Source organism: Mesorhizobium sp. P2_H9 (assembly GCF_056403215.1).
In genome coordinates this window covers 165,759-276,081 of sequence record NZ_JBFUFX010000009.1, presented here as the reverse complement: position 1 = coordinate 276,081, position 110,323 = coordinate 165,759, and the positions used below count along the sequence as shown (strand labels likewise).

The following is a 110,323-nucleotide window of genomic DNA, read 5'->3' as shown; positions in this document are numbered from 1 at the left end:
CCGGAGCGCGATGACTATTCCGCGTTCATCCCGTGACGGGCTTGTTATCGCACTGGTGCCATCAGTGCGAAATGGGCGCCCTGCGGATCCGTGCATTGCACGACCCAGCTGCCGCCGGGAACCTCGATCGGGCCCATCAGGATCTTGCCGCCATTGTCGGTGACGCGCTTGGCTGCCGCGTCGATGGCGGGAACATTGAAGTAGAACTGCCAGACCGGCACCGGAATCTGCTCGGGCTTGTTCATCATGCCACCGCCGGATTCGGGGCCGGCTGCAAAGGTCTGGTAGGTGCCCATCGGGCCCATGTCGAAATCGCCGGCATCGGTCCAGCCGAACTGGCTGGAGTAGAAATCGAACGCAGCCTTCCAGTCGCTCGTGTAGAGCTCGTGCCAGCCTATATGGCCGGGCGTGCTGGCCGGCACGATGGGCTGGTCTGGACCGTTCGGCTGCAGGAACATGAAGGTCGCGCCCTGTGGGTCGGCGACGACTGCAAAGCGGCCGACACCCGGAATGTCGTCGGGTTGGCGATGAACCTTGCCGCCGGCTTTCTCCAGCGACTTCGTCGAGGCATCGGCATCCTTGGTGTGGATGTAGCCGAGCCAGGCTGGCGGCATGCCCATCTTGGCGGCATCTTCCGGCAGCGTCATCAGGCCGCCGACGCCACGTTCCCCGACATTCATGACGATGTAGCGGGGCATGCCGGGCGCCTTGTCGAAGGGCTGCGCCTTCCAGCCGACCACGGCGGTGTAGAACGCCTCGGCGGCATCGAGATCGGTGGTCATCAACTCGTACCAGAAGAAGGGCATCGGGGACTTTGGCATTGTCGGGGCTCCTTGTGGTTTCCAGGCTTCGATCATGCGTGATCCATCCTAGGACGATCCTCGCGACGCCAATCCGACATCGGCCACACAATAACGACGGTGCGTTCACAAGCGTTCCACGGCTTGCGCGCCTTGTGGTTTTCCCCTTTTCTGGCGCCAACGGGGGTTGTCGTTCCATGCGTCGCCAAATGTCGCTCACCTCAGAGCTTGTCGCACTGTGCCATCGGGAAGAGGCCGATCCTGGTCCCGATGGCAGCTGGACGCAGTTGAACGATGAGGATTACCGGACCATAGCCTCGCGGCTTTCGGGCGAGGCAGACAAGGGACCACTGTGGGTGTTCGCCTATGGCTCGCTGATCTGGAAGCCAGCCTTCGAGTCCGTCGAACGGCAGCGCGCCAGCGCCTTCGGCTGGCATCGGTCGTTCTGTCTCGATATCAGGCGCTGGCGCGGCAGCACCCAGCAACCGGGATTGATGATGGCGCTCGAAAAGGGCGGACGATGCGACGGCGTGATCTACCGTCTGCCGGACGGCGACAAGCCGGCCCAGATCGAAAGGCTGTTGCGCCGCGAGGTCGACGATCACGAGAGTGTCAGTTCGGTCCGATGGCTTCCGGTGCGCACCGCGCAAGGGCCGTTGCGGGCGCTGGGCTTCTGGGTCGGCGTGACCGGCAGGGGCACGTCGCTCAACCAGCCGCTGGAGACGGTGGCAAAGGTGCTGGCCAGGGCGTGCGGGCATGTCGGGTCCGGCGCCGAATATCTCTACAACACGGTCAGCCATCTCGAAGAATTCGGCATCCATGACCGCAATCTGTGGCGGTTGCAGAAGCTGGTCGCCGACGAGATTAGCTCGATCCATGGTCGCACTCTTGCGGTCGCCCTTTCGTCTGCGCTGTAGGCGCAATAGACACGCATAACATGAGTAAAAAAATCATGTTATTATCGAGGGTTTTCAGAGGCTTGCGTCGAAAATTGACCAATTGATAAAAAAATAAAACGTGCTAGCCTTCCCCAAAACGAAAACAAGGGGACAAGGGGAACTGACGATGCCAGAGGGCCAGTTCAAAGAGGGCATTGCCGGCGGCCGGCTTTCGCCAGAGCAGTATGCCGACAATTTCTCCGACCTGCATCCGCCGCTCGACCATCACGAGGCGCTGGTCGAATCCGATCGCTGCTATTTCTGCTACGATGCGCCGTGCATGAATGCATGCCCGACCTCGATCGACATTCCGCTGTTCATCCGACAGATCTCGACCGGCAACCCGATCGGTTCGGCCAAGACGATCTTTGACCAGAACATCCTCGGCGGCATGTGCGCCCGTGTCTGCCCGACCGAGACTTTGTGCGAAGAGGTCTGCGTGCGCGAGGTGGCCGAGGGCAAGCCGGTGCAGATCGGCCGCCTGCAGCGCTACGCCACCGATGTCGCCATGGCCGAGAACAAGCAGTTTTATCCGCGCGCCGCCTCGACCGGCAAGACGGTCGCCGTGGTCGGCGCCGGGCCGGCTGGTCTTGCCGCCGCGCACAGGCTCGCCCGTCATGGGCACGACGTGACCATCCTGGAAGCCCGCCCGAAGGCCGGCGGCCTCAATGAATATGGCATTGCCGCCTATAAGAGCATCGACAATTTCGCCCAGGCCGAGGTCGACTATATCACCGCGGTCGGCGGCATCGATATCCAGAACGGCAAGGTGCTTGGCCGCGACTACCAGCTGTCGGACCTGACCCGGAATTATGACGCGGTGTTTCTCGGCATGGGGCTTGGCGGCGTCAACGCGTTGCGCGCCGATGGCGAGGACGCAGATGGCGTCACCAATGCGGTGGAATTCATTTCGGAACTTCGCCAGGCGAGTGACCTCTCAGGCCTGCCGGTCGGGCGGCGCGTCGTCGTCATCGGCGGCGGCATGACGGCGATCGACGCCGCGGTGCAGTCGAAGCTGCTCGGCGCCGAGGAAGTGACGATCTGTTACCGGCGCGGTCAGGAACACATGAACGCTTCCGGGTTCGAACAGGATCTGGCCGCCGCCAACGGCGTCACCATCCGCCACTGGCTGCAGCCGAAGCGGGTCATCGCCGAGGGCGGCAAGGTGTCGGGCATCGAACTCGAATACACCGCGATGAACGGCGACAAGCTTGCCGGCACCGGCGAGCGGCTGACGCTGGTTGCCGACCAGGTGTTCAAGGCCATCGGCCAGAGCTTTGTGCCGGCCGCGCTCAACGGCAGCGGCGCTGAGATCGCGCTCGAAGCCGGCCGCATCAAGGTCGACGCCGAAGGCCGCACGTCGCTCGCCAATGTCTGGGCCGGCGGCGACTGCATTTTTGGCGGCGACGATCTGACGGTCTCGGCCGTGGCGCAAGGCCGCGACGCGGCTGAATCGATCAACCGGGCACTGACCTCGAACGGGAGGGCATGAGCATGGCAGACATCCGCAATAATTTCGTCGGCATCAAGTCGCCCAATCCATTCTGGCTGGCCTCGGCGCCGCCGACCGACAAGGCCTACAACGTCATCCGCGCCTTCAAGGCGGGGTGGGGCGGCGTCGTCTGGAAGACGCTGGGCGAGGAAGGCCCGCCGGTGGTCAACGTCAACGGGCCGCGCTATGGCGCGATCTGGGGCGCCGACCGCCGCCTGCTCGGCCTCAACAACATCGAGCTGATCACCGACCGCGACCTGCAGGTCAATCTGCGCGAGATCAAGCAGGTCAAGAAGGACTGGCCCGACCGCGCCATCGTCGTCTCGCTGATGGTGCCCTGCGTCGAGGAAAGCTGGAAGGCGATCCTGCCGGTGGTCGAGGAGACCGAGGCCGACGGCATCGAGCTCAATTTCGGCTGCCCGCATGGCATGTCGGAACGCGGTATGGGTGCCGCCGTCGGCCAGGTGCCCGAATATATCGAAATGGTGGTGCGGTGGTGCAAGGCCAACACCCGCATGCCTGTTATCACCAAGCTGACGCCCAACATCACCGATGTCCGCAAGCCGGCGCGCGCCGCACTCTCCGGCGGCACCGACGCGGTATCGCTGATCAACACCATCAATTCGATCACCGGCGTCAATCTCGACAGCTTCGCGCCAGAGCCGACCATCGACGGCAAGGGCTCGCACGGTGGCTATTGCGGCCCGGCGGTGAAGCCGATCGCCATGAACATGGTGGCCGAGATCGCCCGCGATCCGGAAACACACGGCCTGCCGATCTCCGGCATCGGCGGCATCACCACCTGGCGCGATGCGGCCGAATTCATGGCGCTCGGCGCCGGCAATGTGCAGGTGTGCACGGCGGCGATGACCTACGGCTTCAAGATCGTGCAGGAGATGATCGCCGGCCTGGAAAACTGGATGGACGAGAAGGGCCATGCCTCGCTGGACGACATCATCGGCCGCGCCACGCCCAACGTCACCGACTGGCAGTATCTCAACCTCAACTACATCGCCAAGGCACATATCGACCAGGACGCCTGCATCAAATGCGGCCGCTGCCACATCGCCTGCGAGGACACCTCGCATCAGGCGATCACCAACATGGTCGACGGTGTCAGGCACTTCGAGGTGATCGAGGCCGAATGCGTCGGCTGCAATCTGTGCGTCAATGTCTGCCCGGTCGAGAACTGCATCACCATGGAGCCGCTGGCGGTCGGCGCCATGGACCAGCGCACCGGCAAGCCGGTGTCGCCGATCTATGCCAACTGGACGACGCACCCGAACAACCCGATGGCCAAGGTGGCTGCGGAATAGGGTACGGCATTCTACGAAAAAGCGGCGCCTTCGGGCGCCGTTTTTCATTTTCCTATTGCAGATAAAAATTATCCACGATAAGAACTATCCATGAATTGGAGATCAACACCATGAAGCTGGGCGAAGGCGTCGAAGCGGCCATCCATTGTGCGGCTACGCTGGCCAGCGTGGAGGGCAACGGCACCATGCCGGGCGCAGCCTTGGCGGAGTGCTTCGGCCTGTCGCCGAGTTATCTGCTCAAGCATCTCAACCAGCTCACGGCGGCGCGCATCCTGGAATCGGTGCCGGGGCCGTCCGGCGGCTACCGGCTGGCGCGGCCGGCAGAGCGCATCACGCTGCTCGATATCGTGCTGGCGGTAGAAGGGCGTGAGCCGGCCTTTCGCTGCGGCGAGATTCGCCGCAACGGGCCGGTCAAGCTCGATGCTTCGGCCTATGTGAAGCTGTGCGGCATCAACGCCGCGATGCTCAAAGCAGAGCGTGCCTATCGCGCCGCTCTCGCTGAAACCCGGTTGTCCGACATCGTGGCAACTTACCAGGCGGAAGGCGATCCGCGATCGATTGCCGCAAGCTGTGCCTTTGTCGCCCGCCATCAGCGGCCGCAGAAATCCGCTTCGACCAAGCAAGTTTAGACCCCCGCCAGACAGACGTGAAAGGAAAGACGATGAAACAGAGACTGCAATTCTTTGCCAAGGCGCCGGAAATCATGAAGGCGGTATCGGCGCTCAACAAGGCGGTGGACGAATGCGGGCTCGAGGCGGGCCTGCTGCACCTGATCAAGCTCAGGGCGTCGCAGATCAATGGCTGCTCCTATTGCGTCGAGATGCACAGCCGCGAGGCGCGTCGCGACGGCGAGACCGAGCAGCGGCTCTATCTCGTCTCGGCCTGGAAGGAATCGCCGCTGTTTTCCGAGCGCGAGCGCGCCGCCTTCGCCTGGACCGAGGCGGTAACGTTGATCGCCGGCAACGGTGTGCCGGACGCGCTCTATGCCAGCACGCTCGAGCATTTCTCCGAGGAGGAACTGGTCAAGCTGTCGGTCGCGCTCGGCATGATCAACATTTGGAACCGGCTGTGCATCCCGTTCCACGCCATCCATCCGATGCCGGCTGCCAAGGCCGCCTGATTGTTCAACATTGGCGGCGGCCTCCGGGCAGCCGCCAATGTCCATCACGCCGCAAATCGCAGGCCGCCGTCGCAGGTCAGCACCTGGCCGGTGACGAAACCATTTGAGACCAGGAAGGCGATGGCATCGGCGACGTCCTCGGCGCGGCCGACGCGGCCGACCGGGGTCTTGCCGGCATAGTCGCGGAACACCGACTGCCGCTGCTCTTCGGGAAGGAAATCCCACCATGGCGTGTCGATGACGCCGGGCGCGACGACATTGACGCGCAGCGGTTTGAGCTCCACCGCAAGGATCGGCACCACGGTCAACAGCATGCCGTTGACGGCGGCAATGCCGGCGACTCCGGGCGCCGACAGTTGTGCCGATACCGCCGAAATGAAGGTCACCGAGCCGCCCTTTTTCAAGGTCGGCAAAGCGGCCTGCAGGCAGGACAGCTGCGGCCGGACTTTCTCGTCGACGCCGCCGCCGATGTCGGCGAGGTCGAGGCTTGCGAATGGACCAAGCCCCTTGCCGCCGCTCGCCGCCAGAACGAGATTATCGAAGGGGCCGAGGCCATCGAAGAATCGACGCACCTCGTCCGGCTTCGCGGCGTCGAAGGCAGTCTTCTCGGCAGCGCCGCCAAGGCTCTTCCAGGCGCTGGTGAGCTTGTCCTGGTTGCGGCCGGTGATGGTCACCTTCATCTCAGGGCCAAGCAGTTTTCGCGCGGTCGCCAGGCCGATGCCGGATGAGCCGCCGACGATGACGGTGTGCTGGATTGTCTTGGTCATGAATGCTGTTCCTTCGATGCAGGGGAGGCAAGGCCGACCAGGTCCAGGCTCAAATCGCGCAATTGCTGTCTGGCCTTGGCGTCGTAGGCTTGCGCATCGGCGCGGGATTCCTTCAGGCCGTCGAAATAGAGGCCGCTGCGCCCTTCGAGCGCTGATGAGGTGGCAAGGTTGAGGATGGCGTCGGCGCCGGTCTCGACCGAACTCCATGGCGTGACGCCGGCCTGGCGGACCATGGTGGTGTTCATGTAGCTGGCCGGGTGCAAAGCGTTGACGGTAACGCCGGTGCCTTTCAGCTGCTCGGCCAGGTCGATGGTGAACAGGATCTGCGCCAGCTTGCTCTGGCAGTAGGCTCGCACGCCATCATAGGAACGGGTCGGCATGACATCGCCGAAGTCGATCGCCTGCTGGCCGGCAGAAGCGACGTTGACGACGCGCGAAGGCGCGCTCGCCTTGAGCAGCGGCAGGAGCTCACTGGTGAGCAGGAAGCCGGCGAGATAGTTGACGGCAAAACGCAATTCGAAGCCGTCGGCGCTGACTTGCCGTTTGGCGCCGGCGGTGCCGATACCGGCATTGTTGATGAGGATGTCGAGCCGGCTGGTTTTTCCGCGCACGGCCTCAGTGAGGCGGCGCACCTCGGCCAGCGAGGAAAGATCGGCGGCGAGAAACTCGGCCTTGCCGCCGGCGGCTTCGATTTCGGCGACGGTTGCCTTGCCGCGTGTCGCATCGCGGCCATGCACCAGCACACGAGCGCCGCCGGCGCCGAGCCTTTGCGCAACGACGCGGCCGACGCCGTCGGTCGAGCCGGTGATGAGGATTGTCTTGTCTTTCAGGTCCATGCTCAGAGCCTCCATATTGCTCTGAACGGAAGATGGCGCGCCCGACGCATCGCAAACAGTTCAAACTTTATCCTGGTATCAATACTGCTATAATAGATTCATGGAATCCCCATCGCATTCCGCTGAAGACAGCCGACGGCGCGAGCTTGGCGCCTTCCTGCGCTCGCGCCGCGAAAGGCTGACGCCGTCGGCCACCGGCATTGCGACCGGCATGCGGCGGCGCACGCCAGGGCTGCGGCGCGAAGAAGTGGCGATGATCGCCGGCGTCGGCACCACTTGGTACACTTGGCTGGAGCAAGGGCGTGAGGTCCGGCCGTCGGTGGAGGTGCTGGCGGCGCTCAGCGAGGCGCTGCGCCTGGACGCGGCCGAGAAGCGGCATCTGTTCATTCTCGCCGGCCGTCAGCTGCCGGAGCGTCGCACTGTCGCGCCGGAAAAGGTCGACGGTCCGTTACTGCATATGCTGCAAAGCCTGGTGCTGCAGCCGGCCTATGTCGTGGGACGGCGCTGGGATGTGCTGGCCTGGAATCCGGCGGCTGTAGCGGTGTTCGGCGACTATGGCCTGCTGGAGGGCGACGCCCGCAACATCGTCCACATGGTGTTCACCAATCCGCACCACCGGCGCCTGCTGGCCGACTGGGAGCAGCTGGCGCGCACCGTGCTGGCCTCGTTCCGGGCGGAAAGCGCCCGCTATGTCGGCGATGCGGATTTCGAACGGCTGATCGCGTTGATGACGCGCTCGAGCCCGGAGTTCCGCGACTGGTGGCCGCAACGCGACGTGGCGCGCCGATTGTCGGGGGTGAAGCATGTCCGGCATCCGAGCGCCGGCGCCATGACATTCGAGCATATGAGCCTGTCGATCGACGACGGCTCGGACATGAAGCTGATCGTCTACACCCCGCTCGCCGAGCAGAACTCGATCGCCAAGCTGCAGGCATTGGTGGACGCGCTGCCCGTCGAGCGGCGCAGCGCGTGATGTTGGGTGGCGGCGCCCGTCGACTTCGTCATCCACGGGCGGAGCGGGAGCGAAGCGGACGCGGAGACCCGAGGATCCATGCCGCGACTTCAAAGCGCTGCTACGGTGCAGAACTAGCTCTGGCTGGGCGCGACGATCATTCTGGACCGCCGTGCTCTTTGGCGACCGTCACGGCATGGATTCTAGGGTCTGCGCCGCGTCGCTGCGCTCCTTGCTTCGCCCTAGAATGACGAAATCAATATGCGCTTCGCTAATCTCCATCGTCTGCGGCAGCCCCAGGCGCGATCTCGCCTGTTACCCCTTCGGCTTCAGCCCGTCGATGAACAACTGTTCCAGGAAGCGGGCGGCATCCTCGAAGCGGCCGTCGCCGCCGCGGTCGGCGCCGAGCACGGCGCGAACCTGGACGTCGAAATCGGCATAATGCTGGGTCGTTGCCCAGATCGAGAAGATCAGGTGCCAGGGATCGGTCTTGGCAATCTTGCCGGCGCGCATCCAGCCCTTGATGACTCCAGCCTTCTCATCGACCAGCGACTTTAGCTCGCCCTCCAGCAGCGGCATGATGCGCGGTGCGCCCTGCAGGATCTCGTTGGCGAACAGCCGGCTCTCCCTGGGAAAATCGCGCGCCATCTCGAGCTTGCGCCTGATGTAGCTGCGCAATTCGGTCAGCGGATCACCGATGTCGTCGAGTTCCCTGAGCGGCGCCAACCAGGTCGCGAGCAACCGCTCCATCAGCGTCTCGTGGATGTCTTCCTTGCGGCGGAAATAATAAAGCAGGTTCGGCTTCGACATGCCGGCGGCCTCGGCGATCTGGTCGATGGTGGAGCCGCGAAAGCCATTGGTGGAGAAGACCTCGAGCGCCGCCTCCAGGATGAGCTCGCGCTTTTCCTGCTGGATGCGGGTGCGGCGCGGGGCGGGGACTTCCATATCGGCGCTCACCCCGGCAGCCCTTGGCTTCGAGGGTCATCTGGACCAATTCTCTGGACCAGTTTTTCTCTGACCTGTGGAGCGCACTTCAGATGCCGCATTTCCGCTAGTAATCCCTTGACCGCCGACAGGGCGGTGCTAACGTTTGTCCAATCGGTCAAAAATTTGCGTAGCACGAAATCGCAACAAAGACCAAGCGTTGGCCGCAGCGAAACAGGTTACAAGGGGAAGTCTTGGTCATGTCCAACCGGCTGAAAGTCACGCCGAACGATCTCAGCGCATTCTGGATGCCGTTCACGGCGAACCGGCAGTTCAAGCAGGCGCCACGCATGATGGTGTCCGCCAAGGACATGCATTACACCACCAGCGACGGCCGCAAGGTGCTGGACGGCACCGCCGGACTGTGGTGCGTCAATGCCGGCCATTGCCGGCCGAAGATCACCGAGGCGATCCAGAGCCAAGCCGCTGAACTCGACTATGCGCCGGCCTTCCAGATGGGCCATCCGATCGTGTTCGAACTGGCCAATCGGCTGGTCGACATCGCGCCGAAGGGCATGGACCATGTGTTCTTCACCAATTCCGGATCGGAATCGGTCGACACCGCGCTGAAGATGGCAATCGCCTATCATCGCGCCAAGGGCGAGGGCGCGCGCACGCGCCTGATCGGTCGCGAACGCGGCTATCACGGCGTCAATTTCGGCGGCATCTCGGTCGGCGGCATCGTCAGCAACCGCAAGATGTTCGGCACGCTGCTCGGTGGCGTCGACCATATGCCGCACACCCATCTGCCGGAGAAGAACGCATTCACCAAGGGTGTGCCCGAGCATGGCGCGGAGCTGGCCAACGAGCTGGAGCGCATCGTCGTCCTGCATGACGCTTCGACAATCGCCGCCGTCATCGTCGAGCCGGTCGCCGGCTCCACCGGCGTCATCCTGCCGCCCAAGGGCTATCTGCAGAAGCTGCGCGAAATCTGCACCAAGCATGGAATCCTGCTGATCTTCGACGAGGTCATCACCGGTTTCGGCCGCCTCGGCGCGCCGTTCGCCGCCGACTACTTTGGCGTCACGCCCGACATCATGACCACCGCCAAGGGCGTTTCCAACGGCGTCATCCCGATGGGCGCGGTGTTCGTGAAGAAGGAAATCCACGACGCCTTCATGACCGGCCCCGAGCACATGATCGAGTTCTTCCACGGCTACACCTATTCGGGCAATCCGATCGCCTGCGCGGCGGCGCTCGGCACGCTCGATACCTACAAGGAAGAAGGCTTGCTGACCCGCGGCGAGGAACTGGCGCCCTATTGGGAGGACGCGCTGCATTCGCTGAAGGGCGAGCCGAACGTCATCGACATCAGGAACATCGGCCTGATCGGGGCGATCGAGCTGGCGCCGATTGCCGGGCAACCGACGAAGCGAGCCTTCTCGGCCTTCGTCAAGGCGTTCGAGCGCGGTGCACTGATCCGCACCACCGGCGACATCATCGCGCTGTCGCCGCCGCTGATCATCACCAAGGGCCAGATCAACGAACTGATCGACCATGTGCGTGAAGTGCTGCGAGCGGTCGACTAAAACTTGACCGGGCAAAGGGCGGCGTCGGGAACCGCCGCCTTTTGCGTGAATGAAATGAGAGGATCTTGAATGGCCGCACCCGGCGAGAATCTGCGAATCAATTCAGACCGTTTGTGGGATTCCATCATGGAGATGGCGAAGATCGGCCCCGGCGTTGCCGGCGGCAACAATCGCCAGACCGTGACCGACGAGGACGGCGAGGGACGGCATCTGTTCAAGCGCTGGTGCGAGGCGGCGGGGCTAGAAATGGGCCTTGACGAGATGGGCACGATGTTTGCCCGCCGCGAAGGCACCGACCCCAGCCTGCCGCCGGTCTATGTCGGCAGCCATCTCGACACCCAGCCGACCGGTGGCAAGTATGACGGCGTGCTCGGCGTGCTCGGCGGGCTGGAAGTGGTGCGCTCGCTCAACGATCTAGGCATCAAGACCAAACATCCGATCGTCGTCACCAACTGGACGAATGAGGAAGGCTCGCGCTTTGCCCCGGCGATGATGGCGTCCGGCGTTTTCGCCGGCGTGCTCGACCAGGCCGACGTCTACCAACATGTCGACAAGCAGGGCAAGAAATTTGGCGAGGAGCTGGACCGCATCGGCTGGAAAGGCACCGAGAAGGTCGGCGATCGCAAGATCCACGCCTTCTTCGAACTGCATATCGAGCAGGGGCCGATCCTCGAGGACGAGGGCATTGATATCGGCGTCGTCACCCACGGCCAGGGGCTGAAATGGCTGCAGGTGACGCTGACCGGCAAGGAGGCGCATACCGGCTCGACGCCGATGCCCAAGCGCCGCAACGCCGGACTTGGCATGGCCAGGGTGATCGAGCTGGTGCACGAGATCGCCATGGACTACCAGCCCGACGCCGTCGGTGCGGTCGGCCACATGGAAGTGTTTCCGAACTCGCGCAACATCATCGCCGGCCGCACCGTCTTCACCGTCGACATCCGCTCGCCGGAAAAGGAAGTGCTGGACGCGATGGACGGCCGCATCCGCGAAGGCATCGACACGATCTGCGAGGCGCTCGACATCCAGTACAAGATCGAGCAGGTCGGCCATTTCGACCCGGTCACCTTCGACGCCGGTTGCGTCAAGGCGATCCGCGATGCCGCCGACCGGCTTGGCTATTCCCACCGCAACATCGTCTCCGGCGCCGGCCATGACGCCTGCTGGATCAACCGCGTCGCGCCCACCGCCATGGTGATGTGCCCTTGCGTCGATGGTCTCAGCCACAACGAGGCAGAGGACATCTCCAAGGAATGGGCGTCGGCCGGTGCCGACGTGCTGTTCCATGCGGTGGTGGAGACGGCCATCATCGTGGAGTGAGCTGAGAAAATCTGGATTCCACGCCGCTCGCAAAGAAGCGCGAAGAGAACAGGGGAACAAGAAAATGTCGAAAGTCATCAAGAACGGCACTGTCGTTACCGCCGACCGCACCTGGAAGGCGGACGTGCTGTTCAAGCACGGCAAGATCATCGCTATCGGGCCGGACCTGCATGGCGACCATGAGTTCGACGCCACCGGCTGCTACGTCATGCCGGGCGGCATCGATCCGCATACCCATCTCGAAATGCCGTTCATGGGCACCTATTCTGCCGACGATTTCGAATCCGGCACCCGCGCCGCCCTTGCCGGCGGCACGACGATGGTGGTCGATTTCTGCCTGCCGTCGCCGCAGCAATCGCTGCTCGAAGCCTTGCAGATGTGGGACAACAAGACCTCGAAGGCTGCCTGCGATTATTCCTTCCACATGGCGATCACCTGGTGGGGCAAGCAGGTGTTCGACGAGATGGCGACCGTCGTCGACAAGGGCATCACCTCGTTCAAGCATTTCATGGCCTACAAGGGCGCGCTGATGGTCGACGACGACGAGATGTATGCGTCGTTCCAGCGCTGCGCCGACCTCGGCGCGCTGCCGCTGGTGCATGCCGAGAATGGCGACGTGGTCGCCGCTCTGTCGCAAAAGCTCCTGGCCGCGGGCAACAATGGGCCGGAGGGACACGCCTATTCGCGGCCGCCGGAAGTGGAAGGCGAGGCGGCCAACCGCGCCATCATGATCGCCGACATGGCCGGCGTGCCGCTCTATATCGTGCATGTCTCCTGCGAGCAGGCGCACGAGGCGATCCGCCGGGCGCGGCAGAAAGGCATGCGGGTGTTCGGCGAGCCGCTGATCCAGCATTTGACGCTGGATGAAAGCGAGTATTTCGACAAGGACTGGGACCATGCGGCGCGGCGCGTCATGAGCCCGCCCTTCCGCAACAAGTTGCACCAGGATTCGCTGTGGGCCGGTCTGCAGGCGGGATCACTGCAAGTGGTGGCGACCGACCACTGCGCTTTCACCACCAAGCAGAAGCGCAACGGCGTCGGCGATTTCACCAAGATCCCGAACGGCACCGGCGGGCTCGAGGACCGCATGCCGGTGCTGTGGACGACGGGTGTCAACACCGGCCGGCTGACGATGAACGAGTTCGTCGCGGTAACCTCGACCAACATCGCCAAGATCCTCAACATGTATCCGAAGAAGGGCGCCATCGTCGAAGGCGCGGACGCCGACCTCGTCGTCTGGGACCCCAAGCGCAAGAAGACAATTTCGGCCAAGAAGCAGCAGTCGGTGATCGACTACAACGTCTTCGAGGGTTTCGAGGTGACCGGCCTGCCGCGCTTCGTGTTCTCGCGCGGCGAACTGTCGATCCAGGAGGCCGAGGTCAAGGCCAAGCCCGGCCATGGCGAGTTCGTTGCCCGTGAGCCGAATGCGGCGGTCAACCGGGCGCTGTCGACCTGGAAGGAAATTTCTGCGCCGCGCAAGGTCGAGCGTACAGGCATTCCGGCGACCGGGGTTTGAGCTTGGCCAGCAAGGCGGCGCTCATTTCACTGGTGGTAGCAACCATGGCCGCCGGTCCGGCAACGGCGGCTGGCATGCTGGCTGGCTCCTGGGGCAATGATGTCGGCTGTGCCGGCGTCAAGGCCGGCTATCAGGACAGCGACGCCTATATCGTTCTGACCGCCGAAGGCATCGAAACCTATGGCAGCGGTTGCCGGTTCGAGCAGCAATTGACCTCGGTGCCGGGTGCGCAATCGCTTGATGCAACCTGTTCGGCGGAGGGCGAGGCGGGGACGACGACCGAAACAATTGTGGTCACCAATAGGGGTGAGGACGGTTTCTTCGTCACCATTCCCGGCCTTGAAGAAATGGGGCCATTGCAATCATGTTTGTGAATTTGGGCACCAGGGGGATGAGCTTGCGCGGTTTTGGTCTGTCCATTTCGATGATTGTCGTGCTGGCGGCGGGCTCGGCTTCGGCGGCGGCGATCGACCTGTCCAAGCCCTATGGCAACAAGTCCGGCTGCATCAACAAGAACGGCCAGGAAGTCTACGCCGAGGATATGCTGCTGCTCACCGACACCGATTTGATCAACGCGGCCAGCGCCTGCACCTTTAGCGACAAGCAGGCGAAACCTGATGGCTCGCTTACCATCAAGGCGCAGTGCGAAGCGGAAGGCGAAGACGGCCAGTCGCCAACCGAGTTTACCGTCAAACGCAGCCCGAAGAACGCCAAGAAACTGGTGATCACCGATGCGGACGGCAATGTCATGGGGGAAGTGTCCCGATGCCGGTGACGGCTTCTGCCCCGGCGCCGGCCTCACGCGACCAGCGCATCCAGCTCCGGCAGCAGGACGACGCTTTCCTGTTCGTTGGGATCGGTGCGGGCAATGACGGCCGAGGACGGGGCGTTGCTCAGATTGGCCGGCAGATGCGGTACGCCGGCGGGAATGTAGAAGAGGTCGCCGGCCTTGACGATGATGTGGTTCTCGAGCCGATCGCCATACCAGGTATGGACTTCGCCGGAGAGCACGTAGATCGCGGTTTCATGGTTCTCATGCAGATGCGCCTTGGCGCGGGCGCCGGGCGGCATGGTGAGCACATGCATGCAGATGCCGGAGGAGCCGACCGACTCCGTGGCGATGCCGGCGAAATAGGTCAATCCCTGCTTACCTTGGTAAGTGCTTTCAGGGCGGATAAGATGACAGGTGGGTTTGGGCGACATCGGGGTAACTCCGGGCGTCTATCTGATGGGGCAAGGCGAGTGGAAAGCAACACCGGGGCAAAATCAATCGGATTTCAGTCTGCGCCGCAGCGGCGGGAAACGGCAGGCTGCAGCCGATGACAGGGACTTCGCCAGCCGTCGTTTCGGCAAGCAAACTCGGCCTGACCTTCCAGACCAATGACGGTCCGGTGCAGGCGCTGTCCAATGTTGACCTGACCATCGGCAAGGGTGAATTCGTCTCCTTCATCGGTCCGTCCGGCTGCGGCAAGACCACCTTGCTGCGCGTCATCGCCGACCTGGAGAAACCGACCTCGGGAACGATCTCGGTCAACGGCATGACGCCAGAGCAGGCGCGCGAAAAGCGTGCCTATGGCTACGTCTTCCAGGCGGCGGCGCTGTTTCCGTGGCGCACCATCGAGCGCAATGTGGGGCTGCCGCTGGAGATCATTGGCCTGTCCAAAACGGAGCAAGCCGAGCGGATCAAGCGCACGCTCGACCTCGTCAACCTCTCAGGCTTCGAGAAGAAATATCCCTGGCAGCTTTCCGGCGGCATGCAGCAGCGCGCCTCGATCGCCCGCGCACTCGCCTTCGACGCCGACCTTTTGCTGATGGACGAGCCGTTCGGCGCGCTGGACGAGATCGTCCGCGATCATCTCAACGAACAGCTGCTAGAACTTTGGGAGCGGACCAACAAGACCATCTGCTTCGTCACCCATTCCATTCCCGAGGCGGTGTATCTGTCGACACGCATCGTCGTCATGTCGCCGCGGCCGGGCCGGGTCAGCGACATCATCGAATCGACGCTGCCGAAGAAGCGGCCGCTCGACATCCGCGAGACGCCGGAGTTTCTGGCGATCGCGGCGCGCGTGCGCGACGGGCTGCGGGCAGGGCATAGCTACGATGATTGAGGGGATGCAGACCGGGCTTCTGCCTCCGCCTCACGAGGGAGCGGCCAACCACGCCTTCGTCATCCTAGGGCGAAGCAGCCGCGAAGCGGCGTGCGCAGACCGGGCGGCCACCCATGCCTTCGTCATCCTAGGGCGAAGCAAGGAGCGAAGCGACGCGGCGCAGACCCTAGGATCCATGCTGTTACCTTCGCGCCCCGCAACGGTGCAGAATACACCACCTTCCGCCACGTCGTGCTTGCTGGGTATTCTCAACCGTTTTGACCCTTCGGCCAACGTCACGGCATGGATCCTAGGGTCTACGCAGGCCGCTTCGCGCCTGCTTCGCCCTAGGATGACGAAGGCGTGGTGGGCCGCCCGCGTTACGCGGGGCGGGCGCCTCGCTTGCGAGGCCCGCTAGATGGACACGTTTCGCGACAAGCTCATCCCCGTAACCTCGATCCTCGCTGGCGTGGTGGTCCTCTGGTACATCATGGCCGTTGTCCTCAACGCGCCGTTCCAGCGCGATCTCGACCGCCGCTCCAATGAGGCGCCGGCGGTTGTCGAATTCATCGGCAAGACGCTGTCACAGCCGAAGCCGACATTGCCGGCGCCGCACCAGGTTGCGGTGAACTTTTTTGAAAACACTTTCCTGCGGCCCATCACCTCGAACCGCAGCCTCGTCTACAATGCCTGGGTGACGCTGTCGTCGACGCTGCTCGGTTTCGCTTTCGGCACCGCGCTCGGCATCATCATTGCGGTCGGCATCGTGCATGTGGCGACGCTCGACCGCAGCCTGATGCCGTGGATCATAGCCTCGCAGACCATTCCGATCCTGGCGGTGGCGCCGATGATCATCGTCGTGCTGGGGGCGATCGGCATCAGCGGGCTGATCCCGAAGGCGCTGATCTCGACCTACCTGTCGTTCTTCCCGGTGGCCGTCGGCATGGTGAAGGGGTTGCGCTCGCCCGAGATCATGCATCTCGATCTGATGCACACCTACAATGCCAGCGGTTCGCAGACCTTCTGGAAATTGCGGGCGCCGGCTTCGGTGCCGTTCCTGTTCACCTCGATGAAGGTGGCTGTGGCTGCGAGCCTGGTCGGCGCCATTGTCGGCGAACTGCCGACCGGTGCAGTTGCCGGCATCGGCGCCAAGCTGCTGGCAGGCGCCTATTACAGCCAGTCCATCGATATCTGGTCGACGCTGGTTGCCGGTTCGGTGGTGGCGGCGTTGCTGGTCATGGTGGTCGGTATCGCCGGGCGCATCGTCGACCGCGCCATGGGCGGGAGGCCGGCATGACCTGGCTGAAGCCCTCCTGGCAAGCGGTATTGGCGATTGCGTTGTGTCTGATTGCCATCGCGCTCGGCGCGATGTCGAAGCTGGAAGCGGCGGCGTTGGCGCAACCCGAGGCGTCTTTCGATTATCCCTACCTGGTGACGAAGGGGCTGATGTACGGCCTGCTTGTGATCGCAGCGTTTGTCTCAATGACCAAGCTGCCGGCCATAGTTGAAGCTCTGGTGCTGTTCGTTGGCGCGCATCTCACCGCCTGGCTGTTGATCACGGGCATAGACGGGTTCGAAGGCACGGCACTGTCGCCGTATTTCCTGGTGCTCGCCGCAGCGTGGCTTCTGGGGTGGCGCTGCGTGGCGGTGCTGTCTTCCCTGCGCCCTGTGGCGAATTGGGCGAAGACGGCACTACGCCTGATCATCCCTGCCATCTTCGGCGCCTGGATCCTGATCCTCTGGGAAGCGATCACACGTGGCGCCGGCATCCCCTTCATCCTGCTGCCGCCGCCAAGCGCCATCGGCGCGCGCATCGCCGGTTCGCTGCCGGTGCTGGCCGCCGATGTCCGGCAGACGATCTTCAAGGCGGTGATTTTCGGCTATGTCGTCGGCAGCGGCGCAGGCTTCCTCGTGGCCATCGCGGCCGACCGCGTGCCGTTCCTGCGCCGCGGCCTGCTGCCGATCGGCAACATGGTCTCGGCGTTGCCGATCATCGGCGTCGCGCCGATCATGGTCATGTGGTTCGGCTTCGACTGGCAGTCCAAGGCGGCGGTGGTCATCATCATGACCTTCTTCCCGATGCTGGTAAACACGGTCGCCGGACTTACCGCCTCCGGTCACATGGAGCGCGACCTGATGCGCACTTATGCGTCCGGCTACTGGCAGACGCTGTTCAAGCTCAGGCTGCCGGCCGCCGCTCCTTTCATCTTCAACGCTCTGAAGATCAACTCGACGCTGGCGCTGATCGGCGCCATCGTCGCCGAGTTCTTCGGTACGCCGGTGGTCGGCATGGGATTCCGTATTTCGACCGAGGTCGGGCGGATGAACATCGACATGGTCTGGGCCGAAATCGCAGTTGCAGCACTTGCGGGTTCGGTCTTTTATGGCGTGGTCGCTCTTTTCGAGAGAGCCGTCACGTTTTGGCATCCCTCTGTCCGTGGTGGATAGGGGCGGTGGGTTTAGGGTGTTAACTTCAGAGGGTAAAAACATGAAAAAACTGATTATTCCGATGCTGGCCGGCGCGATGTCGCTTGCCGCGTTCCAGGCAATGGCCGCCGACAAGGTGACGTTGCAGCTGAAATGGGTCACGCAGGCTCAGTTCGCCGGCTACTATGTCGCCAAGGCCAAGGGTTTTTATGAAGCCGAAGGCCTCGACGTCGAGATCAAGCCGGGCGGTCCCGACATTGCGCCCGAGCAGGTGATTGCCGGTGGTGGCGCCGACGTGATCGTCGACTGGATGGGCGGCGCACTGGCCGCACGCGAAAAGGGCGTGCCGCTGGTCAACATCGCGCAGCCGTTCAAGAAAGCCGGCATGGAGCTGGTCTGCCCGAAGGACGGCCCGATCAAGACCGAAGCCGACTTCAAGGGCCACACGCTCGGCGTCTGGTTCTTCGGCAACGAATATCCGTTCTATGCCTGGATGAACAAGCTTGGCCTGAAGACCGAAGGCGGCGCCGATGGCGTCACCGTGCTGAAGCAGAGCTTTGACGTGCAGCCGCTGATCCAGAAGCAGGCGGATTGCATCTCGGTCATGACCTACAACGAGTACTGGCAGCTGATCGATGCCGGCTACAAGCCGGATCAGCTGACGGTGTTCAACTACTCGGCCATGGGCAACGATTTGCTTGAAGACGGGCTCTATGCCTCGGAAGACAAGCTCAAGGATCCGGCCTTCGAAGACAAGATGGTGCGTTTCGTGCGCGCGTCGATGAAGGGCTGGAAATACGCCGTCGACAACAATGACGAGGCGGCAGGCATCGTCATGGACAATGGCGGCCAGGACGAGAACCACCAGAAGCGCATGATGGGCGAAGTCGCCAAGCTGGTCGACAATGCCGACGGCAAGCTCGATCCGGCGACCTACGAACGCACCGCCAAGGCGCTGCTCGACCAGAAGATCATCACCAAGGAGCCGACCGGCGCCTATACGACCGCCATCACCGACAAGGCGATCAAATAAGCCTGGCAGTATTCCGATCTCGAAAACGGCGCCTCTGAGAGAGCGGTTCGAAAGAACCGCTCTCTTTGTTTGATGCATGTCGTTGCCCCCAAAACGGCTGCCCACTTTTGGGCGACATGCATTGTCAGAGGCGCCGTTCCTTTATGGTGTTCATGACGAAGCTGGTCTCGATCGAGGCGACGCATTTCAGCCGCGCGATCTTTTCCTTGATGAAGCGCTCATACTGTTCGAGGCTGCCCGTCACCACTTTCAGCACATAGTCGCGCGATCCAGTGACGAGGTGGCATTCCAGCACCTCTTCCCAGCCGCGGATCGCGTCCTCGAACATGACGATCTCGTCTTCGTTCTGGCGGCTGAGCCGGACGGTGGCGATGGCGACCATGCTCCAGCCGAAGGCGGCGGGATCGATCAACGTGGTGTAGCCTCTGATGACACCGGTTTCCTCCAGCCGCCGCACGCGCCTCAAGCAAGGCGACGGCGACAGGCCGATGCGCTCGGCAAGCTCGTTGTTGGTGATGCGCGCGTCGGCCCGCAATTCATGCAGGATCTTGCGGTCGAAATCATCGGCTATCTTCTGCTGCATTTTTGCGCTCTTTCAGCAATTCGTTGCGCAAATGCAGCCATGGCAGCCCGGAAATAGCAAGGACTGCGTGCCGGAGATCGCATAAATTGCCGCGCGATATCACTCGAGAAGCAGGAAACAGCCATGCCCGCGCCACGCCCTTCGAAAACCCATATCGGCAACCACAAGCTCCACCCGGAGACGCTGATGCTGAGCTATGGCTTCGATCCGCAGCTTTCGGAGGGCGCCGTCAAGCCACCCGTGTTCCTGACCTCGACCTTCGTGTTCAAGTCGGCGGAAGAGGGACGCGACTTCTTCGACTACACGTCCGGCCGCAAGGAACCGCCGAGCGGCACGGCGTCCGGTCTGGTCTATTCGCGCTTCAACCATCCCAACTCAGAGATCGTCGAGGACCGGCTGGCGATCTATGAGGGGACGGACGCCTGCATCCTGTTTTCATCAGGCATGTCGGCGATCGCCACGACACTGCTGGCCTATGCCCGCCCGGGCGACGTCATCCTGCATTCGCAGCCGCTTTACGGCGGCACCGAAACGCTGTTGACACGCACGCTTTCCGGCTTCGGCATCGGTGCTGTCGGCTTCGCCGATGGTGTCGACGAGACGGCGGTCCGCGCGGCTGCCGAAGCTGCCGTCGCGAAAGGCCGCGTTTCGGTCATCCTGATCGAGACGCCGTCAAACCCGACCAACAGCCTGGTCGATATCGCGCTGATGCGGAGGATCGCCGACGAGATCGGCGCCGGGCAAGGGTCGACGCCGATCATCGTCTGCGACAACACGCTGCTCGGCCCGGTGTTCCAGCGGCCCATCGAACACGGCGCCGATGTTTCGGTCTATTCGCTGACCAAATATGTCGGCGGCCATTCCGATCTGATCGCCGGCGCGGCCATGGGCAGCAAAGCGGTCACCAAGCCGATCAAGGCGCTGCGCGGTGCCATCGGCACGCAGCTCGACCCGCATTCCTGCTGGATGCTTGGCCGCTCGCTGGAGACGCTGTCGATCCGCATGGAGCGGGCGAACGACAATGCGCGCATGGTCGCCGAATTCCTGCGCGATCATGCCAAGGTCGAGAAAGTGCATTATCTGCCGTTCCTGGGCGAGGATACGCAAGCGGGCCGCGCCTATCGGGCACAGTGCACCGGCGCCGGCTCGACTTTCTCGTTCGATATACGCGGTGGCCAGAAAGCGGCTTTCGCCTTTCTCAACGGGCTGCAGATATTCAAGCTGGCGGTAAGCCTCGGCGGAACGGAATCGCTGGCCAGTCACCCGGCGGCCATGACCCATTCGGGTATTCCCTTCGACGTGCGCCAGCGCATCGGCGTGCTCGAGAGCACGGTCAGACTGTCCATCGGTGTCGAGCACCCGGACGATCTGATCGCCGATCTGACGCAGGCGCTGGCGGCCGTCTGATTGTTGGCTTCGACGTATCCAAGAAGGGGCGGGTGACCGCCCCTTTTTCGTCGCTGCGGTAACATCTACGTGTGCCGGGATACATCGCGTCGTTCAGCCGTTGCAGTGAAGTATCCGCGCGCCGGGGAGCCGCGGTGGATGCGTCAACCAACGGAGGTCCTTCATGCACATTCAATCCTTGCCGGTGCTTTCGGCGTTCGCTGTTTCGACAGCCCTGCTGTTCGCATCGCCGGCCATGGCCGATATAGTGAAGTACAAGGCGACGCTCGATGGCAGCCAACAGAGCCCGCCTGTCACCACCAAGGGCAAGGGAACCGCCACATTCACCTTCGACACCGCCAAGAAGAAGCTCAGCTGGAACGTCAAATATTCCGGCCTCAGCGGGCCGGCGACGGCTGCGCATATTCACGGTCCGGCGGCGGTGGGTGCGAGCGCACCTCCCGTCATCCCGTTCAAAGGCAAGCTCAAGAGCCCGATCAAGGGTTCGGCCGAGCTGACCGACGCGCAGGCCGCCGACCTGGCGGCCGGCAACTATTACGTCAATGTCCACACCGCCGCCAACAAGGACGGCGAGATCCGCGGGCAGATCGAGGCGGCGAAGTAGCGCAAGACGAGTTGACAAAAGGGGCGGGCGACCGCCCCTTTTTGTTTCGTCAGGCCTTGTCACGAATCTGGGTCATGGTCCGTGTCGGCGTGATCGCCTCCGGGTCGAGCCGGATTTCGACGATTGCCGGCTTGCCGCTGGCGCGCGCGCGCTCGAAGGCCGGTGCGAAGTCGGCGGTCTTCTCGACCGTCTCGCCATGGCCGCCATAGGCGCGGGCCAAAGCCGCGAAGTCGGGATTCTTGAGATCCGTGGCGACGACGCGGCCGGGATATTCGCGCTCCTGGTGCATGCGGATGGTGCCGTAAATGCCGTTGTTGACGACGATGACGATGATCGGCAGGTCGTATTGCACGGCGGTGGCGAATTCCTGCCCGTTCATCAGGAAACAGCCGTCGCCGGCAAAGGCGATGACGTCGCGGTCCGGGAACAGCTCTTTGGCGGCAACCGCCGCCGGTGTGCCGTAACCCATCGAGCCTGAGGTCGGCGCGCCTTGGGTGGCGAAGCGTCGGAAGCGGTGGAAGCGATGCACCCAGGTGGCGTAGTTGCCGGCGCCATTGGTGAGGATGGCGTCGTCGGGCAGCATCTTTTCCAGGTAATTCATGATCGGCCCCATCTGGACGGAGCCGGGACCGCTTTCCGGCGGGGTCGACCAGTCGAGATAGGCGGCGTGCAGCTTTGCCGCCTCGTCCGCCCATGAAGGGGTCGCAGCAGGCTTGCGCCTGGCAAAGGCTTCGACAAAGGCGGATGGCGAGGCGTTGATCGCCAGCGTCGGCCGGTAGACGCGGCCAAGTTCGCCGGCATCGGCATGGATATGGACCAGCGTCTGATCGGGGTAGGGGCTCTTCAGCAGCGTATAGTCGGAGGAGGGCATTTCGCCCATGCGGCCGCCGATGAGCAGGACAAGGTCGGCCTGCTTGATCGCCGTCGCCAGTTTCGGGTTGATGCCGATGCCGACATCACCGGCATAGTTCGGGTGCAGATGATCGAACAGCATCTGGCGGCGGAAGGAACAGCCGACCGGCAGCGACCAGGCTTCGGCGATCGTGCGTATTTGCGCGACGGCTTCGGCGTCCCAGCGTGTGCCGCCAAGAATGACGAAGGGCCGCTTGGCCTTGCCGAGCAGCTTTTCCAGCGTGTCGAGCTCGGCCTCGCCGGGCCGGGTTTCGACGGGCGTATGCGGCAAGGCAGCGGGTGCTTCGACCAGGCTTGTCAGCATGTCTTCCGGCAGCGAGATGACCACCGGGCCGGGACGGCCTGATGTCGCCACCGCGAAGGCGCGGGTGACGAATTCGGGAATACGCGAGGCGTCGTCGATCTCGACCACCCATTTGGCGATATCGCCGAAGAAGCGCTTATAGTCGACTTCCTGAAAGGCCTCGCGTTCCTTGGCGTGGCTGGCGACCTGGCCGATGAACAGGATGACGGGAACCGAATCCTGCATGGCGATGTGAATGCCGGCCGAGGCGTTGGTGGCGCCGGGGCCGCGGGTGACGAAGCAGATGCCGGGCTTGCCGGTCAGGCGGCCATGGCAGTCAGCCATCATCGCGGCACCGCCTTCTTGGCGGCAGACGATGGTGCGGATCGCTGAATCGTGCAGCGCGTCGAGCACGGCGAGATAGGATTCGCCAGGCACGCAATAGATGCGGTCGGTGCCGTTGGCTTCGAGCGCGTCGACGATCAGTTGTCCGCCGGTCTTCATTTTTCTGATCTCTCCAGCTCAGCAAGAATCTCTTCGGTGTGTTCGCCCAGGCGCGGTGAAGGGCGCTCATAGACCAGCGGTGTTCCAGACATGACCATCGGCGCGCGCACCGAGGGCAAGAGATTGCCATGGCCGTCGTCGAGATCGAGCCGCATGCCGCGCGCGATGGTCTGCGGATCGGCAAACATCTGGCCGATATTGTTGATCGGACTGGCCGGCACGCTCGCTGCCTCCAGCTTTGCCAGCAGCGGGTCGCGATCAAAGATCTTCAGCGCCTCGATCATGCGCTCGCGCAGTTTCGCCCGGTTGGCGACCCGGGCCGGATTGGTGGCGAAATCGGGGTTATCAGGCAGATCATCCAGTCCGACGGCGGCGCAGAATTTGGTGAACTGGCCGTCATTGCCGACCGCCAGGATGATGTGGCCGTCCCTGACCGGCACCACCTCGTAGGGCGCGATGTTCATATGCGCATTGCCCATCTGCACCGGCGATTTGCCGGAGACGAGATAGTTGAGGTTCTGGTTGCCGAGCGCCGAGATCTGGGTGTCGAACAACGCCATGTCGATGTGCTGGCCTTCGCCGGTTTTCTCGGCATGGCGAAGCGCTGCCTGGATGGCGATGACCGAATAAAGGCCAGTGAAGATGTCCGAAATGGCGACGCCGGCCTTTTGCGGCTCGCGGCCGGCCTCGCCGGTGATCGACATCATGCCGGCCATGGCCTGGATGATGAAATCATAGCCGGCGCGGGGCGCGTACGGCCCGTCCTGGCCGAAACCGGTGATCGAGCAATAGACGAGGCGCGGGTTGATCTTGCGCAGGCTGTCATGGTCGAGCCCGTATTTCTTCAGGCCGCCGAGCTTGAAGTTCTCGATCAGCACGTCTGCGGTCGCCACCAGCCGGCGTACGGTCTCGGCTCCCTCCGGCGTCGAGAAATCGACAGCGATGGAGCGCTTGCCGCGATTGCAGGAATGATAGTAGGCGGCCGACAGGTTCTCGCCGTCATGGCTCATGACGAAGGGTGGACCCCATTTGCGGGTGTCGTCGCCGCCATCCGGGCTCTCGACCTTGATGACGTCGGCGCCGAGATCGGCAAGCAACTGTCCCGCCCATGGCCCGGCAAGGATGCGGGCCAGTTCAATGACGCGGATGCCTTTCAGCGGAGACTCAGTCATGGATCACCGTGATTGGTCGAAAGCGCAGCCTCTATCAATCCCTATCGCTGCTGTCACGGCCCTTGCAATGGGCCAACCGGTCAGGGTTTCAGCACGCCGTCGGCCCATAGGGCGAAATCGTCCATGATGATATCTCGATTCACCTCGTTGAGGCTTTCGTGGCGGGTCTCGGCGTAAACCTTTGAAACGAGATTCGAAAAGCCCATCATGTGCATGCGCCCGGTGAGATGGCTGACCGCCTTGCCGCCATCCGAGGCCGGGTCCTTCTCACCGCCTACCAGATTGACGAACAGGTCGCGCCGCACGGTCGCGAAATTTCGGTTGCCGCCGCCATTGAGCGCCATCTGGACGATGTCCTGCCACATCGACACCGATGCATCCCAGCCGCACAGCGGATCGGCGATGTATTTGGCCACCTCTGCCTCGTCGCGCGACAGCCAGTCGAACATCGTGCGGTGATTGGGCACGGCCTTGCCCCAGGCCTGAAAGGTCAGTCTGGGCAGCACGCGCGACGGCACGTCGGAACCCAGCCTGAATTTCTCCCAGGCAAGAATGCCCAGCGCCAGCTGGCCGAGCAGACCGGCGGAGAAATTGCCGTTCCAGATGGCGGCGGCATGGATGCGTGCGGAATGGCGCAGGACGAAATTCAGCGCCACAGACGCGCCCATGGAATGGCCAAAGACAATGACCGGCAGGCCCGGCTGCTCCCTGGCGATGAGATCATGGACGGCGACGACATCGGCGATGACCTTGGCGCCACCCTGCGTGTCGGCGAACCTGCCTAGCGGGGCGTCGGGCGCCCTGGTGGCGCCGTGGCCGCGATGATCATGCGCGTAGACATGGTAGCCGCGCTCGCCAAGGAAATCGGCGAAGCGGGCATAGCGCGCGGCATGCTCGGCCAACCCGTGATTGACTTGGACGACGGCGCGCGCGGCGCCTGTCGCGTGCTTCACATAGAGGTTGAGCGCGGCCCCGGTTGGTGAGGCCAGCGTCGTCTGCTTGTCAAATGGCATGTCTCGCTCCGTCGGCGACTGTTGGGCGACGGCGCGATCAACGTCAAGGGATGTCACCTTCCTACTTGGGAGAGATTGACAGCATGCTGTCAATCTGATTAGATGACAGTATGCTGTCAAACTGACTGCGTCCGGATTGGAGCATGATCATGAAAACCACCTCGACCATTTCGCGCCGCGCAATCTTGCTGGTCGGCATCGCATCCACCACGGCAATCCTGTTGCCAGCCATTGCCGCGTTCAGTCAGGAAACCAAGGAGATGACCATGACGACGTCCACCATTCCCGGCCCGCAGGGCCTGCTTGCCACCTATAGTCTCAATGCAGGCAATGGCTTGCCGATCCTGTTCCTGCATGGCGATTGCAGCCGGGCTTCGCAGTGGGATCGGGTGATGCAGCGGACAGCGGTAGGCCGCGAGGCGGTTGCCTTCGACTTTCGTGGCCACGGCGCATCCGCACCGGCGCAGGACCGTGACTATGGCTATGACGGCCGGGCGGCTGATGTCGGGGCGGTGGCAGATGCATTCGGCCTGAAGCGGTTTGTCCTTGTCGCCCATAGCGGTGGTGGCGGGGTGGCGCTGGCCTATGCCGCCAGCCATGCCGACCGGGTCGCCGGCATTTTGTTCGTCGATCCGGCGACCGATCCGCGTGCGCTGCTAAAGGAGATCCGCGAGGGCTTTGTGCGCGATCTGGCCGGTCCGCACAGCCTCGATGCCTTGAACGCCTACTACACCTCGATTGCCGGCTCCAACACGGCTGTCCGCCAGCGTGTTCTGGCTGATGCGGCCGTGGTCGATCTGGCAGCGAGGGCAGGAGTGGGCAAGGCACTGGCCGGATGGAATCCGGAACCGACGCTCAACGCCTATCGCGGGCCGATGCTGGTGCTGGCCACCGAGGCCAATGACAATCCGGCAGCGCTCTACCGGCTTCGCACCGACATTCCGCACCAAGTGGTCACGGACAGCGGCCATTGGGTGATGCTTGACAAGCCTGAAGTGGTGGCCGAAGCCGTCAACACATTCATCGCGACCATCGAGGCCGGCTACGAATGACGACCAGGACCGAAGCCGGGGATACGCTCACAGAACTGGTGCTTGCTGTCTTCAGACTGAACGGCAGTTTTCTGGAAGCGGCCGACCGGCTGGCCGCTCCAACCGGGCTGACGGCGGCGCGCTGGCAGGTTCTGGGTGCGGTGCTGAAGGAGCCGAAATCCGTGGCCGACATCGCCCGCGACATGGGTCTCGCCCGCCAGAGCGTGCAGCGGCTGGCCGACATACTGGCCGCTGAGGGGCTTGCCGCTTACGCCGACAATCCGGCGCATCGCCGCGCCAAGCTGCTGTCGATGACCGATGCCGGCTGGGCCGCGATCAAGGATATCGGCAGCCGCCAGCACGTTTGGGCGAACCTGATTTCCGGGGGCTTGGACGCCGAGGTGCTGAAAGCCTCGCTTGATCTGCTGCGTACACTGACGAAGCGGGTGGAGGCGGGCTGACCCTGATCAACCACTCGTGAGGTATGACGGACAGGCGCAATGGCGATTGTTTTTGCGACAGGCGAAAGAAATCGTAATTCTGACATGTCGCAAGTTCTAGGTTGCCTGGTGAATCGTTAGGAGTGCTGGAATGCGGATATCGGCGATATGGGGTGCGGTGTTTCTTGCCCTGGCTGGCACAGGCGTGGCGCAAGCCGATGTGAAGATGAGCGGCTCCTTCGTGGCCGATGCCGCCTGTCCGGCGACGCAAGCCATCAAGAGCGGCAAGAACCCTGGCAATGTTTCGACCGCGGCCGGGCAGAGCTATGATCTGCTGGCGGGCAACAAGGATGCGCCGACCCACTATCTCATCCGCGTGCCGGGCGCCGATCCGGAGCGCCGCTGGGTGAAGATCAGCTGCGGCCATGTCTCCGGCGGCAGCGCGGCCACCGCGCCGGCCGACCAGGGCAAGCCGGCAGCCTCGGGAAAACCCGAATATGTCTTCGCGCTGAGCTGGCAGCCGGCGTTCTGCGAAACCAAATCGAGCAAGCCCGAATGCCAGGCGCAGAGCGCCGCCGGTTTCGACGCCACTCATTTCACCTTGCACGGGCTGTGGCCGCAGCCGAATGGCAATTTCTATTGCCAGGTGCCGGCAAGCGACAAGGCCAACGACAATCCCGCTCACTGGAAGGAACTGCCGGCGGTCGAGCTCGATGCGACTACGCGAGCCGAGCTTGACCAGGTGATGCCGGGCACGGCTTCCAAGCTCGAGCGGCATGAGTGGATCAAGCACGGCACCTGCTACGGCAAGAGCCAGCAGGAGTATTTTGCCGACGCCTTGAACCTGATGCGCGCGATCAACGCTTCGCCAGTGCGCGACCTGTTCACCAAAAACGTCGGCAAGCAGCTGACCTCGGATGCGATCCGCAGCGCTTTCGACAGCGCATTCGGTGCCGGGGCGGGTGAGCGGGTCCGTGTCTCCTGCCTTGTCGATCCTTCAAGCGGCAGACGGCTGATCGGCGAGCTGACGCTCGGCCTGACCGGTCCGATCGGTCCGAACAGTTCATTGGGCGACCTGATGCTCGCCTCCGCGCCGACGACCAAGGCCGGTTGCCCCAAGGGCGGCGTCGACCCGGTCGGGTTCCAGTAGGCACCGGCTGTCGGTTTGGCTGCGCCCGATGCTATCGTGCGTCGTGCGCATTATTGGGTGGTGGTGGCAATGAATGACGTCACGAATAGTGAGCTGGCGCGGTTGGCGTTCTGGGCCAGGGGCATGACAGCAATCCGGGACGGTCGCATGGAATGGCCGGGTTTTTCGTACACCGATCCGGAGTGGGCGCGCATGCGAACGCTTGCCGCGCCGATCGGCGCCGGCACCTACCAGCTGTTCACTTGGGTCAATGCCGCGATCTTCATCGCCATTGCCGCGCTTGGCATTTTCTGCGTCTTCCTGCCGCTGGCAACGCTGCTTTTCCCGGTGCCGGCCGAGACCAGCGCGCTCAAGTTCTCGCTGCTGCTGGCGGCCTGCGCGTTTCTGATCATCGGGCTCGGCCTGCCGATTTCCATGCGCCTCTCAAGCGCGCTGGTCGCCTCGCAAGCCATACGCGCAGCATTGGTCGCCGCACCTGGTGACGAGGCCCTTGCGGCAAAAGTGTCCTGGCAGATCAATCGCATCATGCTCGTCATGTGCGGCCTGCTGGTGCCGGGCATTCTTCTGTTCATCGCCTACGACATCAACGCCGGCCCGATCATCACCGCGCTGAAATGGCTGGCGATCGCGCTGATGGCGGTTTCAGTTGGGGTCGGCGCCTTGCAACGAAAGAAGCAGGGCTGACCGTCGGCTGCCCGAGGGCGAACGGGTCAGTGAAGACGTTATCCGCCGGCGCCCTGTTCTGAGCGGTTCCATGCGTCAAGCCTGTCGGCATTGGGTTCGCCGATGACACGGTCGCGTCCGGTCAGCTTGGCCTTGTAGAGGCGCTGGTCGGCAAGGGCAAAAAGATCGGCAAGGCGTTGCGTGCTGTCGCTGACGGTGGAGACGCCGGCGCTGACGGTCAGGTCGAACTTTCTGGTGTTAGCGGATGCCTTGACCGCGTGCCTGACGCTTTCGCCCAGCAATCTGGCGACCGGATGCGGCCGGGCGCAGAGAATGGCGAATTCCTCGCCGCCGATCCGGAACACCTGACCCTCGGCGCCCACGGCTTCGGTCAGCACAGCGGCAATGGTTTTCAGGACCTTGTCGCCCTCGGCATGGCCGAAGCGGTCGTTGATCGATTTAAAGTGGTCGACATCGATAATCAGCAGGCTGAGCGGCTTGGCCATGCGCAAGCTGGCTGCGACTGCGGTTTCACCGTCGGTTTCGAAGCTGCCGCGATGCAACAGGCCGGTGAGTCCGTCGCGGCCGACATGCTTGACCAGCGCCTCATAGCGCTCGCGATAGGTCAGCGTGTCGAAGATGTCGGAAAGTCCGCGTGGCGCCGCGATCTGCCGCGTTTCGAACCAGCGGAGATAGGCGACAAGCATGGCGCTGTAGGTCAGCGCTGCGGCCATCTTGGCGAACCAGCCGCCGAAGAAAACCTGGAGCGGCGCGCCGGCGACGAAATGCAGCGCGGTGAAAAATCCCGCCTGGTCGAAGGTCAGCACGCAAGCGACGGAGATCAGGATGCGGGTGAAAGGCGCCTGGCGAAGATTACGCCCAAGCTTTTCATAAAGCAGGATGATCAGAATGGCGTCGATGAACAGCAGCGACGTGCCCCAGACCATCAGCCAGCCCATCTCGTCGATGAAGCCGATGTCCGGAAGCTTGCCGTCGGGAAGCGGCGAAATCGCATGCAGGCGCAGGATCAGCACCAGTCCGATCATCAGCGCGTTGCCGAGCAACAGGCCGTAGATCGGCTGGCGGACGGTGGCCGCGTCCTCCTTGAGATAAAGCAACAGCAGCATCACCAGCTTGCCGGAAAACAGCACGGCGGAGCCCGGTGACACCATGCCGAAGGGCAAAGCGACGTAGAAGACGCTGGCGAGGTAGGTCTCCAGGAAATGCATGACGCCGAGCGCGCAGACGAAGACGCCAAGGCCGATGCGGTGCCTGAAACGGAAGAGCGAGACCATGACGCCGAAGTAGAGAACCGCTTCGGCAAGGAGCAGGAAACTGTTCAGCAATGCCGTCGATCCCGATCTCTGCGGGAATCGCCACGTGCCGGCGATTCCCATCCGATACCGTTTTGACGGCGAATCCTTAACCGCTGCTTTCGCCGGGTTGGCAGCGATCCGAAAACTTCGATGACAAGATGGGCGCTTCAGCCTGGGGAAAGCGTCAAAGCGCCAAAAGCGATTGCCGTTCGGCACGGCATCGCCTACATAGCGCGCAACTTCCATCCATTCTGATCAAGGAAAAGCGCGCGTGGCACGCCAGTTCATCTATCACATGGCCGGCCTCAACAAGGCCTATGGCACCAAGAAGGTGCTCGAAAACATCCATCTCTCCTTCTATCCCGACGCCAAGATCGGCATCCTCGGCCCCAACGGCTCGGGCAAGTCGACGATCCTCAAGATCATGGCCGGGCTCGACAAGGAGTGGAACGGCGAAGCGTGGCTGGCCGAAGGCGCCACCGTCGGCTATTTGGCGCAGGAGCCGGCGCTCGATCCGAAGAAGACCGTGTTCGAAAACATCATGGAAGGCGTTGCCGCCAAGACCGCCATCATCGAGCGCTACAACGAATTGATGATGAACTATTCCGATGAGACGGCCGACGAGTCGGCCAAGCTCCAGGACGAGATGGACCGGCTGAACCTGTGGGATCTCGAACAGCAGGTCGAGATGGCGATGGAAGCTCTCGGCTGCCCGCCCAAGGATTCGGAAGTCACCAAACTGTCAGGCGGCGAGCGTCGCCGCGTCGCGCTTTGCCAGCTTCTGCTGCGCCAACCCGACCTTCTGTTGCTCGACGAACCGACCAACCATCTCGACGCCGAAACCACGGCGTGGCTGGAAAAGCATCTGCGCGCCTATCCGGGCGCCGTGATGATCATCACCCACGATCGCTACTTCCTCGACAATGTCACCGGCTGGATCCTCGAACTCGATCGCGGCCGCGGCATTCCCTATGAGGGCAACTACACCAAATACCTCGAAGCCAAGGCCAAGCGCCTAAAGCAGGAAGGCCGCGAGGACGATGCCCGCCAGCGCGCCATCGGCCGCGAGCGCGAGTGGATCCAGTCGAGCCCCAAGGCCCGGCAGACCAAGTCCAAGGCGCGTATCCAGGCGTTCCAGGATCTGCTTGATGCCGCCGACAGGCGGCGTCCGAGCGATACGCAGATCGTCATTCCGCATGGCGAGCGGCTCGGCAATGTGGTGATCGAGGCGGAAGGCCTGTCGAAGGGCTTTGGCGATACGCTCTTGATCGACGGTCTGGAATTCAAGCTGCCGCCGGGCGGCATCGTTGGCGTCATCGGCCCGAACGGCGCCGGCAAGACGACGCTGTTTCGCATGATCACCGGCCAGGAAAAGCCGGATGGCGGCTCGGTCCGCATCGGCGAAACCGTCAAGCTCGGCTATGTCGACCAGAGCCGCGACGCACTCGATCCGTCAAAGACGGTGTGGGAAGAGATTTCCGGCGGCGCCGAAGTGGTCAAGCTCGGCAAGTTCGAGGCCAACACCCGCGCCTATTGCGCGTCGTTCAACTTCCGTGGCGGCGACCAGCAGCAGAAGGTCGGCAATCTCTCCGGCGGCCAGCGCAATCGCGTGCATCTTGCCAAAATGCTGAAGACCGGCGGCAATGTGCTGCTGCTCGACGAACCGACCAACGATCTCGATACGGAAACGCTGGCCGCACTCGAAGACGCACTGGAAAATTTCGGTGGCTGCGCCGTCATCATCTCCCACGATCGCATGTTCCTCGATCGCCTGGCGACGCACATCCTCGCCTTCGAAGGCGACAGCCATGTCGAATGGTTCGAGGGCAATTTCGAGGATTACGAGCAGGACAAGATCCGCCGGCTCGGACCGGATGCCGTCAATCCGCACCGCATGACCTATAAGAGGCTGACGCGGTAAGGTATTGATTTGGGGGCGGGTTCTCGGATGATTGAGGAGCTGAAATGGCTGATTGGTCCGCCGCCCAATATCTGAAGTTCGAGGACGAGCGCACGCGGCCGGCGCGCGACCTGGTGGCGCAGGTGCCGGTGGATTTTCCGCGCCGGGTCGTCGATATCGGCTGCGGGCCGGGCAATTCGACCGAACTTCTGGTCGAGCGCTGGCCGGATGCGCAGGTGAGCGGCTTCGACACCTCTCCCGACATGATCGAAAAGGCGAGGGCGCGCCTGCCGAGCGTCACCTTCGACCTGGCGGATGCGTCCAAGTGGCAGCCTGCCGAGCCTGTCAACGTGATCTTCGCCAATGCGGTATTCCAGTGGCTGCCGGAGCATCCCGTGGTCTTCCAGCGGCTGATGGGTTTTTTGGCGCCGGGCGGCGCGCTGGCCATCCAGATGCCGGACAATCTCGGTGAGCCCTCGCACCAGTTGATGCGCGAGACGGCAGCCGAAATGCCGTTCGCCGGAAAGATGGCCGGAGCGGCACGCGGGCCGCTGCCGCCGGTGTCGTTCTACTATGATTTGTTGTCGCCATTCTCCGAACGGCTCGATATCTGGCACACCGCCTACAACCATCCGCTGGCCGATGCCGAGGCCGTCGTCGAATGGGTGAAGGCGACGGGGCTGAAGCCGTTTCTCGATCCGCTTGAAACGGACGAGCGCAAGATGTTCCTCGATCACTACACGGCGAAGATCGCCAAGGCCTATCCGAAAACGGCGAACGGCAAGGTGCTGTTGCGCTTTCCCCGGCTCTTCATTGTCGCCAAGCAGGCCGCATAGAAACGATTAGCCACGCCGGGCCGGGACGCTTGACCCGATTTCGCCACCATGCGCATTTCCTCGTTGTGAGATCGCGATCAATTGCCCGCGGCAGGAGGTGGCGTGCTGGAACAATCCGCAGACCAACACCAGGCTCTGCGCCTGGTGAGGTTCAGCCGACATTTGGTTTGAATTGGCGTAAACCGCCGGTATGAGAAAAGTTGTTGCGCCGAGCATTCTCGACGCCCACATGAAGCCGCAACGCCTGCGCATGGGACGAACTGGAAATGCATCGCGTCATCATCAGCGGCATCGGCGTCGAAATCCCCGAACCCAAGATCACCAACGAAGAACTGGTCACCAGCTTCAATGCCTGGGTCGACAGGGAGAATGCGCGTCGCGAGGGCACCGACGAGCCGCCGCTATCGAAATCGGACAGCGCTTTCATCGTCCATGCCTCGGGCGTCCAGACCCGGCACGTGATCGAGCGGGAAGGCATTCTCGACCCGACCCGGATGACGCCGCGCATTCCGGCGCGGCCCGACGATGCGCTATCGCTGGAGGCTGAGTTCGGCATCGCCTCAGCCCGGAAAGCGCTCGACCATGCCGGGCTGGAGCCCGGGGATATCGACCTGGTGATCTGCTCGGCTTCGCATCACCAGCGGCCCTATCCGGCGATCGCCATCGAGATGCAGGAGGCGCTGGGCACCAAGGGCGCCGGCTTCGACATGGGGCTCGGCTGCTCATCGGCCGCCGCAGCCCTGCACATCGCGGTCAATCTGGTGCGGGCAGGGGCGCACAAACGGGTGCTTATTACGACGCCCGAGATCATCACCGGCCATCTCAATTTCCGCGACCGGCAGACGCATTTCATCTTCGGCGACGCTTCGGTGTCGATGGTGGTCGAAGGGCTCGCCAAGGGTGAGAGGCGACCGGGCCGCTTCGAGGTTCTGGACACGCGCACCTGGACGCAGATGTCCAACAACATCCGCACCAATCTCGGCTACCACACCCGCACTGCCCAGGACGATCCCTACATGATCAAGCTGGAAGGCAATCTGATCAAGCAGGTCGGCAACAAGGTGTTCAAGGAAGTCACCGTTGCCGGGCACAAATTCATCGTCGAATTCCTCGGCGAGCACGGGCTGACGCCGCAAGCGATCCGGCGTTTCTGGCTGCACCAGGCCAATGCCCGCATGAACGCCATGATCCTGAAACTGGCCTTCGGCCACGAGGTCGACCACGACCGCGCGCCGATGGTGCTGGAGCGGCTCGGCAACACTGCAGGCGCAGGCGCCATCATTGCGCTGTCGGAGAACCACGCCGACATGAAGCCTGGCGATTTCGGGTTGATCTGCGCGTTTGGCGCGGGGTATTCTATAGGTGGCGCGCTGCTGAGAATGCTTTAGGCATCTTGATACTCAGCCGACCTGCAGATGGCGGCGAAGTACCCGTTCCGGGTCCTCTGATCTCACAGTCTGGCTGCTCCGCGCCTGTCTTCCACTCCCCCCTCAGCCTGACCTGAAACTCCACACTCCCTGCGTGTTCGGGAGTGTCTCAGTTCGAATCTCAACTTGGTCTCGCTTCATGAAACGGAGGTTTTCCCAATGCTTGATGCCCAATGCAATTGTGGCGCTCTCACACTGTCGCTTCCAGGATCTTCAAAAATGGTTGTCGCCTGTCATTGTCTCGATTGCCAACGCAGAACCGGCGCGCCATTTGGCGTCGGCGCCTTCTATCCGGTCGACGCCGTCGCCGTTTCCGGAACCGCGAAAGAGTTCACGCGGAATGCAGCCAGTGGCGGGAAAGTTCAGAGCTACTTTTGTCCAGACTGCGGCTCGACGGTTTATTGGAGAGCCGACAGGCTACCGTCGCTGATCGGCGTTGCCGTTGGTGCGCTGGCAGACCCCAAATACCCGCCGCCAGTCAGATCGGTTTTCGAGCAGTCGAAACATGATTGGCTTCAAATCGACGGGGCCGTCGAACACTTCCAGCAAAGCAGTGTGGCAGGAAAGTCAAACTGAGTTGGCGCCCCAACGCAGCGTCAGGCCGGCGCAAACGGCACCAGCATCGGGACCCGTCTGGCATAGTCGTCATAGGCGCTGCCCAGTTCGCCGCGCAGGAAGCGTTCCTCGAGCCTCGCCTTCATGACGATACCAATGGTGAGAAGGACGGCGCCGGCAACGCCCCAGATCGTGCCTTTTGCCGCCATGGTGGCGAGGATGGCCAAAAGCAGCCCGGTGTAGATCGGGTGGCGGACGAGGCGGTAGGGACCGGTATCGACGACACGGTGCCCGGCCTTGGCGGTAACCGTGCCCGACCACAGCCGGCCGAGATGCACACGCGCCCACCAGCAGAAGGCAAACCCGACTGCAATAAGCGCGACGCAGATCCATGCCTCGGCAAGGTTGGGAAACCACAGACGAAGTCGCCCGACATAGTTATGTGCCGGAATGAAGAGCAGGATGGTGCCGAGCACCAGCACGGCCCGGTAGGGGAATTCGGCCTGCAAGCCGGCGCGCTTTTGCGCCGGGTCGGCCCAGAAGGCGGCGGTCGCCCAGGATACGACCCAGATCAGCCAAAGTGCCGCGATTGCCGATCCTGGACGCATGACGAACCCCCTTGGTCTGAGGCCATCATGTAATCGGCGTGACGCGGCGGCAATGCGGCGCGGCACCGAAACAATCCCAGTTCGGGGTAAGAAGATCGTGATCCGCGCTCAGCCGCCGGAGAACATCCACTGCACGCCAAAGGCGTCGACCAGCATGCCGAAGCTGGTTCCCCAATATTGTCGCGCCAGGGGCACGGTGATCCGGCCGCCTGCGGCCATGCGGCCGAAAAGCTCCCGCATTGTGGCCAGGTCGTCGAACTCCAGCATCATGGCGGAGCCTTTCATCGGTTCGGCATCGTCATTGTCGGAGGCATGGAACAGCACGCCTGGGCCTTCGAACCGCGCGTGCAGGACTTTTCCGCGCATGGGTTCGGTGCGCACCGGCATATTGTTGTCGCCCCAGCGCAGCAGGATCGTTGCCCGGCCGAGGCCGCACTGTTCGTAGAAGGCCAGCGCCGGCTCGCAGTCGGTGGTGAAGAACAGCGAAGGGGAGAGCCGCATCAGATCGCTGCGGCGGTCGCAGCGGCGATCAGCGCGTCGCCTGAATATTGCCTGTTGCCGATGCCCCAGCCGCCGTCGGGTGCGTTGACGATGTTGATCCAGGTGTTTTCAGGCTCGTGATCCGGCACGCAGAGTTCGGCGACAATCCCTGCGGCAGCGGCGATGAAAGCGCTTCGCGCTTCGATTGAGCTGAGGCCAATGTTCGGGAGCTTCAGCTCGACCATGATAACGGGCCGATTGGCGCCACCGGCGTATATGTGATGTGGCGGCAGAATGTGGACGGTACCGCCGACGATCGATGTGAAGAATGAATTGCCGGTGGCGCCGGAGGCTTCGATGAGGGCAGCACTGAGACGCGGCAGGATTTCGCGTTCTCCCGCCGGCGTCAGTACGCCTTCCGGCGCGGTCACGGTGATTGGCATTTGGGTCTCTCCTCCATTCATTTGCATGGCGTTGGTCAAGTTGTCTTGCCATGTTTCATATCAATCGATACGTTATGGGTGGAAGGCCGTCAACATGTTTCGTATCGATCGCTATGAATAAATCTGAAAAACCGCGCGGCGGCAGGCCACGCGCCTTCGACCCCGACCGGGCGCTGGATGCGGCAATGCACCTGTTCTGGCAGCACGGCTATGAGGCGACGTCGCTGGCCATGCTGCGCGAGGCGATGGGGCTGACGCCGCCGCAGATCTACAGTGCCTTCACCGACAAGGAGACATTGTTCCGCAAGGCGCTGACCCGATACCACGAGACAGAGATAGGTTTTGCGCTGGAGGCGCTGAGCGTACCGGTGTCGACGCAGGAAGCGATCCGGCGATTGCTGCTCGGCGCGGCGGAGGCCTATTCCAGGCCGGGCAAGCCCGGCGGCTGTCTGTTCGTCAGCGGTGCGCTTGCCGCCTCGCCGCAGGCGCAGGACATCGCCGATGAACTGAGAAAATTCCGCAAGGCGAGTGAAGCGGCGATTGCGGAGCGGCTGGCGATGGGGCGGGCAAAGGGCGATCTGCCGGAAAACCTCTCGGTCGAGGGATTCGCCAAATATCTGGCCGGGGTCATGAATGGCATGTCGATCCAGGCGCGAGACGGCGCTTCGACCGAAGAGTTACGCAGTTTGGCCCAAACCGCTCTTGCAGCGTGGCCGACGGAGGGGCAAAACCAAGGCACATCATCCAAGGAATGAAGCCATGCTGGATCTCTTCCCGGAAGCTGAAAAGCCGGTCGAAATCATCCCGGGGCGAAAGCTCGCCGCAATAGTCTCCGGCCTCTACGTCGCGCCTTCGGATCACTTCGCGACGCGCCCGGTGGAGGAGTTGCAGCTTGGCTTCGACGGCATATCAGGCGATTTCCACGCCGGCGCGACGCGGCGCTCGGGCGGGCGCGAGCCCTGGTATCCACGCGGCACCGAAATGCGCAATGAGCGGCAGCTGTCGATCGCGGCGGCCGACGAGTTGGCGATCGTCGCCGACCGCATGGGTCTGGCCGAGATCAAGCCGGAATGGATCGGCGCCAATCTCGTGATCGAAGGTGTGCCGAACCTCTCCATGCTGCCTTCAGGCACGCTGCTGTTCTTTAAGGGCGGCGTCACCATCAAGGTCGATGCGCAGAATGGACCGTGCCGCATCGCCGGCCGATCGATCGCCGAAAATGCCGGGATGGCAGACGTCGAAGCTGGTGCGCTGCTTTTTCCCAAATCCGCCAAGCGGCTCCGCGGTCTCGTCGCCTGGGTCGAGAAGCCTGGCACGATCAAGGCCGGTGAGGAGATTTCGGTGCGCGTGCCGGAGCAGTGGATCTATCAGAGCTAGCAGGGCAGGGCTACGCCGCCTGGGCGGCGTAGCGATAGTGCCTCAGGCGGCCTTGCGGTTCTTCTTCGCGCCTTGCGCGATGTCGGAGACATGATCCCACTTTTCCCAGGTGGCGATGCGATTGGCATATTCCTGCTTGATCATCGGCAGGCCGCCATCGCCGAAGAACACTCTCAGCGGCGGCTCGGCGGCATCGACGATGGCCAGCATCGCCGGACCGGTTGCCTCGGGATCGCCGGCGACCGAATTGGCGCGGCGCTCTGCCATCTTGGCGCGGGCGGGCGCATAGGCCTCGATCGGCTTGGACACCTTCGCCGAGGCGCCGGACCAGTCGGTGGAGAAGCCGCCGGGCTCGACCAGCGTGACGTGGATGCCGAATTCCGCGACTTCGATGTTCAGCGACTGGCTGAAGGCTTCCAGCGCCCATTTCGAGGCATGGTAGAGGCCAAGCGAGGCAAAGGCGTTGACGCCGCCGATCGACGAGATCTGGATGATGTGGCCGGAACGCTGCGCCCGCATGATCGGCAGCGCAGCCTGGGTGACCCACAGGGCGCCGAACACGTTGGTTTCGATCTGGTCGCGGGCTTCCTGCTCGCTGACTTCCTCAATGGCGCCGAAATGGCCATAGCCGGCATTGTTGATGACGACGTCGAGCCGGCCAAAGCGCTTGTGCGCCTCGGCAATCGCGGCATCGACAGCCGCCTTGTCGGTGACGTCGAGCTTTATCGCGGCGATCCTGTCGCCATATTTTTCGACGAGATCGGAAAGCGTGCCGACGTCACGCGCGGTCGCGGCAACACGGTCGCCGCGCGCCAATGCGGCCTCGGCCCAGACGCGGCCAAAGCCTTTGGACGATCCGGTGATGAACCAAACCTTTGATGTCATGATGTGGAATCCTTGCCCCTGCGGGCGCAATTTGGGATGAAAGCGGAGGCTTCTCCGCTTCCGTCATATAGAAAGCGAGTTCAGAGCATCCAAGGTCGACGCACATTTTGTTGATGTGGACCACGCAAGGCGTCTGACAGGAGATTGGTCAGGGGTAGTGTACCTCGCTCGACCAGGCGGGGTGGTCGTGCTTCTGCCAATAGAGCGCCATAAGTCGGCTGGTGATGACGCCGACCTTGCCGTCAGCCACCCGGGCGTCGTCGATGACCGTGACCGGCATGATGCCGCCGGCGGTCGAGGTGATGAAGACCTCATCGGCGGCACGCAGCGCGGCGACGCTGACGTCGGCCGCGGTGGCGGCAAGTCCGGCCTCGGCGCAGAGGTCGAAGACAGTGCGCCTGGTGATGCCGGGCAGCACACCGACGGCTGGCGTAGACAGTCTGCCGTCCTTGACGCAAAAGACGTTGAAGCCTGGGCCTTCGGCGACATTGCCGTTGAAATCGAGGAGCAGCGCCGTCTCGGCGCCGTGGTCGTAGGCGTCGTAGAGACCGCGCACCAGATCGAGCCAGTGATAGTTCTTGATCGCCGGATCGATCGAGGCTGGAGGAATGCGCACCTTGTCGCTGATGGCAACATGCAGGCCGCGCTGCAACTGCTCGGCATTGGCGACCGAGCCGAAGGGGACGGCAAAGGCCATGAAGCGGTTGATCGCCTGGCGCGGGTCGCGGCTGAAGGTCGGCGAGGCGCCGCGCGTGCACAGCATCTCGACATAGGCGGCGCGATGGCCGGACAGCGCCACGCAATTGTGCAGGATTTCGCTTACGCCATCGCGGTCGAACGGGATCGTCATCCACAGCTTTTCCAAGCCGCCGAAGAAGCGCTCGAGATGCAGGTCGAGACGGAAGAAACGGCCGTCCCAGGCATGCACCGTGTCGTAGGTGGCGTCGGAATGCAGGAAGCCCCAGTCCAGCACCGAGATTTTCGCTTGCGACATCGGCAGGTACTGACCGTCTAGGAAAGCAACGCCATCGGGATAGGCATGCGGATCGATGTGGCGGTCGGAAAGGGGCGGCAGCTGGCCTGCTACAGGCACTGCAATGTTTTGGCTCATCACGATCTCCTTGCCGTCGCTCGATGCGCCCCGATCACGCTATTCGCATCTGGCGAAAGGCATAGAGCCACCCACATTGCGCTGGTTGTCCTTCAATGGCGATCTGGCAATGGCGATCTGGCTGATGCATCAGGGTTGACTTACAATTCTCGGGCGAATGTAGCCGGTTGGGGGACAAGGGCATGCAAACTGGATTTCGAGCCATCATCCTGGCAATGGGGGTCTTCCTTGCCACTGGCGAAGCCTTTGCACAGTGCAAACGCGAGGGCGAGGAACTGTGCCAGAGCGGCCAGACATACCGTTGCGAGAAAACGGGCAGCGAGCTGACGCCGATCTTCCAGAACGTGCCTTGCGCGGTCAATGTGCCGTCGCTGACCGGCACCTGGGTCGGCAGTGGCCATCAGAGCCCTGCCGGCGCCGCCGGCGCCGACTGGTCGATTGCCATGACGATCAACGACAGCGGTGCGTCGATCGACTATCCGTCGCTCGGCTGCGGCGGATCGCTGGCGCAGATTTCCAGGGACGACACGTCTGCCGAGTATCGTGAGAGCATTACCTATGGCCAGGACAAGTGCATCGATGGCGGCGCGATCACCGTCAGGTTTTTCAAGGGCAATCTGTCCTGGACCTGGGTCGGCCAGGCGGACGGCCAGCCCTATAACGCGGTCGCCGTGCTGACGCGGAAATAGCGGCGCGTCGCGCTATTCTTCCTCGTCATCGGGGTCGAGCAGACGCGTGGCGCGCCAGCGGGTGAGCACGATGTTGGTCTGTTCGATGACGAAGAAGCGCGCGGAGTCGCGGTCATAACCCTCGGCGAGCAGCTTTTCGTAGTCGGTGTGCACATGGCGGATATGGGCGATGGTTGCCAGCCACACGGCAATCGTCGGCGGCAGGGTCTTCATATGCACCGAACCGGCATCGGTGCGGATCTTTTCCATGTCGGCATAGGGCGCCAGTGGGAGAAGTGCGGTCAGCGCTTTGGCGATGGCGCGGCGGCGTCCGGTTGGCGCGGTCATCCGTCGTTGCGTCCGGCAATGGTCGTTTCGGCGAAGGCGTCGGTCGAGGCGAAGTAGGGCTTGATGTCGATCACCGGCGTGCCGTCGAGCACATCGATGGCGTCGATATCGATGCGGCCGCTGTCGATGTCGACGGCGATCAGCCTGGCGATATGCAGCCCGACAGGGTTCGGCCGGGCAGGGGAGCGCGGCGAGAAAACCCCTTTCGGTTCAGCCGCATGGCGGGGGTTTTGCACAATCAGAGTCCGCGGCGCGTGGTGCAGCCACGACAGGATGATGATGTGGCTGGCGCGTTCCAGGGCAAGCAGGCCGGGACGATAGGGCGCCTCGATTGTGAGGACTGCGGCCTGTCCCGTCTCTCGCGCCGCGTTCATGTTCTTCGGGCAGGTCTCGCGCGAGGTCCATGGCGAGGTGATGCGGCCGATGAAGATGACATGACCGTCCGGCGCCATATCGGCCGGATCAGTCTCCAGAAGCTTTTCGCCATCGCGGGTCTCGAACATGGTTTTCGCCTCTACCACATGTTCCCCACCGATCGTGACCGAAAAGCGTCGGGATCACCCCAGCGGCATTTTCTTGTCCAACAGCGACATAGGCCTTGCAAGGTTGTGAAAATCGACATAAACATATGTTTATATCTTTTTCAAAGAGAATACGCTGATGCATGTCGCGCTCGATACGATGGTGGATACGTTGAAGGCCGCGGCCGAATCCAGCCGGCTGCGCATATTGGCGCTTTTGTCGCGCGGCGACCTCACCGTTTCCGATCTCACCGAAATCCTCGGCCAGTCGCAGCCGCGCGTGTCGCGCCACCTGAAGCTGCTGCTCGAAGCCGGGCTGATCGGCCGCTACCAGGAGGGGTCGTGGGCCTTCTTCCGGCTGTCGGATACCGATTCGGCGCGTGATTTCGTGCTGCGGCTCGTTTCCGGAATAAGGGGTGCCGATCCGCAGGTCGAACGCGATCTCGAGCGGCTGGCTTCGGTCAAGCGCAAGCGGCAGGACCGCGCCGCCGAATATTTCTCCGAAAACGCCGCCAGCTGGGACCAAATCCGCTCGCTGCATGTGGCGGACCGTGCCGTCGAAGCGGCCCTCATCAAGCTCGTCGGCAAGCGGCCATTCCAGTCGATGCTCGATCTCGGCACCGGCACCGGGCGCCTGCTCGAGATCTTTTCACCACTCTACCGGCGCGGCGTCGGCATCGACATGTCGCGAGAGATGCTGACGGTGGCGCGCGCCAATCTCGACAAGGCCGGCGTGTCGAACGCGCAGGTGCGGCAAGGCGATATTTTCGCACCGCCGGTCGAGCGCGACGCCTTCGATCTCGTCACCATCCATCAGGTGCTGCACTATCTCGATGACCCCGCCCGCGCCATCCGCGAGGCAGCAAGGCTGCTGCGGCCGGCCGGCCGGCTGGTGATCGTCGATTTCGCGCCGCATGCGCTGGAATTCCTGCGTGACCAGCACGCGCATATGCGGCTCGGCTTTTCCGACCGGCAGATCGCAGAGTGGTTTTCCGAGGCTGGGCTCGACCTCGAGGATGCCCAAGAGTTCGAACCGCGCGGCGGCAACGAGGCCAAGCTGACCGTCAAGCTGTGGCTCGGCCGCGACCGCCGCATGCTGATCGCCGAGCCCTCCAACGACAGCCAACCCGCCCAAGCTTACCCGATGGGGGAAATCGCCTGATGAACCAGTTTCGCTTTTCCCGTCGTCCTGACATTGGCGACAAGGTCAGGGTGTCGTTCGAGTTCTTCCCGCCGAAGAACGACGAGATGGAAGCCAGGCTGTGGGACACCGTCACCCGGCTGGAGCCGCTGAAGCCGAGATTCGTCTCGGTGACCTATGGCGCCGGCGGTTCGACGCGCGAGCGCACGGCCCGCACGATCAGCCGCATCCTGAAGGAGACCAGCCTGACGCCGGCAGCGCATATGACTTGCGTCGATGCGGCGCGTCATGAGGTCGACGCCGTCATCCAGGAGTTCGCCGATATGGGTGTGAAGCGCTTCGTCGCCTTGCGCGGCGATCCGGCAGAAGGCGTCGGCGCCGCCTACCGGCCGCATGCGGACGGCTATGCCAATGGCGCAGAATTGGTGGGGGCGCTGAAGAGCGCCGGCGATTTCGACATTTCGGTCTCCGCCTATCCGGAAAAGCATCCGGAAAGCCCGGACTTTGCCACTGACATCGACATGCTGAAGCGCAAGGTCGACAATGGCGCGACGCGGGCGATCACCCAGTTCTTCTTCGACAACGATCTCTACGAACGCTATGTCGAGCGGGCGCGCCGGGCTGGCATCTACATCCCGATCGTGCCGGGCATATTGCCGGTGCACAATTTCACCCAGGTCGCCAACTTCTCGGCGCGCTGCGGCGCGCTGGTGCCGGCATGGCTGGCCGAGCGCTTCGAGGGGCTGCAGAAGGACCCGCAGACGCACGCGCTGGTCGCCTCCGCGGTGGCGGCCGAGCAGGTGCTCGACCTGGTCGAGCGCGGCGTCGGCGATTTCCATTTCTACACCATGAATCGGGCGGATCTGGTGTTCGCCATCTGCCACATGATCGGCATCCGCTCGCACGAGGCAGAGGTGGCGGGATCGGCGGCTGCTTAAGGCTCTGCCGCACCTCACGAATGCAAAAAGGCCGGGTAAAAGCCCGGCCTTTTCAATGATTTGGACTATTTAGTGCTGGTCTTCCTCCGCTCCAGCGGTCTTATGGAAGAAAGCCCATAATGAGGGCTCCGATGAATGCGAACGCAGCACAAATCATCAATGCGTTGATTGGCCTCGTCAGTCCCATGTCATAGCCTCCTCTTAAAGAGCTATTGACACGAGTCTAGGGTCATTTGTGCAACAGGCAAGCGGAAAATGTGCTGCATTGCGACAAGATTGTGGAATTTGCGACCTGCCATTTGCTGTTAGGCATTGAAACTCTTCGGCAAAAGCCGGCTTCAGACCTGTGAATAAAATGTGGCAAAGCCGGGGCCGGACGGAGGCATGACAGCGCTACCGTCGGCCGAACAGGCGGCCGTCGATGGTGACGAGACCAAGCGCGATCAGCGCCATGCCGCCGAGTTCAAACAATTCAAGCCGTTCGCCCAAGAACAGGAAACCGAGCAGGATGGCGCTGGCCGGTACGATGAGCGTGACCAGGGAGGCGTTGGTGGCGCCGGCCGAGGCAACGAGGTTGAAATAGAGGATGTAGGCGAAGGCGGTGGACAGCAGCGCCAGCGCAAACACCGCCGCCCAGACCGGCGGCGAGGCCGAGAACAGGCCGGCTGGGCCATAGGTGAAGAGCACGACCGGGATCATGATGATGGTCGATGCCGTCAATTGTCCGGTGGCGATGACCGGCGAGGGCACGCTCTTGAAGCGGCGGGCGACCATCAGCGCGACGGCATAGGACAGCGAGGCGCCGATCAGCGCGAATTTGGCCCAGACCGGGCCGCCCAGTCCCGCAAGCAGGCCGGGGCCGATCATCACCGCCGTGCCGGCAATGCCGAGCGCGATGCCGGCCAGCTTGTTCCAGGAGAGTTTTTCATCTGATGTCAGCGCGTTGGCGAGGATCAGCGTCCAGAACGGCGTCGTCGCATTGAGCACCGAGGCGACGCCGGCGCCAAGCTCAGTCTGGCCGGCAAAGATCAGCGAGAACGGGATGATATTGTTGGTCAGCGCCAGCAGGAAGAACAGGCTGGCATGCGGCAACGCAAGACGGAAGGATGGCCCGCGCAAGCCGAGATAAAGCTGAAGTGCGATCGCCGCGATGGCGACACGAAACAGCACCAGCACCAGCGGATGCAGCTCGCCAACCGCAATGCGGGCAAAGAAGAACGAGCCGCCCCAGATGGCGCCGAGCAGCAGAAGCTGCGCCCAATCCTTGAGCACCATCGGTCCGCGTGCCGTTGCGGGGGTAGCAGCTACAGCCATGTGGTCCTCCCAGACGGGTCCGAATGCCAGCCAGTCAGGCATCTGTTCAAGCCATATCCGGATCGATGACAAGGGCCACCCGAAACCTGATCGATGGCGTAGCACTCCTGGAATTGCCGTAGCGCCGCTGCGTCAGGAGCGCGAGACACAGAATTGTTTTCATTAGCCGCTAGCTTGGATTAATTGTGCGCAGCCCTGATTGAGGATTCGTCGATGCAGCGATTCGAAAATGCCCGCGAGGCGGCACTGGCGCTTCGTCCCGACGATCCGATCTATTGCTTTCGCCCACAGGTGCTGAAGGCGGACGCCAAACAATTCATGGGCATGTTCCCGGGCAAGACCGCCTATGCGGTGAAGACCAATGGCGAACCGATTGTGCTGAAGGCGCTGGTCGAAGCCGGCGTAAATGCGTTCGATGTCGCGTCACCCGGCGAATTCGCCGCCGTGCGCGCGGTCTCGCCCGATGCCGAGATGCTCTACATGCATCCGGTCAAGGCGCAGTCGGACATCAAGCTGGCGCTAGAGAAATACGCCATCCGCGTCATTTCGCTCGACCATGAGGACGAGATCACCAAGCTGACCCGCGTGGTGCGGGCGCTGGATATCGATCCGGGCGCCATCACAGTGTTCGTGCGTATCCAGACCAAGGGATCGGCGGCCTACGAATTGTCGAAGAAGTTCGGCGCCGGCCCGGCCTATGGGGTGGAACTCGCCGAGCGGCTGAACCGCACCGGCTACAAGGTGGGGTTGTGCTTCCATGTCGGCAGCCAGATCGAGGATCCCGATACTTATGAACGGGCGCTGGCCTCGGCCGACTGGGTGCGCAACCGCGTCAGTTTCGACATTGCCGGGCTCGACGTCGGCGGCGGCTTTCCCGCCGAATACGGCCATGACCCCAACAGCCGCAAACCGGAAATGCCGTCGCTCGGCCAGATCATGTCGCGGCTGTCGGGCGACCTGAAGGAATACCAATTCGACCAGATGCCGCTGGTGGCGGAGCCCGGCCGGGTGATCGTGGCGCGCTGCCTGTCGCTGATCGTGCGGGTGCTGCTGCGCAAGGGCAAGCGGCTCTACATCAATGACGGTATCTGGGCGTCGCTGTCGGATTCTTGGACCGGCAAGATCACGCTCCCGGCGCGCTTCATTCCCGACCCGGCGATCCGCTCGCGCAATGGTGAGGAGAAGAACATCGTGCCGTTCAAGGTCTGCGGCGCGACCTGCGATTCCGTCGACATCCTGTCCAGGCCATTCTGGCTGCCGGAAACCGTCGACACCGGCGACTGGATCGAGATCGGCCATATCGGCGCCTACTCGCTGTCGCTCAGAACGCGCTTCAACGGTTTTTATCCCGACACCTTCGTCGAGGTGACGACACCCTTCGACGAGGGCGACGCGCCGCAAGGGTTTGCGAGTTTGGAGACGATGGCGGATTGAAATCCGTTGGAGACGCTGGCTACCAGCCGATCATCTGCACGAAACTGTCGAATTTTTCGATGCCCAAAGGAGCAGGATAGCGCCTGCTGAATTCGACCGTATTGAATGGTTTGGAAAAGTAGTTGAACTCCCAACTGCCGTCGTTTTGCAGATAGTCGACCCGCAGGTTTTCGCGGCCGAGTTCGATAGGATTGTTCACACTGACGATCAGCGTGTGCATCGAGGTGAGCGCGTGGAATCTACCCTCGGTGTATTTGGCTCGGATGTGGCGAATGAGATCGACCATCGGTTGTTGGTCGAACGCTTCCTTGGTCAGCGAGACATAGAATGCCTCGATATCAGCCCATGCCTTCGGAGGTGTGGTAGACGGCGTGTAGCTGTTCTTTGGATCGAAACGGCTCATGCACGGCTCCCCGACGTGATGACGTCAACGGCTACAGCTTCCCCAAAAGCTCCGGCGTTGGCCAGCCGTCGACCGGCAAGCCGAGGCGCATCTGCTCCTTGCGGATGGCTTCGCGGGTGTTGGTGCCCAGGATGCCGTCGACCGTGCCGACGTCGTAGCCTTTGGCTTCGAGCTTGGTCTGCAGTTCCTTCATCTGGTCGTTGTTGAGGCCGGTTTCCGGATTGCGCGGGTCGAACTGCTTTGCGCCTGCCAGCCTGGCGGCGAGGTTGGCTGCGGTCAGCGCGTAGGTGAAGGACTGGTTCCACTCGAGATAGACGTCGAAATTGTCATAGGCGAGGAAGGCCGGGCCCTTGCGGCCCATCGGCAGGGCCAGGCCGGCTTTGAGACCGTTGTCGATAAGCGGCGTGCCGTCGGGGTTGGTGACACCCCACTGTGCCCACTGAGCCAGCGGCAGCTTGTTGGTGCGCCCGGTCTGGTCCCACGGCATGTCTTCGGGAACGCGCACTTCCTCGATCCAGGGCTGGTCGCGTTTCCAGCCGCGCGACAGGATCTTGTTGGCGGTGGTCATGATGACATCGGGCGCGCTGCTGCGCAGGTCGACGATCCCATCGCCGTCGCCGTCGACGCCACGCGCGAGATAGTCGGACGGCAGCATCTGCGTCTGGCCGATCTCACCGGCCCAGGCGCCCTCGACGTCTGCCGGCACGACGCCGCGATCGATCAGCGTCAACAGCGGCACGATCTGCGGCCGGAACAGTTCCGGGCGGCGGCAGTCATGCGACAGCGTAACGAGCGCATTCAGCGTGTGGAAATCGCCCTGCACGGCACCAAAGTCGGTTTCCAGCGCCCAGAAGGCGGCAATGATCGGCGCCTGGACGCCGAACTGCTGGTCGGCACGGGCAAAGACATCGGCGTATTTCTTCAGATTGGCCGCGCCCTGCTTCAGCCGGTAAGGCGCAATCATGCGGTTGGAGAATTCGATGAAGGTTTGGGAAAAGACGCCCTGAGCACGGTCGCGCGCCAGCACCTTGTCGTCGATGGTGGCGGCTTCCAGGGCATCGAGACCAGCGGGCCCGACGCCAGCCGCCTTGGCCTCCACCGCCACGCCTTGCTTCCACGCCTCGAAATCGCCGCCGCATTGCTGCGCCTGCGCCGGCAGGGCCGTGGCCGTCAGCAACAGCGCCGCGAGAATTTCAAAGCGCAGTCGCATCGCCATCCTTTCGAGACAAGATCACCAGCGGTTGTAGACGTGGGTTGTTGGCTGTCGAAAAGCAGGCGGGAGCGCCGGTGTCAACGGTTCTTCTGCCGCAGCCCCTTTTTGAAGGCGGTGCTGCCATTGAACCCGGTGTTATCGGGTGTTCTGCCGCAACCACTTGTTCCAGGCAGCTTCCGTGCCGTTGAAAACGTTGATGTCGCTTTTACCGGTCATGCCCGGAACGATGCCGGTTCCGGTATATTGCCAGAAGGTGAAGGGATGGCTGCCGTATTTCTGGCGGGGATGGCCGGCGACGGAGCGCAGCCAATAGGGATAGCCGCGGAAGGTCGACAGGTCGTTGTCGTCGAAGAAGTCGACCGAGGTGTAGATGATCGGCTTCTTGCCATAGTGCCGTTCGACCATTTCGAGGAAGGTGGTCATCTCTGCGCGCACCGTGGCCGGGTCCGGGCGCAACCGGCAGGTCGGCGATTTCGGGTTCCATTCCATATCTAGCACCGGCGGCATCGCCGAACGGTCAACGGGCACGTTCTCGATGAACCAGCGCGCCTGCGTGGCGGCAGGCGTGCAGAAATAGAAGAAATGATAGGCCGCGCGCGGAATCCCGTTGGCTTTCGTGCGCGCCCAATGCTCGTTGAAATACTCGTCGAAGCGGTCGCCGCCTTCGGTCGCCTTGATGAAGGCGAAGGAAATGCCGCTGGCCTTGGCCGCCGGCCAGTCGACCGAGGTCTGATACTTGGAAACGTCTGTGCCGTGAACGGCATAGTTCCACGGCGCGCCGCTGTCCCATTCATGCGGCTTGGAGTCCTCGAAGCGCGGGGCACGCACCGCAACCGTCGGGCTGCTGGACGAGGGCATGACCGGCACGAGGTCGCCGACGGTCGAGCATGCAGCCAGCAGCGTCAACGTGATGAGGGCCGCGAAACGGCGCATCGCATTTCCCGAGCCGGAATCAGCCGGTCGCTGTTGGGTTGTTGTTGCAGGCGCCCCTCAGGCGATCGCCCCACAGCATCGCCTGATTCTCCAGTGATCGCCGATCATGGTTGATAACAGGTTGATGGCGCTCGACAAGAATGCCGATTTTGCGGAAGCAATGGCGGCAAATCGATGACATAAGGTCCGAACGCGAACCCTAAGGGCGGAAAAATGCGGATCGTTGTGAAGATCGTCAGATGGTTCCTGGGGCTGGTCGTGCTGGCGATCGCGGCGCTGGTTGCCTGGCTCTATATCGCGCCGCCGGAACTAATCCGCGTCGGTTCGGGCTATTCGGCCAAGATCGTCTGCTCGAATGTCTTCATCGCCGGACGCGATGCCAACGATGTTCTGGCCGTCGATGTCCAGGCGCCTGGCCACCCGCTGCTCAGGCTGATGCGGGTATCGGTCGACAAGAACAGGGGAACGGTCTCGGCGGGCCTGTTCGGCGTGCTCGGCAAGGGCATTGCGGTTTCCCGCGATGGTCTCGGCTGTGCGTCGGTTCCCGACGGAAACGTTACCAAAGCGCGGCAGACATCGATCCATGTCGAACCGGCCGCCACAAGGCAGGACGTGTTGTGGCCGGAGGGCGAGCGGGTCGACAGCTCACAGGATCCCGAGCTCGCCAAAATTCTCGACGACCCGGGCGAGACAGGCACCGGCATGCGCGCCGTGGTGGTGGTGAAAAACGGCCATATCGTTGCCGAGCGCTATGGCGACGGTTTTTCGCCAAAGACGCCGCTGCTCGGCTGGTCGATGACCAAGACGGTGAATGCCGCGATCCTTGGCACGCTGGTCAAGGATGGCAAGATGACTGTCACCGACAAAGGGCTGTTCGCGCCCTGGAAAGCCGACGGTCGCGCCGCCATCAGTCTTGCCGACATGATGGCGATGTCGAGCGGGCTGGAGTTCAACGAGGATTATGGCGACGTCGCCGACGTCACGCGCATGCTCTATCTCGAACCTGACATGGCCGGCTTTGCCGCTGCCAAGCCGCTGACCGGCGAAGTCGGCAAGGTGTTTTCCTATTCGAGTGGCACGGCGGTGATGCTGTCGCGGCTGTGGCAGGACGCGATCGGCGACAAGGACAAGGCGCTGGCCTGGCCAAGGACAGCGCTGTTCGAGCCGCTCGGCATGCACAGCGCCGTGCTTGAGACCGACGAGCAGGGTACCTTCGTCGGCTCGTCCTACCTCTACGCCACGGCGCATGACTGGGCGCGCTTCGGTCAGTTTCTGCTGCAAGGCGGGGTCTGGAACGGCAACGATATTCTGCCGGCCGGCTTCGTCGACTGGATGCGGGAGCCGGCACCGGCCTCAAAGGTCTACGGCAAGGGCCAGCTCTGGATCGAGGGCCCGGGCGACGAGGGAAGCCCCGGCGCCGGCATTGCCTCGGGCCTGCCCAAGGATACCTACTGGATGGAGGGCCATGATGGGCAGACGGTCGCCATCATCCCGTCCGAGCAACTGGTGGTGGTGCGGCTGGGGCTGACGCCGGCCAAGCTCGGCTATCGGCCACAGACGATGGCGGCAGCGCTGGTCAAGGCGCTACACTAGCAAACAATTTAATGGGTCATGATCCTAGCAGGCGTTGACCTGTCTGCAGGACCAACCTCCGCCATCGGTATCGTGGCAATCTTCATAGCTGCCGTAGCACGTATTTGTTGAATTACGATACCAGGGATAGCCACCGGGACAGCAGACATCCTGCTGCGCAGTCCGAAGAAATTGGTTTGTCGGCCGGCTTTGGTTTTCCGTATTGCTCGGATATGAAATATTCAACCTGGTTGGCACATCCAGGCTCGAGTTGCTCATGGCAGACAAGCTCAAAAAAATCGTGCAAGCAGCTAACGAAAAGAGTCCCCGCGCACTCATGTTCTCCTCCTTGAGGGAAATAGAGACGGGCCGATATACCATTTTTCAGGCGTTGCGTCGATTTTCCCGGACAGCCGCCAAGGCCTCAACCGGCGCTGCCGTGGTTGCTTGCGCGCCTGATGACCGCGAGCGACGTATAGCCACGATAAAGCCTTTGGAATCGGAGGCTTGCCCCGATTCTCGCAGCTTCCGATTCGAGAACCTCGCGCAGAGATTCACGCGGCGCGACATGGAATTTCCTGAGCCAGCCGCGCAGCAGGGTGCGGAACCAGCGCGGCAGGCCTTCCTGCTGGCCGAAGTCGACGACATGCAATGACCCCTCGGGCGCAAGCGCGGCGAGTGCTGCCGCCACCGTCTTCTCCCAGCCGGGTATCATCGACAGCGAATACGAGACGAAAATACGGTCGAAGCGCTCGATGCCGAACAGAGCCTTCGCATCGAAATCGGTGGCGTCGCCGCGTGCCAGCACAACGTCACCGGACAGGCCATCGCGGGCAATGGCAGCACCGGCTGTCTCCAGCATCTCGGCCGAAATATCGAGGCCGAAGAAGCGGGCGTCGGGGTAGCGGCGGGCGGCGAGGATGATGTTGCGGCCGGTGCCGCAGCCGAGTTCGAGCACCGTGCCACCCGCCGACACATCCAACCCCAATATCATCTGGTCGCGACCGAGCAGGTAGTATTTGCGGGTCAGGTCGTAGATATGGCGCTGCCAGCGGTAGACGCCGTCCATCAGCTCGGCATGGCTGGCCGGCAGCTCGGTCGTGCTCATGCCGCCTGCTTCACATAGAGATGGAAGCCGCCATAGATGGCCGAGCGGTCGCGGGCTGAAAACTCACGCGAGGCCTCGTCCTCATAGCGCCATTGATCAAGCAGCGAATTCGAGACGCGGCCGGGCAACAGGCTGGGTTCGGCGGCGGTGCGGAAAATGACGCGCGCGCCTGCTGAGGCCGTGCGGGTGATTTCTGCCCACAGCGCATTGAGCTGGTCGTCGGTCATCCAGTCCTGCGCGTCGAGCAGGACGAAGCGATCGACGGAACCAGCGTCCTTGCCGGCCAGGAACTCGATCAGATTGGCGTGGTGGATGGCAACGCCATCGATGTTGTTGCGAATCGTCTTGTAGTTGCGTTCTTCTAGATAGGCGGGCAGGGCGGCTTCTCCGGGGTTCGGATAGCGGCGGGCAAAAGCCTGCCAGGCGAAATAGTTTTTCTCCAGCGGAAAGTCGCAAGCAAGCTTTTCGAGGCGGGCCTTCAACACACTGGCCATGGTGCCGTCGCCCGAGGTTATCAGTGAATCATATTGCGCCGGCGGAATGCCGAGGCCGAACAGAGAGGCCTTGCGTGACGTCGCCCATTTCAGCAGTGGCTTTTCGAAGACCGGGGCCAGCTCCTCGTTGAAGAAGCGGCGCTGGTCGGCGATGTTTTTGGCTTCCATGATGCCGGCCGGGTTGACGCCGAAGAATTTGGCCGTGCGATGGCCCATGGCGATGAACAGGCCGAGCAGGCCGGTCTGGTAGAAATTGCGGTCGAAGACGGCGATGCGGCGACGGCCGCGCCAGCTGCGATGCTCCCAATAGTGACGGCTGACCGGGTCGAGATGCGGGGCGATGAAGCGGTCGTAGGCTTCCGAATTGTGACGGGTGTCAGCGGCGCCGAAGAAGCGGAACAGGTCACCCTGCGAGGGCAGATGGCGCACCGCCTCCAGCTTCATGCGGTTCAACGCGATGTGGGCGGCGTTGAGATCGACGGCGTCGATCCGGTCCGGTGACCGGGTGAGATAGGCGAGGATGTTGCAGCCGCCGGAAGCGATGGTGACGACCCGGTGGCCCTTGCCAAGCTGCATGGCATCCATGTCGACATCGGGATCTTCCCAGATCTGCGGATAGACGAGGCCGGAAAACAGCAAGGCAAAAAGCCGTTCGGACAGGCCGGCCTTCGACAGTGGGCGATTCTGGTAGACGGCTTTTCCAACTTCCTTGCCGCGGCGAAAAACCAGTTCTCCGGAAACGTCCGTCATGCCGCTGATTCCCCGTTTGCTTTGTCGCAAGCGGGTAGCGCCGGCTGATGACAGGTGCATGACAGTGGCAGCTGGCAATGCAAATGCCAGGGTTGGGCTATCGCACCAGGAATGGCCGTTCGGCCGCTGCAACACCGATGACGAGCGCGGTGGCAATGGCAAGAAAGACCATTGGCGGCCATGCCGAGCCGATCAGGCCAAGCGCTAGCGCAACCACCGCGGCGACAAGCTTGTTCAGCAGGGGGCGAATTCCGAGCATTGCCCGAAAGAGCATCTCGCCAAACATGAACACCGAGATGCCGGCACTGAGCAGCCACGGAGCATGCGACGAGGCGTCATGGCCTGTGTCGAGCAATTCCCTGATGCCGGCCGAAACCAGAATGATGCCGAACAGCAAGACGAGGTGGCCGCCCCAGTAGCCGAGAAGCGCCATGCGGGTGCGCATGTCGGGCGCGGCATTGACGAAATGGTCTTCCGCGCGCTGGTCTTCGCGGTCGAAATAGCTCCACCACAGTGCCGCGACCAGCGCCAGGGCCAGCGCCAGACCTGAAAGCCCACTGATTTCGGTGAGGTGGGCGTTGCCGCCGGTGCCCACCGCGACGGCCACGATCGACTCGCCAAGCGCGATGATGACGATCAGGCGGTGCCGCTCGGCGAAATGGCCGCCGCTTAGAGCGAAACGCTGTTCATGCGTGGTAATCATGCGGACGATCTGGATGACAAAGATGAGCGTCGTGGCGACAAGCAACGGCCACTTCCAGGGCTTGTCCACCAGGGCAACGCCGATCAGCAGCGCGGATGCGCCGAGATTGATCGGCATGGTGGCCAGGATGGCGCGCGCCGCGCCATGGCGACCGCGCCAGGCAAAGCCGAACAGATGCAGGATGACGACAAAGAGGTAGGAGAAGCCGAAGACAAGCGCGCCATCGCCGAAGACATCGGGGATGGCGATTGCCATCACCAGAAACCCTGCCATCGCGGCGATCAGGATCAGGCGCAGCAGCGTACTCTCACCGGCATTGTTGGTCAGCCAGCTGAAGGCCGCGTACATCCACCACACAGGCACCAGCACCAACAATACCAGAAGAATATCGCCCAGCGAGTGGGCTTCTTCGACAAGCTGCTTGAACTGGGTGATGACGAAAACGAAGACAAGGTCGAAGAACAGTTCGATCGATGCGACATGCGTCGCCTCTTCGTGTTCGCTTTCGCTCATCGACCCGCCTCCTGACCTGCCGCACCATTGCCCCGCCGACAGGCGTCTAGCAAGCACCCGTCATGGCCGACCAAAACCGCCAGGCGTCGGTGTCGTCAGGATGACGGCATCGCCAGCCTCAAGCACCGTTTGGTCACAGGCCTTCAGCATGTCGACCTGACCATTCTTGCGGCGGACCTTGGTCGAGCCAACCTCGCCATCACCGCCGCCGTCCAGGCCTTGCGGCGGGCGGTTGCGATGCGAGGACAGGATGGCGCATTCCATCTTTTCGAGGAAGCGGATGGTGCGTTTGGTGCCGTCGCCGGCGCTCCATTTGCCTTTTCCGCCTGAACCTTCGCGGATGTGGAAATCCTCGAGCAGGACAGGAAAACGCAGTTCCAGCACTTCCGGATCGGTGAGGCGCGAATTGGTCATATGGGTGTGGACGCCGGAGGTGCCGGCAAAACCACGGCCGGAGTTCATCTGTCCGGCCGGCGAGCCTGAGCAGATCGTCTCGTAATACTGGTACTGCTTGTTGCCGAAGGTGAGATTGTTCATCGTGCCTTGCGCGTTGGCCATCGCGCCCATGGCGCCGAACAGCGCGTTGGTGACATGCTGTGAGGTCTCGACATTGCCGGCGACGACGGCGGCTGGATAGGCCGGCTTCAGCATGCAACCATCAGGGATGATGATGTTGATGGGCCGCAAACAGCCGGCATTCATCGGGATCATGTCCTCGACCATGACGCGGAAGACATAGAGCACGGCGGCGCGGGCGACCGGCTCCGGCGCGTTGAAATTGTTCTTCACCACCGGCGATGTGCCGGTGAAGTCGACCGTTGCCTCGCGCTTTTGCCGGTCGACTGATATCTTCACCTTGATGACCTGGCCGGTGTCGGTCGGGTATTCGTATTGCGAGGTGTCAGGCAACCGCTCCAGCACGCGGCGCACGCTTTCGGCGGCATTGTCCTGGACATGGCCCATATAGGCTTCGACCACGCCGAGACCGAAATGCGCGACCATCTTGCGCAATTCGGCGACGCCTTTTTCATTGGCGGCGATCTGCGCCTTGAGGTCGGCGATGTTCTGGTGCGGATTGCGTGCCGGCCAGCGATGGTCGGTGAGCAGCGTGTGCAGTTCCGTCTCGCGGAATTTTCCATGATCGACGATGCGGAAATTGTCGAACAGCACGCCCTCTTCGTCGACCGTTGTGGCGAGCGGCGTCATCGAGCCGGGCGCGGTGCCGCCGATATCGGCATGGTGGCCGCGTGAGGCAACGTAGAAGAGTATCTCCTCCCCCCTTGAGGGGGAGGTGCCGCCGAAGGCGGCGGAGGGGGTCGCTGCGGCAGTGCTAGACGTTCCTGTGGTTCCTTCTGAGAGGACCCCACCCGGCCGCTTCGCGGCCACCCTCCCCTCGAGGGGGAGGGAAAATACAGGCGTCACCACGGTAATGTCGGGCAGATGCGTGCCGCCATTGTAGGGTGCGTTGAGGGCAAAGACGTCGCCGGGGTGGATGTCGCCCGAGTTCAACCGGATGATGGTCTCGACCGAGCGGTCCATCGAGCCGAGATGCACCGGCATATGCGGCGCATTGGCAACCAGCGCGCCGGTGCGGTCGAAGACGGCGCAGGAGAAATCCAGCCGTTCCTTGATGTTGACCGAATAGGCGGTGTTCTGCAGCGTCACGCCCATCTGTTCGGCGATCGACATGAAGAGGTTGTTGAAGACTTCCAGCATCACCGGATCAGCCTTGGTGCCGAGCGCGGCCTTGCGCTGCTTCTCTTCGATGCGGCGCAGGAGCACATGGTCCTTGGCGGTGATCTCGGCCTGCCAGCCGGGCTCGACGACGATGGTCTGGTTTGGCTCGATGATCAGGGCAGGGCCGGCGATCTTGTTGCCCGGCTTGAGCGCTTCACGGAGGAAGATGCCGGCATCGTGCCAGATGCCATCGGCAAAGATTTTCCGACTCTTGGAAGGACTTGCGACGATGTCCTCAAGAACTGAATCGCTTTCGTCGCGGCCGGTGCCGCCGGTGTCGGTGCCTTCGACGCCGACGGTCTCGATGATCATCGGCTTGTCGTCATAGATGAAGCCGAACTGCGCCTTGTGGGCGGTTTCGAAATCGCGCCTGGCCTGGAAAATCGAGGCTTCCTCGAAATTCACCGGCAGTGTCGTGTCGGTGCCGTCATAGCGGATGTGCAGCACCGGTTTCGCGGCAACCGCATCCTCGGCGATGCCTTGCGCCGCGAGCTCGGCGATGACCGCTTTCCTCAAGGTGGCAATGAGGCTGCCGATTTCGGTTCTGGACTCTTCGGCAAGGGGCTTCAGTAGCGCCTGCTGGCGCGAGGCAAACACCGATGACAGGCCGATGCCATAGGCCGAAAGCAGGCCGGAGAAGGGGTGGATCAACACGGCTTCCATGCCGAGCGCATCGGCAACCAGGCAAGCATGCTGGCCGCCGGCGCCACCAAAACAGTTTAGGAGATATTCGGTGACGTCATAGCCGCGCTGCACGGAAATCTTCTTGATGGCGTTGGCCATGTTCTCGACGGCGATGGTGATGAAGCCCTCGGCGACGGCCTCGGGTGTTCGGCCATCGCCGATCTCGGTGGCAAGCGAAGTGAACTTTGAGCGCACCGTTTCGACGTCGAGAGCTTCGTTCTGGCCGGGTCCGAAAATGGCCGGGAAGAAATCCGGCTGCAGCTTGCCGAGCATGACATTGGCGTCGGTGACAGCCAGCGGGCCGCCGCGTCGGTAGGCGGCGGGGCCGGGATTGGCGCCGGCCGAGTCCGGGCCGGCGCGGAAACGCCCGGCCTCGTAGTGCAGGATCGAACCGCCGCCGGCGGCGACGGTGTGAATGCGCATCATCGGCGCGCGGATGCGCACGCCGGCGACCTCAGTGTCGAAGGCGCGTTCATAGTCGCCGTCGTAATGCGCGACGTCGGTCGAGGTGCCGCCCATGTCGAAGCCGATGACTTTTTCGAAGCCGGCGCGTTTTGCCGTCTCGACCATGCCGACGACGCCGCCGGCCGGTCCGGACAGCAACGCGTCCTTGCCCTGGAACATATCGGCGGCGGTGAGACCGCCTGACGACATCATGAACATCAGGTGAGGGGACGGACCGATTTCCCCCGCCACCCTTTGCACATAACGCGATAGGATCGGCGACAGATAGGCGTCGACCACCGTGGTGTCGCCGCGGCCGACCAGTTTGATCAATGGCGAGACCTCGTGGCTGACCGAGATCTGGCCGAACCCAAGTTTTCGGCAGACCCTTGCCACCGCCTTTTCGTGGTCGGGATATTTCCATGCATGCATGAAGACGATGGCCACCGCATCGATGCCGTCGGCCTTGGCCTGCTCGATCGCCGGCCGGCAGGCGGCGATGTCGAGCAACTGTTCGACGCAGCCGTCGGCGCGCACCCGCTCGTTGATCTCGATGACGCGCTCATAGAGCTGCTCGGGGAGGATGATCTCCTTGGCGAAGATGTCGGGCCGCGCCTGATAGGCGATCTTCAGCGCATCGCGAAATCCCTTGGTGATGAGCAGCAGCACGCGGTCGCCCTTGCGCTCCAGCAGCGCATTAGTGGCCACCGTGGTGCCCATCTTGACGTCGCCGATCAGGCCCGGGGGGATGGGAGCGCCGGATTGAACGCCGAGCAGGTCGCGAATGCCCTGGATCGCTGCGTCGGCATAGGCCTCGGGATTTTCCGACAGAAGTTTTTTGGGATGCAGGCTGCCCTGCGGATCGCGGCCGATGACATCGGTGAAGGTGCCGCCGCGGTCGATCCAGAAATCCCATTGTGCGCTCATGCGGTAGCCCCCGGCATTTTCATCGATGCCATCTGTTAGTTCGCAATGGCTTGGGCGGCAACGGTCAAGCGCTGGATGTTACATGCGGACACGCAACGTTACGAAACTCATGGCCTGCTGGCGCATTTTCCTTTCGATCGCTCACGGCAATGTGAGCGTGTCTTGAAGGAGAGATGTTATGAAAAAGCTCATTCTCGCGTCGATTTCCGCCCTTGCGCTGTTCGGCGTAGCCGCGTGCAGCGATAGCGGCACGGACAACACCACCACCCAGAGCACCAACCCGCCGGCCGCCGATCAGCCGCTGCAGCCTGCTGCTCCGGATGCAACGAAGCCTGCTGAACCGGCTCCGGCAACACCGGCTCCTGCTGCCCCTGCGCAGTAGTAGCGTGACGAGTTGAGTTCTGACGAGTAGGGAGGCCGGCTTTATGCCGGCCTTTCCTTGTGATGCCTGGCGGCGCAGCGCGGCTGCTGCCGAGTTGGTGACCTCTTCGTGAACCGGTTGGCGGCGCCTGCGGCACTGTCTTCGCTTGATAGCGGTGGCCGGCGGCCCTAATAAGCCTTCATGTCGATTTGGGATCGCCTCGGCGAGTTCATCACCCGCGTTTCCTCTTCAGCCACTTCGGGCGTCGCCGAAGTGGTCGAAGCCGTGCGCACGGTTTTCTCCGGCGATGCGGATCTGCGCCGGCGCGTTGCCTTCTCGGTGGCGATGATTGCGCTGTCGGCCAAGATGGCCAAGGCCGATGGCATCGTCACCCAGGACGAGGTGCGCGCCTTCCAGGAAATATTCGAGGTGCCGAGAGAGCAGACGCGCAACGTGGCGCGGCTCTACGATCTGGCCAAGCGCGATGTCGCCGGGTTCGAGACCTATGCCGAGCGCATGGCGCAGCTGTGTGGCTCGGGCCATGCGAACTGCATGATGCTGGAGGACATACTCGACGGGTTGTTCCACATCGCCAAGGCCGACGGCCTGATCCACGAGCACGAAGGCCTGTTCCTGCACCGGATCGCGGAGATTTTCAAAATCGACGAGGCGCATTACGAAAGCATCCTGGCGCGGCACGTCAATCTTGGCGCCGCCGATCCCTATGTGGTGCTCGGCATCGAGCGGGGAAAGACGTTCGAGGAAGTCAGGAAGCGCTATCGCAAGCTGGTTTCCGACAATCATCCGGACCGGTTGATCGCGCGCGGCCTGCCGCAGGAGTTCATCAAGATCGCCACGACCAGGCTGGCGGCGATCAACACGGCCTATGAGATGATCGAGCGGGGCCTCAGGCACGCATGAGCGGCTTCCTGCCCGACGAGCCGAGCGCCGAGGTAAGGGTATCGCCGAATTTCGGCCCGCGGCGCGAGACGCTCAGGCCCGACATGATCGTGCTGCACTACACCGGCATGGCGACAGGCGCTGGCGCCGAAGCATGGCTGTGCGATCCGGCCAGCGAGGTCTCCTCGCACTATCTCGTCCACGAGGATGGCCGCATCGTGCAGATGGTGCGCGAGAGCGATCGTGCCTGGCATGCCGGCAAGGGTTCGTGGTTCGGACGCGCCGACATCAACTCCTGTTCGGTCGGCATCGAGATCGTCAATCCAGGGCATACGCTTGGCTATCCCGGTTTTCCCCGGAGGCAAGTCAAAGCGGTGATCGGCCTGTGCAAGGGGATCATCCGGCGCCATGCCATCCCGGCCCAACGGGTACTGGCCCATTCCGACGTTGCGCCGGGCCGCAAGATCGATCCGGGCGAGAAATTCCCGTGGCAGGTCCTCTTCGCCGCTGGTGTCGGCCATATGGTCAAGGCGGCGCCGATCAGGCGCGGGGCCGTGCTGACGGCCGGCGATGCGGGCGCCGAGGTCGAAGCGTTGCAATCGATGCTGGCGCTCTACGGCTATGGCGTGGAGATAACAGGCGCTTTCGACCGGCAGACCGAAATCGTCGTCGAGGCTTTTCAACGCCATTTCCGACCGCGCTTGGTCGATGGTGTGGCCGACGGCTCGACAATCCGCACGCTGGAAAGGCTGCTGGCTTCCGCAAGGACAATTTTGTCCACATAGTCTGTTCCAGACCGTTAAATTACAACCTGTCACTCAAAGTGACTTGCCCCGCCTTGTTTGACGCCAATTCGACCGTCAAAGGCAGCTTGTGCAAGTTATCGGACATCTATCCCCCCCCCCCGGATGTTTCGATATTGATTAGGCGTTGCTGCGTGAAGATCTTCGCGCGGTTCAGACAGAACAGGACCACATGCAGAAATTGACCGTTTTAACGGCAGCTGTTGCTGCCGGCGTAATGACTTTTGCCATCGGTGCTGCCAATGGCGCGCCATTGAGCCAGAGGGCAGACCAGGGTTTCATTGTAGCATCCGGCAAAACCGTCACGCCGAAAGCGGGCCATGGTGAAAAGGTGAAGAGAACCGCCACCGCAAAAGTGGAGAAGGCAGCTGCCGTAAAGACCAAGAAGTCGGGCTCCAAGCGGCATACCAAACGCAACCGGAAGGCGGTCGATCGGATGACAACGGCGTCGATCGGCCCGCAGAACGCAGCGATGTCGATATCGATTTCGCAGATGGCCGGCGGTGGGCAATACTCGGCGATCGTCGCCCGCTATGCCGCCAGCTACGGCGTGCCGGTGTCGCTCGCCAAGGCGGTCATCACCGTCGAAAGCAATTATCGGCCGAATCTGGTCGGCAGCGCCGGCGAGATCGGCCTGATGCAGATCAAGCCGGCGACGGCGCGGATGATGGGGTACAACGGCTCGGTCAAGGGCCTGTTCGATCCGGACACCAACATCAAATACGGCATGAAGTACCTCGCCATGGCGCAGGATCTTGGTGGCGGCACGACCTGCGGCACCATCCTGAAATACAATGCCGGCCATGCCGCCAAGCGGATGAACCCGGTGTCGGCCGCCTATTGCGGCAAGGTCAAGGTGCAGATGGCCGCGCTCTGATCGCCCGGCAAACGAGAGCCGGCGCTGATCGCCGGCTTTTTCGTTTGCGTTTTCGAGCCTGAACCTCTTTATACGCCTTGCCAGCTGGCCGGGCGGCCGCACCCGCGAAGTCGAAAGGCTGCGGGTGAGGAAAGTCCGGGCTCCATGGAGACACGGTGCCGGTTAATGGCCGGCGGGGGCGACCCCAGGGAAAGTGCCACAGAAAGCAAACCGCCACGAGTTATCGGGGCAAGGGTGAAAGGGTGGGGTAAGAGCCCACCGCGCGACTGGCAACAGGAGCGGCACGGTAAACCCCACCGGGAGCAAGACCGAATAGGGACGGTGCGAGGGGAAACTCTCGAGGGCTGTTTCCGGCTCACCGTTCGGGTAGGTTGCGTGAGGCGCATGGCAACATGCGCCCAAGATGAATGGCCGCCACGTTCTCGCACCGCAAGGGGCGAGGGCCATACAGAACCCGGCTTACAGGCCAGCTGGCAATTCTTTCCACGATATTGCAGTGAAATCGGCTGATATCAGCAGGTTGCGTCTTCGGGCGCGACTGTTGATTCAGCCGCTTCAGAAACTGAATCAACTTGGGACAGAGGTGGCAGCTTTTGTTGAAATTGGTGCGATTAAATCGTACCTTGCTCGAATAGATAGCATCAGGAGGGCCGTCATGGGCCATGTCGACAAGCGCAGCATCACGCTGTCGCCGGAACTGGCGGCGGCGGTCGACGATGTGGTGGCTGCGGGGGAATATGCCTCGGCAAGCGAAGTGATCCGCGACGCTTTGCGGCAATGGAAGGACCGGCGCGACCTGCATGGCTACACGCTGGAAGAATTGCGCAAGCTGGTGCAGGAGGGAATCGACAGCGGGCCGGCGCTGGACGGGCAACCAATCATGGAGCGGTTGCGCGCGAAATATCTAAGAATGGCCGAGGCTAAAGGCTTCCATGAGTGAAATACCGCCTGCTTCCTCAGGCGGAAGTCGACCTTGAAGCTATTGGCGACTATGTCGCGGCCGACAATCCATTTGCTGCGGTTCGCCTGGTGGATGCTTTTGAAGCGCGATGGCGCTTGTTGGCTTTGCATCCGTTCTCCGGTGCGCCGCGCGAAGACATTGCTCCAGGTATCCGCCACCTGGTCCTGGGGGAATATCTTACGTTCTACCGCATCGCTGACGGCGCCATTGAAATCCTGCGCGTCCTGCATGGCCGGCGCAAGATCGAGGCTGACGACCTGAATTCGTGACGGCTCCACTCAGACGCCGAGCTTGTCGAGCGATGCCTCGATTGCCTGCCACAGTTCCTTCACCGGCTCGCAGCCGACCGACAGGCGCACGAAGCCGGGCGCAACGGCGTCGCCTCTTTTCGATCGCCGTTCGGCCGAGGTGTGGACGCCGCCGAAGGATGTGGCGGCCTGCATCAGCGCGCAATTGTTGATGAAATCCTCAGCCTTGTCCTCCGAAGCCAGCACGAAGGAGATGAGAAAGCCGAAGCGTTCCATCTGGGCACGGGCAAGGTTGTGCGAAGGATCGCCTTCGAGGCCGGGGTAGCGCAGGCCGCTGACCGCGCGGTGGTCTTTCAGCCGCCGCGCAATCACTTCGGCGGAAGAACACATGCGGTCGAAACGCACATCGAGCGTTTCGAGGCCGCGATGCACCAGCCACGCTTCGAACGGTCCGGGAATGGCGCCGGAAGTCTCCCGCCAGTCGGTCACGGCAGCGATGATATCGGCATTGCGGCTGGCGACATGGCCGAACAGCACGTCGGAATGGCCGTTGGGCGCCTTGGTGTCGGCGGCAATGACGATATCGGCGCCGAGATCGAGCGGGCGCTGGCCGAACGGCGTCATCGTCGTGTTGTCGACAACGAGCAGCGCGCCTGCGCTATGAGCGGCCTCGGTGACAGCCGCGATGTCGCAGATGTCCAGGCCGGGATTGGCGGGGGTTTCGACGAAGGCGAGGCGATAGCCATCGAAACCACCGTCCAGGAAGTTCGATGTCGGCCTGACGTCGTAGCTGACACCGAACGATTTAAGGAAGCGCTCCGCCAGCGCCCTGGTGGTGTGATAACCATCCGAAGGCAGAAGGATGCGGTCGCCGGCCTTGAGCAGCCCAAAAAACACCGCCGAGATCGCAGCCATCCCCGAGGGGAAGGCGACGCATGGCGCATCTTCCAGATGCGCCAGCATGTGCTCGACCGCATCCCAGGTCGGGTTCGAGAAGCGGCCATACTGATCAAAGCCGGTGGCGTCACCGGGAGCGTGAAAAATCGCGGCCATCGTCAAGGGCAGCGGAATCGGGTCGCCCTTTGCCAGTCTGTCGCGACGCAGATGAGGAAGGGCCGCAGCGCGTGACCTGGCGGTTTCGGACATCGATTTTCAAACCTTGTTTCTTGGTCGAGAAATGCGGCCGACCCTAGCGTCAGGCTACGGCTTGCGGCAAGCCGCCTCCGGTTGGGCCAGACGGCTCTAAACCCTTCGTTAGGCTTAATGGACGATAAAGAAGGGAGTGCCGTCAAAGCTGCTCTCACCGGTTGTGGCGCGTGCGTTTGTGAAGCCTGTTCCCGTTGACGCCCATAGTGCCCCATGATATCCCATTTCGATACCAAAGCCTTCGTTCCGCGTCAGGGTGAAGCGTACGCCAATCGGGCAGCCGCGGCGGCTGTCCGTTTGCGGGGTTTCGCCTTTGGGAATGAAGCGAATGTTCGGCAGGGGACGCGCAGCGGCGGCGCGGACGACAAGATGGAAAGGGGTGCGGCGGCGGAAGCGGCTGTAACGCGTAATGGACCGGTTTCTGTCAAGCGCGGTGAACAGGATCGATGCGAAGGGGCGGGTCTCCGTTCCGGCGCATTTCCGCGCGGTCGTGCAGAAACGCGGCTATTCGGAGCTCTATGCGCTGCGCTGTCTGGATGTTCCGGCGATGGATGTCGGCGGTCTCGACCTGCTCGACCGCTACGAGCAGCGCATCGCGCTGGAAGACCCTTTTTTGCAGACGGCGGACGACATGTCGTTCTTCTGCCATGGCGACGGAACGTTCCTGAAGCTCGACCAGGACGGCCGCATCACGATGAGCGATTTCATCCGCGAGCACACCGGCATTTCGGCGGAAGTGGCCTTTGTCGGCCGCGGCAATTTCTTTCAGATCTGGGAACCGAAACAGCTTGCCGCCTATGGGGCGCAGGCACGCGCGCGGCTTTTGCAGCTTCGGCAGGGGACGAAGCCTGGGGAGCGGCCGGAATGATGGCGGGTCACGGCGATGATATCAGCGCCGTTGGCGGACCGACCCGTCACATTCCGGTCCTCCTTGCCGAAGTGCTGGAGGCGCTCGCGCCAAAAACCGGCGATTTGATCGTCGACGGCACGTTCGGCGCCGGCGGCTACACCAGGGCGATCCTCGCAACCGGCGCTTCGGTCGTCGCCATCGATCGCGATCCGGATGCCATTGCGGCAGGACGCGCCCTCGAACAGCAGTCGGGCGGCAGGCTCAAGCTTGTCCAGGCGCCGTTCTCGACGCTGGACGAGCAGGTCGAAAGCGCCGACGGCGTGGTGCTCGACATCGGCGTCTCCTCGATGCAGATCGACCAGGCGGAGCGCGGCTTTTCATTCCGCACCGACGGGCCGCTCGACATGCGCATGGCGCAGGCGGGCCTCAGTGCGGCCGATGTCGTCAACTCCTTCAAGATGGGCGACCTTGCCCGCATCTTCGGCTTCCTCGGCGAAGAGCGCCATGCCGGCCGCATCGCCCGCATGATCGAGAGCCGCCGCGAAAAACATCCGTTCGAGCGCACGCTCGACCTCGCCGACGCCATCGAAACGCATATTGGCCGTGCGCCCAAGGACAAGATCCATCCGGCAACCCGCGTCTTCCAGGCGTTGCGCATTTTCGTCAATGATGAACTCGGCGAATTGGCCAAGGCCCTGTTTGCGGCCGAGCGCGTGCTGAAGCCGGGCGGGCGGCTTGTCGTGGTGACGTTCCATTCACTGGAAGATCGCATCGTCAAGCGCTTCATTGCCGACCGCGCCGATGCCGCGACCGGCTCGCGGCACATGCCCGAAGCGCATACGCGCCTGGCGACCTTCGGCAAGGCCGGCGGCGGCGTGACGCCTGGCGACACCGAGACAGCAGCCAATCCGCGGGCGCGCTCGGCAAGACTGCGCGCTGCGATCCGCACCGAGGCGCCGGCGCGCGCCGGTGATTTTTCGATTTTCGGCCTTCCAAAGCTTCCCGGCATCGATCGGCCGAGAGAGAGGTGAGCACGTGTTTCGTACCAGCGACATAGTCCTTATCGCCGTCATGGTTTCGGCCGCGGCCCTGACCTACAAGACCAAGCGCGAGGCCGAGGAACAATTGGCGTCGGTGCAGAAGATCGAGGCGCAGATCCGCTACGAGGAGGATACGATCGACCTCTTGAAGGCCGATTGGAGCCTCCTCACCCAGCCGTCGCGCCTGCAGAAACTCGCTGAACTCTACAAATCGCAGCTCGCGCTCGAGCCGGTCAATGCACGCCAGATCGTCGGGCTCGACGATCTGCCGGCAAAACCGGTCAACATCGAGGACCTGTCGTCCCAGCGGCTGGGCGGCATGGCCGACAATTCCGGCAAGGGGCCTTTGGGCAAGGACCCGGTGGTGACCGGAGGCATCGTCCAATGATCGTCAAATTGCCAACGATGGGCAGATTGCTGAAGCGTCGCGCAAAATCAGGCGAAGACGGCTCGATCGTCGTCGACGGCGCCCGCAAGGCGACTGGCGGCAAGGCCAAGACCCGCATCGTGATGACGATGGCAGTGTTCTTCGGCATCTATTCGACCATCGCCGGGCGGCTGGTCTATCTCGGCTTCCAGAACCCCGACATGTCCGGCGGTCCGCAGAGCCGGGTGACGGCGTCGCGGCCCGACATCGTCGACCGCAACGGCGAAGTGCTGGCGACGGACATCAAGACGGCGTCGCTGTTTGCCGAGCCGCGCCGCATCGTCGATGCCGACGAGGCGATCGAAAAGCTGTCGACGGTGCTTCCCGAGATCGATTACGAGCAGACCTATCACAAGCTCAAGAGCGGCGCCGGCTTCGTCTGGCTGCAGCGGCAGCTGACGCCCAAGCAGCAGGCCGACATCATGCAGCTCGGCATTCCCGGCTTTGGCTTCCGCACCGAAAAGCGCCGGTTCTATCCGGCCGGCGAAACCTCGTCCTACATTGTCGGCCTCACCAACATCGACAATCAGGGCATCTCCGGCATGGAGAAGTACATTGACGAGCAGGGCCTGAGCGACCTTCAGGCGTCGGGCCTGGCGATAGCCAAGGATTTGAAGCCGGTGCAGCTTTCGGTAGACCTGCGTGTTCAGCACATCGTGCGCGACGAGATCGCCAACGGCATGGAGAAATATCATGCCATCGCTGCCGGCGCCGTGGTGCTGAACGTCAAGACCGGCGAAGTGGTGGCGATGGCCTCGGTGCCGGATTTCGACCCCAACAATCCCTACAATGCGCAGGACAAGGACCGGCTGAACCGCATGTCGGCCGGCCTCTACGAAATGGGCTCGACCTTCAAGAGCTTCACCACTGCCATGGCGCTCGATTCCGGCAAGGTGACGATGGAAAGCCGGTTCGATGCCTCGCACCCGATCCAGATCGGCCACCAGACCATTCATGACTTCCACGGCAAGAACCGGGTGCTGAGTGTGCCGGAGGTGTTCATCTATTCCTCCAACATCGGCTCGGCCCGGGAAGCCGACGTGGTGGGCATCGAGGGCCACCGCGAATTCCTGCATCGCATGGGCATCCTCGAGAAGATGCAGACCGAACTGCCGGAAGTCGCCCGCCCCACCGAACCCAAGGTGTGGAAGAAGGTCAACTCGATCACCATCGCCTTTGGTCACGGCGTGTCGACGACGCCGCTGCAGACGGCGGTCGGTTGCGCCGCGCTGATGAATGGCGGCTATCTGATCGAGCCGACATTCCTGCCGCGCACGCAAGAGCAGGCGATGACGGTGGCCAAGAAAGTGGTCAACGAAAAGACCGTTGAAGGCATGCGCTATCTCTACTCGCTCAACGCCGAGAAGGGTTCGGGCAAGAACGCCAGGGTTCCGGGCTATCGCGTCGGCGGCAAGACCGGTACGGCCGAGAAGGTCATCAACGGCCGCTACTCGTCGACGGTGCGTTTCAACGCCTTTGTCGCTTCCTTCCCGATGGACGATCCGCAATATATCGTTTTGTCGATTATCGACGAGCCGAAGCCGGAAAAACCCGGCATGGGCGCCACCGCCGGCTCGAATGCAGCACCAATTGTTGCGAACATCATCCGCCGTTCGGCTTCGATGCTTGGCGTGAAGCCAGATTTCAGTCATGAAAATGGTGCAACGCTGGTGTCCTATCAGTGATTCTTGGGGCGCGCCGGCAACTGCGCGCTATTTTGTTGCAATGAACGGAACTCGATGCAGCTGAAAGATCTAGCCGGTATCCTGCCTATCGAGGGAACAGCTTCCCCCGACATGGAGGTTACCGGGATTACGTCGGATTCGCGCCAGGCAAGACCGGGCGTGGTCTTTTTCGCGCTCGCGGGAACCAAGGCGGATGGGGTGGCCTACGCGGCCGATGCCGCCAGACGGGGTGCTGTGGCCATTGTGGCGGGCACGGGCAGTGCCGTTGCCGGCCTGCCGGTTCCGGTTCTTTCGGTCGATGATCCACGCCTTGCACTGGCATTGAGCGCTGCCCGCTTCTTTGGTCGGCAACCGCAAACCATGGTCGCGGTGACCGGYACCAGCGGCAAGACCTCGGTYGCCGCCTTCACCAGGCAGATATGGGAGCAGGCCGGCTTTGCCGCGGCTTCGATCGGCACCACCGGCGTGGTGGCGCCGGGCCGCAACGAGTATGGCTCGCTGACCACGCCCGACCCGATAGCCTTACACCAGTTGCTGAGCGAATTGGCCGATGCCGGCGTCACCCACGCCTCGATGGAAGCCTCCAGCCATGGTCTCGACCAGCGCCGCCTCGACGGGGTGAAGCTCGCCGCCGGCGGGTTCACCAATCTCGGCCGTGACCACATGGACTATCATCCGACGGTCGAGGACTATCATCGCGCCAAACTGCGGCTGTTCGATACGCTGCTGCCCAAAGGGGCGCCGGCCGTGATCTTCGCCGACGACCCGTGGTCGGAGCCGACGGTGCGTGCGGCACGCGCGGCGGGCCTGACCGTGCTGACGGTCGGCCGGCACGGCGATTTCCTGCGGCTGAAGCGGGTCGAGCACGAGCGCCACCGCCAGCGTGCCGAGGTCGAAGCCGATGGCATTTTGTACGAGGTCGACCTGCCGCTGGCCGGCGATTTCCAGATCTCCAATGCGCTGGTTTCGGCTGGTCTCGCCATTTCGACTGGAACACCTGCCGCCAAGGCCTTGATGGCATTGGAAAAACTGAAGGGTGCTCCGGGTCGGCTCGACCTTGTCGGCACCACGGCCAATGGCGCGCCGGTCTACGTCGACTACGCGCACAAGCCGGATGCGCTGGAAAATGTGCTCGCCTCGGTGCGACCGTTCACCACCGGCCGCGTCATCGTCGTGTTCGGCTGCGGTGGCGACCGCGACCGCGGCAAAAGGCCGATCATGGGCGAGATCGCCACCCGGCTTGCCGATGTCGTCATCGTCACCGACGACAATCCGCGCTCGGAAGTGCCGGAAACGATCCGCGCTGCGATCCTCGCTGCCGCGCCCGGCGCCGTCGAGATCGGCGACCGGCGCAAGGCGATCCACGAAGCGGTGGCCATGCTCCACGCCGGCGACACGCTGATCGTGGCCGGCAAGGGCCACGAGGAAGGCCAGACCATAGGCGCCGAGACGTTTCATTTCTCCGATCATGAGGAAGTGCGCGCGGCGCTGCGGGAGCGTGCCGCATGAGTTTCCTGTGGACCGCCGATGCGCTGGTCGCCGCCATGGATGGACGGCCGCTCGGCCCGATGCCGGAAGGCATTTCGGGCATTTCGATCGACAGCCGCAGCCTGCAGCCGGGCGATGCCTTCTTCGCCATCAAGGGCGAGGCGATGGATGGCCATGATTTCGCGACCTCGGCAATCAAGGCCGGCGCCGGCGTGCTGGTCGTGGCCGAAGGCAAGTTGCCGTCGCTCGGCCGGCTGACGGCGCCGATGATCGTCGTGGAGGATGTGCTGGCGGCACTGGAAAAGCTCGGCGTCGCGGCGCGCGCGCGTTCGAACGCCAAAATCATCGCCGTGACAGGCTCCGCCGGCAAGACGACCACCAAGGAAGCGCTGCGCCATGTGCTGTCCGCCGTTGGCAAAGTCCATGCGTCAGCACAGTCGTTCAACAACCACTGGGGCGTGCCGCTGACACTGGCGCGGATGCCTGACGATTGCGACTATGCCGTGTTCGAGATTGGCATGAATCATCCGGGCGAAATCCGGCCGCTGGTCAAGATGGTCCGGCCGCATGTCGCCATCGTCACGCTGATCGCGGCAGCCCATCTCGGCTTCTTCAAGAATCTGGACGAGATCGCCAAGGCCAAGGCGGAGATTTTCGAGGGGCTCGAGCCCGATGGCGCGGCCGTGCTCAACCGCGACGATCCGCGCTCGAAATTGCTCGACAAGATGGCGCGCGCTGCCGGTGTCGAGCACGTCTTCGGCTTTGGCGAAAACGCCCGCTCGACCTTTAAGCTGGTCAAATGCGTGCTGCATGCCGATCATTCCGACATCATTGCCAGGATCGATGGCCACGAGGTTGCCGCCAGCATCGGCGCGCCCGGCCGCCACATGGTGCAGAATGTGCTGGCGGTGCTGGGTGCGGCGCATCTGGTTGGCGCCGACCTTGCCAAGGTGGCCTTGGCGCTCGCCGATCTGTCGGCGGAACGCGGCCGTGGCAAGCGCCATGTGCTGCGCCACCCCAAGGGGCCGATCACGCTGATCGACGAGAGCTACAATGCCAATCCGGCGTCGATGGATGCGGCGATGGCGCTGCTCAATGCGACGCCGGTGTCGGGCGAAGGCCGCCGCATCGCCGTGCTCGGCGATATGCTGGAACTCGGCGACCACTCAGCAAAGCTGCATGCAGCGCTTGCCGACCTGATCGTCGGCACCGAGACGCGGACGGTCTTTCTCGGCGGCCCGGAAATGCAGGCGCTGGCCGACATCTTGCCTAACGACATCAAGACCGAGTATCGCGCCGGGGCCGAAGATCTGAAACCGGTGCTGCTGTCGGCATTGAAAGCTGGCGACGTGGTCATGATCAAATCGTCGAAGGGCATCGGTTTTTCAAAGCTGGTCGACGCGCTGCTCGGCAAATTTCCGGCGGAAGCCACAACCAGCAAACAGACCTAGGGGTCGGGTCCGGGGGACGGAATAGCATGTTTACATTGCTCGTTGATTTTGCGGACAAGGTCTCTGTCTTCAACGTCTTCCGCTACATCACCTTCCGCACCGGCGGGGCGCTCATCACCTCTGCGCTGATCGTCTTCATTTTTGGACCGACCATCATCAATTCGCTCAGGCTGCGGCAAGGCAAGGGCCAGCCGATCCGTGCCGACGGGCCGCAAACCCACTTCAAGAAGGCCGGTACGCCGACCATGGGCGGGCTGATGATCCTGTGCGGCATCGTCGGCTCGTCGCTGTTGTGGGCGAACCTTTCCAGCATCTATGTCTGGGTGGTGCTGCTGGTGACGTTGGGTTTCGGCTCGATCGGTTTCTACGACGACTATCTCAAGGTGACGAAGCAGTCGCATCTCGGCTTTTCCGGCAAGGCGCGGCTGGCGCTTGAATTCGTCATCGCCGGCATTGCCGCCTGGGTGATCATGCACAACGGCCAGGCGCCGTTCTCGTCGTCGCTGACCTTTCCCTTCGCCAAGGAATTCATCGTCAATCTCGGCTGGTTCTTCGTTCCGTTCTCGTGCTTCGTCATCGTTGGCGCCGGCAATGCGGTGAACCTGACCGATGGTCTCGACGGGCTGGCGATCGTGCCGATCATGATTGCCGCGGCATCCTTCGGCGTCATCGCCTACCTCTCCGGCAATGCGGTGTTCGCCGAATATCTGCAGATCCATTTCGTCCCCGGCACCGGCGAACTGGCGGTCGTGCTTGGCGCGGTGATCGGCGCCGGCCTCGGCTTCCTGTGGTTCAATGCACCGCCTGCCGCGATCTTCATGGGCGACACCGGTTCGCTGGCGATGGGCGGGCTGATCGGCACGGTCGCGGTGGCGACCAAGCACGAGATCGTTCTGGTCATCGTCGGCGGATTGTTTGTCGTGGAAATCCTGTCGGTCATCATCCAGGTCGGCTACTTCAAGATGACGGGCAAGCGCGTGTTCCTGATGGCGCCGATCCACCATCATTTCGAAAAGCTCGGCTGGACCGAAAGCCAGGTGGTGATCCGCTTCTGGATCATCGCCGTGATCCTGGCACTGGTCGGCCTGTCGACCCTCAAGCTGAGATAGGAGCCCGCTTGATCCCCGCCGCATCCTTTGGAGGCAAGCGTGTTTCGCTCTTCGGGCTTGGCGGCTCGGGGATCGCCACCGCGCGCGCGCTGATCGAGGGTGGGGCGGATGTTCTTGCCTGGGACGACAATCCCGACAGCGTCGGCAAGGCGGCGGCGCTCGGCATCGTTACCGCCGACCTGCGCGGCGCCGACTGGGCGGGGTTCTCGGCCTTCGTGCTTTCGCCGGGCGTGCCGCTGACGCATCCGAAGCCGCACTGGACGGTCGAGTTGGCGCGTGGCGCCGGCGTCGAGGTGATCGGCGACATCGAGCTGTTCTGCCGCGAACGGATTGCCCGCGCGCCGACAGCACCCTTCATTGCCATCACCGGCACCAACGGCAAGTCGACGACGACGGCGCTGACCTCGCATATTCTCAAATCGGCCGGGCGCGACACGCAGATGGGCGGCAATATCGGCCGCGCCATCATGACGCTCGATCCGCCGCAGCCTGATCGGCACTATGTGGTGGAGTGCTCCTCCTATCAGATCGATCTGGCGCCTTCGATCAACCCGACGGCCGGCATCCTGCTCAACCTGACGCCCGACCATCTCGACCGGCACGGCACCATGCAGCACTATGCCTCGATCAAGGAGCGGCTGGTGGCCGGCAGCGAGACGGCCATCGTCGGCATCGACGATTCCTGGTGCGCGCAGATCGCCGACCGGCTTGAGCGGGCGGGCAGAGAGGAGATCCGCATTTCCAAGCGGCTGCCGCTGACCGACGGTTACTTCGCCGATGGCAGCAATCTGATGGAAGCGGTGCACGGCCGCTACAGCCGGGTTGCCTTTCTCGAAGGCATCGGTTCGCTGCGCGGCCAGCACAATGCTCAGAACGCGCTGGCCGCTGTCGCCGCCTGTCTCAAGGTCGGGCTGGACCTCGGCGAGATTCAGGCCGGGCTGGAGAGCTTTCCCGGACTGGCGCATCGGATGGAGCAGGTCGGCCGCAAGGACCATGTGCTGTTCATCAACGATTCCAAGGCGACCAATGCCGATGCGGCGGCACCGGCCCTGTCGAGCTTTCCGCGCATCTACTGGATCGCCGGCGGCCTGCCCAAGGAGGGCGGCATCGAGCCACTGCGCGGCTTCTTCCCGCGCATCGCCAGGGCCTATCTGATCGGCGAGGCGGCGCCTGCTTTCTCGGCGACGCTAGGCGAAGCGGTGCCCTATGAAATATCGGGCACGCTTGCCGCCGCGGTCGAGCACGCGGCGCGTGATGCGGCAAATGACGACAGCGGCGAGGTGGTGGTGCTGCTGTCGCCCGCCTGCGCCAGTTTCGACCAGTTCAAGAATTTCGAAGTGCGCGGCGAAGCCTTCAGGCAAGCTGCGAATGCTATCGAGGGCGTGAAACCCATCGGAGGGGCACGATAATGCAAAGCCGTCTCGACAAAAGTCCGGTAGCGACCTGGTGGTGGACGATCGATCGCTGGTTCCTGGCGGCGTTCCTGTCGCTGATGGGGCTCGGCATCGTGCTGTCCTTCGCGGCGAGCCCGGCGGTGGCCGAACGCATCGGCCTCGACAGCTTCCACTTCGCCACCAGGCAGATCATCTTCACCGTGCCGGCACTCGGCGTGATGCTCGCCGTCTCCTTCCTCGAATCCCGGCAGATCCGGCGCATGGCGCTGGTCATGCTGTGCATCATGCTCGTGCTGATGGTGGTGGTTCTCTATGTCGGCGTCGAGGTGAAAGGCGCGCGGCGCTGGGTGTCGTTGGCAGGTCTGTCGATCCAGCCCTCCGAATTCCTGAAACCTGCCTTCGTCATCATGTGCGCCTGGCTGTTTGCCGAACACAAGCGCCAGCCCGATATTCCGGGCAACCTGTTTGCCATGCTGCTGTTGGCCCTGGTCATCTCGCTCTTGGTGGCGCAGCCCGATCTCGGCCAGACCATGCTGGTGCTCGGCACCTGGGGCGTCATGTTCTTCATGGCCGGTCTGCCATGGATGTGGATCATAGCGCTGGGCGCCGCCGGCCTCGGCGGCGTCTTCGCCGCCTATTCGGTGTTTCCGCACGTCGCTGCCCGCATCGACAAGTTCGTCACCGGCGAAGGCGACACTTTCCAGGTCGACATGGGCCGCGAAGCGCTGATCAATGGCGGCTGGTTCGGCGTCGGACCGGGCGAGGGCACCGTCAAGCGGGTCATCCCGGACAGCCACGCCGACTTCGTGTTTTCGGTCGCCGGCGAAGAATTCGGACTGATCATGTGCTTCTTCATCATGTCGATCTTCGCCTTCATCGTGCTGCGCGGCCTGAGCACCGCACTGAAGGAACAGGACGATTTCACCCGCTATGCCGTTGGCGGCCTGGTCACCGTCTTTGGCCTGCAGTCGGTCATCAACATGGCCGTCAATCTGCAGCTGATGCCGGCCAAGGGCATGACGCTGCCGTTCATCTCCTATGGCGGCTCGTCGCAGATCGCCATCGCCATCTCGATGGGCATGGTGCTGGCGCTGACGCGCAGGCGGCCGGAAAAGCGCAAGCAGATGGGCTTTGCCCTGTCGCAACGCGCCATGCCGGCGGAGTGAGATGTCGAGGGGTGTGATCCTTCTGGCGGCTGGCGGCACGGGCGGGCATCTCTTCCCGGCCGAGGCGCTGGCACACGAGCTGAACGAGCGCGGCTGGAAGGTACATCTGGCCACCGATGACCGCGCCGAGCGCTTTGCCGGCCATTTCCCGGCGGCAGCCGTCCATCCGATCCAGTCGGCGACCATGGGGTCGAAGAACCCGGTGGCGGTGCTTGCCGCCTTCTGGAAGATCTGGCGCGGGGTGCGGCAGGCCTCAGCCATCATCGGCAGGATCAAGCCCGACGCCGTTGTCGGTTTCGGCGGCTATCCGACGCTGCCGCCGCTCTATGCGGCGACAAGGCGCAAAGTGCCGACGCTGATCCACGAGCAGAACGCGGTGATGGGCCGGGCCAACCGGGCACTGGCGGGTCGTGTCGATGCGATCGCCGGCGGCTTCCTGCCGGAAGATGCAAGTGCAGCAGGCGCCAAGACGGTGACGACGGGCAATCCGGTCCGGCCGCAAGTCATGGAAGCGGCAAAGATGCCCTACGCGGCATCGGCCGGAGAAGAGCCGTTCCGGCTGCTGGTGTTCGGCGGCAGCCAGGGCGCGCAGTTCTTTTCCGACGCAGTTCCCGCGGCTATTGCGCTGCTGCCGGAAGCGCTGCGCAAGCGGCTGGTGATTACCCAACAAGCCCGCGCCGACGATGTGGCGCGGGTGAAGACGGCCTATGCGGCGCTCGGTGTCGACGTGCAAGTGTCGCCGTTCTTCACCGATATGGCGGCGCGGATGGCGGCAGCACAGCTGGTGATGTCGCGCTCCGGTGCGTCCACCGTGTCTGAAATCGCCGTCATTGGCCGGCCGGCGCTGCTGGTGCCCTATCCGCACGCGCTCGATCATGACCAGGCGGCCAATGCCGCCGCCCTTGCCGCGGCAGGCGGGGCCGAAGTGCACCCGCAGTCGACGTTGTCGCCCGAGCGCATCGCTGCCTTGATCGGCGGGTTGATGCAGGATCCGGGCCGGCTGACTGCCATGGCGGCGGCGGCCAGATCGGCTGGAAAACCGGACGCGGCGCGGTTGCTCGCCGATCTGACAGAGGCTATTGCGTCCAGGAAAACCGTTTCGGAATTCAGGAAAGGGACGCACGCATGAAGATGCCGCAGACGATCGGCCTTGTGCATTTCATCGGCATTGGCGGCATCGGCATGAGCGGCATCGCCGAGGTGCTGCACAATCTCGGCTACAAGGTGCAAGGTTCCGACCAGGCCGACAGCGCCAATGTGCAGCGGCTGCGCGACAAGGGCATCGAGTGCTTCGTCGGCCACAAGGCCGAGAACATCGGTGAAGCCGAAGTAGTGGTCGTGTCGACCGCGATCAAGAAATCCAATCCGGAACTGAAGGCAGCGCGTGAAAAGCTGCTGCCGATTGTGCGCCGCGCCGAAATGCTGGCCGAATTGATGCGCTTCCGTCAGGCTGTCGCCATCGGCGGCACGCATGGCAAGACGACGACGACCTCAATGGTGGCGACGCTGCTGGAAGCCGGCGGGCTCGACCCGACGGTGATCAATGGCGGCATCATCAATGCCTACGGCACCAATGCCCGCATGGGCGACGGCGAATGGATGGTGGTCGAGGCCGATGAGAGCGACGGCACTTTCCTGAAGCTGCCGGCCGAGATTGCGGTCGTCACCAACATCGACCCCGAGCATCTCGATCACTATGGCAGTTTCGACAAGGTGCGAGAGGCGTTTCGTCAGTTCGTTGAGAACGTGCCGTTCTACGGCTTCGGCGTGATGTGCACCGATCATCCGGAGGTACAGGCGCTGGTCAGCCGCATCGAGGATCGCCGCGTCATCACCTATGGCGAGAACGCGCAGGCCGATGTGCGCTTCACCAACCACCGCATGGCGGGTGCCATCTCGGAATTCGACGTGGTGATCCGCGATCGCAAGGGCCGTGGCCAGATTACGATCGCCGGCCTGCGCCTGCCGATGCCCGGCCGTCACAATGTCTCCAACGCGACTGCGGCGATCGCGGTCGCGCATGAGCTTGGCCTTTCGCCGGAGGCGATCAAGAAGGGCCTGTCGTCCTTTGCCGGCGTCAAGCGGCGCTTTACGCACACAGGTTCGTGGAACGGCGTCGAGGTGTTCGACGATTATGGTCATCATCCGGTCGAGATCACGGCGGTGCTGAAGGCGGCGCGCAGCGCCACGGACGGCCGCGTCATCGCCATTGCCCAGCCGCACCGCTTCACCCGGCTGCATGATCTGTTCGACGAGTTTTCCGTCTGCTTCAATGATGCCGACACGGTGATGGTGGCGCCGGTCTATGCGGCCGGCGAAGAGCCGATCGACGGGGTGACCTCCGAGGCGCTGGTGTCGCGCATCCGCTCCGGCGGCCACCGCGACGCGCGCTACATCGAAGGTCCGGCGGCCATTGCGCCGGTCATCCGCGAGCTGGCCAAGCCCGGCGATTTCGTCGTCTTCCTCGGCGCCGGCAACATCACCCAATGGGCCTATGCGCTGCCCAAGGACCTTGGCGGAACCGTCTCATGATGCGCGGCCAGGCCTTGATCGACGGACTTGGCGATCGGCTTGCCGGCCTGCGCGGCCGCATCACGCCCAATGCCGAGATGGACAAGATCACCTGGTTCCGCGCCGGCGGACTTGCCGAGGCTCTTTTCCAGCCAGCCGACGAGGACGACCTCGCCGCGTTCCTGAAGGCCGTTCCCGAGGACATTCCGCTGACCGTCGTCGGCGTCGGCTCGAACCTTCTGGTGCGCGACGGTGGCATTCCGGGTTTTGTCATCCGGCTTTCGGCCAAGGGCTTTGGCGAAGCCGAGATTATCGGACCGACCACGATCAGGGCTGGCGCCGCCACGCCCGACAAGCGCGTGGCCGCACTTGCCTATGAGGCGGGCATTGGCGGCTTTCATTTCTATCATGGCATTCCCGGCGCCATCGGCGGCGCGCTGCGGATGAACGCCGGCGCCAATGGCGTCGAGACGCGCGAGCGGGTCGTCGAGGTGCGGGCGCTCGACCGCAAGGGCAGTTTTCATACGCTGAGCAATGCCGACATGGGCTACGCCTACCGTCACTCCTCCGCGCCGTCCGGGCTGATCTTCACGTCAGCCGTGTTCGAAGGGGCCCTGGAAGACAAGGCGGCGATCAAGGCGGCGATGGATGCCGTGCAGAACCACCGCGAAACCGTGCAGCCGATCCGCGAGAAGACCGGCGGCTCGACCTTCAAGAATCCGGACGGCACGTCGGCCTGGAAAGAGATCGACAAGGCCGGCTGCCGCGGGCTGATGATCGGCGGCGCGCAGATGTCGCCGATGCATTGCAACTTCATGATCAACACTGGAACCGCGACCGGCTACGACCTCGAATATCTGGGGGAGACGGTGCGCGCCCGGGTGCTCGAAAAATCCGGCATCCGGCTGCAGTGGGAGATCAAGCGCATCGGCAACTTCCGGCCTGGCCATGAGGTCCAGGAGTTTCTCGGACAGTTGCTCTAGGCCGCATTAGCGCAAGCTGAAGTTCGCGTAATGCTTTAACTTCAAACCGCCTGAAATACCCGCGCGACCGTTGCAGCGAAGACTCAACAACGCGCTTTTCGCGGTCGTTTTCACGGAAAGTGAATCTCTCGGAATCGTAAGCACTTGCCAGCGAATCAACTCTCTGATTCTCTGCCCTCAAGCGTTTCCTGATTTGAGTCGTTGCGACGCGTTACTCGCGTTTTCCGTCTGGGGGGCAACCTGCCGGAAGACTCGGACTCAATGTCGCGAAAACAGTGTTGCGGGCCCGCCGTATTAGGGGATGACGGGAAATGAAAAGTAAGCATGTGGCTGTTCTGCTGGGAGGATTCTCGTCCGAGCGGCCCGTGTCTCTGTCCTCGGGGAAGGCGTGTGCCGATGCGCTCGAGACTGAAGGCTACCAGGTCACCCGCGTCGATGTTTCGCGCGACGTCGGATCTGTGCTTGCCGAACTCAAGCCCGATGCTGTTTTCAACGCGCTGCACGGTCCTTTCGGCGAGGATGGCACCATTCAGGGCATTCTCGAATATCTCGCCATTCCCTACACCCATTCCGGCGTGCTCGCTTCGGCGCTTGCCATGAACAAGGAGCAGGCCAAGAAGATCGCCAAGGCTGCCGGCGTTCCGATAGCGGAATCGAAGGTGGCCAATCGCTTCGCCATCCAGAACAAGCATCCGATGAAGCCGCCCTATGTGGTCAAGCCGGTCAATGAGGGGTCGAGCTTCGGCGTCGTTATCGTGCATGAAGGTCAGTCGCATCCGCCGCAGGTCATCGGCTCGTCCGAATGGAAGTATGGCGACACGGTCATGGTCGAGCGCTACGTCCATGGACGCGAGCTGACCTGCGCGGTGATGGGCGATGTGGCGCTTGGCGTCTGCGAAATCATCCCGACCGGCCATTCCTTCTACGACTATGATTCAAAATACGTCGCGGGCGGATCAAAACACGAATGCCCGGCAAAAATTTCACCGAATATTTACCAAAAAATACAGACACTGGCGCTCAAGGCTCACCTAGCTATCGGCTGCCGGGGCGTTTCCCGGTCGGACTTCCGTTACGATGACCGTCACTCCGAAAACGGCGAGGTTGTCTGGCTCGAGGTCAACACCCAGCCAGGTATGACGCCGACGTCTTTGGTGCCGGAAATCGCCGCGCAAGCGGGACACTCGTTCGGCGATTTGTTGAGTTGGATGGTGGAGGACGCTTCGTGTCTGCGTTGAAGTGGGGACAGGGCAAGACAGGCGCGGCCGGGCCGGCGCTGTTCGGCATGCCGTTGTCGTTCGACCATTTCGTGCTGCCGCGCCTGCTTCGCCGGCCGGTGCGGGTGCTGGCGCGCCTGGGTGGCGGTGAAGTTCAGGCGCCGCGTTTCTGTGCCACCATCATGTCTGCCGTGCTGATCGCCTCCAGCTGCGCTTACGGCGCCTATCTCTCGGGCGATACTGACGAGATCGTCCAGAGCATCACTGCCCGCACCGGTTTTGCCGTCGACCAGATCAAGGTGGTCGGCAATCGCGAAACATCCGAGATCGACATTCTTGACAGGCTGGAACTTGACGGCTGGACGTCGTTGATCGGTTTTGACGCAGAGGCCGCACGCGAGCGCATTGGCACGCTGCCCTGGGTCGAGGTTGCAGCGGTGCGCAAGGTCTATCCGCACACGCTGGAGGTGCGCGTCGAGGAGCGCGAGCCGTTCGCGCTCTGGCAGCAAGGCAGTGATCTCTCCGTCATCGAACGGTCCGGCGCCGTGATTGCGCCGTTCTCGGGTGGCAAGCAGGCATTGCTGCCGCTGATCATCGGCACCGGCGCGCCGGCGAAGGCGCCGGACTTTCTGGCCAAGATCAAAAAATATCCCGAGCTTGCGGCGCGGGTCAAAGGCTACATCCGCATCGGCGAACGGCGTTGGGACCTGAAGCTGGAAAACGGCATCACGGTCAAGCTTCCCGAGGATGACGAAGATCAGGCGATCGCCGATCTCGTCAGGATGGACCACGACAACGGGCTTCTGACGCGCGACATCGCCGCCGTCGATATGCGCCTGTCCGACCGCCTGGTCGTCGAGTTGACGCCGGAAGCGGCGACGCAGCGTGAAGCCGCGCTCAACGAAAAACCGCAAAGCCTGAAGCGCAAGCCGGAGACGAAGATATGAGCTGGCTTGGCGGCAACAGCGATGCCTCCTCGCGCCGGTCCGGCACGCTAACGGTGCTGGACGTCGGCTCGAGCAAGGTTTGCTGCATGGTGGCAAAGCTCAAGCCGCGCGATGACGGCAATCTGCTGCGCGGGCGTTCGCACCGCGTCCAGGTGATCGGCATCGGCCACCAGAAATCGCAAGGCGTGAAGTCGGGGGTCGTCGTCGATCTCGACCGGGCCGAGCACGCCATCCGCCTTGCCGTCGACGCTGCCGAGCGCATGGCGGGGCTGACGGTCGATTCGCTCATCGTCAACATGACGGCCGGCCGGCTGAAGAGCGAAACCTTTTCGGCCACCATCAACCTTGGCGGCCACGAGGCCGACGAGGCCGACATCAAGCGCGTGCTCGCCGCCGGCGCCAAGCAGGCGCTGAGGACCGAGCGCGAGGTGATCCATTCGCTTCCCGTCGGTTTTTCGCTGGATGCCGAGCGCGGCGTGCGTGATCCGCGCGGCATGGTCGGCGACCAGCTTGGCGTCGACATGCATGTGCTGACCGGTGACGCGGCCCCCTTGCGCAATCTGGAGCTCTGCATCAACCGCTCGCATCTGTCGGTCGAGCGCATGGTGGCGACGCCCTATGCCAGCGGGCTTGCAGCGCTGGTCGACGACGAACTCGAAATGGGCGCGGCCTGCATCGACATGGGTGGCGGCACCACGACGATCTCGGTGTTTTCGGAAGGCAAGTTCGTTCATGCCGACGCCATTGCCATCGGCGGCAATCACGTGACGCTGGACATGGCCAAGGGCCTGTCGACCTCTCTCGATGCCGCCGAGCGGCTGAAAGTGATGCACGGCTCGGCGCTGCCCGGCAGTGCCGATGACCGCGACCTGGTTTCGATCCAGCCGATCGGCGAGGATGGCGACGTGCCGTTGCAGATACCGCGTTCGGTTATGACGCGCATCATCCGCGCCCGCATCGACGAAACGCTGGAACTGCTGCGCGACCGGCTGAACAAGTCGGGCTACGGCAATGCCGTCGGCAAGCGCGTCGTGCTCACTGGCGGCGCCAGCCAGCTTGCCGGCCTGCCGGAGGCGGCGCGCCGCATTCTGGGACGCAATGTACGCATCGGCCGCCCACTCGGCGTGGCAGGCCTGCCCGAAGCCGCCAAGGGGCCGGCTTTCTCGACCCCGGTCGGGCTTCTGATCTATCCGCAGATGGCGAGCTTCGAGAGCCGCCCTGCGAAAGGAATTTCCGGCCTCAGGATGACTGGTACGGGCGGAAAACTGCATCGAATGAGTCAGTGGTTGAGAGACAGTTTCTAAAATTGACGGGGACAGCCCCATAGGCGGCCGCGGCGGCGAAGCGGCGGGAAAGGCAAAGGACGGAGACAATGACCATCAATCTGCAAAAGCCGGACATCACCGAGCTCAAGCCACGCATCACCGTGTTCGGTGTCGGCGGCGGTGGCGGCAACGCCGTCAACAATATGATCACCGCCGGCTTGCGCGGTGTCGAGTTCGTCGTCGCCAACACCGACGCGCAGGCACTGACCATGTCGAAGGCCGATCGGCTGATCCAGCTCGGCGCGCATGTCACCGAGGGCCTCGGCGCCGGGTCGCAGCCTGAAGTCGGGCGCGCGGCGGCCGAGGAATGCATCGACGAGATCATCGATCATCTCTCCAACACCCATATGTGCTTCGTCACCGCCGGCATGGGCGGCGGCACCGGCACGGGTGCGGCTCCGGTCGTTGCCCGCGCTGCTCGCGAAAAGGGCATCCTCACCGTCGGCGTCGTCACCAAGCCGTTCCATTTCGAAGGCCAGCGCCGCATGAAGACGGCAGACCTCGGCATCGAGGAGCTGCAAAAATGCGTCGATACGCTGATCGTCATCCCCAACCAGAACCTGTTCCGGCTGGCCAATGACAAGACCACCTTCGCCGATGCCTTCGCCATGGCCGACCAGGTGCTCTATTCCGGGGTCGCCTGCATCACCGACCTGATGGTCAAGGAAGGCCTGATTAACCTCGACTTCGCCGACGTCCGTTCGGTCATGCGCGAGATGGGCAAGGCGATGATGGGCACCGGCGAAGCTTCGGGCGAGGGCCGTGCGATGGCTGCCGCCGAGGCCGCGATCGCCAACCCGCTGCTCGACGAGACCTCGATGAAGGGCGCCAAGGGCCTGCTGATCTCGATCACCGGTGGCCGCGACCTGACCCTGTTCGAGGTCGACGAAGCCGCAACGCGCATCCGCGAAGAGGTCGATCAGGACGCCAACATCATTCTCGGCGCTACGTTCGACGAAGAACTCGAAGGCGTGATCCGGGTTTCGGTGGTCGCCACCGGCATCGACAAATCGGCGGCTGATATCGCTTCCGCGCCGATCTCCATTCGCACGGCGCCGCAGAAGCCGGCCGCCCGCCCGGCTGTGCCGGTCACGGACAGCCGTCCGCCCGTCCAGCAGGCGATCTATGAGCCGCGCGCGGCCGACCCGGTTGCCGAGGCCATCCAGCTTGCCGAGGCCAATGCAGCGGCGATGGCGCAGGCTCGCCCAGTGCCGGTTGCCCAGGCCGACGACTTCCGGCCGCAGAGCAAGATCTTCCAGGCGCCGCCGGCCCAACCGCAGCCAATGGTCCAGCAGGTCATGCAGCCGGCGCCGCAGCGTGAAATGCCGCAGCCGGTTGCCGCGGCACCCCAGCGCATGCCGCGCGTCGAGGATTTTCCGCCGGTGGTGAAGGCTGAGGTGGAAGCCAAGAGCCGTCCGGCCGACCACGAGAACAGCGGACCGATGGGGCTGCTCAAGCGGCTGACCAACGGCCTGACGCGGCGCGAAGAGGAGCCTGCCCGGTTGCAGCCGGCACAGCCGCGTGAACCGAAACTGCGTCAGGCGGCACCCGAAATGCGCCGCCTTGCCAGTCAGGACCCGCAGCTCTACGCACCGCGCCGCGGTCAGTTGGACGATCAGGGCCGCCTTGCGCCGCAGACCAGGACAATGCAGGAAGACGATCAGCTGGAGATCCCGGCATTCCTGCGCCGTCAGGCCAATTGACCTGTTAACGGTCCGTAACAATTGTTAACAGGCAAGCAGGACACCGTTTGCCTGTTAACGCTTAAAATGATTGTAAAACAGCGGCTTACCGAACCGCTGGCATTCTGGTGGCGGTTACAGAGAGTAAGAAACCGTGATTTGGAGACTTTCTACCGGACCACTATCTTCGCTCGACTAGGTTCGGTGTGCCGGGATTCGGGGAGTTGGCCCAGCCTGCCGTAGATCAAGAGCCGCGAGCCCTTGGGGCTGATGAAGCGGCCGTAGGCAGTTTGGGCTATGGGGTTTGTCTTGCAAGACTATCAGACGACACTTAAATCGCGTGCGACGCTGACGGGTACCGGCGTTCACAGCGGCAAGCCCGTTACCGTCAATTTTCTGCCGGCAGACCCCGATACGGGTGTCGTCTTCCAGCTTTCGAATGGCGGCGAGGGCCGTGAGTTTCGCGCACTCGTTTCCGAAGTCGGCGCCACTGACCTGTGCACCATGCTCGGCGATCCCTCGGGTGAGCATATCGCCACCGTCGAACATCTGATGGCGACGCTGTTCGGGCTTGGCATCGACAATATCATCATCGAGATCGATGGCCGCGAGGTTCCGATCCTCGACGGCAGTGCCGTGGCGTTCGTGGAGGCCATAGACCAGGCCGGCATCGAGACGCTGCCGGTCAAGCGCCGCTACATCAGGGTGGTCAAGCCGGTTCGCATCGAGAACGGCGCCTCCTGGGCGGAATTCAGGCCCTATAGCGGGACGCGCTTCGAGATCGAGATCGATTTCGAAAGCCCGGCGATCGGCCGCCAGCTCTTTGCATCCGACATCAACCCCGACATTTTCCGCCGCGATATTGCGCGGGCCCGTACCTTCGGTTTCATGAAGGACGTCGAGCGCCTGTGGGCGGCCGGCTATGCGCTCGGCTCCTCGCTGGAAAACTCGCTGGTGATCGGCGACGACAACCGGGTGATCAACATTGGCGGCCTGCGCTATCCCAATGAGTTCGCTCGTCACAAGACGATGGACGCCATGGGCGATTTGGCGTTGGCCGGCGCCCGCTTCATCGGCTGCTTCCGTTCCTATCGCGGCGGCCACAGAATGAACGCTGCGGCGCTCAGGCGCCTGCTGTCCGACCGTTCGGCATTCGAGGTCGTCGAGACGACACGCCGCGAGCGCGGCCGCACCGCCGAGATGATCGCCGTCACCGGGCCTGTCTTTGCGCCTTGGGTGATCTGACTTTCCGGATTTCTGCCGTCAGCACGATTCGTTGCCACGCCGAAAGGCTCGGCTGAATTGCTTTCAGCCTTCCGTGGCGCGATTGGTTTTGCGCCAATCCTCAAGTGTCAGCGCGTATTCGACATCGCCATGCTCGGCACCCGGCAGCGAATCCGGCCCGTCGAGATAGAATGTTGCGACATAGACCAATCCGGCTTTCTCCATGACCCGCCGTGACGCCTGGTTGACGACCATGGTGTTGGCGATGATGCGGGTGAAGCCAAGGCGTGAGAAACCGGTGTCGACAAGGATTTTGGCGCCTTCGCCGCCATAGCCTAATCCCCATATGGCTCGCCGCAGCCGGTAACCGAGATCCGCGGTGCCATCGCCCCCGTCCCACAGCGAGAACCAGCCAACGAAGGCGCCTGAGACCTTCTCGATGGCCGCCCATAGGCCTTCTCGGGCGCCACGCGGCATCAGAAAGCTGGCTTCAGGGTCGATGCCATCCAGCGGCGTTGGCGCACCGCCGTTCAGAAAGCGCATCACCTCGGGGTCCTGTTCGAGCGCGAAAAGAGCATCGCGGTCGGCTGATGTGACAGGCCTCAGCCGCAGGGTTGCCGTCTCCAGTTCCAACGTCATTTCGCGGCCCATTTCTCCCAAAACACCTGCGCAGTGCTCCCGGCAAGACGTTAGCTTCATGTTAGGCGCGGGGGCATATGTTGCAGCAATACATCACTAGCACACCAAATTGCATGGGCGGCAGGGCGCGTCCTGGCTGCCACAAAAATGTGCGATTGGCGGGGGATAGCGTTGCTGGGCAAGGCAGTTATGGTTTATGGCTGCTGCCGTCGATTACGTGCATGACGCTCAAAAGTGGGGATCAGTTTTGAGGGAACGTCATGCGAAAGGCATTGAAATAACGCCGAAAGGGCGGAATCCAATCATGTTCTTCAAGCGAGTTGGTCAATTGAAAGCGCCGCATCGGGCTGTTTTCCTGGCGCTTTCGGTGGTTGTTCCATCGCTCTTCCTGTCGGCCTGCATGTCGTCCGAGAAAGATGTCGATCTGTCGACCTATGTCGACCAGACGGAGCCGGCCGACGTTCTCTACAATCAGGGTCTCGCCAATCTGAACGCCGGGCGTCTGCAAGAGGCGAGCCGCAAGTTCGATGCGGTCGACCGCCAGCATCCCTATTCGGAATTCGCCCGCAAATCGATGGTGATGGGCGCCTTTGCCGACTATCGGCAGGGCAGCTATGACGAGGCGATCAGCGCGGCCAAGCGTTATCTGACGCTTTATCCGTCGACCGATGATGCGGCTTACGCCCAGTACATTATCGGGTTGAGCTACTACCGGCAGATCAAGGACGTTACCCAGGACCAGAAGGAAGCGCGCCAGACCGTGCAGACAATGCAGGATCTGGTGACACGCTGGCCGACGTCGGAATATGTCGACGACGCCAAGGAGAAGATCCGTTTTGCCACCGACCAGTTGGCCGGCAAGGAGATGCAGATCGGTCGCTATTATCTCGAACGCCGCGAGTACATCGCCGCCGTCAAGCGGTTCCGTAATGTGGTGGAAAACTATTCCAACACGCGCCATGTCGAGGAGGCGCTCGCGCGTCTTACCGAAAGCTATTATGCGATGGGCCTGACCTCTGAAGCCCAGACGGCCGCCGCCGTGCTTGGCACCAACTATCCCGACAGCCCATGGTACAAGGATTCCTACAAGCTCCTGCAGAGCAATGGGCTTGCGCCGCGCGAGAATGCCGGATCGTGGATATCCAAGGCTGGGAAGCTGATCACCGGCGCTTGACCGGAGAAGATTGGTCCGAAGCGTGTTCAGCGCTTTTTCGGATTGATCCGATGCTAAAACAAAAAGATAGTGCGGCGCTGCGATTCCAACGGATCGCGCGCCGCGTTTTGTTTTTGTGCATGTCGTTGTCCCAACTCCGGGTCCACTTTTGGGCGACAGGCAATAGGTCCGGGTTCTGATGCTTTCCAGACTGTCGATCCGCGATATCGTCCTGATCGAGAAGCTGGATATCGACTTCCAGCCCGGCCTTTCGGTGCTGACCGGCGAAACCGGCGCCGGCAAATCCATCCTGCTTGATGCCTTGTCGTTGGCGCTTGGCGCGCGTGGCGACGCCTCGCTGGTGCGCCATGGCGCGGCGCAGGGCCAGGTCATCGCCGTCTTCGACGTACCGCGCAACCATCCCGCCCGCATGCTGCTTGTCGACAACGCCATCGACGACGACGGCGATATCATTTTGCGCCGCGTGCAGACGGCGGACGGCCGCACCCGCGTCTTCGTCAACGACCAGCCGTCCAGCGTTACGCTGATGCGCGACGTCGGCCGTGCGCTGGTCGAGATCCACGGCCAGCATGACGAGCGTGCGCTGGTCGATCCGGGCGCGCATCGCGAATTGCTGGACAGTTTTGGCGGTCATCTCGGCGCCGTGCGCGCGACCGGCGAAGCGTGGCGCTACTGGCGCGGCTGCGAGCAGGAATTTACGCGTCACCGCGCAAAGGTCGAGGCGGCAGCGCGCGAGGCGGACTATCTGCGCGCCGCGGTCGCCGAATTGACCAAACTCGATCCGCAGCCGGGCGAAGAGAGCGACCTTGCCGAACTGCGTGCCTCGATGATGCGGGCGGAAAAGATCGCCTCGGAAATCCACGATGCGCAGGATGTGCTTTCGGGGCCGTCCTCGCCCTTGCCGCAACTGGCCAGCCTGTTGCGGCGTCTGCAGCGCAAAGTGACCGAGGCGCCCGGCCTGCTTGACGACGTCGTCAAATCGCTCGACGAGGCGATGTTGTCGCTCGACGCGGCGCAGTCGGGCGTTGAAGCAGCCCTTCGCGCCACCGAATATGATCCGCAACGGCTGGAGAAGGCCGAAGAGCGGCTGTTTTCGTTGCGCGCCGCCTCGCGCAAGCACGCAGTGGCGGTCGATGATCTGGCGCAGCTGCGCGATACGATGGTCGCTGATCTTGCCGATCTCGACGCCGGCGAGGAGCGCCTGCACGCGCTGGAAAAGCAGGCCGCTGCAGCGCGCGAGGCCTACGATATTTCCGCCGCACAATTGTCGTCGCTTCGCCATGCGTCGGCGGTCGGACTGACCAAGGCGGTGATGGCCGAACTGCCGGCGTTGAAGCTCGAACGGGCCGAATTCATCGTCGAGATGACGAGCGACGTCGACAACCGCATGGAAGAGGGCATCGACCAGGTCGAGTTCTGGGTGCGCACCAATCCCGGCACACGGCCCGGGCCGATGATGAAGGTGGCGTCCGGCGGCGAGCTTTCGCGCTTCCTTCTGGCGCTGAAGGTGGCGCTTGCCGACCGCGGCTCGGCACCAACCCTGGTCTTCGACGAAATCGACACCGGGGTGGGCGGCGCCGTTGCCGACGCGATCGGCCAGCGGCTGGCGCGGCTGTCGAAGCGCGTGCAGGTGCTTTCGGTCACACATGCACCACAAGTCGCAGCGCGCGCGGCAACGCATTTCCTGATCTCCAAATCCGGCGGCAGCGACCGGGTCGCCACCGGCATTGCCGAGATGGACCGCGCGGCGCGCCAGGAAGAGATCGCCCGCATGCTGGCCGGAGCCACCATTACCGACGAGGCGCGTGCGGCCGCCGAGCGGCTGTTGCGCGAGAACATTGCTGCTGCCTAGGTTGTGGTGCTCACGTACTTCAAGTACGCTCCGCTCCGGTTCTCGGAAGCCGCCCTTCGCAGACCGGCCTGACCTGAATCTCGACACATCCTGGGTGCTGGATTCTCCATGCGTGGAATCTGAGTCAGCAGATGGCTGCATCCTGCTGTTCAGGAATGATTTTTCCACAGGCTATCTCCCTCGCGGCAAAACCTGATTTATAGTGGCTCGCTAGAATTCGAGGATCGCAGCGCATGTCTGAAAAACCAGTCGAATCGTTGAGCGAAAGCGAAGCTGCGGATGAGCTTCGGCGGCTGGCCGAGGAAATCGCCGGCCATGATCGCCGCTATCATGCCGAGGATGCGCCGACGATTTCGGACGCCGAATATGACGCGCTGCGGCGGCGCAACCTTGCCATCGAAGAGCGCTTCCCCGATCTGGTGCGCGAGGATTCGCCGTCGCGCCGCGTTGGTGCTGCGCCGGCGGAAGGCTTTGCCAAGGTGCGCCATGCGGTGCCGATGCTCAGCCTCGCCAAGGCCTATACCGACGAGGACGTCACCGATTTCCTCGAGCGCGGCCGGCGGTTTTTCGACCGCGACAAGGATCTCGACATCGCCTTCACGGCCGAGCCGAAGATCGACGGGCTGTCGGCGTCGCTGCGCTATGAACGCGGCGTGTTCGTGCAGGGCGCAACCCGCGGCGACGGCGCTGTCGGTGAAGACATCACCGCCAACCTCAAGACGATCGCCGACATCCCGGCGAAGCTGAAAGGCTCGGGCTGGCCCGAGACGATCGAGATACGCGGCGAGGTCTACATGACCTATGCGGAGTTCGAGGCGCTGAAGGCGCGCTCGGCGGCGGTTGGCGGCCAGGACTATGTCAATCCGCGCAACACGGCTGCCGGCTCGCTGCGCCAGAAGGATGCCTCGGTCACCGCCAGCCGCAATCTCAGGTTCTTCGCCTATGCCTGGGGCTACACGACAGAAGATCCGGCGCCGACCCAGTACGAATCCGTGCAGAAATTCAGGGATTGGGGATTCCAGATCAGCCCGCTGATGGTGCGGGCGAGGTCGGTCGAGGATTTGGTCGCGCAGTACCGCCTCATCGAGGCTCAGCGCTCATCGCTTGGCTATGACATCGACGGCGTCGTCTACAAGGTCGACCAGCTGGAATTGCAGCGCAGATGGGGTTTCGTCACCGGCGAACCGCGCTGGGCCATCGCCCACAAATTTCCGGCCGAACAGGCGTCGACGACCGTGCAGAAGATCGACATCCAGGTCGGCCGCACCGGCACGCTGGCGCCGGTTGCACGGCTGGCGCCAGTCACGGTTGGCGGCGTCGTGGTTGAAAACGTGACGCTGCACAATGAGGACTACATCAAGGGCCTCGACAGCACCGGCCAACCGATCCGAGACGGCATCGACGTGCGCATCGGCGACACGGTGGTGATCCAGCGGGCAGGCGACGTCATTCCGCAGATCGTCAGCGTCGTCATCGACAAGCGTCCGGCCGATGCCGTGCCGTACGAATTCCCGCACATTTGTCCGGTCTGCGGCTCGCCGGCGACGCGTGAGATCAACGAGAAGACCGGTAAGGAAGATTCGCGTCGACGCTGCACCGGCGAACTGATCTGCGCCGCGCAGGCCGTGGAAAAATTGCGCCACTTCGTGTCACGCGGCGCCATGGATATCGAGGGCCTGGGCGCCGAGAACATCGATACGTTCTTCAACGCCGGATTGATCAAGACGGCCGCCGATATCTTCACGCTCAGGGACCGCCGTCCGGCCGTCACCAAGGCGCTGGCCGAGCGGCGCGAGGAGCAGGCCAGGCAGCGCGAGGCCGCATCGGGCAAGACGCGCAAGAATGTGCGCAGTGTCGAGGACCGCAACTACGAAGGCCTCGACAAGCTCTTCGCTGCGATCGATTCGCGCCGTGAGCCGGAACTCGACCGCTTCATCTTCGCGCTAGGCATTCGTCACATCGGCGAAACGACTGCCGCCGTGCTTGCCCGGACGTTCTCGACAATCGAGGAGTTGATCCGCGTCGGCAAGGAGACGGCGGCGGCCGCCGATCCACACAGCGTCTTCCCATCGGTCAACGGCATTGGCGACACGGTCATCGATGCGTTGCGCGATTTCTTCGGCAATGAACGCAATGACGACGTGCTTGACGCGCTGCTCGCGCAGGTCAAGCCGAAGCCGTATATCGTCACCGTCTCAGTCGACAGTGAGGTTGCAGGCAAGACGATCGTCTTCACCGGCTCCTTGGAAAAGATGACACGTTCCGAAGCCAAGGCGATGGCCGAACGGCTCGGCGCCAAGGTGGCGGGTTCGGTTTCCGCGAAGACCGATCTGTTGGTGGCCGGGCCTGGTGCAGGCTCCAAACTGAAACTTGCCAGTGAACTCGGCGTCGAAGTCATCGACGAGGACACTTGGTTGCAACGGGTCGGCAAGGCGTGATGGCCGGCGCGTTCAACGGCTTCGGTCCAAAAGCCATCCCTTTTCTGAAGGCGCTGGATTTTCATCAAAGCCGGGAGTGGTTCCTGGAGAACCGCGACCTCTTTGAACGCGAATTGCGCGACCCCTTCGGCGATCTGGTCGAGACGCTGACAGAGCGCTTCGCAGCGGCGGGCCTCGGCCTGCGCGGCGACCGCAAGAAGTCGCTGTTCCGCATCAACCGCGATGTGCGTTTCGCCAAGGACAAGCGGCCCTACAACCGGCATCTGTCCGCGATCCTGTCGCCCGACGGCACCAAGATGGAACAAGGCGTGTTCTTCGTGCATATCGGGCTTGAGCGCTGCTTTGCCGGCATTGCCTGGTGGCAGCCGAGCCCGGAGCTGCTGCTGGCGATGCGCAAGGCCATCGCGACCCGGCCCGCCGAATTCCGCGCCCTGCTTGCGGCGCTGAAGAAAAACGGTCTGGAGCTCGACACCGAAGACCGCATGAAGCGCACGCCGCGCGGCTTCGAGCATGTCACCGAGGCTGATCTTGTGGCTGCCATTCGCAACCGCCATTTCGCCGTCCGCCACGCGATCGATCCGGCGGGAATTCATACCGCTGCACTGGTCGAGGAACTCGTCGATTTCACCTTGCGCGCCAAGCCGCTGCTCGATTGGGGCAGGGCGATCCAGGGCAAGGTGTCGGGCATTTAGTTTCCGCCCGCCGGGGCCTCGATATTCCGGCTACATCCGCATCAAAAGCCCGCCATCGACGGCGAGTTCAATTCCGGTGATGTAGTTTGCTGCATCCGAGAGCAGGAAAAGTGCTGCATTGGCCATATCCTGCGGCGTGCCGATGCGGCCGAGCGGCGTATAGTCGGCAACCGCCGCACGCTTCTCCTCGGTATCCCAGCGCGCCTGCAAGGGGGTGAGCGCCATGCCCGGGCAGATCGCGTTCGAACGGATGCCGTCGCCGGCAAGTTGCATGGCCAGCGACTTCGAAAGCGCGCAGACGCCGGCCTTCGATGCCTGGTAGGCGTCCTGCGGTTTCGGATCGCCGCGATACCACTGGATGGTCGAGAAATGGACCATGGCGCCGCCGCGCCCGCCCGCGCGCATGACGGGAACGACGGAGCGCGCCGTGTGCACGAAGGATTTCAGGTTGATGGCGAAAACCTGGTCCCAGACATCGAGATCCATCTCCAGTGCCGATCTGTCGCGGCCGAACCAGAGCACGCCGGCGACATTGGCGAGATAGTCGATGCCGCCGCGCTCACGCCCCGCCGTGGTCACGACCTGTTCGACAAAAGCAGCGTCGGTGAGGTCGCCCTGGGCAAAGGTCAGTCTGTCGCCGTGGGAGGACAGGGAGGCCGGACAGGCCTTGAGGTCGATGGCGGTGACCGATGCGCCGGCTTCGAGCAGCGCAAGCGCAATCGCCTCGCCCATGCCGCCGCCGGCCCCGGTGACGACCGCATGCCTGCCGGTGAAATCATAAACGATCATCTCGCAATCCCTCAGTGCTTTGGCGACCCGTGACATCAGTTTCGCTGATCTGTTGGCTCAAACGAATTCGTCTGACTTTTCAGCCGCTCGAACCTACATATCACCGCGACTTAGGAATGTGACATGTCGGCAGAGACCTTAACCGAAAATTCCGCGACCAGCGATTTCTGGAATGGCGTTCGGCTCTCGATGCCGGTCGTCGTGGCGTCGGCGCCGTTTGCGCTGTTGTTCGGGGCGATTGCCGTCGACAACGGATTTTCCGTGCTCGAGGCTTTTCTGATGAGCGCCCTGATCTTCGGCGGCGCCAGCCAGATGGTTGGCATTGAGCTGTTCGGCCAACACGTCGCGCCATGGCTGATCGTGCTGTCGATCTTCGCCGTCAATTTCCGCCACGTGCTCTATTCCGCCGGCATCGGCCGGCGCATCGCGCATTGGCCTGTCATCCAGCAGGCCATGGGTTTTTTCGTGCTCACCGATCCGCAATTCGCGGTGGCCGAGGCCAAGGCGCAATCCGGCGAGACGGTCGGCTTCGCCTGGTATATGGGGCTCGGCTTGCCGGTCTATCTGTTCTGGGTGATCGAAAGCGCGCTCGGCGCGGTGTTCGGCAAGCTTATCCCAGACACCCACGCGCTGGGCATCGATTTCCTGCTGCCGATCTATTTCCTCGGCCTGGTCATGGGCTTTCGCAAGCGGCCGCTGTGGCTGCCGGTGGTCATCGCCAGTGCCGTCGCCTCGATCATCGCCTACAAGACGGTGGGGTCGCCATGGCACGTTTCCATCGGTGCGATTGCCGGCGTGCTGCTAGCCGTCATCCTGCCGCCGCACCATAGTGGCGTGGAGGCGCGGCCATGAGCGCGACCTTCTGGATCATCATCGCCGGCGCGGTCGCCACCTATCTCACCCGCATCGGCGGCCACTTGGTCATCTCGCGCTTCGACAACATCCATCCACGCGTCGAGGCCGGGCTGAACGCCGTGCCGGCGGCGGTGCTGACCACACTGGTGGCGCCAGCCGCGCTTGGCGCCGGGCCGGCCGAATGGGCGGCGCTCATCGTTGCCGGCCTAGTCTCGCTGCGCGGCGGCCTGATGGTGATGTTTTTGGCTGGCGCGGCGGTGTTGATCCTGGCGCGGCAGTTCGTCGGATAGACTTCAGATCTTGGCGTCGTGCGGCAGCGGCGCGGTTGCTTTTTCCAGCCAGGCCAGCGTCTCGCCGTCGAGCATCGGTCCGATCTCGGCCAGCACGCGCGCATGGTATTGGTCGAGCCAATGCAATTCGTCGCGCGTCAACAGGTCGGTGCGGATCAACCTGACGTCGATCGGCGCCAGCGTCAGCGTCTCGAAGCCGTGCATGGCGATGTCGCCGCCTTCGACCGCCTCAGTCGGCGTCACCAGGACAAGATTCTCGATGCGGATGCCGTAGGAGCCTTCCTTGTAGTAGCCAGGCTCGTTGGACAGCATCATGCCGGCGAGCAGCTTTTCGGTGCCGGTGCGGGCAATGCGCTGCGGCCCTTCATGCACGGCGAGATAGGAGCCGACGCCATGGCCGGTGCCATGCGCGAAGTCGCAGCCATGCTTCCACAGCGCCATCCGCGCCACAGCGTCGATTTCGGAGCCACGCGTGCCCGGGGGAAAGCGCAGCATGGAAATGCCGATCATGCCTTTCAGCACCAGAGTGAAGCGCTCGCGCATCTCTTCGGTCGGCTTGCCGATCGGTACGGTGCGGGTGATGTCGGTGGTGCCGTCCTGGTATTGCCCACCGGAATCGAGCAGGAACAGTTCGCCATTCGCCAGTTTGCGGCTGGTGGCGCGCGACACGCGGTAGTGCATGATGGCGCCGTTGGGGCCGGCGCCGGAAATGGTATCGAAGGAGATGTCGCGCAGCGGCATCTGCGTTTCCTCGCCGGTGGTACGGCGGGTTTCCTCCAGCCTGGTGACGACTGATATCTCGTCGAGCTTGCCGGGCTTTTGGCGCTCCAGCCAGCAGAGCAGCTTTGCGACGGCCGCGCCATCGCGGCGGTGCGCGGCGCGGCTGCCGGCGATTTCGGCCGGGTTTTTGGTGGCGCGTGGGATGCGGGCAGGGTCGGCCGCTGACGTGACGGTGCCGCCATTGTCCTCGATCAGCATTTTCAGTCTTTCCGCCGCCAGCACCGGGTCGAGCGCGATCCTGGCGCCGCCCTTGGCAAGTGCGATGATCGCAGCCTCGAATTCGCTGGGCTCATGCAGATCGGCGAGTTGGGTGAGATAGGCCGCGACGGTGCGCGAGAACTTGCGCTGATCCATGAAAATCTGGTGCGAGCCATTAGCGGCGAGAACGGCGAAACCGAGCGCCAGCGGCGTGTGCGGCACGTCGCCGCCGCGGATGTTGAAGGTCCAGGCGATGGAAGAGGGGTCGGTCAGCACGGTATGGGTGGCGCCATCCTTGGCAATGGCCGCTGCCAGCCGCGCCAGCTTGTCCCTGGCGAGTTCGCCGGCAAAGCCGATCGGGTGAATCTCGACCGGCGCCAGCGGCGGTTCGGGCTGGTCCTTCCAGATGATGTCGATAGGGTTCCTGTCGAGTGGCACCAGGGTCGCGCCCGATTGTTCGGCCGCGGCTTTCAGCGCCTTGACCTCGCCCAGCGTGTGCAGCCACGGATCGAAACCCAGCCGCGCGCCCTTGCCGAGATTATCCTTGATCCAGCTGGCCGGCGGGTTGTCGACCAGGCTTTCGATCGAAAAAATGTCGAGATCGACCTCATGGCGCACCTGCAGCGTGTAGCGTCCGTCGACAAACATGAAGGCGCGGTCGGCCAGCACGATGGCGACGCCGGCCGAACCGCTGAAGCCGGTCAGCCATTTCAGCCGCGCCGAGCGGTCGGCGACGTATTCGCCCTGGTGCTCGTCGGCGCGCGGCACGATGAAGCCGTCCAGCCCGTTGGCCGCCAGCCATTGGCGCAGCAGCGCCACGCGCAGCTTGCCCACTGAGGGGTCGCCGGCGGAATCGAAGGTCTGGAACATAGTGGCCTCCTCGGGTGCTTGGGGCCAAGCGTAGCGCATGAGCCCGAAAACCGGAATCGATTTCCGGACGTTCCAGACCGGCAATCCATAGCTCTGATTTGGTCCAGATCACCGCTTGAGGTGGATCGTCACCCAGCCCTCGCGGTGCGTGGTCCTGACATGGCGGAATTGCTGGCCGACATAGGCCGACACCACGGCGTCGCGCTGACGGTCGAGGATGCCCGACAGCACGATCGAGCCGCCGAGCGAAATATGCCTGGCCATCTCAGGCGCCAGCCGCATCAGTGGCCGCGCCAGTATGTTGGCGACGATGAGGTCGAACGGCGCGCGCGCGGCAAAGATCGGGTGATGGAAGCCCGGCGCCGTCACCGTTTCAACCAGCGCCTTGACGTGGTTGAGGCGGGCGTTGGCGGCAGCGACCTTGACGGCGATCGGATCGATGTCGGTCGCCAGCACCGGAATATGCGCCAGCTTGGCAACGGCGATCGCCAGCACCGCGCTGCCGGTGCCAAGGTCGAGCGCGTTGCGCGGGTGCTCGCGCCGCACGACTTGCTCCAGCATTTCAAGGCAGCCGGCGGTGGTGCCGTGATGGCCGGTGCCGAAGGCCAGCCCCGCCTCGATCTCGATGGCGAGCTCGCCATTGTGGCGCTTCCTGCGGTCATGCCCGCCATGGACGAAGAAGCGGCCGGCGCGCACCGGCTTCAACCCCTCCAGCGAGTGCGCCACCCAGTCGATGTCGGGCAGGGATTCGCGCTCGATCGGCTTCGACAGAGCGAGGCCGGCGAGAATGTCTTTGACGCGCGTCTCGACGGCATCGACGTCATCGTCGGCGTAGAGCGACACTTCGTGGATGTCGCGGTCTTCGTCGACCTCCAGCACGGCGATCGGCAGGCCGTCATCCTCGAAGGCCGTCTCAAGGGCGGCAAAGATGCGGTCAGCGTCGATCTTGCCGGCGGTGAAGTGGAGACGTGTCTGGGTCATAGACGGTATGTCAGCCTTCCGCCGCCAGCCGCTTCAGCTTGGCGATGGCGGCGTCCGGGCTTTCGCCATAGGCGATCGTGCCGGAGAACTCACCCTTGCCGTTGAGCAGCAACACCGAGGCCGTATGGTCCATCGTGTAGTCGCCGTCGCCGGTGTCGACCTTTTTCCAGTAGATGCCGAAGGACTTGGCCATGGCGTGGACCTTGTCCGGATCGCCGCTGATGCCGACAATGCGGTCGGAGAAATTGCTGACATAGGTGTTCATGAGTTCGGGCGTGTCGCGCTCCGGATCGACCGAAACGAAATAGGCGTGCAGGTTCTTGCCGTCGTCGCCCATCGTCTTCAGCCAGCCCGCGAGTTCGAACAAAGTGGTCGGGCAGACTTCCGGGCAGTGGGTGAAGCCGAAGAAGACGACGCTGGGATGGCCTCTGAAGGCGGCTTCGGTGATCGGCGCGCCCTTCTGGTCGACCAGCGTGAAGGCGCCGCCATATGGCTCGCCGCCATAGTGTCCCCGGTACCAGTCGAAGGTGAGCCAGYCGATGCCCGCCGCCATCAGGACGAGAATGCCGACCAGAATTGAACGCATCATCAGGGATTGTCCGTCGTGATTTTCATTGGGTGCTGGATCAGCACCATTCGGCGAACACTCTTAGCGGGTTGCCCGCGCACACGCAAAGAGGTCGCGTTGCCGCAACCGGTCTTCGATACCACCTTACCAAATCGTAATTTGAACGGTTCGGACCCCCGCCTATTTTGATTGTCTGCGCTTTTGCAGCGGAACCAGCCCATGCCGGACATGCCTGTCGCCTCCTATTCAAAGTCCCAGATCTGGCTGCACTGGAGCATTGCCGTGCTGATCCTGGTGCAATTCCTCGCCCATGACGGCATGGAACATGTCTGGCGCGCCTTGCGCCGGGGTCAGGAGGCGTCGCCCGGCGATGTGCCGCTGGCCTATTTGCATGTCGTGATCGGCCTCGCTGTGCTGGTCCTGGCAAGCTGGCGGCTCTGGCTCAAGGCCACGCGCGGCGTTCCGCCGGTTTCGGGGATGGAGCACAAGGCGCTGCGGCTGCTGGCCAAGGCGACGCATCTTGTCATCTATGGGCTTATCTTCATCGTGCCGCTGTCGGGCGCCGCCGCCTGGTTCCTTGGTGTGCCGGGGGCAGGGCTGGTGCATGTGCTGGGCAAGAACATCCTGCTCTATGTCGTGCTGTTGCACACGGCCGGCGCGCTGGTTCAGCATTTTGTCCTTAGGAGCGACGTGCTGCGGCGGATGCTCGCGTTCGGCCAGGCCTAGCTTGTAAACGGGGCGAGCTTATCCCACCTGATGTCGGCAACTCGAACCCGCAGGAGGCTCCCTTGCAGAAACTGATCGGCGGCGCTTTGGCCGCATGCCTTGTCGTCGGCTCTGGTGCAGCGGTCGCCGAGGAAGTCGGCAAGGTCGGCGTCGACTGGCTCGGCAACGACATCATCGTCGAGGCGATCAAGGATCCCAAGGTCGAGGGCGTCACCTGCCATGTCTCCTATTTCGATCGCGGCGTCATCGACCGCCTGCAGAAAGGCAACTGGTTCGAAGACCCTTCCGATTCCTCGATCTCCTGCCGCCAGACCGGGCCGATCACCATCGGCGATATCGACATGAGCGAGGCCGGTGAGGAGGTGTTCAAGCAAGGCATCAGTCTGATCTGGAAGAAGCAGGTGGTGAACCGCATCTACGACAAGACCAACGAAACGCTGATCTACCTGTCGCATTCACGCCAGGTGCAGGACGGCTCGGCCAAAATGTCGGTCACCACCGTTCCGCTCTACGGCCAGAACGTGGTGTGGACCAGCGGCAAGCCGAAATAAGGTTGGCAACAGCTGACGGACGATTGGTCCCGCTTGCGGGACCAATCGCTCGGGCGTAAATCGCCCGCATGGACCGTCCGGAAAACCTTGTCCTGAAAGACCCCGAACCGCGCATTCATCCGACCGCGGAGCTGAAGGCGTGCAAGCTTGGGCGCTACGCCTCGATCGGCGAGCGCGTCGTGCTGCGCGAAGTGACGGTCGGCGATTTCTCCTATTTTGAGCGCCATTCGGAAGCGATCTACTCGACGATCGGCAAATTCTGCTCGATCGCCGCCAACAGCCGCATCAATGCGCTGGAGCATCCGATCGAACGGGTGACCCAGCACAAGGTCAGCTACCGGCCGAACGAATATTTCCGCTGGCTGGGTGTCGACACCGCGTTCAAGGCGCGGCGGCAGGACAAGGCGGTCACCATCGGCCACGATGTCTGGATCGGYCATGGCGCGGTGATCATGCCCGGCGTGAGCATCGGCAATGGCGCGATCGTCGGCGCCAATGCGGTGGTGACACGCGATGTGCCGGCCTATGCGATTGTCGCCGGCGTGCCGGCCAAGCCGCTGCGGCCGCGTTTCACTGGTGAGATTGCTGCGCGGATCGAAACCCTCGCCTGGTGGGACTGGACGCCGGAAAAGCTGGCTAAAGCGGTCCCCGATATGCAGGCCATGCCGATCGAGGCTTTCCTCGACCGCTGGGAAAACGACGCTTCCTGAGCTCGTCAGGCGTGTATGCGTTGTTCACGAAATCCTTTTCGGCAGGGAACCCGGAGCGGCAGCCGGTTGTTTCTCCCCGGCGCGAGATGATCTCGTCCGGGGCCATCTCGTCGCCGCCATTTTGGGATTTTTCAGATGTTCGAGAAACTTTTTACGAAGGTCGCCAACGAGGTCGCGCACCTTGCCGGCCTGCCGCTGACTTTTGCCGCCTGTTGCCTGATCATCGTGGTCTGGGCGGGAAGCGGGCCGCTCTTCGGCTTTTCCGATACCTGGCAGCTGGTCATCAACACCGGCACGACGATCATCACCTTCCTGATGGTGTTTCTGATCCAGAACACGCAGAACCGCGATGGTGCGGCGATCCAGGCCAAGCTCGACGAGCTGATCCGGGTCAGCAAAGGCCACAATCATTTCATCGGCATCGAGCACCTGACCGAATCCGAAGTCGAGGAAATCCGCGACCGCTGCGAACGCGCGGCCAAGCGGCATGACCGGGAGATCGCAGATATGGCCGCCAAGAAGGCCGTGGCGCAGAAGCGCGGCGCGAAGAAGCAGGCGGCTTGAGCGTCAGCCTTTCATGAAAGCTGCGAAAGCATCCTTGTGGTCGGGGTGCCAGCGCGACAGAGCAGGGCGGTTTTCGATGATGTCGCCGATCGCCCAGGCCATGCGCTTTTCGTCCATCGGCCGCGCTGCCTCGTTGTCGGGGCACAGAATATAGAAATCGCCACGCAGCAGCGACGCCAGCATGAAGTCGATGACCTGCTCGCCGGTCCAGGCGCCGGCCGGCTTTTCAGTCGCCCCCTCGGTCAGGCCGGTAAAGGTGAAGCCCGGGATCAGCAGATGTGCGCTGATCCTGGCGCCCGGCTCGTTGCGCAATGCATGCGCCAGGCCCTCGGTGAACGTTTTGACGCCTGATTTGGAGACGTTGTAGGCGAGGTTGCCGGGTGGCGTGGTGATGCCTTGCTTGGAGCCGGTGTTGACGATCAGGCCAGCTTTTCCCGATGCCAGCATGCGCGGGGCAAAGGCCTCGACACCGTGGACGACGCCCCAGAAATTGATGTCCAGCAGCCGCTTCCAGGCGTCGCGGTTCTCCCAGGGCTTTCCCGGATTGTTGCCGACGCCGGCATTGTTCATCAGCAGCGACACGTCGCCGAAGGCGGCGAACGTCTTTTCGGCCAGCCGGTCGAGGTCGTCGGCCTTCGCAACGTCGGTGGCGATGGCGAGAACCCCATCGTTGCCGGCAATCGCGGCAACAGTGCGGGTGGCTTCGTCGAGGCGCGCACCAGCGATGTCGGCGAGCACGATCTTCATGCCCATCGCCGCCAGCCGCTTGGCAGCGGCAAGACCGATGCCGCTGGCGCCGCCGGTGATGACGGCGACGTTGCCTGGGCTAAGGGCGGGCAGAGCGGTCTGGATCTCGGCATCGGTGGTCATGATTTCTTCCTTGTCTTGGGTTGCGCCGAACTTAGCGCGGGATGCGCTTCGTGCAAGGCCGTCCAGCGTGTTCGGGTTGACCGCGTCCGCGACGGCTGCGCATGTTGCGGCTGAACAGGGAGACTGCGGATTGGCCGACTGGATCGAGATCCTTAGAGAACAGACCGCCACAGGCGACCAGATGGGTCGCGAGGTGCCGCAAATGCTGGCCAATCCTGATATCAGCGAGGCGCAGGTGAAGACGCTGTTTTCGGCGCTCGAAAAGCAGGCCGAGTTCGTCGAGAAACTGCGCATGGCGCTGGAGAAATTCGGCCATGATTTTTCAATCATCAAGGCGGCCGAGCGGCTGGAGGAGCGCTATGCCGATCTCGCCGCTTCGGTCGCCGAAAAGCTGAAGGCGATGCGCAAGTAGGAACGGCAGGCGCTACTTTTCGAGCACCCGGGAAAAACGCCGATCCGGCACGAACCAGATCGCGGCCACCAGCACGAAGATCGCAACGCCGATCCATTGGTTGACGAAGGCAAGCGGGACGGCGCAGATGTAGAGGGCCACCGAGATCTTGCCCTTGCGGTCATTGCCCAGCGCCTTGGCGAAGGCAGTCTCGTGGCCGTGCAAATGGTGCAGCTTGGTGACGAGAATGGTGTAGGCAACCGCGCACAGCACCAGGTCCACGCCATAGACCGCTACGGGGACCGGCGCGAAATGGTTCTCGCCCATGAAGGCCGTCGTCGCCGGAATCAAGGACAGCCAGAACAATAGGTTGAGGTTTGCCCACAGCACGCCGCCATCGACGCGCTGCACGGTGTGAAACATGTTGTGCAGATTGTTCCAGTAGATGCCGACATTGATGAAGGACAGGACATAGCAGAGGAAGATCGGCCACAGCGGTTCCAGGGCTGAAAGATCCTCGCCATGCGGCACTTTCAGCTCCAGCACCATGATGGTGATGATGATGGCGACGACGCCATCGGTGAATGCCTCGACCCGGCCTTTGCCCATATGTGCTCCCCTCAAATCATTTTGAAATCTACGCAATGGCCGGATGCACCGCTACCCGCCATGTGGCTGGGCGAACCGGCTGGCGCCAAACCATTCAGCCGTTTGGTGTCTCGGGCGTAATATTGGCGCGCTGGCGCGGTATGCCAAGGCCGGTGTCGGGCGGCTCACCGGCCGCCGGCCTGTCCTCGATCATGTGCATGGTGCGCCAGCGGCCGAAGCGGTAGTAGGCGGCGGCGAGCAGCAGCGAGGTGATCGATCCCGCGGGAAAGCTCCACCACAGCGCTTCCTCGCCGATCACGCTACGCATGAAATAGGCAAAGCCGGTGCGCACGATCAGTACCGAGATCACCAGGATGATCAGCGGCGGTATCACCGCACCGGTGGCGCGCACGGTGGCGAACAGCACGATGGTGATGCCGAACAGGATGAACGACCAGGAGGCGACTTTGTTGATGTGGGCGGCGATCTCGATCGCAGCGCTGTCACTGGAGAGGAACAGGCTAAGCACCGAACGGTCGAAAACAAACAGCACGGCGACCAGGGCGCCGGTCAAAACCAGATTGAAACCGACGCCGGAAGCGGCGATGCGGCCGATCCGGTCCCAGCGCCCTGCGCCGACATTTTGCGCCGCCATCGAGGACACCGCCGCGCCGATGGCCAGCGCCGGCATCTGGATATAGGTCCACAGCTGCGCGGCGATGCCGTAGGCGGCGGCGACCTGCGAGCCATAGGAGTTGACCATGCCCATCACGGTCAGCGCTGCCGCCGAGATGACGATCATCTGCAGGCCCATCGGCACGCCCTTGAAGACGACGATGCGCAGCAGCGCCGGGTCCGGCCGCAGCAAGGCCAGGTTGGCGCCGGCGAGCCTGAGCGGGTGCTTGCGCGCATAGAGCACGACGAGGATGGCAATCACGCTCACCGTCTGGCCGATCAGTGTCGAGGTGGCCGAGCCGGCAATGCCGAGCTCGGGGAAGGGGCCGATGCCGCGGATGAGCAGCGGGTTCAAGACGATGTCGAGCACGACCGCGAGCGCCATGAAGAAAAACGGCGTGCGCGAATCGCCGGCGCCGCGCAGCACCGTCATGACGAAGGACAACAGGTTCATCATCGGCACGGCAACGAAGATGATGCGCAGATAGGAGCGGGCCAACGGCAGCGCGTCGGCCGGCGTGCCCAGCGTGTTGAGGATGGCATCAACCCAGATCCAGCCGCAGACCGCGAACACCACCGAGACGATGAAGAAAAAAGTGGCGCTGGTGCCGACGATGCGCCGCGCCTCCGGCAGATCACGCGCGCCGACCGATTGCGCCACCAGGATGGTCGCCGCCATGCCGATGCCGAACACCGTGCCGAGGATCAGGAACAGCACCAGATTGGCATTGGACGTCGCGGTCAGCGCCGATTCGCCGAGGAAGCGGCCGACCCAGACGGCGTTGATCGAGCCGTTAAGCGACTGTAGCACGTTGGAGCCGAGCACCGGCAGCGCGAACAGCAGCAGCGTGCGCGGGATCGGGCCGCTGGTCAGGTCGCCGGTGCGCCGGCGCGCGGGTATCTTTTCGTCCATGGTGGGCTGCTCGGCGCTGTCTCAGTCCGGTCGCAATGATCGCCGATTTAACGGACAAGGTCGATGCGGCATCGGAACATTCCGCTTTGCGCGCCTGCGCCAATCAGGTTCTCAAAGCATTCGGAATGGGATATGGATCGTCGCCGCGTGGGACGCAAATCGGGGGGATCATGTCCGACAATCCGCTTTTTTCTGAGCGCCTGAATCGGCGCGCGTTTCTGGGGGCATCCGCCTTGGGTGCTGCATCCGTGGCGCTTTCGGCCTGCACAACGACGGACGTGGCGCCGCCGCCGGTGGTGGCGCCGCCGCCGCCAAGCGATTCGGCTTTCGGCGCTGCCGAAAGCATGTACGCGGCACGCGTCGACGAGGGCTACCAACTGCCGGCGATCCCGATATCCAAGCTCGATCCGAAGTTCGTGCGCCAGATCGTGGACGATCCGACCGGAGAAAAGCCCGGCACCATCGTCGTCGATACGTCGGAGCACTTCCTCTATCTGGTGCGCGACGGCGGCAAGGCCATCCGCTACGGCGTCAGCCTCGGCAAGGCCGGTTTCGGCTGGACCGGCACCGCTGTCGTTCAGGCGCGCAAGAAGTGGCCGGTGTGGACGCCACCGCCAGAAATGATCCAGCGCCGGCCGGAACTGGCGAAATACAAGGACGGCATGCCGCCGGGACCGCAGAGCCCGCTCGGCGCCCGTGCGCTCTATCTGTTCCGTGACGGCAAGGACACGATGTACCGGCTGCACGGCACGCCGGAGTGGGATTCCATTGGCAAGAACGCATCGTCGGGCTGCGTGCGCTTCATGAACCAGGACATCATCGACCTCTACAGCCGGGTCAACGGCGTAACCCAGGTCCATGTGCGCGAGACCTTCTCGGTCGCCGGGGAGAACTCCGCCGTGTCGAACAGGACCGCCGAGCCGATCGATGCGGGCGTGCCGAGGGATGCCGAGATTCTGAAGTAAGTTTCTCAGCGGTATCGCTGATCGCCGAGAAAAAAGCGGACTCGCCCGGCGCGTCCGCTTTTTTCCATTGTATCCGACTACTTCTTGGCGAGGCCCGGAAGCGTGACCTGATAGACCAGGAACATGGTGTCGACATCGGCGCCGTCCTCGGCCTTGTAGGGCGCGCCGACCTGGAAGCCGTCCTGGCTGAGGAAGTCGTTGTCGTTGGCGACGAACAGAAAATAGTCGTCGGGCAATTTCGGATCCAGCACGCTGACCACCGACATCGCCTCCCACTTCTCCGAGAGGTTGTTCTTGTCGTTGGGTTTGCCATTGTGCAGGCCGAAGCGGCCGAGTTCGCCCTTGTCGTTGATGTCGATGAACGGCGTCAGCCTGGCCGGCGTCACCGAGGGGTCAAGCACGCCTTTGGGCGCCACCGGCTTGTCGGCAGCGTCGAAAACGCTACCGGCGATATCGGTCGCCGCGGCGAGATCGACGATGTTGATCTCGCGTGGAAGCGAGGTGTCGCCTTTCAGCCCCTGGCCGTTGTTGCTGTCGCGCGTGATCATCAGAAAGGTCTGGTCGGACAGCGCGACGATCTCGCTTTGCGCGGCGATCTTGGTCTTGCCCTTGGCGTCGGTGAACACCGGCAGCGGCACGATATATTCATGCGCCAGTTTGAGGTGGGCGAGGGCGGAGGCGTCATAGACCAGCGCGCGGGTGTTCTGGCGCGTCGAGCCAGAATCGCCGCCATCCTGCCGCGGCGCCGATTGCAGGACGGCGATGAGGAACTTGCCGTCCGGTGTCAGCGCCATGCCTTCGAGGCCTTGGTTGTTCTGACGGCCGGTGTCGGGATCCTTCGGATCGGGCTCGGCCGCACCCGGGCCCGGATTGTCGGACGCGAAATTCGGCGCGCCATGGCGCATCGGCACCAGGGCGGCCGGCGGCTGCGTGGCCGACAGAAGGTGTCCGTCGGCCGAGAAGCGGTAGATGTTGGGGCCGTATTCGTCGGAGATGAACATCGTGCCGTCCGGCAGCCGCGCGATCGCCTCGTTGTCGAGCGCCAGCTTGCCGTTGACCTCGGGCAGGATCGGCAGGTCGCCGCTTGCCGCGCGAACGCCGTTGAGCGGGTCGAGGCCGGTGGCGTCAGCACCCTTGTCGTCGGTCAAAAGCATGGTGTCGGCGAGCGTCGCCTTGACGCCCGTCTGTTCCTGTCCGGCCGCAGCAGCGGCACCGGGTGCCACCGGCGTGAACTCGATGCCGATCGTGTTGAGGCGCGGCCGGTAGTCGGTGGTGCCGACGACGTTGTAGCCGCGGTCCGGCAGCAGCCACAGCGAGCCCCTGTAGCCGTCGGCGTCATGCGTCCAGCCAGCGGTGTCGATCGACATGCCGGAGCCGGAGCCGAACGTCTCGCCGAACTTGTCCTTCAGGTTGGCCGGGATGCGGCCGACGCCGACCAGCCCCTTGTTGACGAGGCCGCCGATGGTGGCGGTGCCGTCGGCCAGCGTCGGCGTCACGGCGCCGAACAGCGCCAGCGCGACGCCGAGCGACAGGGTTCGGTGCGAGTTTTTCATGATTATCCTCTTTGCGACAAAGCCGGAGCGGCCAAAACCCGAAAGGACTCCACGTCGCATCGGACGATGCCGCGAGCCCTTTTCCCGGAAGCGGTCTAGGACGCGAACATGATACTGGCGTGACAGGGGCGGGCTCGTTGGCAGCCGGAACCATTCTCCATTCTGATCCGTTGCAACGAAGCCTGGTGCCGCTTCGCGTGATCGGCCGGGCTATGGGATCAGGAAGGGACAGAAATGGGTTTCGATCAGTATCACGAGCCGCCGGAAGAACTGTCGCAGAAGGTGCGAACCTTTGCCCGCATGATCACCTCGCTGATCGAGGAGGCGGAGGCGATCGGCTGGTACGAACAGCGCATGTCGGTGGAAAAAGACCCTCAGGCCAAGGCGATCATGAAGAACGCGCAAGGCGAGGAATTCAAGCATTTCGGCATGGATCTGGAATTCCTGCTGCGTCAGAAGACGGACTGGCGCGCGGAATTGAAGGAGATACTGTTCACCACTGGCGATATTGTGAAGGCTGGCGAGAGGGGCGAGAAGAAGGTGGATTGAGCTACCGGCCTTAGCCACCAGCCGCTGCTCCAGATCAATCGCTGTCGCGCGCGACCAACTCCAGCGGCCAGACCTCGCGGATGAGGCGCGGGCCGTCCGGGCCGGCGAAGGCCGGGATCGAGGCCAGCAGAATCTCGGCGAGCCTTTGGCCCATCGGCTCCAGCGCCGGGCGGAAGGCGGTCAGCGCCGGTGAGAAGTAGCGGCAGAGCGGCGTGTCGACGATGACGGTCACCGCCATGTCGTGACCGGGCTTGATGCCCATCTCGGCCAACGCCTTGCAGCCGCCAAGCGCCATCGCGTCATTGTTGAAGATGATGGCGGTCGGCTTGGCGTGCATGACCTGCGGTGTCACCTCGTAGCCGCCGGCCTCGTTGATGAAGCCGGAGGCAATCAGGGCGGGGTCGACCTCGATGCCATGCCGCCGCAGGGCCTTGCGATAGCCGTCGAGAAACAGATAGCCGAAATTGAGGTCAAGCGACGGGCGGATGGCGGCGATGCGGCGGTGGCCGCGCGCCACCAGCCGGTCGACCGCCTCGGCACCGGCCTTTTCGAAGTCAAGGTCGAGGCTGGGATAGGATTTGGCGCCGGAGCGGCTGCGGCCGAGCGTGGCGAAAGGGAAGCCGGCCTGGGTCAGATAATCGATGCGCTCGTCTTCGCGCCGCGTCCAGGCAAGCACCACCGCATCGGCGCGGCGCGTCTCGACGACACGGCGCAGACGTTCCGACTGATAGTCGCCGGGCGCGCCCATGACCACGGTGAGGTCGAGCCCGCTCTCAGCCAGTTTAGCCTGGAGTCCGATCAGGAACGGAATGAAGAACGGCTCGCCATATTGCTGGTCACCCGGATGCGGCTGCAGCATGAAGGCGATCGAATGGGTGGCGCCCTGGCGCAGACTGCGACCGGACTGGTTCGGCGAATAGTTCAGCGTCTTGGCCGCCGCCAGCACGCGCTGACGCGTATCGGCATTGACGTCGGCGCGTCCATTCAGCGCCCGCGACACGGTGCCGATCGAAATGTTCAGGTGACGTGCAAGGTCGTGAATGCTGGACGCCAAAGGACAGTTCTCCCCCAACCCTCGCTATCACCGGCGGCTGCTCAGGCCAAGGCGACAAGACGATTTTTTACAAGCAGGCGATTGACATTCTACCTCATCGGGTGTGTTCTCGTAAACGTTTACGGAAAAACGTTTACGGTCAAGCCGTGAATGCCGTGACGACCGGTCTGGAGGGACCGAGAGGGAGGAGTGCTGGATGATCAACGTCGTCCTGGTCGGTTGCGGAGCGATGAGCAAGGCCTGGCTTGATGCAGCTAGGCAGGTTGCCGGGCTCGCCATTGTCGGCCTTGTCGACCTTGACGCCGACAGGGCGAAGGCGAGGGCGCGCGAATACGAGCTCACCGGCGCCGTCATCGGCACCAGCCTCGACGCGGTGCTCGACCAGACCCGGCCCGATGCCGTCTTCGACGTCGTTGTTCCCGCCGCGCGGCGCGACGTTGCGTTCTCGGCCTTTGCCCATAATTGCCACTTGCTGACGGAAAAGCCGCTCGCCGACAGTCCTAGGAATGCACGCGCCATCGTCGAGGCGGCGCGCAGTGCCGGGCGTGTCCACGCCGTCGTGCAGAACCGGCGCTATGTCGCCAATGTCAGGCGCATCAGGCGCTTTCTCGATTCCGGCGCCATCGGTGCGCCAACCAGCATCCATGCCGACTTCTTCGTCGCGCCGCATTTCGGCGGTTTTCGCGAGGAGATGGCGCATGTGCTGCTGCTCGACATGGCGATCCACACATTTGATGCCGCCCGCTATATGGTCGCCGGCGAACCGGCCGGCGTCTACTGCCAGGAATGGGAGCCGGCCAATTCCTGGTACCGGCAGGGATCGTCGGCAAGCGCCGTCTTCGATCTCGGCGGCGGCAAGCGTTTCACCTATGCCGGCAGCTGGTGCGCCGCCGGCTTCCGCACCAGCTGGGAAAGCACATGGCGCATCGTCGCCGAGAACGGCAGCCTGGTCTGGGACGGCGAAGAGGGGCTGAAGGCGGAGGTTGTGTTGTCGATCCGCGACGGCCTGTTCGACTTGACCCAGCCGATCATCGTGCCGCCGCTCGATCCCGCCGACCGCATTGGCGGCCATCTCGGCATCATCCAGGATTTCATGCACGCCATCGAGACCGGCACCGAGCCGGAAACGCGCGGATCCGACAACATCAAGAGCCTGGCCATGGTTTTTGGCGCCATCGAGAGCGCCGAGACCGGACGCCGGGTGGCGATCCCCACACAGGAACAACAATGATGCCAAACCCGCTTCTCGACATCAGGATCGGCACCATGGTGCGGGCCAATCTCGAAGACCCTGCCGCCTATATCAAGGCGATCCTGCCGCTCGGCTTCGAGAGCATCCAGCCCTTCTTCTGGCAGACGCTGGGCGGCAAGGACCTGCCGCGCCTCGCCGGTGAGATTCGCGAGGCGATCGGCGATGCCGACGTCACGGTCTCTTCGCTTGGCGTGTTCGGCAATCCGCTGGAGAGCGGCGATGTCGATCGCGGCGTGCTCAAGGCCTGGGAAACGGTCATCGACAACGCGCACCTGTTCGGCGCCTCCACGGTCAGCGGTTTCACCGGCCGCCTTCGCGGCAAGCCGCTGCCCGAAAGCCTGCCGCGCTTCAAGGAGGTTTGGGGGCCCCTGGCCAGGCGCGCCGCCGACAAGGGTATGCGCATCGCCTTCGAGAATTGCGCCATGGATGGCAACTGGGCGGCGGGCGACTGGAACATCGCCCATAATCCGGATGCCTGGGAGATGATGTTCAACGAATTGCCTGACGACAATCTCGGCCTGGAATGGGAGCCCTGCCACCAACTCGTCTATTTGATCGACCCTATGCCGCAGATCCGCAAATGGGCGCCGCGTATCTTCCACGTGCACGGCAAGGACGCGACGGTGCGCTGGGACGTGATCCGCGAGCATGGCGTGTTCGGCCGTCTGCCCTTCGTGCAGATGCGCACGCCGGGCTTCGGCGACAGCGACTGGACGCGGGTGATCAGCGAATTGCGGCTGGCCGGCTACAAGGGCGCCATCGACATCGAAGGCTGGCACGACCCGGTCTATCGCGACGATCTCGAAATCACCGGCCAGGTGCGGGCGCTGGACCATCTCAAGCAATGCCGGGGAGGTGCCAGCTTCTTGCCGAATCCGGTGTGAGTGCGGGCCGGCGGGAGGTGCCGGCCAGCCAAGATTGCGGCGTATTGCCGATCGTCGAAACCCCTCGGCTTGCGAGGGAACAAAGGGAGGATAAGTGCATGAGCATGACGATGAGAAGGACACTTCTGCGCTCGACCGTCGTGGCCGCCGCCACCGCGCTCGCCGCTGCGATCTCGACCTTGCCCGCGCAGGCGCTCGACGCCAAATGGTGCAAGGACGTCCACATCCGCTTCTTCGTCGGCGGCGCCGAGGGCGACGCCTTCGGCACCATCGTCTATAATGGCGCCAAGCAGGCCGAGGCCGATCTCGGGCCGAAGGTCGATTACATCTTCTCCGGCTGGGACGTCGAAAAGATGGTGCAGCAATTGCGCGAGGCGGTCGCGGTCAAGCCCGCCGGCATCGCCATGATGGGCCATCCGGGCGACGCCGCGATCATGCCGCTCGCCGAGCAGGCGCATAAGGACGGCATCAAGATGATGTACCAGAACGTGCCCGTGCCGACGGTGACGGCGGCGTTCGGCGGCGGCTATGTCGGCGCCCAGCAGGAACAGCAGGGTCGTGCGCTCGGCGCCGAGGCGTTCAAGCTGGCCGGGCTAAAATCCGGCGACAAGGCGATCATGATCGGCCCGTTCGACAATGAGAGCCGGGGCGCACGCGAGCGTGGCACTGTCGCCGCACTGAAAGAGGCCGGCATCGATGTCATTCAAATCAATTCTGTACCCGAATGGGCTGCAGATCCGAATCTGGCGATCCCGGTGATCACCGCCGCGTTGCTCAACAACCCCACCGTCAAGGCGGTCGGCTATCCCGGTGGGCAGATGCTCGGCAATGTGCCGACCTACATGCAGGCCGCGGGCAGGAAGGCCGGTGACGTCTTCAACTTCGGCTTCGACACCAGCCCRCAGATCGTCGAGGCYTTCAAGGRYGGCTGGGTGCAGCTSACSGCCGACCAGCAGCCGTTCATGCAAGGTTATCTGCCGATCCTCAGCCTCTGCCAGCAAGTGGTGCTTGGGCTGGCGCCAATGAATGTCGACACCGGCGCCGGCTTCGTCACGCCGCAGAACTACGAGATCGTTTCCGAGTTGGCCAAGCAGGCGCTGCGCTGACCTCCCAAGGCTGCCGGCCGGGATTTCGCCCGGCCGGGCGGGACCGCCGGCAAAGAGACTGGCAAGCGACAATCAAGCGAGGATACGATGGCCGAACGCATCATCGAACTGCGCGATATCAGCAAGTCCTATGGCCAGGTCTATGCGCTGGGCGGGGTCAATCTCAGCGTCGACCGCGGCGAGGTGGTCGGCCTGATCGGCGACAATGGCGCCGGCAAGTCGACGCTGATCAAGATCCTGTCGGGCGTGGTCAAGCCAACCAGCGGCGAGATCCTCGTGCGCGGCAAGCCGGTGACCGGATGGAGCGCGGCACGATCGCGCGACGCCGGAATCGAGACGGTGTTCCAGGACCGGGCGCTCGCCGTGCAGCAGACCATCGTGCGCAACATCTTCATGGGCCGCGAACTCACCGGCTTCATGGGGTGGCTGAAGGTCAACAAGGAGATCGAGGAGGCGAGCCGGCTGATGCGCGAAATCGGCTTCACCTCGAAAGTGTTCACGCCGCAGTCGATCGTCGGCCAGCTCTCCGGCGGTGAGCGCCAGGGCGTGGCGATCGCACGCGCCATCTACAAGCAGGCGGAGCTGATCATCCTCGACGAGCCGACGACGGCACTGTCGCTGACCGAGACCGCCAAGGTGTTCCATTTCGTGCGCCAGGTGCGGGCGAGCGGCCGCTCGATCCTGTTCATCGGCCACAACATCCATCACGTCTTCGACATTGCCGACCGCTTCGTGGTGATGGACCGCGGCAAAGTCGCGCTGACCGCCGACCGCAGCGAGGTCAAATCGGCCGAAGACCTCATCAACTTCATGGAAGACGTCGCGCATCCGGGCGGGTTGCCCGGGCTGCACGATGCCGGCGACGCGGAGCACGCAACACGATGAGCAAGACCATGGAACCTGATCTGCACCCCGCCGGCATTCCTCGCCCCAGCCCCCAGAAGGAGTGGAAGCACCCATCCGATCACTGGATGCGCGGCTTCATCCTCGACAACCGGGCGTCGCTCGGCACGCTCGGCGTGTTCGTGGTGATGATGGCGGTGTTCATGATCGCCAACCCGACCGTGTTCACCACCTGGTATCTCTACAGCTCCGTGCTGACCACGCTGCCGGTGGCGCTGTTCGTGGTGGTGCCGCTGGTCTTCGTCGTCACTTGTGGCGAGATCGACCTGTCGTTTCCGGCGACGATGGGCTTTGCCTCATGGGTCTTTGCGCTGGTGGTGCAGGCCGGCTACGATCCGTTCCTCGGCATTGCCGCCGCACTCGTCACCGGCATGCTGCTCGGCTTCCTGGTCGGGTCGCTGGTGGTCTATGGCGGGCTGTCGTCGCTGATCGCCACGCTCGGCATGAATTTCCTGCTGCGCGGCTTGATCCAGATCATCAACG

At 63.2% G+C, this 110,323-nt stretch carries 110 protein-coding genes and 1 other RNA gene (1 of these 111 running past the window's edge); 75 read left to right on the top strand and 36 right to left on the bottom strand.

What is annotated here, in order from left to right:
- Nucleotides 1-44 precede the first annotated feature (44 nt).
- Entirely contained in the window at nt 45-821 is a 777-nt protein-coding gene (locus AC1DXN_RS18580) for a VOC family protein (RefSeq protein ID WP_477275077.1), read from the bottom strand.
- Nucleotides 822-1,009: 188 nt separating this feature from the next.
- On the opposite strand from AC1DXN_RS18580, the gene AC1DXN_RS18575 reads away from it, so the two are divergent.
- The 5 genes from AC1DXN_RS18575 to AC1DXN_RS18555 all read left to right on the top strand — a co-directional run bounded on the left by AC1DXN_RS18575 (nt 1,010) and on the right by AC1DXN_RS18555 (nt 5,666).
- On the top strand, nt 1,010-1,717 hold the full coding sequence (locus AC1DXN_RS18575) for a gamma-glutamylcyclotransferase (protein WP_477275075.1): 708 nt from the start codon (nt 1,010-1,012) through the stop codon (nt 1,715-1,717).
- A gap of 148 nt (nt 1,718-1,865) precedes the next feature.
- Entirely contained in the window at nt 1,866-3,230 is a 1,365-nt protein-coding gene (locus AC1DXN_RS18570) for an NAD(P)-dependent oxidoreductase (RefSeq protein WP_477275073.1), read from the top strand.
- 2 nt (nt 3,231-3,232) lie between these two features.
- Nucleotides 3,233-4,546, top strand: a complete 1,314-nt coding sequence (preA, locus tag AC1DXN_RS18565) for an NAD-dependent dihydropyrimidine dehydrogenase subunit PreA (protein ID WP_477244497.1) — start codon at nt 3,233-3,235, stop codon at nt 4,544-4,546.
- A gap of 110 nt (nt 4,547-4,656) precedes the next feature.
- Entirely contained in the window at nt 4,657-5,175 is a 519-nt protein-coding gene (locus tag AC1DXN_RS18560; protein ID WP_477275071.1) for an RrF2 family transcriptional regulator, read from the top strand.
- Between the two features lie 32 nt (nt 5,176-5,207).
- On the top strand, nt 5,208-5,666 hold the full coding sequence (locus AC1DXN_RS18555) for a carboxymuconolactone decarboxylase family protein (protein ID WP_477244501.1): 459 nt from the start codon (nt 5,208-5,210) through the stop codon (nt 5,664-5,666).
- A gap of 44 nt (nt 5,667-5,710) precedes the next feature.
- Here AC1DXN_RS18555 and AC1DXN_RS18550 read toward each other — a convergent pair whose 3' ends face one another.
- Both AC1DXN_RS18550 and AC1DXN_RS18545 read right to left on the bottom strand, forming a co-directional pair.
- A complete protein-coding gene (locus AC1DXN_RS18550) occupies nt 5,711-6,433 on the bottom strand; it encodes an SDR family oxidoreductase (protein WP_477275069.1) in 723 nt (240 codons plus the stop codon).
- On the bottom strand, nt 6,430-7,269 hold the full coding sequence (locus tag AC1DXN_RS18545) for an SDR family oxidoreductase (RefSeq protein ID WP_477275067.1): 840 nt from the start codon (nt 7,267-7,269) through the stop codon (nt 6,430-6,432). The genes AC1DXN_RS18550 and AC1DXN_RS18545 overlap by 4 nt, the downstream gene beginning before the upstream one ends.
- Before the next feature lie 100 nt (nt 7,270-7,369).
- Here AC1DXN_RS18545 and AC1DXN_RS18540 point away from each other — a divergent pair, with 100 nt between their 5' ends.
- Complete coding sequence (locus AC1DXN_RS18540) at nt 7,370-8,242, top strand: helix-turn-helix transcriptional regulator (protein WP_477275065.1); 873 nt, start codon at nt 7,370-7,372, stop codon at nt 8,240-8,242.
- Between the two features lie 294 nt (nt 8,243-8,536).
- Here AC1DXN_RS18540 and AC1DXN_RS18535 read toward each other — a convergent pair whose 3' ends face one another.
- Nucleotides 8,537-9,166, bottom strand: a complete 630-nt coding sequence (locus tag AC1DXN_RS18535) for a TetR family transcriptional regulator C-terminal domain-containing protein (RefSeq protein ID WP_477275063.1) — start codon at nt 9,164-9,166, stop codon at nt 8,537-8,539.
- A 239-nt stretch (nt 9,167-9,405) separates the two neighbouring features.
- Between AC1DXN_RS18535 and aptA the strand changes: the two genes are divergently transcribed.
- The 5 genes from aptA to AC1DXN_RS18510 all read left to right on the top strand — a co-directional run bounded on the left by aptA (nt 9,406) and on the right by AC1DXN_RS18510 (nt 14,345).
- A complete protein-coding gene (aptA, locus tag AC1DXN_RS18530; protein ID WP_477275061.1) occupies nt 9,406-10,734 on the top strand; it encodes an omega-aminotransferase AptA in 1,329 nt (442 codons plus the stop codon).
- Between the two features lie 69 nt (nt 10,735-10,803).
- A complete protein-coding gene (locus tag AC1DXN_RS18525; RefSeq protein WP_477275059.1) occupies nt 10,804-12,054 on the top strand; it encodes a Zn-dependent hydrolase in 1,251 nt (416 codons plus the stop codon).
- A 64-nt stretch (nt 12,055-12,118) separates the two neighbouring features.
- On the top strand, nt 12,119-13,570 hold the full coding sequence (gene hydA / locus AC1DXN_RS18520) for a dihydropyrimidinase (RefSeq protein WP_477275057.1): 1,452 nt from the start codon (nt 12,119-12,121) through the stop codon (nt 13,568-13,570).
- The gene (locus AC1DXN_RS18515) at nt 13,567-13,944 is read left to right on the top strand and encodes a hypothetical protein (RefSeq protein WP_477275055.1); all 378 of its coding nucleotides are present in this window, start codon (nt 13,567-13,569) and stop codon (nt 13,942-13,944) included. Before hydA ends, AC1DXN_RS18515 begins: the two co-directional genes overlap by 4 nt.
- Nucleotides 13,935-14,345, top strand: coding sequence for a hypothetical protein (locus AC1DXN_RS18510; protein WP_477275053.1), 411 nt, complete (start codon nt 13,935-13,937; stop codon nt 14,343-14,345). Before AC1DXN_RS18515 ends, AC1DXN_RS18510 begins: the two co-directional genes overlap by 10 nt.
- A 23-nt stretch (nt 14,346-14,368) precedes the next feature.
- On the opposite strand, the gene AC1DXN_RS18505 is transcribed toward AC1DXN_RS18510, so the two are convergent.
- Nucleotides 14,369-14,773 carry a cupin domain-containing protein gene (locus tag AC1DXN_RS18505; RefSeq protein WP_477275051.1) on the bottom strand — a complete coding sequence of 135 codons (405 nt, stop codon included), beginning with the start codon at nt 14,771-14,773 and terminating at the stop codon, nt 14,369-14,371.
- 116 nt (nt 14,774-14,889) lie between these two features.
- Here AC1DXN_RS18505 and AC1DXN_RS18500 point away from each other — a divergent pair, with 116 nt between their 5' ends.
- The 4 genes from AC1DXN_RS18500 to AC1DXN_RS18485 all read left to right on the top strand — a co-directional run bounded on the left by AC1DXN_RS18500 (nt 14,890) and on the right by AC1DXN_RS18485 (nt 19,120).
- Entirely contained in the window at nt 14,890-15,681 is a 792-nt protein-coding gene (locus AC1DXN_RS18500) for an ABC transporter ATP-binding protein (RefSeq protein ID WP_477244521.1), read from the top strand.
- Between the two features lie 397 nt (nt 15,682-16,078).
- The gene (locus AC1DXN_RS18495) at nt 16,079-16,957 is read left to right on the top strand and encodes an ABC transporter permease (protein WP_477275049.1); all 879 of its coding nucleotides are present in this window, start codon (nt 16,079-16,081) and stop codon (nt 16,955-16,957) included.
- Complete coding sequence (locus AC1DXN_RS18490) at nt 16,954-18,108, top strand: ABC transporter permease (RefSeq protein WP_477275047.1); 1,155 nt, start codon at nt 16,954-16,956, stop codon at nt 18,106-18,108. The genes AC1DXN_RS18495 and AC1DXN_RS18490 overlap by 4 nt, the downstream gene beginning before the upstream one ends.
- A gap of 40 nt (nt 18,109-18,148) precedes the next feature.
- On the top strand, nt 18,149-19,120 hold the full coding sequence (locus tag AC1DXN_RS18485) for an ABC transporter substrate-binding protein (protein ID WP_477244526.1): 972 nt from the start codon (nt 18,149-18,151) through the stop codon (nt 19,118-19,120).
- Nucleotides 19,121-19,244: 124 nt separating this feature from the next.
- Here the strand turns inward: AC1DXN_RS18485 and AC1DXN_RS18480 are convergent, their stop codons facing one another.
- A complete protein-coding gene (locus tag AC1DXN_RS18480) occupies nt 19,245-19,703 on the bottom strand; it encodes an Lrp/AsnC family transcriptional regulator (protein ID WP_477244528.1) in 459 nt (152 codons plus the stop codon).
- Between the two features lie 123 nt (nt 19,704-19,826).
- Here AC1DXN_RS18480 and AC1DXN_RS18475 point away from each other — a divergent pair, with 123 nt between their 5' ends.
- The gene (locus AC1DXN_RS18475) at nt 19,827-21,110 is read left to right on the top strand and encodes a cystathionine gamma-synthase family protein (protein WP_477275046.1); all 1,284 of its coding nucleotides are present in this window, start codon (nt 19,827-19,829) and stop codon (nt 21,108-21,110) included.
- A 163-nt stretch (nt 21,111-21,273) separates the two neighbouring features.
- On the top strand, nt 21,274-21,714 hold the full coding sequence (locus AC1DXN_RS18470) for a CHRD domain-containing protein (RefSeq protein WP_477275044.1): 441 nt from the start codon (nt 21,274-21,276) through the stop codon (nt 21,712-21,714).
- Between the two features lie 49 nt (nt 21,715-21,763).
- Here AC1DXN_RS18470 and AC1DXN_RS18465 read toward each other — a convergent pair whose 3' ends face one another.
- From AC1DXN_RS18465 to AC1DXN_RS18455, 3 genes are all read right to left on the bottom strand, one after another.
- Nucleotides 21,764-23,413 carry a thiamine pyrophosphate-binding protein gene (locus tag AC1DXN_RS18465; RefSeq protein ID WP_477275042.1) on the bottom strand — a complete coding sequence of 550 codons (1,650 nt, stop codon included), beginning with the start codon at nt 23,411-23,413 and terminating at the stop codon, nt 21,764-21,766.
- Entirely contained in the window at nt 23,410-24,585 is a 1,176-nt protein-coding gene (locus AC1DXN_RS18460; protein ID WP_477275040.1) for a CaiB/BaiF CoA transferase family protein, read from the bottom strand. The genes AC1DXN_RS18465 and AC1DXN_RS18460 overlap by 4 nt, the downstream gene beginning before the upstream one ends.
- 80 nt (nt 24,586-24,665) lie before the next feature.
- Complete coding sequence (locus AC1DXN_RS18455) at nt 24,666-25,598, bottom strand: alpha/beta fold hydrolase (RefSeq protein WP_477275038.1); 933 nt, start codon at nt 25,596-25,598, stop codon at nt 24,666-24,668.
- A 143-nt stretch (nt 25,599-25,741) separates the two neighbouring features.
- Here AC1DXN_RS18455 and AC1DXN_RS18450 point away from each other — a divergent pair, with 143 nt between their 5' ends.
- The 4 genes from AC1DXN_RS18450 to AC1DXN_RS18435 all read left to right on the top strand — a co-directional run bounded on the left by AC1DXN_RS18450 (nt 25,742) and on the right by AC1DXN_RS18435 (nt 28,903).
- Nucleotides 25,742-26,650, top strand: coding sequence for an alpha/beta fold hydrolase (locus AC1DXN_RS18450; RefSeq protein WP_477275036.1), 909 nt, complete (start codon nt 25,742-25,744; stop codon nt 26,648-26,650).
- Entirely contained in the window at nt 26,647-27,090 is a 444-nt protein-coding gene (locus AC1DXN_RS18445) for a MarR family winged helix-turn-helix transcriptional regulator (RefSeq protein WP_477275034.1), read from the top strand. The genes AC1DXN_RS18450 and AC1DXN_RS18445 overlap by 4 nt, the downstream gene beginning before the upstream one ends.
- A gap of 130 nt (nt 27,091-27,220) precedes the next feature.
- Nucleotides 27,221-28,219, top strand: a complete 999-nt coding sequence (locus tag AC1DXN_RS18440) for a ribonuclease T2 family protein (RefSeq protein WP_477275032.1) — start codon at nt 27,221-27,223, stop codon at nt 28,217-28,219.
- A gap of 69 nt (nt 28,220-28,288) precedes the next feature.
- On the top strand, nt 28,289-28,903 hold the full coding sequence (locus AC1DXN_RS18435) for a hypothetical protein (RefSeq protein ID WP_477244545.1): 615 nt from the start codon (nt 28,289-28,291) through the stop codon (nt 28,901-28,903).
- A gap of 38 nt (nt 28,904-28,941) precedes the next feature.
- Here the strand turns inward: AC1DXN_RS18435 and AC1DXN_RS18430 are convergent, their stop codons facing one another.
- Nucleotides 28,942-30,228: a GGDEF domain-containing protein gene (locus AC1DXN_RS18430; RefSeq protein WP_477275030.1), complete on the bottom strand. Its 1,287-nt coding sequence runs from the start codon at nt 30,226-30,228 to the stop codon at nt 28,942-28,944.
- 241 nt (nt 30,229-30,469) lie between these two features.
- Between AC1DXN_RS18430 and ettA the strand changes: the two genes are divergently transcribed.
- From ettA to AC1DXN_RS18410, 4 genes are all read left to right on the top strand, one after another.
- Nucleotides 30,470-32,119, top strand: coding sequence for an energy-dependent translational throttle protein EttA (ettA, locus tag AC1DXN_RS18425; protein WP_477275029.1), 1,650 nt, complete (start codon nt 30,470-30,472; stop codon nt 32,117-32,119).
- 44 nt (nt 32,120-32,163) lie between these two features.
- The gene (gene tam, locus AC1DXN_RS18420; RefSeq protein WP_477275028.1) at nt 32,164-32,934 is read left to right on the top strand and encodes a trans-aconitate 2-methyltransferase; all 771 of its coding nucleotides are present in this window, start codon (nt 32,164-32,166) and stop codon (nt 32,932-32,934) included.
- Between the two features lie 266 nt (nt 32,935-33,200).
- A complete protein-coding gene (locus AC1DXN_RS18415; protein ID WP_477275026.1) occupies nt 33,201-34,322 on the top strand; it encodes a beta-ketoacyl-ACP synthase III in 1,122 nt (373 codons plus the stop codon).
- Between the two features lie 198 nt (nt 34,323-34,520).
- Nucleotides 34,521-34,937: a GFA family protein gene (locus AC1DXN_RS18410; RefSeq protein WP_477275024.1), complete on the top strand. Its 417-nt coding sequence runs from the start codon at nt 34,521-34,523 to the stop codon at nt 34,935-34,937.
- Nucleotides 34,938-34,957: 20 nt separating this feature from the next.
- Here the strand turns inward: AC1DXN_RS18410 and AC1DXN_RS18405 are convergent, their stop codons facing one another.
- The 3 genes from AC1DXN_RS18405 to AC1DXN_RS18395 all read right to left on the bottom strand — a co-directional run bounded on the left by AC1DXN_RS18405 (nt 34,958) and on the right by AC1DXN_RS18395 (nt 36,447).
- Entirely contained in the window at nt 34,958-35,524 is a 567-nt protein-coding gene (locus AC1DXN_RS18405; protein ID WP_477275022.1) for a methyltransferase family protein, read from the bottom strand.
- 108 nt (nt 35,525-35,632) lie between these two features.
- Nucleotides 35,633-36,025: a VOC family protein gene (locus tag AC1DXN_RS18400; protein ID WP_477275021.1), complete on the bottom strand. Its 393-nt coding sequence runs from the start codon at nt 36,023-36,025 to the stop codon at nt 35,633-35,635.
- Nucleotides 36,025-36,447, bottom strand: coding sequence for a hypothetical protein (locus tag AC1DXN_RS18395; protein WP_477275019.1), 423 nt, complete (start codon nt 36,445-36,447; stop codon nt 36,025-36,027). Before AC1DXN_RS18395 ends, AC1DXN_RS18400 begins: the two co-directional genes overlap by 1 nt.
- A 113-nt stretch (nt 36,448-36,560) precedes the next feature.
- On the opposite strand from AC1DXN_RS18395, the gene AC1DXN_RS18390 reads away from it, so the two are divergent.
- Nucleotides 36,561-37,202, top strand: a complete 642-nt coding sequence (locus AC1DXN_RS18390) for a TetR/AcrR family transcriptional regulator (protein WP_477275018.1) — start codon at nt 36,561-36,563, stop codon at nt 37,200-37,202.
- A gap of 4 nt (nt 37,203-37,206) precedes the next feature.
- Nucleotides 37,207-37,824 carry an MOSC domain-containing protein gene (locus tag AC1DXN_RS18385; RefSeq protein ID WP_477275017.1) on the top strand — a complete coding sequence of 206 codons (618 nt, stop codon included), beginning with the start codon at nt 37,207-37,209 and terminating at the stop codon, nt 37,822-37,824.
- A gap of 42 nt (nt 37,825-37,866) precedes the next feature.
- Here the strand turns inward: AC1DXN_RS18385 and AC1DXN_RS18380 are convergent, their stop codons facing one another.
- Nucleotides 37,867-38,709 carry an SDR family oxidoreductase gene (locus AC1DXN_RS18380; protein WP_477275016.1) on the bottom strand — a complete coding sequence of 281 codons (843 nt, stop codon included), beginning with the start codon at nt 38,707-38,709 and terminating at the stop codon, nt 37,867-37,869.
- A 148-nt stretch (nt 38,710-38,857) separates the two neighbouring features.
- The gene (locus AC1DXN_RS18375) at nt 38,858-39,820 is read right to left on the bottom strand and encodes an aminotransferase class IV (protein ID WP_477275014.1); all 963 of its coding nucleotides are present in this window, start codon (nt 39,818-39,820) and stop codon (nt 38,858-38,860) included.
- Here AC1DXN_RS18375 and AC1DXN_RS18370 point away from each other — a divergent pair.
- The gene (locus tag AC1DXN_RS18370) at nt 39,807-39,959 is read left to right on the top strand and encodes a hypothetical protein (protein WP_477275012.1); all 153 of its coding nucleotides are present in this window, start codon (nt 39,807-39,809) and stop codon (nt 39,957-39,959) included. The two genes, AC1DXN_RS18375 and AC1DXN_RS18370, sit on opposite strands and share 14 nt — an antisense overlap.
- A gap of 43 nt (nt 39,960-40,002) precedes the next feature.
- Nucleotides 40,003-40,509: a hypothetical protein gene (locus AC1DXN_RS18365; protein WP_477275010.1), complete on the top strand. Its 507-nt coding sequence runs from the start codon at nt 40,003-40,005 to the stop codon at nt 40,507-40,509.
- A gap of 12 nt (nt 40,510-40,521) precedes the next feature.
- Here the strand turns inward: AC1DXN_RS18365 and AC1DXN_RS18360 are convergent, their stop codons facing one another.
- Together AC1DXN_RS18360 and tsaA are read right to left on the bottom strand one after the other, a co-directional pair.
- Nucleotides 40,522-40,836, bottom strand: coding sequence for a DUF2293 domain-containing protein (locus tag AC1DXN_RS18360; protein WP_477275008.1), 315 nt, complete (start codon nt 40,834-40,836; stop codon nt 40,522-40,524).
- A complete protein-coding gene (gene tsaA / locus AC1DXN_RS18355; RefSeq protein WP_477275006.1) occupies nt 40,833-41,339 on the bottom strand; it encodes a tRNA (N6-threonylcarbamoyladenosine(37)-N6)-methyltransferase TrmO in 507 nt (168 codons plus the stop codon). Before tsaA ends, AC1DXN_RS18360 begins: the two co-directional genes overlap by 4 nt.
- A 157-nt stretch (nt 41,340-41,496) precedes the next feature.
- Between tsaA and AC1DXN_RS18350 the strand changes: the two genes are divergently transcribed.
- Together AC1DXN_RS18350 and metF are read left to right on the top strand one after the other, a co-directional pair.
- Nucleotides 41,497-42,519 carry an ArsR/SmtB family transcription factor gene (locus AC1DXN_RS18350; protein ID WP_477275004.1) on the top strand — a complete coding sequence of 341 codons (1,023 nt, stop codon included), beginning with the start codon at nt 41,497-41,499 and terminating at the stop codon, nt 42,517-42,519.
- Entirely contained in the window at nt 42,519-43,436 is a 918-nt protein-coding gene (metF, locus tag AC1DXN_RS18345) for a methylenetetrahydrofolate reductase [NAD(P)H] (protein WP_477244577.1), read from the top strand. Before AC1DXN_RS18350 ends, metF begins: the two co-directional genes overlap by 1 nt.
- A gap of 393 nt (nt 43,437-43,829) precedes the next feature.
- On the opposite strand, the gene AC1DXN_RS18340 is transcribed toward metF, so the two are convergent.
- Nucleotides 43,830-44,750: a DMT family transporter gene (locus AC1DXN_RS18340; protein WP_477275002.1), complete on the bottom strand. Its 921-nt coding sequence runs from the start codon at nt 44,748-44,750 to the stop codon at nt 43,830-43,832.
- 213 nt (nt 44,751-44,963) lie between these two features.
- Here AC1DXN_RS18340 and AC1DXN_RS18335 point away from each other — a divergent pair, with 213 nt between their 5' ends.
- Nucleotides 44,964-46,184, top strand: a complete 1,221-nt coding sequence (locus tag AC1DXN_RS18335) for a type III PLP-dependent enzyme domain-containing protein (protein ID WP_477275000.1) — start codon at nt 44,964-44,966, stop codon at nt 46,182-46,184.
- Between the two features lie 19 nt (nt 46,185-46,203).
- Here AC1DXN_RS18335 and AC1DXN_RS18330 read toward each other — a convergent pair whose 3' ends face one another.
- The 3 genes from AC1DXN_RS18330 to AC1DXN_RS18320 all read right to left on the bottom strand — a co-directional run bounded on the left by AC1DXN_RS18330 (nt 46,204) and on the right by AC1DXN_RS18320 (nt 48,733).
- Nucleotides 46,204-46,587 (bottom strand): hypothetical protein, encoded by a 384-nt coding sequence (locus AC1DXN_RS18330; RefSeq protein WP_477274998.1) that lies wholly within the window; start codon nt 46,585-46,587, stop codon nt 46,204-46,206.
- A 31-nt stretch (nt 46,588-46,618) separates the two neighbouring features.
- Nucleotides 46,619-47,797 (bottom strand): lytic murein transglycosylase, encoded by a 1,179-nt coding sequence (locus AC1DXN_RS18325; protein WP_477274996.1) that lies wholly within the window; start codon nt 47,795-47,797, stop codon nt 46,619-46,621.
- A 138-nt stretch (nt 47,798-47,935) separates the two neighbouring features.
- Nucleotides 47,936-48,733 carry a glycoside hydrolase family 25 protein gene (locus AC1DXN_RS18320; protein ID WP_477274994.1) on the bottom strand — a complete coding sequence of 266 codons (798 nt, stop codon included), beginning with the start codon at nt 48,731-48,733 and terminating at the stop codon, nt 47,936-47,938.
- Nucleotides 48,734-48,946: 213 nt separating this feature from the next.
- Between AC1DXN_RS18320 and AC1DXN_RS18315 the strand changes: the two genes are divergently transcribed.
- On the top strand, nt 48,947-50,326 hold the full coding sequence (locus AC1DXN_RS18315; protein ID WP_477274992.1) for a serine hydrolase domain-containing protein: 1,380 nt from the start codon (nt 48,947-48,949) through the stop codon (nt 50,324-50,326).
- Between the two features lie 403 nt (nt 50,327-50,729).
- Here AC1DXN_RS18315 and AC1DXN_RS18310 read toward each other — a convergent pair whose 3' ends face one another.
- From AC1DXN_RS18310 to AC1DXN_RS18295, 4 genes are all read right to left on the bottom strand, one after another.
- Nucleotides 50,730-51,413 (bottom strand): class I SAM-dependent methyltransferase, encoded by a 684-nt coding sequence (locus AC1DXN_RS18310; protein WP_477274990.1) that lies wholly within the window; start codon nt 51,411-51,413, stop codon nt 50,730-50,732.
- The gene (locus AC1DXN_RS18305; protein WP_477274988.1) at nt 51,410-52,657 is read right to left on the bottom strand and encodes a BtaA family protein; all 1,248 of its coding nucleotides are present in this window, start codon (nt 52,655-52,657) and stop codon (nt 51,410-51,412) included. The genes AC1DXN_RS18310 and AC1DXN_RS18305 overlap by 4 nt, the downstream gene beginning before the upstream one ends.
- Nucleotides 52,658-52,754: 97 nt before the next feature.
- Entirely contained in the window at nt 52,755-53,873 is a 1,119-nt protein-coding gene (locus AC1DXN_RS18300; RefSeq protein WP_477274986.1) for a low temperature requirement protein A, read from the bottom strand.
- A 60-nt stretch (nt 53,874-53,933) separates the two neighbouring features.
- On the bottom strand, nt 53,934-57,665 hold the full coding sequence (locus AC1DXN_RS18295) for a hydantoinase B/oxoprolinase family protein (protein ID WP_477274984.1): 3,732 nt from the start codon (nt 57,663-57,665) through the stop codon (nt 53,934-53,936).
- 178 nt (nt 57,666-57,843) lie between these two features.
- On the opposite strand from AC1DXN_RS18295, the gene AC1DXN_RS18290 reads away from it, so the two are divergent.
- From AC1DXN_RS18290 to AC1DXN_RS18260, 7 genes are all read left to right on the top strand, one after another.
- Nucleotides 57,844-58,047, top strand: coding sequence for a hypothetical protein (locus AC1DXN_RS18290; protein ID WP_477274982.1), 204 nt, complete (start codon nt 57,844-57,846; stop codon nt 58,045-58,047).
- Nucleotides 58,048-58,227: 180 nt separating this feature from the next.
- Nucleotides 58,228-58,947: a TerB family tellurite resistance protein gene (locus AC1DXN_RS18285; RefSeq protein ID WP_477244598.1), complete on the top strand. Its 720-nt coding sequence runs from the start codon at nt 58,228-58,230 to the stop codon at nt 58,945-58,947.
- The gene (locus tag AC1DXN_RS18280) at nt 58,944-59,711 is read left to right on the top strand and encodes an N-acetylmuramoyl-L-alanine amidase (protein WP_477274980.1); all 768 of its coding nucleotides are present in this window, start codon (nt 58,944-58,946) and stop codon (nt 59,709-59,711) included. The genes AC1DXN_RS18285 and AC1DXN_RS18280 overlap by 4 nt, the downstream gene beginning before the upstream one ends.
- A gap of 190 nt (nt 59,712-59,901) precedes the next feature.
- Complete coding sequence (locus AC1DXN_RS18275) at nt 59,902-60,606, top strand: lytic transglycosylase domain-containing protein (RefSeq protein WP_477274978.1); 705 nt, start codon at nt 59,902-59,904, stop codon at nt 60,604-60,606.
- A gap of 80 nt (nt 60,607-60,686) precedes the next feature.
- Nucleotides 60,687-61,084, top strand: an RNA gene (rnpB, locus tag AC1DXN_RS18270) — RNase P RNA component class A.
- A 177-nt stretch (nt 61,085-61,261) separates the two neighbouring features.
- On the top strand, nt 61,262-61,546 hold the full coding sequence (locus tag AC1DXN_RS18265; protein WP_477245021.1) for a type II toxin-antitoxin system ParD family antitoxin: 285 nt from the start codon (nt 61,262-61,264) through the stop codon (nt 61,544-61,546).
- A complete protein-coding gene (locus AC1DXN_RS18260; protein ID WP_477244601.1) occupies nt 61,543-61,836 on the top strand; it encodes a type II toxin-antitoxin system RelE/ParE family toxin in 294 nt (97 codons plus the stop codon). The genes AC1DXN_RS18265 and AC1DXN_RS18260 overlap by 4 nt, the downstream gene beginning before the upstream one ends.
- Before the next feature lie 9 nt (nt 61,837-61,845).
- Here AC1DXN_RS18260 and AC1DXN_RS18255 read toward each other — a convergent pair whose 3' ends face one another.
- Complete coding sequence (locus tag AC1DXN_RS18255) at nt 61,846-62,961, bottom strand: cystathionine gamma-lyase (protein ID WP_477274976.1); 1,116 nt, start codon at nt 62,959-62,961, stop codon at nt 61,846-61,848.
- Nucleotides 62,962-63,370: 409 nt separating this feature from the next.
- Between AC1DXN_RS18255 and mraZ the strand changes: the two genes are divergently transcribed.
- From mraZ to lpxC, 17 genes are all read left to right on the top strand, one after another.
- Complete coding sequence (mraZ, locus tag AC1DXN_RS18250; protein WP_477244605.1) at nt 63,371-63,829, top strand: division/cell wall cluster transcriptional repressor MraZ; 459 nt, start codon at nt 63,371-63,373, stop codon at nt 63,827-63,829.
- Nucleotides 63,826-64,842 carry a 16S rRNA (cytosine(1402)-N(4))-methyltransferase RsmH gene (rsmH, locus tag AC1DXN_RS18245; protein ID WP_477244607.1) on the top strand — a complete coding sequence of 339 codons (1,017 nt, stop codon included), beginning with the start codon at nt 63,826-63,828 and terminating at the stop codon, nt 64,840-64,842. The genes mraZ and rsmH overlap by 4 nt, the downstream gene beginning before the upstream one ends.
- Nucleotides 64,843-64,846: 4 nt before the next feature.
- The gene (gene ftsL / locus AC1DXN_RS18240) at nt 64,847-65,239 is read left to right on the top strand and encodes a cell division protein FtsL (RefSeq protein ID WP_477244609.1); all 393 of its coding nucleotides are present in this window, start codon (nt 64,847-64,849) and stop codon (nt 65,237-65,239) included.
- Nucleotides 65,236-66,963, top strand: a complete 1,728-nt coding sequence (locus tag AC1DXN_RS18235; protein ID WP_477244611.1) for a peptidoglycan D,D-transpeptidase FtsI family protein — start codon at nt 65,236-65,238, stop codon at nt 66,961-66,963. The genes ftsL and AC1DXN_RS18235 overlap by 4 nt, the downstream gene beginning before the upstream one ends.
- A gap of 54 nt (nt 66,964-67,017) precedes the next feature.
- Nucleotides 67,018-68,472, top strand: coding sequence for a UDP-N-acetylmuramoyl-L-alanyl-D-glutamate--2,6-diaminopimelate ligase (locus tag AC1DXN_RS18230; RefSeq protein ID WP_477244612.1), 1,455 nt, complete (start codon nt 67,018-67,020; stop codon nt 68,470-68,472).
- Nucleotides 68,469-69,902: a UDP-N-acetylmuramoylalanyl-D-glutamyl-2,6-diaminopimelate--D-alanyl-D-alanine ligase gene (locus tag AC1DXN_RS18225; RefSeq protein WP_477274974.1), complete on the top strand. Its 1,434-nt coding sequence runs from the start codon at nt 68,469-68,471 to the stop codon at nt 69,900-69,902. Before AC1DXN_RS18230 ends, AC1DXN_RS18225 begins: the two co-directional genes overlap by 4 nt.
- 26 nt (nt 69,903-69,928) lie before the next feature.
- Nucleotides 69,929-71,011: a phospho-N-acetylmuramoyl-pentapeptide-transferase gene (gene mraY, locus AC1DXN_RS18220; RefSeq protein ID WP_477244616.1), complete on the top strand. Its 1,083-nt coding sequence runs from the start codon at nt 69,929-69,931 to the stop codon at nt 71,009-71,011.
- A gap of 8 nt (nt 71,012-71,019) precedes the next feature.
- On the top strand, nt 71,020-72,420 hold the full coding sequence (murD, locus tag AC1DXN_RS18215) for a UDP-N-acetylmuramoyl-L-alanine--D-glutamate ligase (RefSeq protein ID WP_477274973.1): 1,401 nt from the start codon (nt 71,020-71,022) through the stop codon (nt 72,418-72,420).
- Complete coding sequence (gene ftsW, locus AC1DXN_RS18210; protein WP_477244620.1) at nt 72,420-73,571, top strand: putative lipid II flippase FtsW; 1,152 nt, start codon at nt 72,420-72,422, stop codon at nt 73,569-73,571. Before murD ends, ftsW begins: the two co-directional genes overlap by 1 nt.
- A 1-nt stretch (nt 73,572) precedes the next feature.
- On the top strand, nt 73,573-74,700 hold the full coding sequence (murG, locus tag AC1DXN_RS18205; protein WP_477274971.1) for an undecaprenyldiphospho-muramoylpentapeptide beta-N-acetylglucosaminyltransferase: 1,128 nt from the start codon (nt 73,573-73,575) through the stop codon (nt 74,698-74,700).
- Nucleotides 74,697-76,103: a UDP-N-acetylmuramate--L-alanine ligase gene (murC, locus tag AC1DXN_RS18200; RefSeq protein ID WP_477274969.1), complete on the top strand. Its 1,407-nt coding sequence runs from the start codon at nt 74,697-74,699 to the stop codon at nt 76,101-76,103. The genes murG and murC overlap by 4 nt, the downstream gene beginning before the upstream one ends.
- Nucleotides 76,100-77,065: a UDP-N-acetylmuramate dehydrogenase gene (gene murB, locus AC1DXN_RS18195; RefSeq protein ID WP_477274967.1), complete on the top strand. Its 966-nt coding sequence runs from the start codon at nt 76,100-76,102 to the stop codon at nt 77,063-77,065. The genes murC and murB overlap by 4 nt, the downstream gene beginning before the upstream one ends.
- 311 nt (nt 77,066-77,376) lie before the next feature.
- The gene (locus AC1DXN_RS18190; RefSeq protein WP_477244627.1) at nt 77,377-78,303 is read left to right on the top strand and encodes a D-alanine--D-alanine ligase; all 927 of its coding nucleotides are present in this window, start codon (nt 77,377-77,379) and stop codon (nt 78,301-78,303) included.
- Nucleotides 78,291-79,229: a cell division protein FtsQ/DivIB gene (locus AC1DXN_RS18185; protein WP_477274965.1), complete on the top strand. Its 939-nt coding sequence runs from the start codon at nt 78,291-78,293 to the stop codon at nt 79,227-79,229. Before AC1DXN_RS18190 ends, AC1DXN_RS18185 begins: the two co-directional genes overlap by 13 nt.
- On the top strand, nt 79,226-80,533 hold the full coding sequence (ftsA, locus tag AC1DXN_RS18180; RefSeq protein WP_477244631.1) for a cell division protein FtsA: 1,308 nt from the start codon (nt 79,226-79,228) through the stop codon (nt 80,531-80,533). Before AC1DXN_RS18185 ends, ftsA begins: the two co-directional genes overlap by 4 nt.
- Before the next feature lie 68 nt (nt 80,534-80,601).
- Complete coding sequence (gene ftsZ, locus AC1DXN_RS18175; RefSeq protein WP_477244632.1) at nt 80,602-82,257, top strand: cell division protein FtsZ; 1,656 nt, start codon at nt 80,602-80,604, stop codon at nt 82,255-82,257.
- Nucleotides 82,258-82,533: 276 nt separating this feature from the next.
- Entirely contained in the window at nt 82,534-83,481 is a 948-nt protein-coding gene (lpxC, locus tag AC1DXN_RS18170; protein WP_477274964.1) for a UDP-3-O-acyl-N-acetylglucosamine deacetylase, read from the top strand.
- A gap of 63 nt (nt 83,482-83,544) precedes the next feature.
- Here the strand turns inward: lpxC and AC1DXN_RS18165 are convergent, their stop codons facing one another.
- The gene (locus tag AC1DXN_RS18165) at nt 83,545-84,099 is read right to left on the bottom strand and encodes a GNAT family N-acetyltransferase (RefSeq protein ID WP_477274963.1); all 555 of its coding nucleotides are present in this window, start codon (nt 84,097-84,099) and stop codon (nt 83,545-83,547) included.
- 304 nt (nt 84,100-84,403) lie between these two features.
- Between AC1DXN_RS18165 and AC1DXN_RS18160 the strand changes: the two genes are divergently transcribed.
- From AC1DXN_RS18160 to AC1DXN_RS18145, 4 genes are all read left to right on the top strand, one after another.
- Entirely contained in the window at nt 84,404-85,273 is an 870-nt protein-coding gene (locus tag AC1DXN_RS18160) for an outer membrane protein assembly factor BamD (protein WP_477244636.1), read from the top strand.
- Nucleotides 85,274-85,451: 178 nt separating this feature from the next.
- On the top strand, nt 85,452-87,125 hold the full coding sequence (gene recN / locus AC1DXN_RS18155; protein WP_477274961.1) for a DNA repair protein RecN: 1,674 nt from the start codon (nt 85,452-85,454) through the stop codon (nt 87,123-87,125).
- A gap of 233 nt (nt 87,126-87,358) precedes the next feature.
- The gene (gene ligA / locus AC1DXN_RS18150) at nt 87,359-89,563 is read left to right on the top strand and encodes an NAD-dependent DNA ligase LigA (RefSeq protein ID WP_477277254.1); all 2,205 of its coding nucleotides are present in this window, start codon (nt 87,359-87,361) and stop codon (nt 89,561-89,563) included.
- The gene (locus AC1DXN_RS18145; protein WP_477277252.1) at nt 89,563-90,255 is read left to right on the top strand and encodes a DUF2461 domain-containing protein; all 693 of its coding nucleotides are present in this window, start codon (nt 89,563-89,565) and stop codon (nt 90,253-90,255) included. Before ligA ends, AC1DXN_RS18145 begins: the two co-directional genes overlap by 1 nt.
- A gap of 30 nt (nt 90,256-90,285) precedes the next feature.
- On the opposite strand, the gene AC1DXN_RS18140 is transcribed toward AC1DXN_RS18145, so the two are convergent.
- Nucleotides 90,286-91,044: an SDR family NAD(P)-dependent oxidoreductase gene (locus AC1DXN_RS18140; protein WP_477277250.1), complete on the bottom strand. Its 759-nt coding sequence runs from the start codon at nt 91,042-91,044 to the stop codon at nt 90,286-90,288.
- A 123-nt stretch (nt 91,045-91,167) separates the two neighbouring features.
- Here AC1DXN_RS18140 and AC1DXN_RS18135 point away from each other — a divergent pair, with 123 nt between their 5' ends.
- Together AC1DXN_RS18135 and AC1DXN_RS18130 are read left to right on the top strand one after the other, a co-directional pair.
- Nucleotides 91,168-91,896, top strand: coding sequence for an AzlC family ABC transporter permease (locus AC1DXN_RS18135; protein ID WP_477277248.1), 729 nt, complete (start codon nt 91,168-91,170; stop codon nt 91,894-91,896).
- Nucleotides 91,893-92,189: an AzlD family protein gene (locus AC1DXN_RS18130; protein WP_477277246.1), complete on the top strand. Its 297-nt coding sequence runs from the start codon at nt 91,893-91,895 to the stop codon at nt 92,187-92,189. Before AC1DXN_RS18135 ends, AC1DXN_RS18130 begins: the two co-directional genes overlap by 4 nt.
- Before the next feature lie 3 nt (nt 92,190-92,192).
- Here the strand turns inward: AC1DXN_RS18130 and AC1DXN_RS18125 are convergent, their stop codons facing one another.
- The 3 genes from AC1DXN_RS18125 to AC1DXN_RS18115 form a co-directional block, all read right to left on the bottom strand.
- On the bottom strand, nt 92,193-94,037 hold the full coding sequence (locus AC1DXN_RS18125; protein ID WP_477277244.1) for an aminopeptidase P family protein: 1,845 nt from the start codon (nt 94,035-94,037) through the stop codon (nt 92,193-92,195).
- Nucleotides 94,038-94,145: 108 nt separating this feature from the next.
- Entirely contained in the window at nt 94,146-95,018 is an 873-nt protein-coding gene (locus AC1DXN_RS18120) for a 50S ribosomal protein L11 methyltransferase (protein WP_477244652.1), read from the bottom strand.
- Between the two features lie 10 nt (nt 95,019-95,028).
- On the bottom strand, nt 95,029-95,607 hold the full coding sequence (locus tag AC1DXN_RS18115) for an SCO family protein (protein WP_477421623.1): 579 nt from the start codon (nt 95,605-95,607) through the stop codon (nt 95,029-95,031).
- 198 nt (nt 95,608-95,805) lie between these two features.
- On the opposite strand from AC1DXN_RS18115, the gene AC1DXN_RS18110 reads away from it, so the two are divergent.
- The 4 genes from AC1DXN_RS18110 (at nt 95,806) to AC1DXN_RS18095 (ending at nt 98,137) form a co-directional block, all read left to right on the top strand.
- Nucleotides 95,806-96,312, top strand: coding sequence for a cytochrome b (locus AC1DXN_RS18110; RefSeq protein WP_477244656.1), 507 nt, complete (start codon nt 95,806-95,808; stop codon nt 96,310-96,312).
- Between the two features lie 62 nt (nt 96,313-96,374).
- Complete coding sequence (locus tag AC1DXN_RS18105) at nt 96,375-96,863, top strand: CreA family protein (RefSeq protein WP_477277242.1); 489 nt, start codon at nt 96,375-96,377, stop codon at nt 96,861-96,863.
- Nucleotides 96,864-96,931: 68 nt separating this feature from the next.
- Complete coding sequence (locus tag AC1DXN_RS18100) at nt 96,932-97,573, top strand: DapH/DapD/GlmU-related protein (RefSeq protein WP_477277240.1); 642 nt, start codon at nt 96,932-96,934, stop codon at nt 97,571-97,573.
- Between the two features lie 135 nt (nt 97,574-97,708).
- Nucleotides 97,709-98,137 carry a low affinity iron permease family protein gene (locus tag AC1DXN_RS18095; RefSeq protein ID WP_477244662.1) on the top strand — a complete coding sequence of 143 codons (429 nt, stop codon included), beginning with the start codon at nt 97,709-97,711 and terminating at the stop codon, nt 98,135-98,137.
- 3 nt (nt 98,138-98,140) lie between these two features.
- Here the strand turns inward: AC1DXN_RS18095 and AC1DXN_RS18090 are convergent, their stop codons facing one another.
- Nucleotides 98,141-99,007, bottom strand: coding sequence for an SDR family NAD(P)-dependent oxidoreductase (locus AC1DXN_RS18090; RefSeq protein WP_477277238.1), 867 nt, complete (start codon nt 99,005-99,007; stop codon nt 98,141-98,143).
- Nucleotides 99,008-99,137: 130 nt separating this feature from the next.
- On the opposite strand from AC1DXN_RS18090, the gene AC1DXN_RS18085 reads away from it, so the two are divergent.
- Entirely contained in the window at nt 99,138-99,419 is a 282-nt protein-coding gene (locus AC1DXN_RS18085; RefSeq protein ID WP_477244666.1) for a hypothetical protein, read from the top strand.
- Nucleotides 99,420-99,431: 12 nt separating this feature from the next.
- Here AC1DXN_RS18085 and AC1DXN_RS18080 read toward each other — a convergent pair whose 3' ends face one another.
- On the bottom strand, nt 99,432-100,007 hold the full coding sequence (locus AC1DXN_RS18080; RefSeq protein WP_477244668.1) for a TMEM175 family protein: 576 nt from the start codon (nt 100,005-100,007) through the stop codon (nt 99,432-99,434).
- Nucleotides 100,008-100,101: 94 nt separating this feature from the next.
- Nucleotides 100,102-101,574: an MATE family efflux transporter gene (locus AC1DXN_RS18075; RefSeq protein ID WP_477277236.1), complete on the bottom strand. Its 1,473-nt coding sequence runs from the start codon at nt 101,572-101,574 to the stop codon at nt 100,102-100,104.
- 170 nt (nt 101,575-101,744) lie between these two features.
- Between AC1DXN_RS18075 and AC1DXN_RS18070 the strand changes: the two genes are divergently transcribed.
- A complete protein-coding gene (locus AC1DXN_RS18070) occupies nt 101,745-102,539 on the top strand; it encodes a L,D-transpeptidase (RefSeq protein ID WP_477244672.1) in 795 nt (264 codons plus the stop codon).
- 77 nt (nt 102,540-102,616) lie between these two features.
- Here the strand turns inward: AC1DXN_RS18070 and AC1DXN_RS18065 are convergent, their stop codons facing one another.
- Nucleotides 102,617-104,092: an esterase-like activity of phytase family protein gene (locus AC1DXN_RS18065; RefSeq protein WP_477277232.1), complete on the bottom strand. Its 1,476-nt coding sequence runs from the start codon at nt 104,090-104,092 to the stop codon at nt 102,617-102,619.
- Between the two features lie 234 nt (nt 104,093-104,326).
- Here AC1DXN_RS18065 and AC1DXN_RS18060 point away from each other — a divergent pair, with 234 nt between their 5' ends.
- Nucleotides 104,327-104,641, top strand: a complete 315-nt coding sequence (locus tag AC1DXN_RS18060) for a ferritin family protein (RefSeq protein ID WP_477244675.1) — start codon at nt 104,327-104,329, stop codon at nt 104,639-104,641.
- Between the two features lie 34 nt (nt 104,642-104,675).
- On the opposite strand, the gene AC1DXN_RS18055 is transcribed toward AC1DXN_RS18060, so the two are convergent.
- Nucleotides 104,676-105,695 carry a LacI family DNA-binding transcriptional regulator gene (locus tag AC1DXN_RS18055; protein WP_477277230.1) on the bottom strand — a complete coding sequence of 340 codons (1,020 nt, stop codon included), beginning with the start codon at nt 105,693-105,695 and terminating at the stop codon, nt 104,676-104,678.
- A gap of 196 nt (nt 105,696-105,891) precedes the next feature.
- Between AC1DXN_RS18055 and AC1DXN_RS18050 the strand changes: the two genes are divergently transcribed.
- From AC1DXN_RS18050 to AC1DXN_RS18030, 5 genes are all read left to right on the top strand, one after another.
- Nucleotides 105,892-106,926: a Gfo/Idh/MocA family protein gene (locus AC1DXN_RS18050; RefSeq protein ID WP_477277228.1), complete on the top strand. Its 1,035-nt coding sequence runs from the start codon at nt 105,892-105,894 to the stop codon at nt 106,924-106,926.
- Nucleotides 106,926-107,831 carry a sugar phosphate isomerase/epimerase family protein gene (locus AC1DXN_RS18045; protein WP_477277226.1) on the top strand — a complete coding sequence of 302 codons (906 nt, stop codon included), beginning with the start codon at nt 106,926-106,928 and terminating at the stop codon, nt 107,829-107,831. The genes AC1DXN_RS18050 and AC1DXN_RS18045 overlap by 1 nt, the downstream gene beginning before the upstream one ends.
- 98 nt (nt 107,832-107,929) lie before the next feature.
- Nucleotides 107,930-108,937, top strand: coding sequence for a substrate-binding domain-containing protein (locus AC1DXN_RS18040; RefSeq protein ID WP_477421621.1), 1,008 nt, complete (start codon nt 107,930-107,932; stop codon nt 108,935-108,937).
- Nucleotides 108,938-109,024: 87 nt separating this feature from the next.
- On the top strand, nt 109,025-109,822 hold the full coding sequence (locus AC1DXN_RS18035) for an ATP-binding cassette domain-containing protein (RefSeq protein ID WP_477277222.1): 798 nt from the start codon (nt 109,025-109,027) through the stop codon (nt 109,820-109,822).
- Nucleotides 109,819-110,323: the start of an ABC transporter permease gene (locus AC1DXN_RS18030; RefSeq protein WP_477277220.1), read on the top strand. Its footprint extends 539 nt past the window's final position; the window shows 505 of its 1,044 coding nt (coding positions 1-505); the start codon lies at nt 109,819-109,821; the stop codon falls past the right edge of the window. The genes AC1DXN_RS18035 and AC1DXN_RS18030 overlap by 4 nt, the downstream gene beginning before the upstream one ends.

What these genes read in the sequence shown, in the direction of transcription:
- recN (WP_477274961.1), top strand. Translation starts at nt 85,452, where the DNA reads ATGCTTTCCAGACTGTCGATCCGCGATATCGTCCTGATCGAGAAGCTG.
- AC1DXN_RS18525 (WP_477275059.1), top strand. Translation starts at nt 10,804, where the DNA reads ATGGCCGCACCCGGCGAGAATCTGCGAATCAATTCAGACCGTTTGTGG.
- AC1DXN_RS18060 (WP_477244675.1), top strand. Translation starts at nt 104,327, where the DNA reads ATGGGTTTCGATCAGTATCACGAGCCGCCGGAAGAACTGTCGCAGAAG.
- AC1DXN_RS18095 (WP_477244662.1), top strand. Translation starts at nt 97,709, where the DNA reads ATGTTCGAGAAACTTTTTACGAAGGTCGCCAACGAGGTCGCGCACCTT.
- ligA (WP_477277254.1), top strand. Translation starts at nt 87,359, where the DNA reads ATGTCTGAAAAACCAGTCGAATCGTTGAGCGAAAGCGAAGCTGCGGAT.
- AC1DXN_RS18235 (WP_477244611.1), top strand. Translation starts at nt 65,236, where the DNA reads ATGATCGTCAAATTGCCAACGATGGGCAGATTGCTGAAGCGTCGCGCA.
- AC1DXN_RS18165 (WP_477274963.1), bottom strand. Translation starts at nt 84,099, where the DNA reads ATGACGTTGGAACTGGAGACGGCAACCCTGCGGCTGAGGCCTGTCACA.
- AC1DXN_RS18050 (WP_477277228.1), top strand. Translation starts at nt 105,892, where the DNA reads ATGATCAACGTCGTCCTGGTCGGTTGCGGAGCGATGAGCAAGGCCTGG.
- ftsZ (WP_477244632.1), top strand. Translation starts at nt 80,602, where the DNA reads ATGACCATCAATCTGCAAAAGCCGGACATCACCGAGCTCAAGCCACGC.
- AC1DXN_RS18545 (WP_477275067.1), bottom strand. Translation starts at nt 7,269, where the DNA reads ATGGACCTGAAAGACAAGACAATCCTCATCACCGGCTCGACCGACGGC.
- AC1DXN_RS18225 (WP_477274974.1), top strand. Translation starts at nt 68,469, where the DNA reads ATGAGTTTCCTGTGGACCGCCGATGCGCTGGTCGCCGCCATGGATGGA.
- aptA (WP_477275061.1), top strand. Translation starts at nt 9,406, where the DNA reads ATGTCCAACCGGCTGAAAGTCACGCCGAACGATCTCAGCGCATTCTGG.
- AC1DXN_RS18310 (WP_477274990.1), bottom strand. Translation starts at nt 51,413, where the DNA reads ATGAGCACGACCGAGCTGCCGGCCAGCCATGCCGAGCTGATGGACGGC.
- AC1DXN_RS18410 (WP_477275024.1), top strand. Translation starts at nt 34,521, where the DNA reads ATGCTTGATGCCCAATGCAATTGTGGCGCTCTCACACTGTCGCTTCCA.
- rsmH (WP_477244607.1), top strand. Translation starts at nt 63,826, where the DNA reads ATGATGGCGGGTCACGGCGATGATATCAGCGCCGTTGGCGGACCGACC.
- AC1DXN_RS18340 (WP_477275002.1), bottom strand. Translation starts at nt 44,750, where the DNA reads ATGGCTGTAGCTGCTACCCCCGCAACGGCACGCGGACCGATGGTGCTC.
- AC1DXN_RS18560 (WP_477275071.1), top strand. Translation starts at nt 4,657, where the DNA reads ATGAAGCTGGGCGAAGGCGTCGAAGCGGCCATCCATTGTGCGGCTACG.
- AC1DXN_RS18365 (WP_477275010.1), top strand. Translation starts at nt 40,003, where the DNA reads ATGCAAACTGGATTTCGAGCCATCATCCTGGCAATGGGGGTCTTCCTT.
- murB (WP_477274967.1), top strand. Translation starts at nt 76,100, where the DNA reads ATGATGCGCGGCCAGGCCTTGATCGACGGACTTGGCGATCGGCTTGCC.
- AC1DXN_RS18480 (WP_477244528.1), bottom strand. Translation starts at nt 19,703, where the DNA reads ATGCAGCAGAAGATAGCCGATGATTTCGACCGCAAGATCCTGCATGAA.
- AC1DXN_RS18370 (WP_477275012.1), top strand. Translation starts at nt 39,807, where the DNA reads ATGTTTTGGCTCATCACGATCTCCTTGCCGTCGCTCGATGCGCCCCGA.
- AC1DXN_RS18395 (WP_477275019.1), bottom strand. Translation starts at nt 36,447, where the DNA reads ATGCCAATCACCGTGACCGCGCCGGAAGGCGTACTGACGCCGGCGGGA.
- AC1DXN_RS18380 (WP_477275016.1), bottom strand. Translation starts at nt 38,709, where the DNA reads ATGACATCAAAGGTTTGGTTCATCACCGGATCGTCCAAAGGCTTTGGC.
- AC1DXN_RS18435 (WP_477244545.1), top strand. Translation starts at nt 28,289, where the DNA reads ATGAATGACGTCACGAATAGTGAGCTGGCGCGGTTGGCGTTCTGGGCC.
- AC1DXN_RS18120 (WP_477244652.1), bottom strand. Translation starts at nt 95,018, where the DNA reads ATGACCCAGACACGTCTCCACTTCACCGCCGGCAAGATCGACGCTGAC.
- AC1DXN_RS18350 (WP_477275004.1), top strand. Translation starts at nt 41,497, where the DNA reads ATGCATGTCGCGCTCGATACGATGGTGGATACGTTGAAGGCCGCGGCC.
- AC1DXN_RS18475 (WP_477275046.1), top strand. Translation starts at nt 19,827, where the DNA reads ATGCCCGCGCCACGCCCTTCGAAAACCCATATCGGCAACCACAAGCTC.
- AC1DXN_RS18045 (WP_477277226.1), top strand. Translation starts at nt 106,926, where the DNA reads ATGCCAAACCCGCTTCTCGACATCAGGATCGGCACCATGGTGCGGGCC.
- AC1DXN_RS18495 (WP_477275049.1), top strand. Translation starts at nt 16,079, where the DNA reads ATGGACACGTTTCGCGACAAGCTCATCCCCGTAACCTCGATCCTCGCT.
- AC1DXN_RS18405 (WP_477275022.1), bottom strand. Translation starts at nt 35,524, where the DNA reads ATGCGTCCAGGATCGGCAATCGCGGCACTTTGGCTGATCTGGGTCGTA.
- mraZ (WP_477244605.1), top strand. Translation starts at nt 63,371, where the DNA reads ATGGACCGGTTTCTGTCAAGCGCGGTGAACAGGATCGATGCGAAGGGG.
- AC1DXN_RS18550 (WP_477275069.1), bottom strand. Translation starts at nt 6,433, where the DNA reads ATGACCAAGACAATCCAGCACACCGTCATCGTCGGCGGCTCATCCGGC.
- AC1DXN_RS18415 (WP_477275026.1), top strand. Translation starts at nt 33,201, where the DNA reads ATGCATCGCGTCATCATCAGCGGCATCGGCGTCGAAATCCCCGAACCC.
- AC1DXN_RS18285 (WP_477244598.1), top strand. Translation starts at nt 58,228, where the DNA reads ATGTCGATTTGGGATCGCCTCGGCGAGTTCATCACCCGCGTTTCCTCT.
- AC1DXN_RS18580 (WP_477275077.1), bottom strand. Translation starts at nt 821, where the DNA reads ATGCCAAAGTCCCCGATGCCCTTCTTCTGGTACGAGTTGATGACCACC.
- tam (WP_477275028.1), top strand. Translation starts at nt 32,164, where the DNA reads ATGGCTGATTGGTCCGCCGCCCAATATCTGAAGTTCGAGGACGAGCGC.
- AC1DXN_RS18535 (WP_477275063.1), bottom strand. Translation starts at nt 9,166, where the DNA reads ATGGAAGTCCCCGCCCCGCGCCGCACCCGCATCCAGCAGGAAAAGCGC.
- AC1DXN_RS18300 (WP_477274986.1), bottom strand. Translation starts at nt 53,873, where the DNA reads ATGAGCGAAAGCGAACACGAAGAGGCGACGCATGTCGCATCGATCGAA.
- AC1DXN_RS18500 (WP_477244521.1), top strand. Translation starts at nt 14,890, where the DNA reads ATGACAGGGACTTCGCCAGCCGTCGTTTCGGCAAGCAAACTCGGCCTG.
- AC1DXN_RS18130 (WP_477277246.1), top strand. Translation starts at nt 91,893, where the DNA reads ATGAGCGCGACCTTCTGGATCATCATCGCCGGCGCGGTCGCCACCTAT.
- AC1DXN_RS18265 (WP_477245021.1), top strand. Translation starts at nt 61,262, where the DNA reads ATGGGCCATGTCGACAAGCGCAGCATCACGCTGTCGCCGGAACTGGCG.
- AC1DXN_RS18075 (WP_477277236.1), bottom strand. Translation starts at nt 101,574, where the DNA reads ATGGACGAAAAGATACCCGCGCGCCGGCGCACCGGCGACCTGACCAGC.
- AC1DXN_RS18330 (WP_477274998.1), bottom strand. Translation starts at nt 46,587, where the DNA reads ATGAGCCGTTTCGATCCAAAGAACAGCTACACGCCGTCTACCACACCT.
- AC1DXN_RS18315 (WP_477274992.1), top strand. Translation starts at nt 48,947, where the DNA reads ATGCGGATCGTTGTGAAGATCGTCAGATGGTTCCTGGGGCTGGTCGTG.
- AC1DXN_RS18485 (WP_477244526.1), top strand. Translation starts at nt 18,149, where the DNA reads ATGAAAAAACTGATTATTCCGATGCTGGCCGGCGCGATGTCGCTTGCC.
- AC1DXN_RS18080 (WP_477244668.1), bottom strand. Translation starts at nt 100,007, where the DNA reads ATGGGCAAAGGCCGGGTCGAGGCATTCACCGATGGCGTCGTCGCCATC.
- AC1DXN_RS18445 (WP_477275034.1), top strand. Translation starts at nt 26,647, where the DNA reads ATGACGACCAGGACCGAAGCCGGGGATACGCTCACAGAACTGGTGCTT.
- AC1DXN_RS18090 (WP_477277238.1), bottom strand. Translation starts at nt 99,007, where the DNA reads ATGACCACCGATGCCGAGATCCAGACCGCTCTGCCCGCCCTTAGCCCA.
- ftsW (WP_477244620.1), top strand. Translation starts at nt 72,420, where the DNA reads ATGCAAAGCCGTCTCGACAAAAGTCCGGTAGCGACCTGGTGGTGGACG.
- lpxC (WP_477274964.1), top strand. Translation starts at nt 82,534, where the DNA reads ATGGGGTTTGTCTTGCAAGACTATCAGACGACACTTAAATCGCGTGCG.
- AC1DXN_RS18540 (WP_477275065.1), top strand. Translation starts at nt 7,370, where the DNA reads ATGGAATCCCCATCGCATTCCGCTGAAGACAGCCGACGGCGCGAGCTT.
- AC1DXN_RS18510 (WP_477275053.1), top strand. Translation starts at nt 13,935, where the DNA reads ATGTTTGTGAATTTGGGCACCAGGGGGATGAGCTTGCGCGGTTTTGGT.
- preA (WP_477244497.1), top strand. Translation starts at nt 3,233, where the DNA reads ATGGCAGACATCCGCAATAATTTCGTCGGCATCAAGTCGCCCAATCCA.
- AC1DXN_RS18275 (WP_477274978.1), top strand. Translation starts at nt 59,902, where the DNA reads ATGCAGAAATTGACCGTTTTAACGGCAGCTGTTGCTGCCGGCGTAATG.
- AC1DXN_RS18320 (WP_477274994.1), bottom strand. Translation starts at nt 48,733, where the DNA reads ATGCGCCGTTTCGCGGCCCTCATCACGTTGACGCTGCTGGCTGCATGC.
- AC1DXN_RS18335 (WP_477275000.1), top strand. Translation starts at nt 44,964, where the DNA reads ATGCAGCGATTCGAAAATGCCCGCGAGGCGGCACTGGCGCTTCGTCCC.
- mraY (WP_477244616.1), top strand. Translation starts at nt 69,929, where the DNA reads ATGTTTACATTGCTCGTTGATTTTGCGGACAAGGTCTCTGTCTTCAAC.
- AC1DXN_RS18465 (WP_477275042.1), bottom strand. Translation starts at nt 23,413, where the DNA reads ATGAAGACCGGCGGACAACTGATCGTCGACGCGCTCGAAGCCAACGGC.
- AC1DXN_RS18400 (WP_477275021.1), bottom strand. Translation starts at nt 36,025, where the DNA reads ATGCGGCTCTCCCCTTCGCTGTTCTTCACCACCGACTGCGAGCCGGCG.
- AC1DXN_RS18375 (WP_477275014.1), bottom strand. Translation starts at nt 39,820, where the DNA reads ATGAGCCAAAACATTGCAGTGCCTGTAGCAGGCCAGCTGCCGCCCCTT.
- AC1DXN_RS18450 (WP_477275036.1), top strand. Translation starts at nt 25,742, where the DNA reads ATGATCATGAAAACCACCTCGACCATTTCGCGCCGCGCAATCTTGCTG.
- metF (WP_477244577.1), top strand. Translation starts at nt 42,519, where the DNA reads ATGAACCAGTTTCGCTTTTCCCGTCGTCCTGACATTGGCGACAAGGTC.
- AC1DXN_RS18065 (WP_477277232.1), bottom strand. Translation starts at nt 104,092, where the DNA reads ATGAAAAACTCGCACCGAACCCTGTCGCTCGGCGTCGCGCTGGCGCTG.
- AC1DXN_RS18135 (WP_477277248.1), top strand. Translation starts at nt 91,168, where the DNA reads ATGTCGGCAGAGACCTTAACCGAAAATTCCGCGACCAGCGATTTCTGG.
- AC1DXN_RS18290 (WP_477274982.1), top strand. Translation starts at nt 57,844, where the DNA reads ATGAAAAAGCTCATTCTCGCGTCGATTTCCGCCCTTGCGCTGTTCGGC.
- AC1DXN_RS18440 (WP_477275032.1), top strand. Translation starts at nt 27,221, where the DNA reads ATGCGGATATCGGCGATATGGGGTGCGGTGTTTCTTGCCCTGGCTGGC.
- AC1DXN_RS18470 (WP_477275044.1), top strand. Translation starts at nt 21,274, where the DNA reads ATGCACATTCAATCCTTGCCGGTGCTTTCGGCGTTCGCTGTTTCGACA.
- AC1DXN_RS18035 (WP_477277222.1), top strand. Translation starts at nt 109,025, where the DNA reads ATGGCCGAACGCATCATCGAACTGCGCGATATCAGCAAGTCCTATGGC.
- AC1DXN_RS18255 (WP_477274976.1), bottom strand. Translation starts at nt 62,961, where the DNA reads ATGTCCGAAACCGCCAGGTCACGCGCTGCGGCCCTTCCTCATCTGCGT.
- AC1DXN_RS18360 (WP_477275008.1), bottom strand. Translation starts at nt 40,836, where the DNA reads ATGACCGCGCCAACCGGACGCCGCCGCGCCATCGCCAAAGCGCTGACC.
- AC1DXN_RS18280 (WP_477274980.1), top strand. Translation starts at nt 58,944, where the DNA reads ATGAGCGGCTTCCTGCCCGACGAGCCGAGCGCCGAGGTAAGGGTATCG.
- murG (WP_477274971.1), top strand. Translation starts at nt 73,573, where the DNA reads ATGTCGAGGGGTGTGATCCTTCTGGCGGCTGGCGGCACGGGCGGGCAT.
- ftsA (WP_477244631.1), top strand. Translation starts at nt 79,226, where the DNA reads ATGAGCTGGCTTGGCGGCAACAGCGATGCCTCCTCGCGCCGGTCCGGC.
- AC1DXN_RS18125 (WP_477277244.1), bottom strand. Translation starts at nt 94,037, where the DNA reads ATGTTCCAGACCTTCGATTCCGCCGGCGACCCCTCAGTGGGCAAGCTG.
- AC1DXN_RS18070 (WP_477244672.1), top strand. Translation starts at nt 101,745, where the DNA reads ATGTCCGACAATCCGCTTTTTTCTGAGCGCCTGAATCGGCGCGCGTTT.
- AC1DXN_RS18305 (WP_477274988.1), bottom strand. Translation starts at nt 52,657, where the DNA reads ATGACGGACGTTTCCGGAGAACTGGTTTTTCGCCGCGGCAAGGAAGTT.
- AC1DXN_RS18385 (WP_477275017.1), top strand. Translation starts at nt 37,207, where the DNA reads ATGCTGGATCTCTTCCCGGAAGCTGAAAAGCCGGTCGAAATCATCCCG.
- AC1DXN_RS18455 (WP_477275038.1), bottom strand. Translation starts at nt 25,598, where the DNA reads ATGCCATTTGACAAGCAGACGACGCTGGCCTCACCAACCGGGGCCGCG.
- hydA (WP_477275057.1), top strand. Translation starts at nt 12,119, where the DNA reads ATGTCGAAAGTCATCAAGAACGGCACTGTCGTTACCGCCGACCGCACC.
- AC1DXN_RS18190 (WP_477244627.1), top strand. Translation starts at nt 77,377, where the DNA reads ATGAAAAGTAAGCATGTGGCTGTTCTGCTGGGAGGATTCTCGTCCGAG.
- AC1DXN_RS18325 (WP_477274996.1), bottom strand. Translation starts at nt 47,797, where the DNA reads ATGCGACTGCGCTTTGAAATTCTCGCGGCGCTGTTGCTGACGGCCACG.
- AC1DXN_RS18570 (WP_477275073.1), top strand. Translation starts at nt 1,866, where the DNA reads ATGCCAGAGGGCCAGTTCAAAGAGGGCATTGCCGGCGGCCGGCTTTCG.
- AC1DXN_RS18460 (WP_477275040.1), bottom strand. Translation starts at nt 24,585, where the DNA reads ATGACTGAGTCTCCGCTGAAAGGCATCCGCGTCATTGAACTGGCCCGC.
- tsaA (WP_477275006.1), bottom strand. Translation starts at nt 41,339, where the DNA reads ATGTTCGAGACCCGCGATGGCGAAAAGCTTCTGGAGACTGATCCGGCC.
- AC1DXN_RS18110 (WP_477244656.1), top strand. Translation starts at nt 95,806, where the DNA reads ATGCCGGACATGCCTGTCGCCTCCTATTCAAAGTCCCAGATCTGGCTG.
- AC1DXN_RS18390 (WP_477275018.1), top strand. Translation starts at nt 36,561, where the DNA reads ATGAATAAATCTGAAAAACCGCGCGGCGGCAGGCCACGCGCCTTCGAC.
- AC1DXN_RS18505 (WP_477275051.1), bottom strand. Translation starts at nt 14,773, where the DNA reads ATGTCGCCCAAACCCACCTGTCATCTTATCCGCCCTGAAAGCACTTAC.
- AC1DXN_RS18140 (WP_477277250.1), bottom strand. Translation starts at nt 91,044, where the DNA reads ATGATCGTTTATGATTTCACCGGCAGGCATGCGGTCGTCACCGGGGCC.
- AC1DXN_RS18555 (WP_477244501.1), top strand. Translation starts at nt 5,208, where the DNA reads ATGAAACAGAGACTGCAATTCTTTGCCAAGGCGCCGGAAATCATGAAG.
- AC1DXN_RS18145 (WP_477277252.1), top strand. Translation starts at nt 89,563, where the DNA reads ATGGCCGGCGCGTTCAACGGCTTCGGTCCAAAAGCCATCCCTTTTCTG.
- AC1DXN_RS18160 (WP_477244636.1), top strand. Translation starts at nt 84,404, where the DNA reads ATGTTCTTCAAGCGAGTTGGTCAATTGAAAGCGCCGCATCGGGCTGTT.
- AC1DXN_RS18295 (WP_477274984.1), bottom strand. Translation starts at nt 57,665, where the DNA reads ATGAGCGCACAATGGGATTTCTGGATCGACCGCGGCGGCACCTTCACC.
- AC1DXN_RS18575 (WP_477275075.1), top strand. Translation starts at nt 1,010, where the DNA reads ATGTCGCTCACCTCAGAGCTTGTCGCACTGTGCCATCGGGAAGAGGCC.
- murC (WP_477274969.1), top strand. Translation starts at nt 74,697, where the DNA reads ATGAAGATGCCGCAGACGATCGGCCTTGTGCATTTCATCGGCATTGGC.
- AC1DXN_RS18490 (WP_477275047.1), top strand. Translation starts at nt 16,954, where the DNA reads ATGACCTGGCTGAAGCCCTCCTGGCAAGCGGTATTGGCGATTGCGTTG.